This window comes from Ensifer sp. ENS11, assembly GCF_014851895.1.
GTDB classification, from domain to species: Bacteria; Pseudomonadota; Alphaproteobacteria; order Rhizobiales; family Rhizobiaceae; genus Ensifer; species Ensifer canadensis.
Map to the genome: position 1 here is coordinate 1 of NZ_JACVAN010000018.1, position 114,546 is coordinate 114,546.

Below are 114,546 nucleotides of genomic sequence, written 5' to 3' on the forward strand. Positions count from 1 at the left end.
TCAGCCGCAGCGCCTCTTCCACCGAGATCTCGTCGAACGGGTTCATCGACATCTTCACGTTGGCAAGCTCGACACCCGAGCCGTCAGCCTTCACCCGGATCTTGACGTTGTAGTCAACCACCCGCTTAACCGTCACAAGTATTTTCATGGCCAACCCTTTCCGGCAATTTTCGTTGTCTGCTGACGGTGGTTACATCCGCCCGCGCTTAGCTTCGGGATCATAGGGCGATTCCGCGATGACGCGGGCCTTGCGCCGCTCGCCGAGGATCGGGACTTCGAGCTCCGTCCCCGGAACGCCAAGCTCGACCGGCAGTAATGCGAAGGCGACGTCGTGGCCGAGCGTGTAGGCATAACCGCCCGAGGTGATGCGCCCGACCAGCTTGCCCTGGTGGTAGACGCCCTCATAAATCAGCGAGCTTGCGCCATCGGTGTCGATCGCGATGGTGAAGGAACGACGGGCAATGCCCTCTTCCTTTGCCTTTGCCAGAGCGTCGCGGCCGATGAACTCGCCCTTGTCGAGGCGCACGAAGCGATCGAGGCTGCTTTCCCAGGCGCTGAGTTCCGGGTTCATGTCGCGATACATCGCCCGGTAGGACTTTTCGAGACGCAGCGATTCCAGCGCCTGCAGTCCGATCAGCCTCAGGCCATGGGCCTTACCGGCGGCTAGCAGCGCATCGAGCAGGTGTCGCTGGTAGCAGAGCGGATGATAGAGTTCCCAGCCGAGTTCGCCCTCGTAGTTGACGCGCAGCAGGCGGACGTCGCTGGCGAGCCCCACCGTGCCCGATTGCACCCCGAACCATGGGAACGCCTCGTTGGAGAGATCGATCTCGGTCAGCGATTGCAGCACGTCGCGCGCCTTCGGGCCAACGATGGTGAAGCAGCCGCGATCGTTGGTGACATTGCGAAGCTGGACGCTGCCATCCCTAGGCAGAAGCTTCGACAGATCGTCGAAATTCCAGCGCTCGGCTCGCGGCGTCGAAATCAGGTAGAACGAGCCGTCTTTCAGCCGGGCGACGACATATTCCGCCTGGACACCACCCTTCGGGGTCAGATGATGGCTGAGGTTGACGCGGCCGGTCTTCGGCAAACGGTTGGCAAGGATGCCGTCAAGCCAGGCTTCGGCGCCGGGGCCACTCACTTCGAACTTCGTCATCGGCGTCATTTCGACGAGGCCGACGGCATTTCTGACGGCGTGAACCTCCTCGCCGACATATTTGCCCTTCTCGGTCCAGCGCCAGCTGTACTGATCCTTAGCTTCTACGCCCTCAGGCGCGAACCAGTTCGGCATTTCCCAGCCGTTGAGTACACTCCAGACGGCGCCCTTCTCGGTCAACCGATCATAGGACGGTGCAGTCTTCTGCGGCCGGGCGGCCGGCATGTCCTGACCGGGATAGTGCTGTTCGGCATGGGTGCCCCAGGCTTCGCGCACCTTTTCGCGCGTCCAATTCTTGTTGGCGTAGTCGCCGAAGCGGCGCGGGTCGAGCTCGGAGGTATCGAGGCTGTTGCCGCCTTCGACGATACGCTCGGAGAGATAGTAACCGATCGCGCCACCCCAGAGGATGCCGCCGGGCACGCCTTCGGCGATCCAGACATTGTCGAGCCCCCAGGCCGGCCCCACCAGCGGCAGTTCGTCGGCAGTCATTTGGAAGGGACCGCGGACATTGGCCTTGATGCCGACGCGACCGAGCGCCGGCACGAGGTCCATTGCCCGCTCCCAGTTCCAGGCGACCGAATCGAAATCCTCTTCCAGCAGGTCGGCGCCGAACCATTCCGGCACGCCGTTTTCGGCAAACAGCTTCAGATGCTCTGTCTTCTCGTAGGGACCGAACATCAGGCCGTCGCCCTCCTCGCGCAGGTAGCCCTCGAACCCCTCGTCGCGCAGGATCGGCATCTCCGGCAGGCCCTGGCGCTTGCGCTCGATCACTTCAGGGACGGCATCGGTGATCCAGTATTGGTGGACGATCGGGATCGCTGGGATTTCGAGTCCGAGCATCGCGCCGGTCTGGCGCGCATAGTTGCCCGTCGCCGAAATGATATGTTCGCAGATGATCTCGCCCTGGTTGGTCTTGATCTTCCATTCGCCGCTCGGCATGCGCTCGAAGCCGCGCACCTCCGTGTTGAGATAGATCTTGGCGCCGCGATCGCGCGCGCCCTTGGCCATCGCCTGGGTGACGTCGGCCGGCGCGATGTGACCGTCATCAGGATGATAGAGCGCGCCGAGCATCTCCTTGTTGTTCTCAAGCAGCGGCCAGAGTTCGCGGGCTTCCGCCGGTGAGACGAGTTCGGCGCGAATGCCCTGAACCTCGGCAACGCTCATGTAGCTCTTGTACTCGTCGAAACGGTCGCGGGTATTGGCGATGCGCAACTGGCCGCATTTGTGCCAACCGACATGCTGGCCGGTTTCGGCTTCGAGGCCCTCGTAGATCTCGATGGTCTTGGCGATCATGCGGCCGATATTGATGCTGCGGGCATAGGACGGAATGAGGCCGGCGGCGTGCCAGGTCGAGCCGGCTGTCAGCTGCGTGCGTTCGAGCAGCGCGACATCGGTCCAGCCGCGCTTCGTCAGACCGTAGAGAATGGCTGCGCCGACGCAACCGCCACCGATGACCACAGCCCGTGCATGAGTTTGCATAAAGAGGTTCCCTTATGTGGAATTTTCAGCAACTTACAAACGGCTGGCACGCTTGTAATCTTGCTAAAAATTGTCCGGGGGCATAACCTCAGTTTATGCATAGACTCCGCTCGCTCGTCCCCTCCGCCAACTATCTCTTCGTCTTTGAGGCCGCCGCCCGGCGGCAGAGCTTTACCGGTGCTGCGGAAGAGCTGAATGTCAGCCAGCCGGCCGTCAGCAAGACGATCCGACTCCTGGAAGAGGCGACCGGCCTGAAACTCTTCCGCCGCGAACACGCCCGGCTGGAACTGACGGCCGAGGGCAAACGGCTCTACAAGGAAACCCAGGAAGCGTTCGACCATCTGCACATGGTGATCTCGTCGCTGAGGCAAAAGCACTCGCGTGATATCGTGCGCGTCTCGTTCTCCGCATCCTTCGTGCAATTGTGGCTTCTTCCCAGGCTGAAGGCCTTCAAGGCGCAGCATCCTGATATCGCCTTGCGCATTGCCGAAAGCAGCCGCGACGACCAGGACCTCTTGGAGGAGGATATCGATCTTTCTGCCCGGCTCGGGACCGGCAAATGGCCGGGTATTCACGCCTGGCATTTCGTCACCGAGGAAGTCTGGCCGGTGTGCAGCCCCGCCTATCTGAGAGAGCATGGGCCGATCGAAACCCCAGCCGACCTGCTCAACCACACGCTGCTGCATTTCGAGGAGCGACATCGCTCACGCGTCGGTTGGCGGGAATATCTCGAGCGCAATGAAGTCTCGGCCGCCAAGCTGACGCAGGATTTCGTCTTCACCGATGCACTCAATTCGATCGAGGCAGCCGTGCACGGGCAAGGCGTCGCGCTCGGCTGGAAGCATCTGGTGCACGACCACCTGAAGGCGGGCAAGCTCGTCTGCCCGATCCGGGCGAGCTATCACTCTGGCCAGAGCATCCATATCGTCATGCCTTCCCAGCGCCCGCCGAAGCGGGGCACCGAGATCTTTCGCGACTGGCTGATGGAGCAGAATGCCGACGCCGACATTTTCGCCGACGAGGTTGGTTAGAACCGCTCGCCGACGAAGTGGGCGACCTGGGCTCCTGCCTCGTAATAGACTTCCTTCAGACGCCGCATCGGCGGATCGCTCGGGTCGCTGAGCGGCAGCGGCAGCTCCGCCTCGGTGATCTCGCCCAGGATGTGACGCGCCAGCACCCGGCCGAACACCGTTCCCGGCGCGATGCCACGACCGTTATAGCCGGAAAAGCCGACGACATTCGGCGCGAAGCGGTGGAACCGTGGCAATGCATTGGTGGTCATGCCGATCTGGCCGTACCATTCGCACTCGAAATCGACCTTGCCCAATTGCGGGAAAAGCCGGGCAAGCGAGCGGCGGGCCCAGGCCTTGTGGACGGCCGCACCGCCGTTGCGCAAGGCACCGACGCTGCCGAACACCAGCCTGCCCGCCTTGTCCATGCGGAAGGACGAAAGGATTTCCTTGGTGTCCCAAACGCCTTCGCGGTTGGGCAGAATACTCGAGAGCAAGTCGGGTGCGAGCGGCCGCGTCGCAAGATTGAAATAGGGCAGATACACCTGCTCGGTCCGCACCCGTTCCCATGGGCCGGTGCTATAGGCATCAGTCGCGACGATGATCCAGTCCGCCGTCACGGACGCCCTGTCGGTCACCACCTTCCAGCCACTGCCGATCCGCTCCGTCGAGACGACCCGGCTCGAAGTGTGCAGGACAACGCCGGCGCGCTGGGCCGCATGCGCCAGGCCGCGCACATAGGCGAGCGGCTGCAAGGTGCCCGCCCGTCTGTCGAGCAGGGCGCCGGCATAGGCGGCCGTGCCGATCCTTGCGGCGGTCTCGGCCGCATCGAGAAGTTCGACCGGCGCGCCGCGCTTTTGCCATTGCGACGCACGGTCCTTGATCTCCCTCAGGCCGGCATCGCCGACGGCACAGTGCAGCGTGCCGTTGCGTTCGAGTTCGCAGGCGATCGCGTGCTTGTCGATCAGGTCGATCACGACGCGCGGCCCGTTGCCGAGCAGATCCAGCAGCCGCTCTCCATGCACATCGCCGAGCTCGCCTGGTAGATCGTCAGGCATCACCCACATGCCGGCATTGATCAGACCGACATTTCGGCCCGCACCGCCAAAGCCGATCTCCGCCCCCTCGAGCAGGATGACGCTGCGGCCGGCTTCCGCCAGATGCAGGGCAGCCGAAATGCCGGTGAAGCCGCCGCCGACGACGACCACATCGGCGAATGCGTCAGCGGCAAGCGGGCCGGTGACCGGCGGCGGCGGGGCGGTCTTTTCCCAAAGCCCATGGGAGCGGGGATCATTCAGCATCGTTCAGGTCCTTCGTGCGGGGGTGTCGCTCGTCTTTTCCCGCAACTTCCATCAATCATGACAATGATAACGCCGCCATCACTGTGTAAAGACCACCGTCCTGTGGCCGTTGAGCATGACGCGGTTTTCCAGGTGCATCTTCACCGCCCGGGCGAGAACCCGGCTTTCGATATCGCGGCCGGTGGCGACAAAATCCTCGGCACTCATCGAATGGCTGACCCGCTCCGTCTCCTGCTCGATGATCGGGCCCTCGTCGAGGTCGGGCGTGACATAATGCGCGGTCGCCCCGATCAGCTTGACGCCGCGCGCATGGGCCTGGTGATAGGGCTTGGCGCCCTTGAAGGACGGCAGGAACGAATGGTGGATATTGATGATCCTGCCGTAGAGCCGGTTCGACAGGTTGTCCGTAAGGACCTGCATGTAGCGGGCGAGGATAACGAGGTCGGCCTCCGTCTCACGCGCCAGATCGATCAGCCGCTGCTCCTGTTCGGCCTTGTTGTCCTTCGTCACTTTCCAGTGGTGATAGGGGATACCTCCGAGCTCGGAGGTCCTTGCGCTGTCGTCATGATTGGAGACGATGGCGACCACCTCGGCATTCAGCCAGCCGACGCGGATCTGGTAGAGCAGATGCAGCATCGCATGATCGAACCTCGAGACCATCACGATGATCTTCGGCCGCCGTGTCGCGTCGGCAACCGTGGCCCTCATGCCGAAGCGATCGATCGCCGGTTTCAGCGCCCGCTCGACACCGTCTCGCGACATGCCCAACGGACCGGTAAAGGCAATGCGCATGAAGAAGCAGTTGGTCTCGACGTCGCGGAACTGATTGCTTTCGACGATGTTGCCGCCGATCGCCGCAAGCTCGGTCGTCACCGCGGCAACGATGCCGGGCTGGTCGTCGCAGGCGAGCGTCAGGACGAATGAGGCAGCGGTGCCTGTTGATGTCAGGTTTGCGGGCATCACGGTCATGCCTCTTTCCTTTCGTGATAACGGTGGCCGGAATGGCGCGCCGTTGCGGCTCAGCTCTTGGATTTCGACTGGCCAAAGACGTAGTCGGTGACCCTGGGCAGAAAGGTCTCGCTGTAATACCCGCGCGGCTTGTCGCCGACCGCGACGCCGGCATTGAGAATGCCGGCCTGGTAATCGTCGGCAAACAGCGAATAAGGGTAGACGGGTTCAACCGCACTTGCCGCCTGCAACTGCCGGCGCAACTCGACGGGAATCGAAAAATCCAGTGCAGCCAGATTGTCGTCGAGCTGCTCGATCCGGCTTGCGCCGATGATGGCAGCACCGACGCCGGGCTGCGTCACCACCCAGTTCAGGGCGATTTGCGCCATGCTGCGGCCGACCTCGCCGGCAACCGCTTCGAGCGCAGCGACAATGCGCCTATTGCGTTCGGTAAAGAGCCCGAGCCCGCTGCCGGAGGCGTCGAGCGAAAGCCGCCCTGCGGCCTGCTGGCCGGCCCGGTATTTGCCGGAGAGCAAGCCCATGGCGAGTGGACTCCAGGCGGTGATGCCGAGGCCAAGCGTCTGGGCGAGCGGCACGAATTCGTTCTCGATGCTGCGTTCGGCCAGCGAATACGGTAGCTGCAGGCAGATCGGCGGCGTCAGCGCATGCGCCTCCGCCCAGGTCTGGGCGCGTGCCGCATACCAGCCCGGCACGTCGGAAAGCCCGGCGTAGCGGATCTTGCCCGCGCGCACGAGATCGTCGAATGTCCGCATGACCTCTTCGGCCGGTGTGATCCGATCCCAGGTGTGCAGCAGATAGAGGTCGATGTAGTCCGTTTTCAGCCGCCGCAATGAGGCGTCGACGGCGCGCATCAGGTTCTTGCGGCCGTTGCCGCCGGCATTCGGATTGCCGGGCTCGACGTTGTTGGAAAACTTGGTGGAAATCACCACCCGGTCGCGTATGCCCGCCTCGGCGACGAACTTGCCGATCAGTTCCTCGCTGACGCCAGCCGCGTAAGAATCGGCCGTGTCGATGAAGTTACCGCCGATCTCGAGGTAACGGTTGAAGATCGCGCGCGCGGCATCCTCGTCCGATCCCCACGAACCGCCGATACCCCGAATGCCGCCATTGCCGAAGGTCATCGTTCCGAGCGCGACCCGGCTGACCCGCAAGCCCGAGCGCCCGAGAAGGTAATAGTGGTCCATGGACATCAGTGGTTCCTGGTTTATCGCACGTGTTTGCCGCTGGCGCCGATCACATGTGGCCGTGGTGGCTCCGGCGGGCGACGCTTTGCTGGACGTGGTTGATCATGGTTATGAAGTCGAAGACCGGTCGACCGGTCGCCGTCTGCACCGCATGAGCATAGGGCGGCAGATCGCTGCATTCGAGCAGAATGGAGCGAACATCCGGGTTATCCTCGACGAGTTTGCGGGCAACCTCGGTCACTTCCCGCTCGATCTGAGCGCTGTCGAGCGTGCCTTTCTCCTCAAGAATGGCTTCGCGGAATTCCGTCTGCCCTTCCATGCCGGCAATCGCAAGAGGGATATGCCCTGGCACGTTGCTCGCCTCGAAGTGGCGCGGCGTCAGTCGGCTAGCATTGGCCGTGATGATGCCGACGCTGCCGCCGGCGGCCGCATGCATGAACGGGATCTGCATCAGGCTCGACAGAAACACCGGAATATCGACCGCGGCTGCAACCTCTTCCTGGAAATAGGCCATGAAACCACAGGCGCCGGTGATCGCCTTGACGCCGCGGTTCTGCAATTCGACGGCCGCTTCGATGAAGACGTCGCGAAGTGCGGGATCGCGCTGGTTGAGCAGCCGGTCGATCGAGGCGCCGCGCACCTCCTGGAAGCGGACCGGAAAGTCATAGGTGGTGGCGTTGCCGACATTGCCGGGCACGCAGGGGTACGCAGCATCGAGGATGAGGATGCCGATCTGCTCCCCGTACCACGACTGCGTCTTCCGCGTGACTGTGTAGACAGTCATCGTCTTGTCTCCGATATCAAATTGTTCGCTAACCGGCATACCTGCCGGGAGGGGGGACGGGAGCCTAGCGGCTCCCGCAACCTGTTGCGGCTGGCAACTATATTACTGGACCAGGCGCGGCGCGCCGGTCTCGGCCGCCGTACCGTCAAGGCCGTAGGATTTCAGGATGCCGACGATGGTGCCATCCGCATGCATCGCCTCGATCCCGGCATCCAGCGCGACACCCAGTTCCTTGGCGTTGAAGGAATAAGGGAACGCGGCCTGTGCGGCTTCCTTGGTCGCCCTCACCCGGTCGTCGGAGGCAGCGACCTTGACCTTGACGTCCTTGAGCGCACCGTTCTTTTCAGCGACGACGCCGGTCGAATAGCCGTCCACCGCCACGTCGATGCGGCCGGAGAACAGGTCCTGCTGCATGTTGACCGAATTCGGATAGAGCCTCAGCTTGGAACCGAGCATGGTCTTCAGGTCGGTGACCCAGAGATAGCCCTGCACTGTGCCGACCTGTTTGTCTTCAAGGTCGCCGACATCCGCGAAGCCGTTCTTGGAATAGATTGCCATCTGATCGGTGTAGAGCGGCGCCGAGAGGTTCATGACCTTGGCGCGCTCGGCCGTGCGGTACCAGTCGCCGGTGGCGATATCGGCCTGACCCGAAAGCACGTACTGGATGGCGGCGGCCGGATCGACGGCGACCGCCTTCACCTTCAGGCATTCGCGCTTGGCAAATTCCGCAGCGATATCGCCGTCGATGCCCTTCATGTTGCCGCTGTCGTCCAGGTAGGAATGCGGCACATAGGTTGTGACGGCAACCGTGAGCGTACCCTCTTCGATGGTGGCGAAGGTGTGTTTCGGTGTGCAATCCTGCGCAAGCGCCACCTGGCTCGATACGAGGAGGCCGGCGATGCCGGTCAGCAGAAGGCGGGTTTTGGTCGCAAATGTGGTCATGCCTGAATGCCCTTTCGTGGTGTTGGTTCAGCGTTGCGCGTAGGAGCCGGCGCGCTTTTCGACATGACTGACGAGGAGAGCGGCGGGGATGGAGATCGAGGCGTAGAGAACGCCGGCGGCTAGCAGCGCCGGGAAATAACGGAAGGTGTTCGAGCCGATTTCATAGGCGCGGCTGACGAGTTCCGGCAGCGCGATGGTGAAGCACAGCGACGTGCCCTGGAAGATCAGGATCGAGAAGGCGAGCAGCGCCGGAAGCGCGACGCGCAAGCCCTGCGGCAGCAGGACGTAGCGCAAGGCATCCAGTCGATTGAGACCAATTGCGACGGCCGCCTCGCGCTGGCCATGCGGGATCGACTGCAGGCTGGCGCGAATGATCTCGCTGGTATAGGCGCCGGTGTTCCAGGCAAGCGCGATGACGGCCGCGGTGAAGGACCCGAGCGTCAGGCCCGATGTCGGCAGGCCGAAATAGATGAACTGCAGCAGCACCAGCGCCGGCGCGCCGCGGCCGACCTCGACCAGGAACAGAGCCAGTATCTTTGTCAACCGGCTCTTGGCGAGCACGCCAAGTGCAAGCAGCAGCCCGAACGGAATGCCGATCAAGAGGCTGAGCACCGTGACCTGCAGGCTGATCGACAGACCCGACAGGAGATCGGGGAGCCAGGCGGAGAGTTCTTCGTAGCTCGGCAACATCAGCGGGCCACCTTTGCTTGCAGATAGCTGTCGGCGACGCGCGACAGCCAGGCGACCGGCAGGCTCAAAAGGATGTAGAACATGCCGACCAGAGCGAAGACTTCGAGACCGCGGAATGTCAGTTGCGACAGCTGGTTGCCCTGGAAGGCAAGTTCGCTGACGCCAATGGTCGAAGCCACGGCCGTCTCTTTCATCAGGCCGATCAGGTAGCTCGCCGCCGAAGGCAGAGCGACGCGGAAGGCCTGCGGGGCGACGACGTCGGTCAGCGTGGACCAGCGGCCAAGGTTCAGCGCCGACGACGCCTCCCATTGGCCGAAGTGTATCGAGGCCAGCGCGCCGCGGTAGATTTCCGCCATGTTGGCAGCCGCGATCAAGCCGAGCCCGGCCAGCGCCGCGTTGAACGGGCTGATCGGGAAGACGCTCATTCCCAGGCCGAAGAAGATGATGAACAGCCAGAGGATCGGCGGAATGCCGCGCACGATCTGGATGAGCACCATCGCCACGATCCGCAGCGGCAGGATGCGGCTCTGCCTGGCCGCCACCAGCGGCATCCCAAGCACGGCGCCGGCCAAGAACGCGCCGAGCGTCAGGGCGACCGTCCAGGGGAGCCCGCGCAATATGGCGAAGACGTCGGCCGTGCTCATCGGTCGTGCACCGCCCGAAGGAAGCGCTTGGTGCGCTCCTGCTGCGGATTGCGCATGACGTCTGCCGACGGCCCCTTCTCGATGATCTTGCCATCGGCCATGATCATCACCGTGTCGGAAACATTCTCGGCAAAGCTCATTTCGTGAGTGACAACGATCATCGTCATGCCGGTTTCTGCCAGTTCCCGCATGACAGCGAGGACTTCGAGGCCGAGTTCGGGATCGAGCGCAGAGGTCGGCTCGTCGAACAGCATCACTTCAGGGTCGAGTGCGAGCGCTCTCGCAATGGCGATGCGCTGCTGCTGGCCGCCGGAACAGCGGCCGGGATACTGTTGCGCCTTGTCGGCCAGGCCGACACGCTTCAGCAATTGCATCGACCGGTCGTCGGCGTTTCTGCGGCTGCGTCCGAGCACGCGCTCCTGCGCCAGGCTGACATTTCGCAACACCGTCATATGCGGAAAGAGGTTGAAGGACTGGAAGACCATGCCGACGCTGCGGCGCAGGGTCGAAAGTTCCAATCGCCCGGCGGGTGCGGCCGCGTTGAGCGAGATGTCGCCGATAGTGACATGGCCGCCATCCGGCGGCTCGAGATAGTTGATGCAGCGCAGCAGCGTGCTCTTGCCGGAGCCGCTCGGGCCGATGATCGCCAGCACCTCTCCGGGCATCACCTCAAGGTCAATGCCGTCGAGCACCGTGTGATTGCCGTAGTGTTTGCTCAACTTGTCGAGCTTGATAAGCGGCTTTCGCGCCCGGCCTTTTGCGGAAGGCATCCTTTTGGCGGCCAGAGCATCGTCTTCAGTCATTGTCGGTTTGCCACTCCCCAAGTGCAAGACAGCGCCATCCATGACGATTTCGCTCCACTGCAGGCACGGATCGACCCTGCGCCGGGCAGGCCGCGTCCTGTTCGCTGAATGTATTTTGATGTTTGTCGTGCGCCGCGGGGCGAACGACAGTCGTTCCCGTTCTTTTCTTGTGGATCACCATAACGATTCGACGTCTGGTCGGCAGACGACAAAAATTGCAGAGCCGCATAACCTGAGGTTATGCCATTGGTGGGAGCGTTACACTGTATTGCTTGGAAACCGATCGAACGCGTGAACTGCCAGGCGTTTGCGTGATGCGCAAAGCCATGCGAACGTCCTGCCGGTCAAACCAAAAATGGTTAATGCTGACGATCCGCGCTGTTGGCAAGATAACACTATTTTAACCACGACCGATGAGCAAAGCCTTCAGATCGCTAGATATCGCTATGCTTATTGAGTCGAACGAAAATTGCCTGCGTCGTCCGCAAGTGATAGAAAGAGCTACAGAATTGCAACCGAACAGAGAAGATTCTTGTGCTTGTACACCCGGTTCGACGCTCGGAGCTTCGGTGTCCAGCCGCACCATAGGCGAGCAGCATTGACCGCGACACTTTTCGCGATAGCTATGCATAAGGGTCGACTGAAATAGTACGACCATGTATTTCGAGCACGGCGTCTCGATCATATCAATGGTCACAGGCGGTCCAGTCAAAACCGCGACGGAAAGGGAAAGGCTAGAATGTCAGGTACTGACTCGACGTTGTCTGCTGCGTCTTCCGTGGACGATACCGTCCTTGGCAATACCGATGAGGTCATCTCGCTTTATGACGAGGCTCTTCATCTCGTCGGGGCCTCGGTCGCGCTTCAGCGAAGCTACGAGGTGGCTGAACTGGTCGATGCAACGCTCTGGCACGTCTACCCCGAATTGTTGGAGCCGGCCTCGAAGGCAATGGCAGAATCCGTTCTTGCCAATGGCGTTCCACGCAGCATCGAAATCATCGATGCGCCCAAACGATCACGGCGGACACTGCTCGTCTTTCGCGCCGGACATGGCATCGGCGTCATCGAGACGGACGGGGCATCGGTCCGGCGGGAAGCCGCGAGCCAGGGCGAAAACGAGCGTGCGCTGCTGCTTCACCAGGCGACGCACGATGCCCTGACTGGTTTGCCCAACCGGCGTCAGTTCAGCGATGATCTGCGAAGCGTATTGCCGGCGGTTCATGAAAAGAAGCCGGCGCTGATGCAGATCGACCTCGACGACTTCAAACCGATCAACGATACGCTCGGACACGGTGCCGGCGATGCGGTACTGAGGATGGCAGCCGAACGCATCCGCAGCGTTCTGCGCGACGGGGAGGTCGCCTACCGGCTTGCCGGAGACGAATTCGCGATCATTCAGCGCGACGCCGATCAGCCTATGGAAGCCGAGCGGCTGGCCAATGCTGTGGTCAACGCCTTCAAGGAGCCTTTCACGGTCGACGGCATTTCGGCGTTCGTGGGTGCGAGCATTGGCATCGCCGTTGCCCCGCCCGATGGCAACGAGGGCGAACAGTTGATGAAGGCCGCCGACATCGCCCTTTATGCGGCCAAGAAGGAGGGCCGCGGCCGCGCCAAAACCTTCAGCCGTTCGATGCTGATCGTGCTGGAACAACGGGAAATGCTGCGCCGAAGCCTGCGCACCGCGCTTCAGGAAAACCAGTTCTCCCTCGAGTATCAGCCTCTGGTGAAGCCGCCTTTCACCATTGTCGGTTTCGAGGCGTTGGTGCGGTGGCGTCATCCTTTGGTGGGCATCATTCCGCCCAATGTCTTCGTGCCGATGGCCGAAGCCGATGGGCTGATGAGCGATATCGGCCAGTGGGTGCTTGAGCAGGCCTGCCGCGAAGCAACCAAATGGCCCTCGCATTTTACCGTAGCCGTCAACCTGTCTCCGGCGCAGTTCCTGCACGACGGCTTCACTGATCGCGTGTCGCAGACGCTGGATATGGTCGGATTGCGGGCGGACCGGCTCGAACTCGAAGTGACCGAATCGGTTCTGCTTGAGAAGACGACCAACAATCTCGACACGCTCAATACGCTGAACGTCCTCGGCATTCAGATCTCGCTCGACGATTTCGGTACCTACTATTCATCGCTGAGTTATCTCAAGAACTTCCCGTTCGACACGATCAAGATCGACCGCTATTTCATCAAGGATCTGGAGAACGACGAGAAGAGCCAGGTGATCGTGCGTTCGATAATCGCGCTCGCGCACGGGCTGGGAATGTCAGTGACCGCGGAAGGCGTCGAAACGCGGGCGCAGGCCCTATGGCTGGACCACGAAGGCTGCGATCGATTGCAGGGGTATTTCCTTGGTGTTCCGATGCCGCCCAATACAATCGACAGTTACTTGCGCCAATCGTCGACGATGGAAATATCATAACACGGCGAGGGGCTATGCTGTCGGGTCGGCCACCGGCGCAAGGGCCGCCTGGCCGCTCACCGGTTTGCGTGCCTGATAAATCAGCCTAGAAGTGCCTGCGGGCCGTGGCAAAGTTCCGCAGATGGAGGACAAAGCAAGCATGGACGTCGGTAACAGTGTTCCAGCTGAAGCGATTTTTGAGCCCCTGCTCCAGTTCGAAATGGAGATGGGAACATTTCTCTCGGAGTGGCAGCATTGCGACCATCTCTCCAGCTATCTGGCCCGGATGATCAGCCACAACAGGACCGATCCGGTAAGGCATTCGAACTTCTTCTCGTCGGCGCTCAACGAACTGCTTGAAGTTTCGTTCCGCAGCGGCGCCGCCAGCGGTCACATCGGTCTGGCGATCTACCGACATGGCCCGATCGAGCGGGTTCAAATCACGTTCCCATGCCCAGCCGAACAGGTCCCGTTCTACCGCGAGGCGGTGTCGAAGGTTGATCGCAGCGATGCACATGCCCGCTATCTCGATTCCATATCGACCGACATGGCGCCCAGTCGCGAGTCCATCCTACTTGATCTCGCCATCAATTTCGACGCGAGCATCCGCATTGAGGAAAGCACATTGCACGCTGTCACGCTGATCGTCGACCTGCCGCTGGAAGGGCTGGTGAGTTGAGCGTCGCGGGCCTTTCTCCCAGTTTCAAGGCGGCGTTCGACGCCAACAGCCAGGTGTTTTCGCTCGCCGGCGTCATCCGGCCGCGGTCGGTCGACGAGATCGCCGATAGCATCGCAATGCTCAAGCAGGCGATCGACGGCGTGCGCGGCGTACTCTACGTCGACGTGAAACGCCTGATCCAGATGAATAACACCGCATTCCATGCCTTCGTGCGGGTTGCCCTCGACGCCTGCCGTGCCCGCGCCGACTTGCGCGTGGTGATCGTAACGTCGAGCGTCGTCGGCTGGGCCACCAGAATGTTCGGCCATCTCAACGAGATCGAGCCGCAGATTACAGTCGAGGTGTACGATTCGACGTTCTATCCCGGACAGAGCTTCGTCGAAGACACCAGCTTCATCCCGATCCTGAGAACCCAGACGAAGATGACCTGGCGGCACGAGCGTTCGATCCTGCCTCGGCACGGGCTGCGGCCCGGCATTGCCATGGCCGACGTCTGCTGCGGCATCGGCGACTTTGCTGTTCTCGTCCAGAAGGAATTCCAGCCGGCAAGGATCGTCGCCCTCGACCACTCCAAGGCCAGTCTTGCCTATGCACGCGAAGTGGCGACCAACTTCGGCATCACCGATATCGAGTACACCTACGGCGATGCATCAGAAATGCTGCTCGAGGACAACCAGTTCGACTTCGTGAGTTGCCGGCATTCGCTGCAGATTTTCAACGAACGGGAGCTGCTCCTGAAGGAGCTCTACCGGATCTGCAAACCCGGCGGACGTGTCTACATCACCAATGAAAAAAACTCCCATTGCCTCGGCGAGCCCCGCGCTCAAAGCATCCAGTGGACCTACAACGAAGTTGCCAAACTGTTCAGTCATTTTGAAATGGACGTCGAACTCGGACCGAAAAGCCGCCGTTACCTTGCCGATGCAGGTTTCGACGACATCCTGGTCGAATCGTTCATGGTGACGAATCACGACGGCGATCCGCAGGACTTCGCCGACGTGATCGCCGCCTGGGAACACGTCTATGCCGGCGAAATGGCTGTCCGGCGCGGTGATCCGCCGGAGTTCATCCAACGCTTCCGGCAGGGGTTCAGGGATCACATCTTTGCCGCGCTGCACCCCAAGGGCTATGCCGGCTGGCCGATCTGGGTCGCATCGGGACGCAAGCCGACATGAAGGAGCCCAGTACCCCAAGCTCCCGCCTCGGCTTGAGATCCTTCCGCGCCAAGTTCGTGCTCGTTGTCGGCGGCGCCGTGCTGTTCGACCTGATGGTGACCGGCGGCCTTGCCCTTTGGAACGTGCAGAGGCTGTCGCGGGATGCCGCGACGGAAGTCGGTCAGGGCCTGCAAAAGGCCAACCAAGACTATATGCGCTCCTACGCGGAATCGACCGCCGCCCGCGTCAACCTGCTTCTTGGCCAGGTTCATACCGATGTCGGAACGCTCGCAGGCGTTCTGCAGTCGCAGATCGATCGGCCGGTGCGCAAATCGCAAATCGGCGAGGCCCTTGCCCGCGGCGCACCCGGCGCCGTCACCGTCGTCTACGACGAGAAGGGCGGATGGGCTCAGAACCTGCCCGGCCCGCTCTCTGTGATCAGCGTCTGGGGATATCTTCTGGGGCCGGACCACCATCCGCTTCCTGACGTCCAGGCGGATATTGAGAACAGCGCGGTACTCGACCTCGTTGCGCCGAGCCTGCTGGAAAGCGGGCGCTCCAAACTGCAGATGTACTACATCGGCCCCAAGGAGCGGCCGATTTTCCGGACCGCGCCCTATACGGATCAGGCGCAAACCTTCGATCGGCTTTATCCCGGTCACAATCAGGCTGAATTCTGGACGTTCTTCTTCCCCGGCATCTATGAATCCTGGGAGCAATGGGCGAAGGATCCGAGCCTCAGGCCGGTGGCGAGCGATATTACCCAGACGGCGCCCTATACCGACGCGATCACCGGCAAGCTCATCGTCAGCTTCTTCCAGCCGCTGTGGTCCCGCGATCGAAAGACGGTGGCAGGCGCCGCCGGCGCCGACATCACGCTCGACCAGCTGGCCGAGGTCGTGCAGAACGTCAAGGTCGCCGAAAGCGGTTTTGGCTTCCTGGCAATGTCCGACGGCAATGTGCTCGCCATCAACCCTGCCGGCGAAAAGACGATCGGGCTGCAGACCTCAAGCGATACCGGCACACAAGGTGTGACCGGTGCCGACCGCTCGCTGCGCAAGAGTGCTCAGCAGGCCATTGCGCAATTACCGCTCGGGCAGGACGGCGTGATCCAGCGCGTCATGCTCGACGAGGCCGGCGAGAAAGTGCCTTATCTCGTTCTCCTGAAGCAGCTGCTGCCGGAGAATTTCTGGATGTCCGGCCCGGTTCGCAAGGAGACGATGTCGCTCGGCATCGTGGTTCCCGAGCGGGAAATCTATGCGTCGCTGTTTGCCGCCCAGACAGGTATCTCGCAGGCGACCAACCGCATTCTCGCCTATCAGATCCTGGCGCTGCTTGCGTCCTTGCTCTTCGTGACGGCGGCGGTGTTCGGCATCTCCAAGCGCGTGACCGCCGGCATCAGTGCGCTTGCCGGCGCCGCCAAGCGCATCCAGGCGAAGGACTACTCGGTCCGGGTGCCTATCTCGACGCGCGACGAAGTGGGCGAAGCCGGCACGGCCTTCAACCGGATGGCCGAAGAGATCAGCTTCCACACCGAGAACCTCGAGCATCTCGTCGAAGAGCGCACCAAGCAGATCGAGGAGGCCAATCAGCAGATCTCCGCCCTGAATAAGCAGTTGCGCAGTGAGAACCTGCGCCTGGGCGCCGAGTTGGCGGTCGCCCGGCAAATCCAGATGATGGTGCTGCCGAAAGCCGGCGAGCTCGACGAGATCGCAGAACTCGAAATTGCCGCCTATATGCGTCCCGCCGACGAAGTGGGTGGCGACTATTACGATGTTCTGCGCGATGGCGCACGGTTGAAGATCGGCATCGGCGACGTGACCGGCCACGGCCTTGAAAGCGGCGTATTGATGCTGATGGTCCAATCTGTCGCTCGTGCCTTGCAGGAAGCCGGCGACATGGATCCCAATCAATTCCTGAACCGCCTGAACCGGGCGATCTACAAGAACATCGTGCGCACCAACACCGACAAGCACCTTTCCCTCGCATTCCTCGATTATGATGGTGGCCGCCTGACGCTTTCCGGGCAGCACGAGGAACTGATCGTCGTTCGCAACAGCAAAGAGGTGGAGCGCATCGATACGCTGGATCTGGGCCTGCCGATCGGTCTGGAGTCGGATATCTCGCGTTTCGTCGCCACGCGCGAGGTCGCATTTGCCCGCGGCGACATGATCATCCTGCACACAGATGGTGTGACCGAGGCAGAGAACGCGGCGGGCGAATTGTTCGGCATCGAGCGGCTTTGCGACAGTGCGCGGCAGTTCTACGGACGCAGCGCCGAAGATGCGAAATCAGGTATCATCGAAGACTTGATGGCGCATATCGGCAAGCAGAAAATACACGACGACATTACCCTCGTGGTCATGAGACACAGGTGAGCAGATGACGACTTTGTACGGACCGGCGGACCTGACCAGGGGTGCCAACGAAAGCGTGACGCGGCTGCGCCTCTATGACGGCCAGCTCAATCTGAGCTGGAAACATTGCGCCATCGCCTCGGATTTCGTCGCCGAGCTGATCGCCATGCGCTACCGCGCCTCGCGCAATGCCTACAAGGAAGTTCGCCACAATATCGGCTACCTGACAAACGAGCTGGTCGAAAACGCGGTCAAGTTCCGTGCCACCGGCGGCATCATGGTCGAGGCCTCGATCGACGACAGCAACTTCCGTGCCAAGGTGTCGAATTTCGTCGATGGTGAGACTGCAGCCCGCTTCCAGGATCTGCTTTCCGAGATCACGACAGGTGATCCGGGCGACCTTCTGATCGAACGCATCGAAGCCAACGCAATCGGCACAGGCAAGAGTGGATCTGGTCTTGGTCTATTAACACTGATGAGCGATTATGGCGTCCGTTTCGCTTGGGTTTTCGGACCCAACGGCGACGGAGGCGGCATCGCGCTCGAGACTTATGCCTCGATCCCCGTCCCCGATATCTCGAACTGACAAGCAGGTGAACATGGAAATCAAGGACGAGGACTACCGCATTTGGTCCGAGGGCAATGACATACACTTCGAGGGAACCATGCGGCTTCCCGGTACGGAAGCCTATGCCCCTATCTTCTCCCTTGCCATGGGCGTGCTTGAGGCCGAGCCCGATCGCATGACGATCGACCTGACGGAGTTGCAGTTCCTGAACTCGTCGGGGATCAACCTGCTCGCAAAACTGACGATCGAGGCGCGCAACCGTCCGAACGTGCAATTGACCGTGCGCGGAACCTCCGAGATCCCGTGGCAGTCGAAGTCCCTACCCAATCTCAAGAAGCTCCATCCCGGCATCGACCTCAGGCTGAACTGAGCCGCGATTTGCCAGCCTGTCTCTTGCACAGGCTGCCTGCGGTCATCCGGGCAAATGCCCGGCTTGACCTACTGCGGTTTCCTTAAATCCTATTCGATTTAAGGAAACATGCAGCAATTCAAAGTGCTACAGCGACCTTTACGCGTCTAGTAGGACGCGCGGCGCTGTAGGCGCCAACGCCTTTCTGCGCCGAAACCGGCCTTTCCCTTCACACATTTTCTTCGGCGTCGGCAACCGGAGCCGACGGAAAAGGTGGACTGACAACAATGTCCCCTTTTGGCCGGGACGTCGAATGGACATCGCGACGACGCTTGTCGGCGGACGGTTCACAAGATTTCGATTTTACTCCGATCCAGGCTGCCCCTAGGCTTCATCCGGTTCAAACAGCACCGGGAGGAAACGCCATGAAACGCAGGCTCGTACTTGTCGCGGCCGCTCTGGCCTGCTCTATCGTCGGGGCCCACGCCCAAGACACGACGATGAGTTTCTTCGTCACCAGTGCAAATCCGGGCAAGGGCGGCAATCTTGGCGGTCTTGCCGGTGCCGATGCCTATTGCAACACGCTGGCCACGACGAGCGGCTCGACCGGCAAGACCTGGAAGGCCTATCTTTCCACCGACGCGGAAAATGCCAAGGACCGTATCGGCGCAGGCCCCTGGTACAATGCCAAGGGCGAAAAGATCGCCGACGATGTCGCCTCTCTGCATAGCGACAAGAACAACCTTACGAAGCAAACCGCACTCAACGAGAAGGGCGAGGTCATCAACGGCCGCGGCGACACGCCGAACCGGCACGACATTCTGACCGGCTCCAAGGCGGACGGCACTGCCGCGCCGGAGACCTGCGGCAACTGGACCCTGGGCGGGACCGACGGCGCGGCCATTGTCGGCCACAGCGACCGAACCGGCCTCAACGATAGCGCCGAAGCCAAGTCCTGGAACGCCTCGCATGCGACCCGCGGTGGCTGCACCCAGGAGGCCTTCAAGGGAACGGGCGGCGACGGCCTCTTTTACTGCTTCGCTGCGAACTGACCACGGCAGCCCACAAAATGTGCCCGCTCTACAGTACCGCATGGAGCAACGCCGCATCTCAGCAGGTCGCTGCGTGTCTCCTCAGGCTTCGGCGGGTTGCCGCCGACTTTCACGTGACATGAGCGGACGTCTCGTGGCGGCCAACTTGCAAAACAGTTTCGAATCCGACCGGGTCTCGATTTCATGCTCGACACGCTATGAGAATGATTACGGCCGGTGCAAGACCAGCATACGCCTTCCCGCCGGGTGTTCAGCTTGTGCGTCGCTATGGGCGCGCAGAAGTTCATGTCCGAGGTAAAGTGTTTCAAAGACTGCATCGATTGCGACAAATGCATCGACATCCACACGTCGGACGAGGCATATAGGGCGTTGGCGCCAACCGGTAGAGTGGCCCGCCCTTCTATCACCGCGATCCGCATTTAAAGCCGTGGATCGGCGAAACCGTGATCAGCTCTGAACCGCCCCTATGATGTCGTATTCCACTACAATCGAGCGCTCCCCTTCCTTCCCGTCGGTTATCCGTATCCTTGTTCGCAACACAGGCCGGTGCTGATCAGATGACGACGATCCCCTCCGGCACGGACGCTTCCGACGCATCCGCCAGCTTCAATTCCCGCATCGTCGCACTCGTCGTCGCCATCGCCTTCTTCATGCAGATGCTCGACGGGACGATCGTCATTACCTCGTTGCCGCAGATGGCGGCTTCCTTCGGCGTCCAGCCCGTCGCCATGAGCATCGGCATCACCGTCTATATGCTGACGATGGCGGCCTTCATTCCGCTCTCCGGCTGGCTCGGCGATCGCTTCGGGGCGCGCAACGTCTTCCTCGTCGCGATCGCCATTTTTACCCTCGCGTCGCTCTTTTGTGGATTGTCGGGAAGCCTCGGCCAGTTCATCGCTGCACGCGCGGTGCAGGGCATCGGCGGCGCGTTGATGACGCCGGTCGGCCGGATCATCGTGTTGAAGAACGCCCGCAAGTCGGAGCTTGTCGGCGCGATCGCGCTCATCACCTGGCCGGCACTGATTGCCCCGGTCGTAGGCCCGCTTCTCGGCAGCGTCATCACTACTTACTTCAGCTGGCACTGGAATTTTCTGATCAACATCCCGATCGGACTGATCGGCCTGGCGCTGGTGCTGCGTTTCGTTCCGGATCAGCGCGAGGAAGCGACGCGCCGCCTCGACGCCAAGGGCTTCGGGTTGTCGTCGACCAGCCTCACACTGGTTCTGGCCGGGCTCGAAGCCTTCGTCCACGGCACAGCCAATGCATTGGCGATCGTCCTGCTGCTGGCAACAGGTGCTGCCATCGGGGTCTTGGCGACACGGCACTTCAAGTCAATCACCAATCCGCTGCTTAATCTCTCCGCCTTGAAGGTTCAGACCTTTGCTATGTCGACACTGTCGGCCGGCACCGCCTGCCGGGTCGCGATCAATGCGACGCCATTTCTGATTCCGCTGCTCTTCCAGGTCGGCTTCGGCCTCGCTCCGATCCAGACCGGCATCTATGTGCTCGCCTACTTCGCCGGAAATCTCGCGATGAAAACGGCGACCACGCCGTTGCTGCGCCGTTTCGGCTTCCGCAGCATACTCGTCGGCAATGGCCTGCTCGCCTCACTGGCGATCGGCGCCTGCGCGATGCTTTCAACGGATACGCCACAACTGCTGACGCTTCTGCTGCTATTTGCTGCCGGGCTCTTCCGCTCGATGCAGTTTACCGCACTCAATACCCTTGGCTTTGCCGATATCAACGCGAGCCAGCGCAGCTCGGCGTCAACCCTGTCGAGCATGCTCCAGCAGGTGGCCATGCTTCTGGGCGTTGCGGTTGCCGCCGCCGTTCTCAATCTGTCGCAAGCCCTTCGCGGCGGCGAAACGGCAGCCCTTGCGGACTTCCGCTGGGCGTTTCTGGTGGTTGCGTCGATCGGCATCGTCTCGAGCTTGCGTTTTCTTGGCCTGCCTCGGGAGGCGGGCGCCGAGGTTTCCGGGCATACAACCCGACCTCGCACAACGTAGGCATTCGAACGGGCTAGCTCGCATGCCCGGGCAGCAGCGCTCTCATCTCAATCGCCGCCCGTCGGCTTCGCATTCAGTCGTCCAATCGCAGCCGGAAGCGGGCGGAAAAATCGCCCTCCCACCACATCGGGAAGTTCGTTCCCCACTTGTTGTTGTGGATGTTGAAACGAACGCCTTCGCTGAAGTCCGGCAATGTCTTGCAGAACGTCATAAAGTCCCAAGCCTCGGGCGCGACCAGGGGCGTGTCGAGCGGCTCGATCGACAACGAACCACCCGAAGCAAGATCGCCGCGAACGCCGGTGACCGCCTGAAGTTGCGCGCCGCCACCGGCAGCGGCGTTGCCGGATTTGTGCCAGAGCCCCATTTTTCGCAGGCTCCACGCGACATCGCCTGCTGGCATAAAGGAGAGAAAGCTCGCCTCCGGCATGCGGTTGGCGCTTTTTTCGTGCAAGGTCAGGTGAAGTTCGAGCGTGTCGTCTTCGCCTGAGAAGGCGAGAGCGACATGGCGCGGCGCGCCGTAACCGGCAACCGCCTGCTCAGGCATGGACAGGAGCAGGCCGGATGCGTCCGCTGCCTGAAAGGTCGGCGTAAAGACACGGGACAGAGCCGCGCCGGACCGGGCAAGACCCGGCTTGTCGTGATCGAGGATCGCCCATTCCTGGCGATGAGTCAGATAGGTGTCCATGTGCCTGTTGACGTCGGTAGCGTCATAGCTCTCGTAGCGATAGGCGATCAGCGGACCTGACCGGCCAGCCATGTACTTCCCGGACGGGGCAGTCAGCGAAAGAATGTCTCCGGTCGAAGGTTCGAGCTCGATCGACCAGCTGCCACAGGCGAGACTGGTCCGCCTGTCTCCTCTGGCTATCAGGGCCGGTACGGTCAATTCGGCCAAGGCGGCATCGGCTGCCGCTGCGTCCGGGCCGTCGAGCACTGAGCGAGCGTCATCAAGATAGGCGCGCTGTTCGCGCCAGGAGGCTTCCGTATAGGCAAAGCGGTGGTCGGTCTTGCGGGCGGCCTCAAAGTCGGGCCGAGACCAGGCCGTGTCGTCGCGCAGATAGGATTTGATATCGACGCCGCAGGTATGTTCGGCCGCCATCGTCAGCTTCTGCCCGAAAGCCAGGCGGCTGGCGGTCAGGCCTTCGGCTGCGAACCGGTCGTAAAGCCGTTGAAGCGCTAGGAAACGGGCGGTCTTTACCGGATCGGAGGCGCTGCCGTGGATCCAGCTGTCGCCAAGCTCGTGCTCGACGACGGGAAAAGCTTCCCGCGCATCCCAGATCAACGCGCCATAATCTTCGAGCGTTGCCGCGCGGACGGTCGCATCCGGCTGTTCGCGGCGCATGTCGCGATAGACCTCGGCGGTCTGCGGCACGCTTTGCGGACCGATATTGTCGCTTGTGTGGGCAAAGCTCAGGCCGTCGGCAAAACCTTCGGGGAAATAAGTCTCCCCATAGGATCGCTGATACATGACGACGATTTCTGCGCCGCCGGGCGCACGCCAGCGAAAGATGTCAGGTGTTTCAGGCGGCGGCGACGCGGTGTTGACGCCGAGATGCAGGAAGCGAATGCCGGCCTCGGCCAGCAGCGGCACCATGCCGAGCGTATGCCCCGGCACGTCCGTCATCTTGCCCGCAATCGTCTTCTTGCCGAACCTCCGATCGAGTTCCTGTGAATAGGAAAGGCCGGCGCGAAAGAGCTCCGGCGACATCAACTCCGTATGTGTGGTGAACGGCAGGCCATGCCAGCGGATCAGTCCGAGATCGATTGCCCGCTCGAGCTTCTTCACCTCCGCGGCCGAACGCGACGTCAGGTGATCCCAGATCAGCCAGGCACCGGTCGTCCAGACGAACTTCGGATCTCGCGGATCCTCGGCATAAAAATGCTCGGCCGTCTCGATCGCCTGCGGAATGAACCGGTCGTGGTACTGGCGACGCACCTTTTCCGCGTGATCGGTGAAGCCAATGTCGAGATGGGTCTTGAAGACCAGATGCACGCGTTTTTCTGTCATGTTCTTCCATTCAGCCGACGGTGCCGCGAACGACGAGGCGGGTGGTCAGGGTTTCGACCAGGGAGTCGGCATCCGGCGTCTTGAGACGTCGAAGGATCAACCGGACAAGGGCGCGAACGCGATCGTCGAGATCGATGCGGACGGTGGTCAAATTGTAACTTTTCCAATGTGCCTGCGGGATGTCGTCGAAGCCGACGACCTTGACATCGCCAGGCACTGAAAGGCCGAGTTCGTGCCTGAGGGCATCGATCGCGCCGAACGCCCCGACGTCGTTGGCCGCAAAGATCGCATCGGCGCCGGATCCGACCCGGAAGAGATCAAGCGTCGAGCGATAGGCGGTGTCGTAGGTGTAGTCACCGGGGACGATAACCGGCGGCGCCATGCCGCGCTCGGCCAGCACCTGCGCGATCATCCGCTCGCGTTCGGTATTGGCAAGGGATTGCTTCTTGCCGCCGAGATAGGCGATGCGACGGGCACCATAGCCTTGCAGCAAGGCGACCGCCTGTTCGATGCCGTCCTTCTGCCGCACGAGAAGACGGTCATAGAGTGTTTCGGACGCCCTGCCGGCAAACGCATCCGCGTCGTCATAGATCACGTAGATCGGAACGGCACGATCGAGAAAGCCGCTCAGAACATCAGGCTCGATATTCTCGGTAAAGGCGATGACCGAGTCGGGATTGAAGCCGCGCATATAGGTCAGCAGCATCGGGTCCATGCTGAAATCGGCTTTCGCCTTGAACAGAAGTGTCGCGAAGCCCTCTGCCTGCAGCGCGGTCGTCAAGGCGTCGATCTCCTGGCTTTCCCAGGGGCTGCAGACATCGGGAACGATCATGCCGACGAGATGCGAGCGCCTGGTTACCAGCGAACGCGCGGCCATGTCAGGCGTATAGTTCAACTCACGTGCCACCTTCAGGATGCGATCTCGCTTCTCCGGCTTCAGGGACGCATTCGGATTGAAGGCGCGCGAGACAGCGACGCGCGAGACATTGGCCTCTCGTGCCACCAGATCGGCCGTGGCGCGTCCTGCTTTCCTGTCGGTTTTCTCGCTCATGGGGTAGTGCTCTGCGCAAAAATGAAAACGTGTTCAATTCAACCTGCACCAATGATCGCGCTTCCGTCAAGATGTCAGTAGAAATCACCTCATAGACGGCAAAACCCGGAGAGCATGAACTCGTATAAGCCTCATCACCAGAATCCACTTCATGGCGTGTTGACAAAAATGAAAGCGTGTTCATTCTTAAGTTCAGACGGGATGGGATTGACCGGAGGAGGCCGATTCCAGCCCGGATGCACCGCAGCCGAAACGGTCCGGAGAACCGGACCACCGTGGGAGGAGTTTCAATGCGCAGAAGGATTCAGTCATATTTGCTGAGCGCGGCGGCCATCATGGCCCTGTCCGGGCCGGCGATGGCAACCGAGCTCAACATCACCTGCCGATGCGTTGTCGGAGGGGTCAACAGCGGCATGGCCGAGTGGATCGAAAACAAGGTCATTCCGGCCTTTACCGCCAAGATGAAGGCCGAAGGCAAGGACGTCACCGTCAAGCTCAATCAGTTCGGCGGCGAGGACGAGCAGCTGACACAGCAGCTGGCGCTTGACTTCTCCACCGGTGCTGGCCCGGATGTCTCCGGCTTCGATGGCTTCCTGATCCCGAGCTTCGTCCAGGGCGGGCTGTTGAAATCGCTTGAAGAAGTGGCCGGCGCCGACGTCAATGCCTGGGAAGGCTGGAGCCACATTTCCGACGGCACCAAGGCGTTGATGAGCTATCAGGGCAAGCCTTACGGCATCGCGCTCGGCACCGACGCGCGCATGATCTTCGTGCGCAAGGACCTGTTCCAGAAGGCGGGCCTCGACGCGGCGACGTGGCAGCCGAAATCCTGGGACGAACTGCTCGACGCCGCGCGCAAGATCAAGGCGGCGGCGCCGGATTCCTTCCCGCTGCAGCTGAATGCCGGCGTCTCCATGGGCGAGGCCACCACCATGCAGGGCTACTGGATGGCGCTGCTCGGCACCGGCGAGCAGGTCACAGACGATGCCGGCAAATACATCGTCTCCAGCCAGGGCATCCTCGATACACTGAAGCTCTACAAGACCATCTATGTCGACGACAAGCTCGGCGACCAGCGCGCCCAGCTCTTGGCCGACGGGCGCAATCGAACCTTCGCCAACTTCCGCGACGGCAAGACCGCGATGCTGGTGGAGGGCGACTGGTTCTATCGTTCCGTCACCGCACCGGACGCCGAGTTCGCGGTCGCCGACCGTGACAATGTCATGACCTGGAAGAAGATGCCGGCGGCGCAACCAGGCAAGGGCCTGCGCGGCCAGGACTTCGTCACCATGTCCGGCGGCACCGGCTTCGTCATCAACCCGCATACCGACGCCCCGAAGGAATCCTGGGAGCTCTTGTCTTTCATGAACAGCCAGGAGCAGCTCACCGCCTTCCAGGAGATCCAGCCGGCGATCCGCATTCGAAACGACGTCACCATCCCCAACTCGCCGTTCCTGACCGAGACCGCCGAGGTCCTGCTGCCCATCACCACGGCACGTCCCAATGACGCCAACTACAACAAAGTCTCGACCGAAATCCAGCGCATGACCGAAAGCGTCGTCTCGGGCGAACTGTCGCCGGAAGACGCGATGGCCCAGTACAAGGCCGCCGTGATCGCCATCGTCGGTGAAGAGAACACGGTCAGCCGTCTCTGATCGGGCCTAATATCACCGGTCGGCCGATCGGCCGGCCGGTGATCTTGCCGAACCGCTTCGCCCTGCAATGGGAAACTCAACGCATGAAGAAATTCTCGCTACTGTCCACGCGGGCGGGCGCCCTTTTTCTGGCTCCCGCAACGGCATTGGTCGGTGTTTTCGTCATCATCCCCTTCTTCTGGGTGATCTTCGTTTCCTTCACCAACAGGACATTGCTTGGACGGACCGCGCTCGACCCGGATTTCGTGGGTCTCCAGAACTATTTCGCCCTCTTCAATCCTGCCACCTTTTTCACCCGCGGCCAGTTCGGCTTTTCGCTGATCCTGACGATCCAGTTCGTGCTGCTCTCCGCGCTCATCGGCCAGGCGCTGCTCGGGCTGATCCTCGCCTGGCTCAGCCAGTCCGTGTCGCCCGGTATGAAGTCCTTTCTGCAGACGACCGTCATTGCCGCCTGGATCCTGCCGGAAGTGGTCATCGGCTTCGCCTGGTTCGCATTCCTCGACTATGACAGCGGAACGCTGAACATGATCATGCGCGGTCTCGGCCTGCCGCCGGGAGACTGGCTGCTGCAGCAGCCCTTCTGGGTCATCGTGTTCTTCAACACCTGGCGGGGGGCTGCCTTCTCGATGATGCTGTTCAACTCGGCATTCCAGTCGATCCCGCCGAGCTATTTCCAGGCGGCGGATGTCGCCGGCGCAACCTCCTGGCAGAAGCTGCGCGATATCGCCCTGCCGCTGATCCGCGGCCATGTGGTCACCGATCTGATCCTCATCACCATGTGGACCTTCAATGTCTTCACGCCGTTCCTCTTGACCAATGGCGGGCCGTCCTATCGGACCGAACTGTTGTCGATCTACACCTACCGCATCGCCTTCAAGGATTTCGAGTTCGGCAAGGGCGCGGCCGTCGGCGTGGTCATCATGCTCATCAATCTGGCTTTCGCACTCGTCTATCTGAGGCTTGCCCACAAGAAGCCGGCGGAGGCCGAATGATGCCGTTCTCTTCCCGTATCTACTTCCGCCGCATGGGCTTTTCGGTGGTCGCCGCCCTGCTCGGCACCATCTTCGCGCTACCGCTCGTCTGGTTCCTCTTCGCGCCGTTCAACGCCCGCGCCGAACTCGGCCTTGCCATCCCGGAACCCTTCACGTTCGCCAATTTTGCTACGGTGTTTCAGAACACCTTCGCCATGCAGGCGCTGTTCAACAGCCTGGTGCAGGCCTTCGGCGGCGTCGTCCTCGTCGGCGCGGCAGCAACGCTTGCGGCTTATGCGCTTTCCCGCTCGCCAATCCCCGGAAAAGGCGCAGTCACCTATGTGCTCTTGCTGTTCTCGTCAGTGGTCTCCGGCTCGGCCGCGATGGTGCCGATCTTCCTGATCGTTTCTGCGGCCGGACTGATCGACACGCATCTCGCCGTCATTCTCGTCTTTGCCGGTGGGCTACTGCCGACAGCCATGTTCATCCTGCGCGACTTCATCGACGCCATCCCGCGCTCCTATGAAGAAAGCGCGATGGTTGCAGGCGCCTCTCCACTGCAGGCGTTCTTCGACGTCGCCCTGCCGGTGATCCGGCCGGGTATCGTCGTGGTCGTCGTCTGGGCCTTCGTCAACATCTGGGGAAGCTTCCTGATCCCCTTCATCCTCTTGCGCAGCGACAGCCTGATGCCCGCCTCCGTCGCCATCTATTCCTTCTATTCCGAGGCCGGCACGCCGATCGTCACACTGCTTGCCGCCTACTCACTCATCTATTCGCTCCCCGTCATCGCGCTCTACCTCTTCGTGAACTGGAAATTCGGTTTCCGGTTCTTCGGTGGCATCAAGTCGTAATCGGAAAACCAGTCTCATGGCCTCTGTCGAATTCCAGAACGTTTCCAAGAGCTTCGGCGCATTCAACGCCCTGCCCGATATCAGCTTCTCGATTGCTGACGGCGAGTTCGTCTGCCTGCTCGGACCATCCGGCTGCGGCAAGACGACGAGCCTGCGCATGATCGCCGGGCTCGAAACGCCGTCCTCCGGCAAGGTGCTGATCGGCGGCAAGGACGTGACCTACCTGCACCCGAAGGATCGGCAGATCTCCATGGTCTTTCAGGACTATGCACTCTATCCGCACATGAATCTTGCCGACAACATCGCCTATCCGCTGAAGGTGCGCGGCGAGGCGGAGGACAAGCGTCATGCCCGCGCCAGGGAGGTCGCCGACGTCTTGAAGATCGGCGATCTGATGAAGCGCCTGCCGAGCCAGATCTCCGGCGGCCAGCAGCAGCGCACGTCGCTGGCGCGCGCGCTCGTCTATCCGAGCCAGGTCTATCTCTTCGACGAGCCGCTCTCCAACCTCGACGCCAAGCTGCGCCTGGAAGCACGCGGGTTTCTCAACCACCTGCAGCGCGACATGGGCATGACCGCCGTCTACGTCACCCACGACCAGGCGGAAGCGATGGCGCTCGCCACCCGCATCGCGGTCATGGACAAGGGCCGGATCGTCCAGTTCGCGCCGCCGATCGAGATCTATCGGCGCCCGGCCACCACCTTCGTTGCCAATTTCGTCGGCAACCCGCCGATGAACCTCGTGCCGGCGCAGGCTGCAATCATCGACGGAAAGCTGCAGCTTCGCGCCGAGGGGCTGTCGGTCGCGGCACTGCCGGTTTCCGACGCCATCGCAAAGGCGGTCGGCGCCAAAACGATAACGCTCGGCGTTCGCCCGGAGCATCTGCGCATTGCCCGTCCCGACGACGGCAACATCATCACCGGCGAGCTTTTCGCCAACGAGAACATGGGGCCGGAAAGCCTGGTGACGATCGAGCGGAAAGATGCCGGCCGCGTCACGGCCCGCATTTTTACCGACGACGAGATCAGGGTAGACAAGACGGTGCGACTTTCCTTCGACGCCGAACACGTCACGCTGTTCGACAGCACCGGCGCCCGCATTCCCGTCCTTGGCGAATAGTCCGGACTGCTGCAAATGATGACGACCACCGTTCACGTGACACGCGCCGACCAGGCCGCCAACCCGTACTTTTACGTGCCCTTCGACGTGCCCGAGGGCACGACGCGCATCGATGTCACCATGGCCCATGCAAAAGCGGAAGATTGCATCATCGATCTCGGCATGCTTGATCCGCGCGCGACCGATTATCCGACCCGCGCCGGCTTTCGCGGCTGGAGCGGCGGCGCCCGCGACCGCTTTTTCGTCGCAACGGACGACGCCACGCCCGGCTACATCCACGGGGAGATGCCTGCCGGTCGCTGGCAGGTCATGCTCGGCCTTTACAAGCTTCCGCCAGAAGGTGCCGATGTCACGCTGACGTTCAGCCATGACAATGCGCCTCTCGCGCTCGAACCGCAGCCCGCGCGCACCTTCCCCGTCAGGAAGGCGGCCGGCTGGTATCGCGGCGATCTGCACTGTCACACCTTCCACTCCGATGCGGCAGGCTCGCCCGAATTGCTGCACGCAGCCGCCAAGCAGGCCGGGCTCGACTTTCTCGCCGTCGCCGACCACAACACCATCAGCCAGCGCCGCTATTTCCATCCCAACTCGTCCGCCGACCTCGTCTTTGTGCGTGCGATGGAGGTGACGACCGCAGTCGGCCATGCCAACGTCTTTGGCGTCGACGACTGGATCGATTTCCGCATGACCCGGCCCGAACATGGGCACACGCTTGCCGACATGGTGCATGAGCGCGGCGGCATGCTGTCGATCAACCACGACAAGCCGACGATCCCCTGGGATTACGACGTGCCGGAGATCGACTGCATGGAAGTCTGGCAATCGCACTGGATGGCCCGGAACTGGGTATCGCTCGGCCGATATCAGCAGCGGCTGGCTTCGGGCAAGAAAATCTCGGCAATCGGCGGCAGCGACTTCCACCAGCCGGCCCGGCTGATGCCCGAAGGGCCGCTCGTGCTTGCGCGACCGACGACGGTGCTGTGGCTCGACGAACTTTCTGAAAACGCGATCCTCGCCGCGATGAAGACCGGGCTTGGCTATATCACCGAGAGCCCTGATGGACCGCATTTGGCACTTTCGGTCGATGGCCAGCCGATGGGCTCGACGATCCGAGGGCCCGTCGACGCGAAGGCCGACGTTCACGGAGCAAAAGGCGATCGGCTGCTCTGGTTCGACGCGACAGGGCAGATTGCCGATCATCTCATCGAAGACGACCGCTGGGTCGGACAATTCTCCGGGCGGCCGAGCCTGTTCCTGCGCGCCGAAATCGCAGCAGAGAAGAGCCGGCCGCAGATAATCGGCGATTTCACCGCGGCCCTTGGCGGCGGGTTGCCCTGGCAATTAACCGAAGTGGAACTGCAACTACAGACCGTGCGCCGCGCCATCAGCAATCCGATCTATGTGGCGTGATCGGAGAGCATTTCCAGGAAAAGTGCGAAGCGGTTTTCCGTTAGGAAATGCTTGGAAACAAAAAGGTAGAGCGTTTCCGTGACTCCGTTTAAATCGGAAACGCTCTAGGGCTAGAAAAAGGGTCGCAGGGCCAGCTCCGCGCCAAGAAGCAGCAGACCGACCAGGAACCACCGGCGGAACGTGGTCGGGCTGACCAGACGGCGGATCGCCTGCCCGGCCCACATGCCGGCCAGCGCCGGCACGATGGCAACCACCGACAGGAGCAGGTTGTCGGCCTCCAACGCCCCACGCCACAGCAGACCTGCCGCAAGCGTCATCGTCGACACGGTAAAGGAGAGGCCGAGCGCCTGGATCAGGTCGTCCTTCTCCAGACCAAGGGCCTGCAGATACGGCACCGCCGGCATGACGAAGACGCCGGTGCAGCCGGTGACCACGCCCGTAATCATGCCGATAGGCGGAGACAACCACACCTCGGCCCTTGCCGGCACTGAGAACGGGCGCGCCATGAGCGTATATCCGGCATAGACCACAAGCGCCGTCCCGAGCATGGCTGTCGACAGGGCCGTATCGCCGCCCGCGAGAAGAGCCGTGCCGAGGATGGTACCGATGCCGATCGCCAGCATCATCGGCCAGAGCCGCAGCATGAGCGGGCCGAGGGCCGGACCCGCCAGCAGTTGCCAGACATTTGTCACGAGGGACGGCAGGATCAGCAGATTGGCGGCCGTAATCGGCGACAACAGCGCACCGAGCGCGCCCATGGCGACGGTGGGGAGCCCCATACCCGTCACGCCCTTGACCACGCCGGCGAGGAAAAAGGCGGCAGCAATTGCGCCGGTGAGCCATGTGGAGAGTTCGATCATGGCTCTAAAGTCATGAAGCATTGCGACAGCGCAATGCGGATGATCCGCAGGTTGGCTTCGGCTATGCCGAAGGCACATTTGCCGCTATCGTGCCGGCATGCGCTTCGATCTGATCGACCTTCGCCTGTTTCTTGCCGTCGTCGAGGCAGGCAGCATCACCCACGGCGCCGGGGTCGCGAACCTCTCCCTGGCCGCCGCCAGCGAGCGGCTGCGCGGCATGGAGGAGAACGGCGGCGTAAAACTTCTGGCGCGCGGCCGCAGGGGCGTATCCACGACCGCCGCCGGCGATGCGCTCGCCCATCATGCCCGGCTCGTACTGCGCCAGATGGAGCATATGCATGGGGAGCTCGGCGAATACGCCAGGGGATTGCGGGCGAGCATTCGCCTTCTCGCCAACACCGCCGCGATCACCGAGTTCCTGCCCGGCCGTCTTGGGCCTTGGCTTCGCGCCCACTCGCAAACCGATATCGACCTGAAGGAGCGCCAGAGCGCGGACATCGTCAAGGCCGTCTCAGGTGGCCGGGCTGAGATCGGCATCATCTCGGATGCCGTCGACGCGACCGGCCTGCGCCTCATCCCCTTCGCGATCGACCGGCTGGTTGCCGTGGTCGCCAAGAACCATGTTCTTGCAGAAACAAGACAGATCAGCTTCACGGATCTGCTCGACCACGCCTTCGTCGGCCTTGGGGAAGGCAGTGCCCTGCAGGCCCATATCGAGGGCCAGGCGACCCGCATCGGCCGCCGGATGAGCTACCGCCTGCGCGTGCGCAGCTTCGAGGATGTCTGCGGTCTGGCCGCACAGGATGTCGGTGTCGGCATCGTCCCGCAGACAGCTGCGCGCCGATGCCGTCGCACGGCGATTTCCGCCCTCCGCCTGACCGACAAGTGGGCGACGCGTCGCCTGTCGATCTGCCTGCGGCCGGATGAAGACCTCTCGCCGCTCGCCCGCAACCTGGTCGAGCATCTCGGCAATTTCAAGCCGGACTGACCGTCGAGGCGACCCGTGGCGGTCGATCAGTAGCCTCTGGCAGCACCCGCGCCGATGCGACTGTCGACCGCACCGTTGTAGCGGGCGCCACCGCCGTCCTTGATTTCGGCCAGGCTTTCGCCGCCAACAAGGATGCCGGTCGCCTGCCCCCAGATGCTCCAGCTCTTGTCGATCTGCACATCATGGCCCATCTCCGAGAGAAGCTTGCGCGTATCGGGCGAAAGGGCGTAGGGCTCCATGAACACTTTGTCCGGTAGCCACTGATGATGGATGCGCGGCGCGTCGACGGCCTCCTGAATATTCATGCCGTGATCGACCACGTTGAGGATCGCCTCGAGCGTGATCGTAATGATGCGCGCTCCGCCGGGGCTGCCGATCACCATGAACGGCTTGCCGTCCTTGGAGACGATGGTCGGGCTCATCGATGAAAGCGGTGTCTTGCCCGGTGCGATCGCGTTCGCCTCGCCCTGAACGAGCCCGTAAAGATTGGGAGCACCCGGCTTCGCTGTGAAATCGTCCATCTCGTTGTTGAGCAGAATTCCGGTTCCTGGAGCGACCACGCCGGCGCCAAAAGAACCGTTCAGCGTATAGGTAACGGCGACCGCGTTGCCCTCGTCGTCGATGATCGAATAGTGGGTGGTCTCCTTGCTTTCTGCGAACCCCTCCGGCATCAGCGCCTGCGAGACGCCAGCCTTGAACGGGTCGATCTTGCCGCGGATCTCGGCCGCGTAAGCCTTGTCGAGCAGTTTGGCGACCGGGTTCTCGACGAAATCGGGGTCTCCAAGCGTCGTGTTGCGATCGACATAGGCATGGCGCATGGCCTCGATCATCGCATGCACGGTTTCGGCCGAGCCGTAACCGAGATAGGAGAGCGGATAGCCTTCGAGAATGTTGAGGATCTCGCAGATGATGACGCCACCCGAGGACGGCGGCGGCGAAGAGACGATGTCATAACCACGATAGTTGCATTTGACCGGCTCAAGCTCGCGCACGGCGTATTGCTCGAAATCCTTCTTGGCGAGGATGCCGCCCTTGTCGGCACTTGCTTTGACGATGGCGTCGGCGATCGCCCCCTTGTAGAAGGCGTCGGTTCCCTTTTCGGAGATGCTTGTAAGCGAGGCGGCGAGATCCGCCTGGACCAGTGTCTCGCCGACGGCAAAGGGTTTGCCGTCGGGCTTCAGAAAGATTGCGGCCGCTGCCGGGTCCTTGGCCAGCCTCTCGGTTTTGCCGTCAAAGGAGTCGGCATCGCCCTGCTCCAGCCGAAAGCCATCCTTGGCAAGGGCGATGGCAGGCGCGATCAGCTCTTTCAGTGGACGCGTGCCGTAGCGGCTACGCGCCACTTCGAACCCCAGGACAGGACCTGGAACGCCAACGGCCAGATACCCGTTGGTGCTCAAGCCAGTGACCAACTGCCCCTTGTCATCGAGATACATGGTCTTGGTCGCAGCATCGGGCGCCCGCTCGCGAAAATCGAGGAAGGTGGTTTTTCCGTCCTTGAAGCGGATCGTCATGAAACCGCCGCCGCCGATATTGCCGGCGGTCGGATAGACGACCGCAAGCGCGTAGCCGACGGCTACGGCCGCATCGACGGCGTTGCCGCCCTTTTTCAGGACCTCGACGCCGATGTCCGACGCCAGATGCTGGGCGGTGACGACCATGCCGTGCTCGGCTTTGACCGGCTCCGGCGAAGCGGCCCTGACGGCCGATGGCGAAACCGAGCCGAGTGCGGCGATAAGGGTGAAGGACAGAACATTCAGGCAGGAACTGCGCATGCTTTTCTCCCGCGACAACAGGTTTTGCTGGCAATTGACGCCCTCGATTAAGGGCGGCGGCATCGAAGTTCGCAAAGGCACCACGCATCAGGCGGCGGACAACAGTCCGGCCATCGGGCGGGCTGAGGCTTGTTCAGAAATTGAAGCCTTGGCCGGAGTATAGACATGTGCGGACGGCACGGGCAATCGCCGCCTGACGATCATGATCGGCGAACAATTCGAATGCGAAGACGATCGGCTTACCATTGCTCTGTCATTGCCGCGACGCTACCCCAGTGAGTACCGGGTCGCGACAAGCCGGAGTGCAGCCGATGACCGCATCCTAGCGACCACCAAATTTTTGCCATTGCCATGAACAACCGTGGCTGTGACAGTTCGCTCCAGGGATCTGGTATCATCCGCATCCGGATTTCTGCACGAGGACACTAAACGGGAAGAAGGTCGCATGATCGAAGGCCATTGCCATTGCAAGTCGGTTCGCCTTTCCGTCCGTGTCCGCCCTGACACACTTGGCAGCTGCAACTGTTCGCTGTGTTCAAGACTAGGCACGCTTTGGGGCTATTACAACGCAGAAGAGGTTTCGATCAGCGACCCGCAGGGCAAGCTCGTCGGCTACGTCCAAGGCGATGCCACGTTGACGATGCACCATTGCGGCACCTGCGGTTGCACCACCCATTGGTCGCCGATCGGCACTGACGCGACGCGCATGGGTGTCAACATGCGCCTGTTCGATCGATCCGTCTGGGAAGACATACCCCACCGGCTCATCGACGGCGCCAGATGGTAGGTGCCACTCTCTTCCTACGCATGTTTCCTTACATCCTATTCGATTTGAGGATAAAAACATGCAGCAATCCAAAGCGCTACAGCGACATTTGCGCGTCTAATAAGACGCGCGGCGCTGTAGGGCGCCTTGCCTGCACGACAGTCCTGCAGAAACGGTGCTAGGCCGCCGAGGCTGCGCCGCCACGCTCGCTGGCCGCCTTGGCATATTGGGCGTCACGGCTCTCCTTTGTGGCGTATCGCGCCCGCTTCTGCTCGTACATGCTGAGGTCCGCTCGCTTGACCAGCGCCTCCATCGATTCGCCGGTATCGCTGGTCGAAACGCCGAGCGATATGCTGAGGGGAGCGTTGGAATAGAACTGGTTGTTGATCTTCAACAGTTCGTTGATCGTCTCGACCATGGTGGCCGCTGCCAGCCGGTCGGCACCCGGCATCAGGATGGCGAACTCGTCGCCGCCGATGCGGGCGGCATGGTTGGGCTGCGACACCGCACCGTTCAACACTTCGCCGAGCCGGCGCAGGAGGGCATCACCGGCGTCGTGGCCAAGCTGGTCGTTGGCCGCTTTCAGGCCATCAAGATCGATGACGATGGCCGAGACCGGGCGAAGCGACTTGCGCTCCAGCCTGTTCAGCTCGTCCATGTAGAAGGCGCGGTTGTGCAGCTTGGTCAGCACGTCATGCTTGCCGAGATATTCGAGATAGGCCTCGGCCTTCTTGCGTGCGGTGATATCGGTCAACGCCACCTGGACCAGCGACCAGTCGCCTTCATGGCCCGGAAGCACGGAGAATTGCAGCAGGACGTGGCGCTCGGAACCGTCGAGCGCATAATTGACCACCTCGCGGTGGTGCAGAAGATTGCCGTTCCACAGCTCGATCAACTGCTCCTTGAAGTGCTTCTCCATCTCGTTGCGGAAAATGTCGCCGAGACGCTGCAGCAACGTGTTCCGATCCGGCGCGCAGAACAGGTCGAGCGTCGCCTGGTTGATGTCGATGACCCTGATCTCGCTCATGCACTGGCGCACGAACTCCGGATGGACGTCCGTGAACACGCGAAAATCGACGATCCCTCGATGACGGACATCCTCGAGCAGCAACTTGATGCGACTGAAGTCCTCGACCCACAACGACACCGGCGAATGCTCGAAGATACCTTCGGCGTAACGGCGGTTGGCCAGTTCGCTGCGGCGCGCCTCCTCACGCGCCGTGACATCTTCCGTCGTCAGCAGCAACCGGCCGAGCGTGTTCTCGTATCCTGGTAGCACCGAGCCGCGCAGCTGAATGTCGAGCCTGCGGCCAGACAGCGTGTAGTTGACCGCGCTGCTGCTGAACTCGGTCTTGCCCTCCCACAATTCGGCAAGCTCATTGACATGGCTGTCGAGCATTTCATCGCGAAAGACCTTCGACAGGTTCGCGGAGAGGTGATCGAGATCCCTGGCTTCAAACAGGTCCAGTGTCCGGCGATTGACCTGCAGGACACGAATTTGGCTGGAGCAGGCGGCGACACGCGTCAAGTCTTCTCTGAGATAGGCGCGGATATCGACCACGCCCTCGGCCCGCCAACGATCGAACTGCGTTGTGACCCCGCTGAAATCCTCGATCCACATCGCGATCGGCGCCAGATCAAAAATATTGGTGTCGGAAGAACCTGTCATTACTGTTCCATCTCGGTTCGCGGGGAGAGGGTTCCGTGCAAGGCGCATCGCCTTTGAGTGCATTCTAACGGTCTTTAAGTAAAGATGCCTAAATCCTCAACCGCAGATCGCCGTCGATGCGAACCATCCGCTCAACACACGGCTGTCCGATCGATACGGCGTTTGCTTCGGTTACCGGCCGTCACACCGCATAGTAGAAATATTTGCAACCTGAGGTCACCACCTCCTTGAAAGCACCAAATCGGTGCTTTACATCAGATGCATGATGCAAATGACCCACACGGCGATCCTTCGCTACCGTCTCGCGCCCGACGACCAGGCCCGGCGCGCGTTGGTGGAAACGTTCGCCGCCTATGCGGCGATGCTGGCCCTGCTCGAGGAGCTGACGGCGGAAAAAGGCGGGGCAAATCTCGTGACCCTGCACGAGCTCGCCTATGAAACCGTCAGGGAGCACACGGGCCTTCCGGCGCGCTTCGTCACGCTGGGTCTGCGCGATTTCGCCTCAAACCGCGGACGTCCGAGCGATCCGCTGCGGCTGCCGCTCGACGAAAAGCTGTTTGCGATCAAGGGGCCGGCGGACCTGACGGTCGCAACCGTGCGTGGCCGTGTCGCCATCCCCTTCGACGTGGCGGGCTATTCGCGCGGCACGCTCAACATTTTTTCGGCCCAGCTCGTCGCCGATCTCGGCGGTTATGAAATTCACATCGGCGTCACGCCACACACGGATCGAACGGAGGAAGACATGATGATGAATGAAGGCATTCTTTCGCGCATGGGCCGGCTGATCGCCGGCATCGCCAACGCCGCCGTCGACAAAGCGGAAGGCACCAACAAGGTCGCCGTCGTCGAACAAGCCTTGCGGGAAATCGATGCCGCCGCCGAAGAGGCAAAGGCAGACATCGGCAAGGCGCGGGCTGAGGAATATCGCATTCAAAGTCGCCGTGAAGAAATCGTCGCCGATCTGAACATGTTGGAAGAAAAGATCCACATGGCGGTCTCGTCCGGCCGCGACGATCTCGCCAAGGCCGGTGTTGCCCGCCAGATCGACCTGGAATCCCAGACCGCAGCGCTCGACAAGGCGCTGGCCGATGCCCGGATCCATCTCGATGAGGGACAGAAGGCGCTGCAGGCCGTGTTTGCCACCCGCCGCGAAGCCGAAGCCAGACTTGCCGATCTGAAACGCAGCCTGACGCAGTATCCGGACGAACCGGCGGCAGCAAGGGCACGCAACAACCCCGCCGATGGTGCCGCGCGAGCCGCTGCCGCCGTCTCCCGCGTCACCGGCGTTCCCGCCGGCAGCAACGCGACCAGTGCCGAGCTCGACGAGCTCGACCGGCTTCACCGCGAGCAAGCGATCGAAGCGCGGCTGGCAAAGTTCAAAGCCGGAAAGGCCTGACCCCGATGGAGCTCTTTTTCGCTCCTGAATGTTTGCCCTTTGCGATTGCCGCCATCATGCTGGCGGCGTTGACCGCAATCGAGATGCTGTGCCTGCTGCTCGGATTTTCCCTTGGCGAGGTGATCGACAAGGCCGGGCTCGATGAGCACAACGGCATGGCCGGGCTCCTTTCCTGGCTGAATGTCGGCGGCGTCCCGATCCTCATCCTGGTGATGCTGTTGCTGGCCCTGTTCTCGATGACCGGGTTCGTCATCCAGAGCATCGCCCACAGTGTCTGGCTGCCGCTGCCGGCCATGATTGCCTCCATCCCGGCGCTTCTCTTGAGCCTTCCCGCAGTCAGGACATCGAGCCGGGCCGTGGCGCGGATCGTGCCGCGCGACGAAACCTATGTCGTCGACCTCTCCGAGTTCGTCGGCCAGACCGCCGAAGTGGCCGTGGGCCCGCTCGATCAGGGCCTGCCGGGGCGCGTGCGCCTCAAAGACAAACACGGAAACTGGCACAATCTGCGTGCCAAAGCCGCCAAGGGCGAAGCTGCCATCGCCATCGGTACACAGATCCTCATCGTCGACCGCGCCAAGGATGTCTTCATCGCCATTCCCGCGCCGGAAGACCTTCTCACTTCGCCAAACACCACCTCCATGGAGCAACAATGATCTTTGATCTTCTCCTGCCCGCCGGCATCGGCGTCGTCCTGATCCTCGGCATCGGCTTCGTGCTTGCATCGCTCTATACGCGATCGAGCCGGGACGAAGCCTATGTCCGCACCGGCCTCGGCGGCCAAAAAGTCGTCCTGGACGGCGGCTCTATCGTCCTGCCGATTTTCCATTCGATCGCCCGGGTCAATCTGAAGACCCTTCGTCTTGAAGTTCGCCGCGGCGAAGGCGACGCGCTGATCACCAAGGACCGCATGCGCGTCGATATCGGCGCCGAATTCTACGTCCGCGTGAAGCCCGACGCGTCGTCGATCGCGCTTGCGGCCCAGACGCTTGGCGACCGCACCAACGATGCGGAACAGCTGCGCGTGCTGATCGAGGCGAAGTTCGTCGACGGCCTGCGCTCGGTCGCCGCCACCATGAGCCTCGACGCTCTGCAGGAGCAGCGCATGGATTTCGTCAAGGCGGTTCAGGAAGCGGTTGGTGCCGACCTGCAATCGAACGGCCTTGAACTGGAGTCCGTGTCGCTGACACGGCTCGACCAGACCGATATCAAGCACTTCAATGCCAACAACTTCTTCGACGCCCACGGCCTCGCCGCGCTGACGCGCATCACCGAAGGCCGCAAGAAGGAGCGCAACGAGATCGTGCGCGACACCGAAGTCGCCATCGCGCAGAAGGATCTTGAGGCTCGCCAGCAGTCGCTGGCGATCGAACGAACCAAGCGGGAAGCGGAACTGAACCAGGAACGCGACATCGCCAACAAGTCTGCAGCGACCCGCGCCGAGACCGCCCAACAGGAGCAGGCCGCCAAGCGCGCCGAAGAAGAGGCCCGCATCGCCACCGAGCAGGCCATTGCCGAGCGCGAGGCGGCCGCCAAGCAGGTGCGCGAAAGCGCCAATATCGAGGCGACCCGCACGGTCCAGCAGCGCGATACGGAAGCCAAGCGCGACCTGCAAATCGTCGCCCAGGAAAGTGCTATCGCCGTCGCCAACAAGAGCCGCGAGGAGTCCGAGGCGAAAGCTCAGGCTGAAACCGCACGCGCTCTGGCAATCGCCGCGGAAGAAAAGGTCGGCACCGCCAAGGCCGTCGAAATTGCCGAGCGCGAACGCCAGATCGCCGTCATCGACGCCCGCAAGACTGCTGAAACCGAAGCAACGGCCGTCACCGTCGGCGCCGAAGCTGAAAAGCAGGCGGCCACTGACCAGGCCGATGCCATCAGAACCCTTGCAACCGCCGAGGCTGAGGCCGCAGTGATCAAGGCCAAGGGCATTCTGGAGACCGGCAAGGCGGAAGCCCAGAGCGAGGCGCTGCTCAACGAGGCGCGCAACAAGCTCAGCCCCGCCATCATCGAGTTCGAGATCCTGCGCGAACGCATCCGCATCATCCCGCAGGCGCTGGCCGAGGCGGTGAAGCCGATCGAGAAGATTTCCGATATCCGCATCTTCGACACCGGCGGCATGCTGGGTCGTGGCGGTGCCGGTGCGGGCGGCGCAAGTGGTATCGGCATGGGCGAAGGCCTTGCCGGACAGTTGCTCGCCTACCAGGCCAACAAGCCGATCCTCGATCGCCTGCTGAAAGAAGCCGGCTTCGAGGGCGACAACGCGGTCTCTTCGCTGCTTGCCAATCTGCAGGGCGACGAGCCCAAGGAACTGGAAGTGCTCGAAAAAGACTGAGTTTTTCCAATCGCGCCGGCCGCCTCCACATGGCCGGCGCAGATTGAACCTAGGCGAAGACAACAGCCTACCGAACATTGGAACAAGCACCCGCTACCCTTGCGGCAATCGTCACGGTCTCTATCTGACGGCGTTCCTGCAGCGCTGAATGGGATGTATGCAATGACCTTTCGCGACCTTGATCTGACTTATGTTGAAAGCCACGGCATCCCACCGCTTCCGGAGCCGGACGAACAGGGCTTCGTCGAAAACGAAGGCGCACGCATCTGGTATGCGAGCCATGGTTCCGGCCCCGCAGTCATCCTGCTGCATGGTGGCATGGGAAACAGCGGAAACTGGGGCTATCAGGTCCCGGCAATCGTCGAAGCCGGCTATCGCGCTGTCGTCATCGACAGCCGCGGCCACGGCCGCAGCACACGCGACGCACGTGAATACAGCTACCAGCTGATGGCCGCCGATACCCGCGCCGTCATGGATCGGCTAGGGATCGAGAAGGCCGCGATCGTCGGCTGGAGCGATGGCGCCGATACTGCCCTGATCCTCGCCCAAGAAACGCCCGAGCGCGTTGCCGGCATTTTCTTCTTCGCCTGCAACGTCGACGATACAGGCACCAAACCGTTCGTGTTCACCCCTGTTATCGGCCGCATTTGGCAGCAACATCAGAAGGACTACGCCGCATTCTCGGCGACGCCAGGTGATTTCGACGCGCTCTCGGCAGCCGTCGAAACGATGCAGCGGACACAGCCCAACCTGTCGGCGGCAGCACTTGCCGGTATCTCCGTGCCCGTGGCCGCGGTCCTTGGCGAATTTGACGAATTCATCGAGCAGGAGCACATGACCTATCTCGCCAAAACGCTACCTGACGCGACGCTTCACGACCTTCCCGGTCTCAGCCATTTTGCCCCATTGCAGGCACCGGATGTTTTCAATGGCGCCGTGATGACGTTCTTGACGAGCATCTTGCGCTAGCGCCCTACGCGATCCCGAGAGCCGTCCTTTCGAAGGGACGTCTTCAAACCGACGATAATGGTGGCTCGTGTCGATTGCGCGCGATACAACCGGGGAGCGATCAGGAGGAAAGAATGCGGAAGTCAGATTATCCCAAGGGCACGGTGTCCCGTCTCAGCGTCGACAGCGACGTGCTTAAAAGCAACAGGCTCGGGGATCCGAGCCGCCGCGACGTCGATGTCTATATCCCGGCAAACCATGATGGCGCCGGCCTGCCGTTGCTCGTCGATCTCGTCGGCTTTACGGCCGGCGGCCCTCTGCACACCGCCTGGAAAGCCTTCTTCGAGAACGTCCCGGAGCGCCTGGACCGGCTGATTGCGACCGGGCAGATGCCGCCGTTGGTCGTCGCCTTTCCCGATTGCTTCACTTCTCTTGGCGGCAACCAATATGTCAACAGCGAGGTCGTCGGCCGTTGGGAGGATTTCCTCATCGACGAGATGCTTCCGGCAGTCGAAACCCGCTTCGGCTGCGGCGGCACCGGACGGCGCGGCGTTTTTGGAAAAAGCTCGGGTGGCTACGGCGCGTTCTCCCACGCCTTCCGGCGGCCGGATGTCTGGGCTGCGGCAGCGAGCCATTCCGGAGACGCCGGCTTCGACCTGATGGCGGCTGACTTTCCCATGGTGCTGCGCGCGCTTGCGCGGCATGATCTCTCGATTGAAAGCTGGTTTCGAGCCTATGAGGCCCGGGAGAAACATGCCGATGAGGACATCCCCGTCCTCCTCGTTTTGGCCCAGGCGGCAAGCTACGACCCCGATCCCAACCTCGAGGCCTTCAAAGGCCTGCGGCTCCCGGTCGATCTGGAGACCTGCGAGCTGATCGACGACCGCTGGCAGAATTGGATGGCGTGCGATCCCGTTGAGCTCGCCAAGACCCATGGGCACAACATCGGCAAGCTCAAGGCCTTCTACATGGATTGCGGCACTGTGGATCAGTACAATCTGCTCTACGGCAATCGCCGCATCCATCGGACGCTGAAGCAACTCGGCATCGAACACACCTATGAGGAGTTCGAGGACAACCACAATTCGGTCGATTACCGCATGGATGTCAGCCTGCCCTTCCTTGCCAAGGCGCTGCAGTAACGAGCGTCAATGGCCCGACCGGAAGCAAACGCCGGCCGGCCATGGTGTCTCGAGATGCGGCGATACCTGATGGCGGTCGCCCTCGTTTCTGTCGAGTTTAAGCGGCACGCCGATCGTGGCGACCCTCTTCGATCTCCTCGACGATCTTGGCAACAAAGGCGTCGAGATCGTCTGGCGAGCGGGAGGTGACGATACCGTGGTCGCTGACGACCTTCAGATCGACCCATTGCGCGCCGGCATTCTCGACATCCTTGCGGATGGAGGCATAGGACGTTGCCTTGCGCCCCTTCAAGGCGTCGGCTTCGACAAGCAGCCACGGCGCATGACAGATGGCTGCCACCACCTTGCCCGACTGCACGAAATCGGTGACGACGCGCATCGCGTCGGGGTTCTTCCTTAGCAGGTCCGGGTTGATCTGCCCGCCTGGCAGCACAAGCGCATCAAAATCTCGCACGAACACGTCCTTTGCCGTCAGGTCGACGTCAACGGTGTCGCCCCAGTCGCCCTTGTCCCAACTCTTGATGGCCCGTTTTTCCAGCGATGCGATGGTCACTTTGGCGCCGCGCTTTGACAGTTCGTCGCGCGGGACGTGCAGTTCCGAGCGCTCGTAGCCGTCGGTAGCGAGGATCAGAATTTTGGCTGTGTCGATCGATGGCATGGCGAAGTCCTTCCCGGTTTGTGAACCCAGGGGTAGAACCGGCTGCGAATGAAATGGTTCCGACCTTCTGCAAGCCCTTCAGGGCGCAAGCAACCAGAACACCAGCCCGGAAAGAAGGATGAAAAGGGCGATCAGCCTGGCGAAGCGCTGCATGCCGTGGGATGTGTCGTCGCCCAAAAGCGCGTTCCACAAGGCTCCGCCGGAAGCATCGACGTCGGTGGTTGCCGCAGACGCCGGCGCTTGTTGCGCTGACACTGCCGAACTGTAATCGTGAGGACGCGGCTGCCGGTTCACCGTTGTGGATTCGTCAAAATAAACCCCGGCGCTGACAATCCCGCCGTCGCCGGCATCTGCCACCTGGCTCTCACGCAACACGCGATCCTCCGGCTCCGGTCGTCCCAACAGCGCGTGAAGCCAGGCACGGCGCGCCTGAGCCGTCGCCGCGTGACGTGGCCATTGCGCTGACGGCAGCAGCATTGCGGACGTGCGTCTGCCTTTCGGGTGACGGACTGACATCTTGGGGCCTCCCGTAACAACAATACACCGGAAACGCGTTTGTTCCATCACAACACGGTTCACCGCCCGGAAAACGCGAAGGGCGGCAGACGTCTCGTGACCACAGCACCTGCAAGCTGACGAACGGCAGGCCCGCCGCCGCCCGATGCGGGAGAGCCCCGAAATAGAAAAGGCGCTCGACCCTTGACGGGGAGCGCCTTTTCTTGACCCGGACAACGTCAAACGCGCGGGCTTAGCCGCTGCAGGACGCCATCGATACGGGTAGTGATGCCCTAGATAGTCAGTGGCTCAGGGTTTTCAAGGCCCAATCATGATTATCCCGGAAATTGTTTGATCGGCACGGCAAAGACACTTTGTCGGGCCGGATCCGATCGGGATTTCTTCCACTCGGCGGTCCGTAATGAAGCATGGATGAACGCATTGTCGGGACAGATAGGCAAAGTCGTAATCAGGATGGCACCATCGCGTCCGCCAGCTTGAGCCGTCGCCAGTCGCTTGGCGCCATGCCGGTACGCAAGCGGAAGAAACGGGAGAAGTAGGCGGCATCCTTCAGTCCGATCTCGTAGGCTATATCTTCCAGTGATCGAACGGTGAAAAGCAACAGACGTTTGGCTTCCAGCAGCCGGCGCTCATTGATCAGTTCCTTCACCTGCATCCCGAACGCGGCATTGCTGGCCTTGGCAAGCAGGTGCGGGGTGGTCGCAAGAGCACTCGTATAGCGCCCAACCGTCCAGTTCTCGCGAAAATGCGCATCGATCATGCGCCGCAACTGTGTTGCGAGCATCATATCGGGGGACTGCGACGGCGATGGCGCGGCGGTGGCAAGGCGCGCGATCTGCGTCAGGATCGCCGATACCAGCGATGCCATCATCGACTGGGTACCGAAAGCTCCCGTGCCGTACTCCTCTGCGATCATGTCCATCAATGACGATAGGCGCTGCCACTGCCGGTCGTCCCGGGCGCCGGCAACCATGATCGGCGCATCGAGCGCCAGGACTGTTCTCTCCCGGGCGGACAGCATCAAGCCGTCGGCGATCGATATTACGAAAGCATCGCTTTCCAGCGGTTCGACGGAGAAACCGTGCACGATACCGCTTGGCACGAAGCTGACGGCTGGCGCGGAAAAGTCCAAAACCTTGTCTTCGATGAAATACGACCCACGTCCGCGAAACCAGTAGGTCACCTGGGCAAGTTGATCATGCTTATGGGCCCTGACCTGTCCTTGATGCAGTCCACGCCGAGCCATCACCGTTTCGACGTGGAAGAACCCCGGTTCGAGCTGTTGTTCCGGTTCGCCGTAGACAAAGAAGCTTGGAATGATGTCGGCCATCAACCACCCGAAAAAGTGCAAGTCATTTTGGCATTCTGTCCATGGCTGCCTCGACAATCAATGCCTAGTCTTGACGAAACTCAAGGAGGAGAACCATGAGAGCTGAGGATTTTCGCGCCGACAAGGCGCGCCCGTTTACCGGGGCCGAATATCTCGAAAGCCTGCGTGATGGCCGCGAGGTCTATATCAACGGCGAGCGCATCGCGGATGTGACCACCCACCCCGCCATGCGCAATTCGGCCCGCTCGCTGGCAAGGCTCTACGATGCGCTGCACGACCCGGCGAGGAAAAAGACCCTGACCGCCCCCACTGACACCGGCTCCGGCGGCTACACTCACAAATATTTCCGCGTCGCCCGATCGTCTGCCGACCTCGTTGCCCAGCAGGGCGCCATCGCCGAATGGGCGCGCATGTCCTACGGCTGGATGGGACGCACGGCCGACTACAAGGCGGCGTTGATGAACACGCTTGGCGCCAACGCCTCCTGGTACGGCCCGTTCAAGGACAATGCGCTCGCCTGGCACAAGCGCGCCCAGGAGGCGGCGCTGTTCATGAACCACGCGATCGTCAACCCGCCGATCGACCGGCATAAACCTGCCGATGCGGTGAAAGACGTGTTCGTTCATATCACCAAGGAAACCGATGCCGGCATCTATGTCTCCGGCGCCAAGGTGGTGGCGACGTCGTCGGCGCTGACGCACTATAATTTCCTTGCCCAGAGCTCGGCAACAGTGACCGAGGATCCGTCGCTCTCGGTGATGTTCATCGTCCCGATGAATGCGCCTGGAATCAAGATGTTCTGCCGCGTCTCCTACGAGCAGACGGCCAACACTGTCGGCCATCCCTTCGACTATCCGCTGTCGTCGCGCTTCGACGAGAACGATGCCATCCTGGTGCTCGACAATGTGTTCGTGCCCTGGGAGGACGTGCTCGTGCTGCGCGATGCCGCCAAGATCCTTTCGTTTCATCCGGCATCGGGCTTCATGCACGGCTACTGCTTCCAGGGTTGCACCCGCTTTGCCGTCAAGCTCGACTTCCTCGCCGGCCTGCTGGCCAAAGCGCTGCGGGCAACCGGCGGCGACGCGTTTCGCGGCAACCAGGCAGCCCTTGGCGAGGTCATCGCGCTTCGGCACATGTTCTGGAGCTTTTCCAATGCCATGGCCTACAACCCCATCCCGTGGGCGGATGGCGCCGTTCTGCCCAATCTCGAAGCCGCACTCTCTTACCGAACGTTCATGTCGGAAGCCTATCCGCGAGTGGTCGACACCATTCGCCGGGTTATCGCGTCCGGCCTCATCTACCTGCCGTCCTCGGTCAGGGATTTCGGCAATGGCGAGATCGATCGCTACCTCGCGCAATATGTCCGCGGCTCCAACGACATGGGGCATATCGAGCGCATCAAGATCATGAAGCTGCTGTGGGACGCGACCGGCACCGAGTTCGGCGGGCGCCATGCGCTCTATGAACTCAACTATGCCGGCGCGCCTGAAGAAGTCCGCCTGCAGGTGCTGAAGGGCGCCGAGCGCGGCGGGCGTCTGAAAGAGATGGAAGCCCTCGTCGACACCTGTATGAGCGACTACGACCAGCATGGCTGGACCGGCGACACCTGGCTGCCGCCAATTGGCGCCGAGGCGCCGATCCGCAATGCGGCCGAGTGAGGCGATTGCCATGGAAACGGCTATCTCCAAGACCGAATTCCGCAACGCGATGGCGCGGGTCTGTGCGCCCGTCAATGTCGTCACCACCAATGGACCCGCCGGGCGCGGCGGGTTCACTGCAACGGCGATGTGCTCGGTGACCGACGACCCGCCGAGCCTGCTCGTCTGCATGAACCGGAACTCGACGCAATGCGGCCTGTTCATCGACAACCGGCGCTTCTGCGTTAACGTGCTCAGCCACGACCACACCGAGCTCGCCGGCCATTTCGCCGGCGCCACCAAGGACATGGCAACCCGCTATGCCGCCGCCGACTGGGTCGAGATGCAGTCGGGAAGTCTCGCTGTGAAGGATGCGATCGTCTCGCTCGATTGCGAACTGGCGGAAGCAAGATTGCTCGGCACCCACCACATCCTGATCGGCCGCGTCGTCGGCATAAGATCGCGTAGCGACGGCAACGCGCTCCTCTACTTCGATCGCAACTACGTGCACGTGCCAACACAGCTCGGCAGTTTCGGCGGGTAGAATACCGAAATACAAAAACGAAACGGGCCGGTGTTCAACTCCGGCCCGTTTCGTTTGGTGGCGATTATTCGCTGCCCTCAGAGCTGGATCCAGGCGGTCTTGAGGTCGGTGTATTTGTCGAGCGCGTGCAGTGACTTGTCGTGGCCATTGCCCGACTGCTTCACTCCGCCAAGCGGCACCGTATTGTCGGCGCCGCCATAGGTGTTGACGTGCACGACGCCGGCCCGAATAGAGCGCACAATGCGATGCGCCCGCGACAGGTTCGCGGTCCAGACGGCCGCCGCAAGCCCGTATTCGGTGCCATTGGCGATGCGGAGCGCGTCGGCTTCATCGTCGAAGGGGATGATCGAGAGGATCGGCCCAAAGACTTCTTCTCTGGCGAGCGTCATGCCCGGATCGACGTCAAAAATCGTCGGCCGCATGTAGAAGCCGCCCGTTTCCTCGAGGATACGCTTGCCGCCGGCCCTCAGCCGCGCGCCCTCGGCTATCGCTTGCTCGGCGAAACCGAGATTCTTCTTAAGCTGGATTTCGCTGGAGATCGCACCGGCCTCGGTTGTCAGCAGTAGCGGATCGCCGACCTTCATGTTTGCTGCGATCGCCGCAACCTTCTCGGTAAAGGCCTCGTGGATCGATCGCTCCACCAGCAGGCGCGAGCCGGCAACGCAGACCTGGCCGGAGTTGCGGAAGATACCATAGGCTGAGATTTTCGCCGCCTGATCGAGATCCGGGGCATCGGCAAAGACGATGTTGGGCGACTTGCCGCCTAGCTCCAAATAGACGCGCTTGAGGTTGGAGCGCGCCGAATATTCAAGCAGTCGCCGGCCGACGCCGCCCGAGCCGGTAAAGGCGAGCACGTCGATATCCGCATGGAGACCGATCGCCTCGCCGGTGACCGCCCCCCTGCCCGTCACGACATTCAACACGCCCTCAGGCAGGCCGGCTTCGGCGCAAAGTTCGGCGAGCCGCAGCAAGGTCAGTGACGCGCCCTCTGCAGGCTTCAGAATGACCGAATTGCCGGCCGCGAGCGCCGGCGCGATCTTCCAGGCGCCGATCATCAGCGGAAAGTTCCAGGGAACGATAGCGGCGACAACACCGACGGGTTCGCGAAGAACGAGCCCGAGCACGTTGTCAGCGGTCGGCGCGATCTCGCCGTAGACCTTGTCGATCGCCTCGCCGTAGTAGCGAAAGGTACCGGCGGCGCTGCCTGGCTCAGCCTTCAGCGCCATCGAAATTTCGGTGCCATTGTCACGTACGCCGAGAACGGCAAGTTCGAGAGCATTTTTCTCGATGAGTTCGGCTATGCGCAGAAGCACCTTCTTGCGCTCCGCCGGTGCAGCCCTCGACCATGTGCCCTTCTCAAAGGCCGCCCGGGCGGCACGCGCAGCGGCATCGACGTCGTCGACATCAGCATCGGCGATGGTCGTGAGGCGCGTGCCATCGATCGGGGAAATGACATCCAGCATCCTGCCGGACTGGGCGCCGCGCCAGTTGCCGCCGATGAAGAGCTTTTGCGGCGGCACCACATTGCGGCGCAACTGGTCGATTTTTTCCTGCATGTTTTCCGTTCCATGTGTCAGGCAGAAGAGCGGCCGATTGCTCGGCCGCCCCTATCGGATCAGATCTCCTGGCCGGCGCCAAGCCGGGCAAATTCGAGCGGACGGCCCGATTTGAGCATCGCCGCCAAGCCAAGCCCGATGACGCCAGCGATAACGACAAGTCCGGGCAGGAAGACCGCAAGCAGACCGGTGGCGCCGGCGAGGTCGCCGAAGTTGATCGCAATGGCGATGATCACTGCAATCAGGATGATGCCTGTGATGACCGGGATGATCTTGGTCACCAGCGCATTCGATTCCAATCCCGGATTGCGATTGAAGAAAGCGACGATGGCAAAGGCGGTAAACGCCATCAGCACCATCACGGCCAGCGTGCCGACATTGGTCAGCCAGGAAAACAGCGCCAGCACCGGATCCTGTCCGGTTGCCGCAAACAGCGCAACGACAAGCACAGCTGTAATCGTCTGGATGACCGAGCCGGCGTGCGGGCTATGGTAGACCGGATGGGTGACGCCGATCGAAGCCGGCAACAGGCGCTCGCGGCCAGCGACGTAGAGATAGCGGGCGACACCATTGTGAAACGCCAACACGCCGGCAAACAGGCTGGTGACGAAGAGTACATTCATGATCGGCGGCAGCCAGCCTCCGGCATAGCGCTCGGCGAGACCGAAGAGGAAGGTGGTCGGATCGGCAAGGCCCTGCAGTTCCGGCACCAGCTTGTCTGCACCGGCCGCATTCACCATCAGCCAGGATGTCAGCATGTAGAAAACGCCGATAATCAGCACGGAAATATAGGTCGCGCGCGGCACGGTCCTGTGCGGATCGCGGGCTTCCTCGCTGTAGATCGTCGTCGCCTCGAAGCCGATGAAGGCTGCAAAGCAGAACAGGATGCCGATCGACGGCGAGCCGGACATCAGGGCCGAAGGCGCGAAGGACGTCATCGTCAGGCCGCTGTCGCCGCCCTTGGCGATGATCGCAACGTCGATGACCAGCACGACGAGATATTCGAGAATGACGAGCACCGTCAGCACTTTCGCTGACAGGTCGACGCGGCGGTAGCCGAGAACGCCGACAATCGCGATGCCGATGAAGGTCCAGACCCACCAGGGCAGGTCGAGGCCGAGCCCGGCAAAGAGGCCGGCGGTCGCCGCGCCGAACAGGCCGAAGACGCCGATCTGCATCGCGTTATAGGCAAGGATCGCGATCATCGCGGCGGCACCGCCCATCAACCCGCCGAGCCCCTGCGCGGTATAGGCGTAGAAGGCGCCGGCGTTGCGGATATGCCGCGCCATGGCGACGTAGCCGATCGAAAACATCAGAAGGATCAGCGTGACCAGCAGAAACGTGCCGGGAATGCCGGCGCCGTTGCCGAGCAGCATTGCCAGCGGCACACCGCCGGCGACCGCCGTCAACGGCGCGGCGGCCGATACCACGAGAAATGTGACGGCACCGACTCCGAGCGCATTCCTGCGCAGCTGGTTGGCGCCGGTTGCGGGCGACGATTGATTGTCCATAGCTTCTTAGCTCCCCTTTTCTTGGCACTATTTGCCTTCGCCTCAGGTCCATCTCTCCAAAGGCATCCTCCGCGAAGCTGCTGCTGACCATGTTGCTTTTTGTTCTTGGCCGCGCGCAATAATCGGTTCAATATTCAAACCGTTGCTTCAAATATAGACTTGCAAATGCCACGGCGACCTGTCAAGTTATTTCGCATGTTAAGTATCTCGGCCGGATAAAAACGCGATACGGGCGACCAAACCGCCTGGGAATCAAGGGAACAGGCATCGGGATCACTGACGGCGGCGCTCAACGACGGAGGACTGGATGAGCACCATCGGTAAGGCACTGACCCTGTTGGACGCGATCTCGCGACTGGACAGGGAAGTGGGCTTGAGCGACATCGCCAGGCATTGCGTGCTCGACAAGGCGACGGCGCGACGCTTTCTCGTCGAGCTTGAAAAACACGGTTTCGTCGAACAGGATCCGGATACCAAGCGCTACCGCATCGGCGGCGCGCCGGTCCGGCTTGCCCGCATCCGGGAAGCACGGTTCCCCTTTCTCACGCTCGCCATTCCATTCGTAAAAGAGCTTGCCAGCACATCAGGCGAGACCGTGCATCTCTCGGAATTCGTCGCCGACCGGCTTTCGACCGTTCACGTGGAAGATTCGCCGCGCGCCCATCGGGTCATCGTCGACATCGGCAGCGCGTTGCCCTTCCATGCGACCGCATCCGGCCACGCCTTCCTCGCCTTCTGCCCGGCAAGGCAGATCGAAGATGCACTGTCCATGCCCCTTGAAGCCTTCACCGAGTACACGATCACGTCGAAAACAGAACTTCGCCGCCTGCTCGTAGAGACCGCCCACCGCGGCTATTCGATCAGCCAGCAGGGGCTCGAAAGCGGCGTCATCAGTGTCGCCGCCCCGATCCGTGCGCCGGACAGCGTGCCGATCGGCGCGATCGCCGTTGCAGCCCCGCAGGTGCGCGCCAATGCCGACACGATCGAGCAACTCGGACCGGCAACGGCGGCGATCGCGAAACGCATTTCGGAGAAATTCTTTGGGTTGGAGCAGGTGCCTGCCAATCCGCTGGCAAGGAGGGCCGGCTGATGAATGCGATGAACCGTCTACCCAACATCCTTGTCGTTGGGACGGGAGACACCAAATGCGAAGAGCTTCAATTCATGGCATCCGTCATTCGCGAGGCCGGTGGCCTGCCTGTGATGATCGACGTCAGCGTTCTCGGTGATCCGCCCTATGCGCCGGAATATTCCCGTCACGATATCGCCAAGGCGGCAGGCACGTCGATCGTAGCGATTGCCGCAAGCGGCGACGAAAACAGTGCGATGGAGTTGATGGCCAAGGGTGCGGCGGCCCTCACCCGCAGCCTCTACGATGCGGGCCAGGCCGATGGCGTCATCATTCTCGGCGGTTCGATGGGCACGGACCTGGCACTCGACGTCGCTGCAGCCCTGCCGCTCGGCGTGCCGAAGTTCGTCGTCTCGACGATCGCCTATTCGCACCTGCTGCCGCCGGAACGCATCGCGCCCGATCTGATGATGATCCTGTGGGCGGGCGGACTTTACGGCCTCAACGGCATTTGCCGATCGGTGCTTTCGCAAGCCTGTGGCGCCGTCGTCGGGGCGGCGCGCTTCGGCACCAAACCGGACAAGGAGCGGCCGCTCATCGGCATGACCTCGCTCGGATCGAGCTGCCTCAAATACATGAAATACCTGAAGCCCGAACTTGAGCGCCGCGGCTATGACGTCGCAGTGTTTCATGCGACCGGCATGGGCGGCCGCGCCTTCGAGGCGATTGCCGCACAGAACGGCTTTACCGCCGTCTTCGACTTCTGCATCCAGGAAGTCAGCAACCATCATCACGGCACCGTCGTCACGTCAGGGCCAGATCGGCTGGAAAATGCCGGACGCGCCGGAATTCCGCAGCTTGTAGCACCGGGAGCAGTCGATATGGTCGACCTGCCCGCCTGGCAGGCATTGCCCGCAGCCTTAGCTGGCCGGCCCTATCATGCCCACAACCGGCTGCTGGGCTCGGTGACGACATCGCCAGAAGGCCGGCGCGAGATCGCCCGCATCATCGGCGGCAAGCTCGCCGTGACCAGCGCCGAAGTCGCCTTCATCCTGCCGCTCAAGGGCATCCAGGAATGGGACAAGCCGGAGGAACCGCTGCACGAACCTGAAGCGCTCGACGCCTTCATCGACGAGATGCGCCGCGCCGTCCCCTCCTCCGTCAGCCTTCATGAAATCGACAGCCACATCAACGCACCGGAGTTTTCGGCAAAGGCGCTCGCCATCTTCGACGACTGGATCGCCCGCGGCGTGATCCCGGGAGGCCGCCCGTGACGGATCGCGCTCTCATCCTCGACTTCGGCGGCGTCGTTACACGCACGCTGTTTGAAACCCACGATGTCACCGAGCGCGCGCTCGGCCTTGCCCCCGGCAGCCTGACCTGGCGGGGGCCGTTCGACACCGCCACCGATCCACTCTGGGTGTCGATGCAGAGGCGCGAGATCACCGAGCGCGACTATTGGACGGAGCGCACCCGCGAAGTCGGGCACCTCGTCGGTGAAGACTGGACGGATATGAAGACCTTCGTCCAGCGCGCGCGCGGCGCCGAGCCGGAACTGGTGCTGCGCCCGGAAGCGCGCGATGCGATCCTACAGGCCAAGGACGCCGGTATCAGGCTCGCCATTCTTTCCAACGAGCTCGATCTTTTCTACGGGGTCGAGTTTCGCAAGCGCTTCCCGCTGATCCAGCTTTTCGACGTCATCGTCGATGCCACCTACACCGGCATCCTGAAACCGGACCCGCGGGCCTACGAACTCGCACTTTCCGAGCTCGGCCTGCCGCGAGAGGCCTGCGTCTTCGTCGACGACCAGAAAAAGAACATTGAGGGCGCCGAGGCAGTGTCCCTGCCCAACGTGCACTTCGATGTCACCAGACCCGCCGAAAGCTACGCCAGAGCCCTCCGGATGCTCGGCATTTGAACTGACCAGGAGCAAGACATGCGCGAAACCAATTTCCTCATCGAGAACAACGCCCGCCACCTGTGGCATCCGATGGCACACCCCGCCGAAATGCACGCGACGCCGCCGCGCATCATCAATGCCGGCGAGGGCGTGGAGATCGTCGACATCCACGGCAAGAAGGTACTCGATGCGGTCGGCGGCTTGTGGAACGTCAATCTCGGTTATTCCTGCGAGCCGGTGAAGAAGGCGATCCGCGATCAGCTCGACGACCTGCCCTATTATTCGACCTTCCGCGGCACCACCAACTCGCCGCTGATCGAGCTTTCCTATGAACTTGCCGAATGGTTCAAGGAGGATGGCCTCAGCCGCTCGTTCTTCACCTCGGGCGGCTCGGACTCGGTCGAGACCTGCCTTCGCCTCGCCCGCCAGTACCACAAGCTCAACGGCCAGCCGGAGCGCACCAAATTCGTCGCGCTGAAGAAGGGCTACCACGGCACGCATTTCGGCGGCGCGTCGGTCAATGGCAACTCTAATTTCCGCCGCAACTACGAGCCGCTGCTGCCGGGCGTCTTCCACCTTCCCGCCCCCTATACCTACCGCAATCCGTTCGCGACGACGGACGGCGCCGAGATCGCCAGGGGCATTGCCCGCCTCTTCGAAGACGAGATCGCCTTCCAGGGGGCCGACACCATCGCCGCGCTGATCATGGAGCCGGTGCTCGGTGCCGGCGGCGTGATCGTGCCGCACGAAACCTTCATGCCGCTAATGCGCGAGATCTGCGATCGCCACGGCATCCTGCTGATTGCTGACGAGGTGATCACCGCCTTCGGCCGCACCGGCGCCTGGACCGGTTCGCGTCTTTGGGGTGTCAAGCCGGACCTGATGTCGACGGCCAAGGCCATCACCAACGGTTATTATCCCTTCGGCGCGGTGATGATCTCGGACAAGGTTGCCGAGGCTTTCGAGACCAACAGGACGGCTGCCGGTTCGATCGGCCATGGCTACACCTATTCCGGTCACCCGGTCGGTGCGGCTGCCGCCCTTGCAACCCTCAAGGAAACAAAACGCCTTGATGTGGCGGCCAATGCGGGCGCGCGCGGCGAGGAGTTGATGGCCGGCCTGCAAGCTCTGAAGGCCAACCACGACCTCATCGGCGATGTGCGCGGCAAGGGCCTGATGTGCGCGCTCGAACTGGTGTCGGACCAGGCAAAGAAATCGCCGGCTGCCAAGGACGTGGTGCAGAAGGTCCAGGACGCAGCCTATGAGGCTGGTGTCATGGTCCGCACCTCCGGCCCGAACGTGATCCTGTCGCCGCCACTCGTGATCACTGCCGAGGATGTCACGCGCATTCTTTCGGCGCTCGACGCCGGCCTGAGTGCTGCCGGGGGCAAATGACATGAGCGACACGGCAGCGCTGCTGGCACGCCGCGAACGGCTGCTCGGCAAGAACATGTCGCTGTTTTACAGCGACCCGGTCCATATCATCAGGGGAGAAGGCGTCTGGCTCTTTGACGCCGACGGCAGACGCTATCTCGACTGCTACAACAATGTGCCGCATGTCGGCCATTGCCATCCCCGCGTGGTCGAAGCGATCACCCGGCAGGCATCGACGCTGAACACCCACACGCGCTACCTGCACGAGGGTATCCTCGACTATGTCGAACGACTGACCGCGACGTTCGATCCTAGTCTAGACACAGCGATCCTGACCTGCACCGGCAGCGAGGCCAACGACATTGCCCTGCGCATGGCTCAGGCGGTGACCGGAAAAACCGGGGTCATCGCCACCGATCACACCTATCACGGCAACACTGCCTCCGTTTCGCAGCTTTCCACCCGGATGCCGCCGGTCGGCGGCTCCGGCGGCCATGTGCGCCACGTGCCGGCACCGGATAGCTACCGGCCACTCGGCGGCGTTTCCGGCGAAGCCTTTTCGATCGCGTTTGCGGCCGAAGTGGAAAAGGCGATCGCCGAGCTGCAGAAAAGCCCGTTTGGTTTTTCCGCGCTGATCATCGACCCGTTCTTCGCCAATGAGGGCTTCCCCGATCTACCTGAGGGCTTCCTCGACAGGACCGTTGCGGCCGTGCGGAAAGCCGGCGGCGTGGTGATTGCCGACGAGGTCCAGCCCGGTTTCGGCCGCACGGGCGGGCACATGTGGGGCCACCAGAAGGCCGGCATCACCCCCGACATCGTCACGCTAGGCAAGCCGATGGGCAACGGCCATCCGATCGGCGGCGTCGTTGCCGGCAGCGATGCGCTGAACGCGTTCCGCAAGGCGTTCCGCTACTTCAACACCTTCGGCGGCAATCCGGTGTCCTGCGCCGCGGCAATGGCCGTGCTCGACGTCATCGAGGATGAAAAGCTTGTAGATAATGCCCGCGAGGTCGGCGCCTATTCCAAGGCCGGCATCGACCGGCTCAGGCACAAGCACGCCATCATCGGCGACGTGCGCGGCAGCGGCTTGTTCTTCGGAGCGGAACTCGTGCTCGACCGGGGTAACAAGACGCCGGCCGCCGAACTCGCCACCAAGGTCATCAACGACATGCGCGAGCGTGGCGTGCTGATGGGCAAGCTCGGCATCCATCAATGCGCGACAAAGATCCGCCCGCCGATGCCGTTCTCCAAGGAGAACGCCGACCTGATGTTGTCGACCCTCGACGACGTGCTTTCAGGCTTGTGAACGCGCCATGGCCGAGCATCTGCCACAACATCTGCTGCTAGCACTCGAGGCCCGCGCACTGGAGGCCATAACCCACTGGGGACTTGCCGACGTGCGGCCCGAGCTGCTGAAATATCGGGAGAACGCCGTCTTCCGGGTCACCCTCGCCGACGGCGAGCCGGCTGCGCTCAGACTGCACCGACCGGGTTATCACGACGAGGCCGCGCTGCGCTCCGAACTGCAGTGGATGACAGCCTTGGGCGACGGCGGCCTTGCGGTGCCGAGCGCGATTGCGACACCGGACGGCCGTCTTCTCGTGCATCTCGACCCGACCGATGATTTTGGCGCACAGCATGCCGATATCGTCAGCTGGCTGGACGGCTCGCCGTTCGGTGAAAGCGGCGTTCCGCTCGCGCATAGCGGTGAGAGGCAGATCGTCCTGTTTCATGCGCTTGGGGCCATGATGGCCGACATGCACAACCTTGCCGATCGCTGGTCGGCGCCATCAGGCTTCAAACGTCCTGCCTGGGACATCGCGGGCCTGCTTGGCGAAAGGCCGGTCTGGGGCCGCTTCTGGGATTGCGAGGGCCTGTCGGTCGAGCAGAGGTGTGGGCTCGGCATTCTGCGCGATCGGCTTCGGAGCATTCTGGAAAACGTGCCTGCGGGCGAGTTCGACTACGGCCTCGTCCATGCCGACCTCGTGCGCGAGAACGTGCTGGTTTGTGACGACGGCGTGGCGTTCATCGATTTCGACGACGCGGGCTTCGGCTTTCGCCTGTTCGATATCGCGACGGCGCTCCTGAAGAACCGCAATGAACCGGCCTACGAGGCGATCGAAAGGGCGTTGATCGAAGGATACAGAAGCAAGCGCCCATTGACGGATCCGGCACTTTCGGCGCTGCCGATCTTCATGGCGCTTCGTAGCCTCACCTATATCGGCTGGTTTGCCGCGCGCCCGGAACTTCCGGACGCGGAGGCGCGTGTGCGTCGTTACGCGGATGAGGCGTTGCTCTTGGCGCAAGCGCTACCGGTCCTCGCATGAGGAATGCAGATGCCTTATCAATCGCCGAGCGTTGCGAGCTCGTCCAGCATGTCGAGCAACACCTCAACACGTTCGCGGCCGTAACGCGCTTCGAGCTGGTCGTAGATCGCCCGGCTTTCCGGGCTGACATCGGCAATGACGCGCATGCCCGCGGGCGCGATCTCGAGCAGCACGCGACGACCGTCGTCGGCGTCCTTGTGCTTGGTGATCAGTCCGCGCTCCTCGAGCGAGCGGATGATACGCGTGAGGCTCGGCGCCAAAATGAAGGCCTTGTCGGCCATCTCGGACGCGTCGACCTTGCCGGATTCTGCGAGGATCCGGATGACGCGCCATTGCTGCTCGGTGATTTCGTGACGCGCCAGCATCGGTCGGAAATGCCCCATCACCGCTTCGCGCGCGCGCAGAAGCGCGATCGGCAGCGACCGACGCGTATTGTGGGGAAGAAGGGCGTCGGGCCCAAGCTCGATCGGGGTTTTCGCACGGCTCATGCGCGATCTATGGGCGATTTTTCACCTTTCTGCAATTGCCGGCGAGCTTCGGGCGACAGCGAAAGTCGCTTGACACGGAACGGCATATTGTTAACGTGTTAATTAATAAACAGAGAGACACGGAGGACAGGAAATGCCGCACTTCACGATCGAACATTCCGCCAATCTCGACGCGCGCGTCGACTTCGACCGCCTGTGCCGCACGATCCACAAGACCATCCTCGGCACCGGTCTCTTTGAAACCGGCGCCGTTCGCGTGCGCGCAATCCGCAGCGCCGACTACGCGATTGCCGATCTCTTGCCTGAGAACAGTTTCATCGACATGTCCTTCCGAATCGGCTGGGGCCGCTCGGACGCCGAAAAGCAGGCGACCGGGACGGCCATCTTCGATGCCGCCACACAAGAGCTCGCAAGCCTTTTCGACACACCTCATTTCGCCCTCAGCCTGGAGATCCGCGAAATCGACCCGGATCTCAGCTGGAAGAAGAACGCGATCCACCCGCGCCTTCGAAAGCAGGGCAACTGACCCCGGCAGAAGTCGGCAAGAGTTTCTGCGCCCGCACAACGGCAGCGCACCACGATTGGAGAATGACATGTCCAAACTCGACGAGAACTTCAAGAAGGCGGACGCCTATCTCGCCCGCTTCGGCACGCACGGCGTCTTGAACCACATCAATGGCGAAGCCGTGCCGGCGCTGGATGGCGACAGCTTCGAGACGATCTCGCCAGTCGATCTCAAGCCGCTTGCAACCGTCTCACGCGGCAAAGCAGCCGATATCGACCGCGCTGCCCGTGCCGCGAAGGAGGCCTTCCCAGCCTGGGCCGCCATGCCGGGCGAAACGCGCAAAAAACTTCTGCACAAGATCGCCGATGCCATCGTCGCGCGCGCCGAGGAGATTGCCTTCGTCGAATGCATGGACACGGGGCAGTCGCTCAAGTTCATGGCCAAGGCCGCTCTGCGTGGTGCGGAGAACTTTCGCTTCTTTGCCGATCGCGCACCGGAGGCCCGCGACGGCAAGGTGCTACGCGGTGACAACCAGATCAACATGACCACGCGCGTACCGATCGGCCCGGTCGGCATCATCACGCCCTGGAACACGCCGTTCATGCTGTCGACTTGGAAGATAGCGCCCGCGCTCGCGGCCGGCTGCACCATCGTCCACAAGCCGGCGGAGTTCTCGCCGCTGACGGCCCGCCTGCTCGTCGAGATCGCCGAGGAAGCCGGTCTACCCAAGGGTGTCTGGAACCTGGTCAACGGCTTTGGCGAGGACGCCGGCAAGGCGCTGACCGAGCACCCTGCCATCAAGGCCATCGGCTTCGTCGGCGAAAGCCGGACGGGATCGCTGATCATGAAACAGGGCGCCGACACGCTGAAGCGGGTGCATTTCGAGCTCGGCGGCAAGAACCCGGTCGTCGTCTTTGCCGACGCCGATCTGGAGCGCGCCGCTGACGCCGCGGTGTTCATGATCTATTCGCTGAACGGTGAACGCTGCACCTCCTCTTCTCGGCTGCTGGTGGAAGACAGCATCTACAACAGCTTTACCGCGCTGGTTGCCGAGAAGGCCAAGCGCATCAGGATCGGTCATCCGCTCGATCCGGAAACCGTAGTCGGGCCGCTGATCCACCCGGAGCATGAAAAGAAGGTGCTCGAATACATCGGCATCGGCCAGGAAGAAGGTGCGACGGTTGCTGCCGGCGGTGCAAAGTTCGACGGCCCCGGTGGCGGCTGCTACGTCCAGCCGACGCTCTTTACCGGCGCCAACAATTCCATGCGGATCGCGCAGGAGGAGATCTTCGGGCCGGTCCTGACCGCCATTGCCTTCAAGGACGAGGCGGAGGCGCTGGAGCTTGCCAACGACGTTCAATACGGCCTTACCGGCTACCTCTGGACCTCCGACATCACGCGCGCCTTCCGCTTCACCGATCATCTCGAGGCGGGGATGATTTGGGTCAATTCCGAAAATGTCCGTCATCTGCCGACGCCCTTTGGCGGCGTCAAAAGCTCCGGCATCGGCCGCGACGGCGGCGACTGGTCGTTCGACTTTTACATGGAAACCAAGAACATCGCGTTTGCCAGCTCGGCGCATGCGATCGCCAAGCTCGGCGGCTGAGCGCGAGACACGAACCGCGCCGCCCAAAACTGGAGGAGACAAGAATGCCCTTACCGAAGCCGAACCTTCACCCGCCTTTCAACATCGTGCGGCTGAGCCATGTCGAACTCGCCGTCACCGATCTCGCCAAATCGCGCGCCTTCTATGTCTATGTGCTGGGCCTGCAGGTGACCGACGAGACGGCCGACACGATCTATCTGCGCGCCATGGAAGAACGCGGCCATCACTGCATCGTGCTGAAGAAGGCAGCGACTGCCGAAGCCCGCGATCTCGGTTTCAAGGTCTTTGGTGACGAGGACCTCGACAAGGCGGCGCATTTCTTCAAGCAGAAGGGGTTGCCGGTCGAATGGATCGAGCGGCCCTATCAGTCGCGCACCTTCCGCACCCGCGATCCGCAGGGCATTCCCTTGGAATTCTATTCGAAGATGGACCGCCTGCCGCCGATCCATCAGAAATATGCGCTTTATCGCGGCGTAAAGCCGCTGCGCATCGACCATTTCAACTGCTTCTCGCCCAATGTCGACGACGCCGTCGCCTTCTATAACGAGATCGGTTTCCGCGTGACCGAGTATACGGCCGACGAGGAGACCGGCCGGCTCTGGGCGGCCTGGACCCACCGCAAGGGCGGCGTACACGACATCGCCTTTACCAATGGTCGCGGCCCGCGCCTGCATCATACCGCCTTCTGGGTGCCGACGCCGCTCAACATCATCGACCTGCTCGACCTGATGTCGACCTCCGGCTGGCTCGCCAATATCGAGCGCGGCCCCGGACGTCATGGCATTTCCAATGCCTTCTTCCTCTATGTCCGCGATCCCGACAACCACCGCATCGAGATCTATTGCTCGGACTACCAGACCGTTGATCCCGATCTCGAACCGATCAAATGGGATCTCAAGGACCCGCAGCGCCAAACGCTCTGGGGCGCGCCTGCGCCACGCTCCTGGTTCGAAGAGGGCAGCCAATTTGCAGACGCCGAGACGGTGGAACCGGCGTTGAAGGCGCAACCTATCATCGCCCCGTAAATCGAGGCATGAAAGGTGGATGCCGGCACAACAGGGCCGGCACCAATGGCGCAAGGGGAGGAACGTTATGGACGAGAAGACTTTCGGTGAGTGGTCGCAGAAAGCGGCGGAATGGGGATCGGCCTATCGGGCGTCGCTACGCGACAGGCCTGTTCGCGCCCAGACGGCACCGGGCGCGATCGCAGCCCAGATCCCGAGCAAGCCGCCCCAGACCGGCGAGGACATGGCGGCGATCTTCGAGGATTTCGAAAACATCATCCTGCCGGGCATGACCCATTGGCAGCACCCGCGCTTCTTCGCCTATTTCCCTGCCAACGCCGCCCCGGTTTCCGTCATCGCCGAATATCTGGTGACGGCGATGGCCGCCCAATGCATGCTGTGGCAGACCTCCCCCGCTGCCACGGAGCTCGAAACCAGGGTGATCGACTGGCTGCGCCAGGCGATCGGCCTGCCCGACGGCTTTTCCGGCGTGATCCAGGACTCGGCGTCCTCCGCCACGCTCTCCGCCGTACTCGTCATGCGCGAGCGCGCCTTGAACTGGAAAGGCAACAAGCAAGGACTGAGCGCACACGCGCCCTTGCGCATCTACTCCTCGGACCAAGTCCACACCTCGATCGACCGGGCCATCTGGGTGTCGGGCATCGGCGAGGAAAACCTCGTGCGCATACCGGCGGCCGGGCCGCTCCACGCAATGGACTGCCAAGCGCTCGAAGCGGCCATTATCAGGGATAAAGACGCAGGTTTCCTGCCGGCCGGCGTCATTGCCTGTACCGGCGGCACCAGCACCGGCGCCTGCGACGATATCGCCGAAGTCGTTCGCGTCGCCCACAAGCACGGCCTTTATGTCCATGTCGATGCGGCATGGGCCGGGTCGGCAATGATCTGCGAGGAATTCCGCTCGCTCTGGGCCGGTGTCGAAGAGGCGGATTCTGTCGTCTTCAACCCGCACAAATGGCTCGGCGCCCAGTTCGACTGCTCTGCCCATTTCATCCGCAATCCCGATGATCTCGTCCGCACGCTGGCGATCCAACCGGAATATCTGAAGACCCATGGCCGCGACGGCATCATCAACTATTCTGAATGGACGATCCCGCTCGGAAGGCGCTTCCGCGCCCTGAAGCTGTGGTTCCTGCTGCGCTTCCACGGGCTGGATGGTCTGAAGACGATGATCCGCAACCACGTCGCCTGGGCAAATCGCCTGGCCGCGCGCCTCGGCGCGAACGAAAACTTCGAAATCGTCACCGCGCCGCGCTTCTCGCTGTTCTCGTTCCGCCATCGCGGTGGCGCCGACAGCGACGCCCACAACATCGCGCTGGTCAATGCCATCAACGACGATGGCCGCATTTACCTGACCCAGACGCGGGTCGACGGCCGCGTCGCCATCCGCTTCCAGGCAGGCCAGTTCGACATGACCGAGGCGGACGCCGATGTCGCCTTCGATGTCATCACCGAGGTCGCTGCGGGCATGGCTAACCGGTGATCTGCGGGATCAAACATGTCTGCCCGTCGGCATCGCCCGACCAGGCCGGAGGATTGAAATGACGCTTGTGAAATTCGCCAGTTTTTACACGAGCGACGGTCAGGGATACGGCCTTGTCAGCGACCACGGCATCATCGATCTGTCCCGGCGTTATTGCTCGAAATGGCCGACGCTGCGCGAGGTCATTGCCGACGGCGCCCTGACAAGGCTTGCGGACGAAGCCGCCACCCTCGCCCCGGATTTTTCGCTGGATGAAATCCGCTTCGAAATCCCGATCCCCGCGCCGGAAAAGATCATCTGCGTCGGAGTCAATTTCCCCGATCGCAACGAAGAGTACCGCGATGGGCAGGCAGCACCGTCCAATCCGTCGCTGTTCATCCGCTTCCCGCGTTCCTTCACCGGGCACGGACAGCCGCTGATCCGCCCGCCTGAAAGCCCGCAGCTCGACTACGAGGGCGAGATCGTCATCGTCATCGGCAAGGGCGGCCGGCGCATCCCCGAAGGCTCGGCGCTCGACCATATAGCTGCGTTGTCGCTCTGCAACGAAGGCACGATCCGCGACTGGGTGCGCCACGCCAAGTTCAACGTCACGCAAGGCAAGAACTTCGACCGCACGGGTTCGATCGGGCCATGGCTGGTTCCCTTCACCGACGAGGCGCAGATCGCAGACATCAAGCTCGAAACCCGCGTCAATGGTTGGGTCCGCCAGCAGGACCGAACCAGCCGGATGATCTTCTCCTTCCGCAAGATCATTAACTACGTCTCGACCTTCACCACGCTGGTGCCCGGCGACGTGATCGTCACGGGAACGCCGACCGGTGCCGGCGCCCGCTTCGACCCGCCGATCTGGCTGAAACCCGGCGATGTCGTCGAGGTCGAGGCCGATGGCATCGGCCTGCTTCGCAACCCCATCGCCGACGAGGTGTGAGCCGTGTTGAACGCCAGCGAAATCGCCGATGCCGCAAGGACGCTCGATGCGGCGGAGGCGAGCCGTATCCAGACCGGCCTTCTCTCCCTGAAGCATCCCGACATGACCATGGACGACGCCTACGCCGTGCAATCGGCCTGGGTGAAGCAGAAGATCGCCCGCGGACGCAGGGTCATCGGCTGGAAGATCGGGCTGACGTCGAAGGCGATGCAATATGCGCTGAACATCGATATTCCCGATTCCGGCGTGTTGTTCGACGACATGATGTTCGAGGACGGCGCCACGATCCCCAGGGATCGTTTCATCCAGCCGCGCATCGAGGCCGAGATCGCTTTCGTCATGAAGGCGCCGCTCGCCGGCCCCAATGTCAGCGTCTTCGACGTCCTCAATGCTACCGACTACGTCACTCCAGCGCTCGAGATTCTCGACACACGCATCCTGCGTGTCGATCCGGAAACGAAGAAGGCCCGAACCATCGTCGACACCATTTCCGACAATGCCGCCAATGCCGGCATCGTCATCGGCGGCCGCGCCATGCGCCCGCAGGATGTCGACATGCGCTGGATGGGCGCCATCGTCTCGCGCAATGCCGCGGTTGAAGAAACCGGGCTTGGTGCAGGCGTCCTCAACCATCCGGCCCGCGGCATCGCTTGGCTTGCCAACCGGCTTGCCAGCTATGGCGACCGCATCGACGCCGGCCAGATTGTGCTTGCCGGCTCGTTCATCCGCCCCGTCGAGGCCCGGCACGGCGACACCATCGTCGCCGATTTCGGGCCGCAGGGAACCGTCAGCTGCTTCTTCGAATAGGGTGCGCCCATGCCTGCTCCACGCAATATGTTCAAGCTTGCCCTTTCCGAGGGCCGGCCGCAGATCGGCCTTTGGCTGGCCCTCGCCAATCCCTACGCCGCCGAGATCTGCGGCGGTGCCGGTTTCGACTGGCTGCTGATCGACGGCGAACATGCCCCGAACGACGTGCCGCTGATGATGGCGCAGCTCCAGGCGCTCTCCAGTTCGACGAGCCATCCGATCATCCGCCCGCCGATCGGCGAGGCGTGGCTGATCAAGCAGCTTCTCGATCTCGGCGCGCAGACGCTGCTGGTGCCTATGGTCGAGACCGGCGAACAGGCCCGCGCGCTGGTCCGTGCCGTGCGGTATCCGCCCCACGGCATGCGCGGCGTCGGCGCAGCGCTTGCCCGCGCGTCGGCCTTCAACCGCATTGATGATTATCTCCCGACCGCCAATGCCGAGATCTGCCTGCTGTTGCAGGTGGAAAGCCGTGCGGGACTGGCGGCACTGGACGATATTGCGTCGACCGAAGGGGTCGATGGCGTCTTCATCGGTCCGGCGGATCTGGCGGCCGACATGGGCTTCCTTGGCCGGCCCGGGGCACCCGAGGTGCAGGAGGCGGTCGAGGCTGCACTCGCGCGCATACAGTCGCACGGCAAGGCTGCCGGCATCCTGACCTCGGACACCGCACTCGCCAAGCGCTACCTCGAACTGGGCGCGCTCTTCGTCGCTGTTGGGAACGATGTTAGCCTGCTCGTGGGAGCGACCAGCCGCCTGCGTGCGAACTTTGCCGAACAGCCGGTTGCGCCGCCCGCATCCGGCTATTGAGAGGCAACGCCACCGAGTGCATAGGGTCGCTTCGATTGCATTTGGTCGAGCGCCCGCGCCACGCCGGCCTGAAGATCGATGCGCGGCGCAAGGCCATAGGACGCCTGCAGCGCCGTATCGCCACAACGGAAGAACACGCCCTCGGGCTTGTCTGACCGGCCGCTTACTCTCGGCTCCCAGCCGATGCACCGGCTGACCAGTTGGGCGAGTTCAATGAAGGAGGTGGCGATGCCGGTGGAGATGTTGAGAGATGCGCCGTTCTGCAACCGGGTAAAGGTTCGCCAGACGAAATCGACGCAATCCGAGATATGGATGAAGTCGCGACATTGCCGGCCCGAGCCCCAGACGAAAACCTCTTCCGTGCCGCGCTCATCGAGGAGCCGTCTGCAGATCGCCGGGAATGGATAGCTCAGGTCCTGATCCTCGCCGTAGCCGCTGAACGGCCGGTAGGCGACCGCCCGCCCGCCATAATTCTCGACATAAAGCTTCATGAGGTATTCGCCGCTGAGCTTCGCCCAGCCATAACTCAGATCCGGGACGCCGATCGTGTGCTCGAAGTCGATCATGTCTTCGCTCAGCTTGCGGTACCCTTCCGGGCGCTGGAGGCTCACGGGATAAGCGGCACTCGAGCTGAAATAGATGACGGATCCCGGACGCGTGCGCGCGGCCCAGCGCCACATATCGGTGTCCACCGCGAGATCCTCAGCAACCAGAAGCGTCTGGGTCTCCAGCATGACACGACCGCCGACCATCGCGGCGAGATGAAACACCATGTCGAAACGGTCGTCGGAGCGATCGAAGTAGCGGCGGCAATCCTCCTCGATGAGGGAGAAGCCGCCCCTCGGCGGGTTCGGCCAATCCTCAGGACGCATTGCCCCGGTTCCGCGCGCGAGCTTATCGACGCAAACGACCTCGACACCTTCCGACATCAGCTTGCCGCAGAGATGGCGTCCCACAAATCCGGCTCCGCCGGTCACCAATGCACGCGCCATCCTCTCTCCCTTTCAGATCCGGCTGGCCATCCCAAACTCTGGATGTCCAGGTCGCCCCACCGCCCCTGTCATCACATCACGGATCGAAAATTTGATCCGTCCGGCATAGATATCGACCATCCGCTGGTGCCATTCATCGCGCGAAGGCGCGATCCTCTTGCCATAGGCGAATGCACCCTCGCTCAAACGCCGAACGAGATCGTCGTTTTCCATCAGCACCATCTTCTCGGCGAGGGATCGGGCATTGCCGCTCTGAAAAACCAGCCCCGCCTGGTTCTCTTCGATTTCTCTGGCAATGAGCGCATTGCTGCTGGCGATCACCGGTATGCCCGACATCAGCGCCTCGGCGGCGACGAGACCGTAGGGTTCGGGCATCCGCGACGGCATGAAAAAATAGCGTGCCTTGGCCGCGACGGCGGTAACCTCGCCGTCATCAAGCCATCCCGGAACATGACAGTGAGGAAGTGTGTGTTGTATTTCCTGGAGCAACGGCCCTTGTCCAATCAAGGTCGCCGCCTTGCCCGTCACGTTGAGCGCCTCGGCCAGCGTACGGACGCCCTTTTCTACCGTCATGCGGCCAAGAAACATGGCGCGTTCGTTCTTCCAGGCTTCAACGGGAAACCGCGTGAGCGGCGTCGACGGCGTGCGCAACGTCAGGAAGTTTCGAAGCGAGCCCGTGCTCAGGTAAGGTTCCATGGCTTCATGCGCGAGAATGACACCGACGCGGCCCCAGAAGACCTCACCCGCGGCGCTCTGGGTCATCGAACGGCCGAAACGCCACAGCTTGTGAAGGTAGTTGCGCTTGTCGCAGGCGCTGGCCAAGCAACCGGCAGTCAGCGGTTTCTCCTCGCAGATATCGCCCTTCCCGAAATGAGCATACGCGCCGTTCGGACAGCTCAGAAAGAAATCATGCGCGGTAACGATGACCTTGGCGTCACTGCGCTCCAGCGCGTGAAAAATCGAAGGGGACAGGATCTGTGACCAACCGTGAACATGAACGACCGTGTCACTTCCGGACTTGAGCAATCGGCGCAAGGCACGGTAGGCGCGGCCGTTGAAATTCCTGTCGAACAGGTTTGCGAAGCGGACGCCGTCGCGCAAGGGGCGCTCGCCCAGCGCCTCCACCTGTACGCCCGGGAATCGCAAGCGAATGCCCGCACCGTCATCCCCGACCAGAACGGAACAGTCGAGCCCCGCCGCAACGCCTGCCTCAATGCATTGGAGCGCGACCTTGGTCGCACCGCCCAGGGCCTCCGACACGTCGTTGACAACGATAAGCCGCATGAACACTTGCCTCTCGGAGACTTTACTGGGCGACCTGGATCTCCCCCATTTGGCTGCCGCTTGCCGACGGTTTGCAAGATATCAATTTGCGGTAGACGCTGCGCGCGGATGGACGGAATAACGCCTTGCCAAATACCTCAAGGCGCGCACTGTCGGGCCGAAATGGCCGTTAAGCCTTTGCCTCCACCGACGGCAGGCAGGCTTTCGGCACAGCTTCGCTGTTGTTATTTTGCGAGAACGTAGACGCCGTAAAGCAGGATCAGCACGGCCGCAGCGACGGCTGCAATCAACCCCAGGCGCTTCTCGATGAAATGCCGGACGGCTTCGCCGTGCCGGCGAAGAACCGCCGCCAAAATGAAGAAGCGCGCGCCGCGCGTGATCACCGCCGACGCGATGAACATGCCAAGGCTGACATTGGCGGCACCAGAGAGGATGGTGACGACCTTCATCGGCGGCACGTGCGCAAGCCCCGATGTCACCAGCAGAAGCACGATTGCCTCCATGTCGACCGAAGCGCGCATCGATTCGAACGCATCGATCTTGCCGTAGAACTGCAGGATTGGACGGGCGATCGCGTCGAAGGCGTAGTGTCCGAGGAACCAGCCCGCGATGCCGCCGAGCACCGAGAACAGTGTGGCAATGAAGGCATAACGATAGGCCCTATGCGGTTTTGCCAGCACCATCGGCAGGAACAGGACGTCTGCCGGAACGACGAAGACGGAGCTTTCGACAAAGGCTACCAGCGCCAGCCACCATGCGGCGGACTTCCGGCCAGCGAGGTCCATCGTCCAATTGTACAAACTGCGAAGCATGGGAAATCCGGTCGTTCATCGGGGGCGTCCCGTGCGGGACCTTGGCGGGAAGCGTTCCGATCCCCGATGCCGGGGACAGAGGCTGGACACGCAACGATAATATCCAGTCGACTACCAAACAGGCGGATTTTTGTCTGCCTTGAAATCGCGCCAGAGCAACTTGAGCGACGGTCCTATTGGTCCGCCCCGCCAGCAAAGCTATCCGTAGCCTCGCGTCTTTCGGCCGGAGCCGATCCTGAGGCGCCAGCCATCGCCGCCAGGCTCAGTCATGGAACTTTTGTTGTTTCGTGATATTGAAAGCCAACTTCACGTAACTTATAAAGATACGATCTTGAGACGAAGAGGCCCGATATGACCCATGACGTAATCATCCTTGGCGGCAGCTACGCCGGCCTTTCCGCCGGCCTTCAACTCGCCCGCGCCCGCAGGAGCGTGCTGGTTATCGACACCGGAATGCGGCGGAACCGTTTCGCCGCGACATCGCACGGTTTCCTGACCCAGGATGGCAGCGCGCCGGCTGAAATCGCCGCCGAAGCCCGCTCGCAATTGATGGAATACCGGTCGGTCGAATGGCTGCAGACTGCCGCCATAAGTGCCGAACGTGTGCAGGATGGCTTCAAGGTCGCCCTGCAGCAGGGCCCCGATGTCACTGGCAAACGGCTTGTCCTCGCCACCGGCGTCACCGACGTCCTGCCGGATCTTGACGGGCTTGCCGAACGCTGGGGCAGGAGCGTCTTCCATTGCCCCTATTGCCATGGCTACGAACTCGACCAGGGTAGGATCGGCGTGCTCGCGACGTCGCCCCTTTCGATGCATCAGGCGCTGATGCTGCCGGACTGGGGTCCGACCACCTTCTTTCTCAACGGTGCATTCGAGCCCGACGCGGACCAGCTACAGCAGCTTGCATGGCGCAATGTCACGCTGGAGCACGGGCTTATCGACAGGATCGAGGGTGAACGGGTCGATGTCGTCATGAAGGACGGGCGGGTGTTGCCGATGGACGGCATATTCACCACCACCAGGACGGTGGTCTCGGCGCCATTTTCCGAACAGCTCGGCTGCACCTTGGACGACGGCCCGCTCGGACGCTACATCCGAACCGATGCGATGAAGGCAACGACGGTTCCGGGCGTCTTTGCCTGCGGAGATGCGGCAAGGCCGACGGGGTCGGTCGCGCTCGCCGTTGGAGACGGTGCCATGGCCGGAGCTGCAACCCACCGCTCGCTGATGTTCGACTGACAGCGACTGCAGCGGGTCCGGGCGTCACGCCGCTGGACAATGAAACGGCGGCCTCCCCTAGGCGGCACTATCCATGCTATCAGATGCGAAACAGGGAAGATTGCCAATGCGCCAGGACGGACGGCTTTCACGGCTGCTGCATGTGTTGCTGCACATGGAAAAGCACGCAGCGCCGATGACATCCGAAACCATTGCCCGGATGCTCGGCACGAACTCCGTCGTCGTGCGCCGGACGATGGCCGGCCTTCGCGATGCCGGTTACGTGTCGTCCGAGAAGGGCCATGGCGGCGGTTGGACGTTGTCGCGGCCGCTTTCCGAGATCACCCTCCTCGACGTCTATCGAACCATCGGCAGTCCCGGCTTCTTCGCCATGGGTGTCGCAACCGACGAACCGCAATGCCTGGTCGAACAGGCTGTCAATTCGGCGCTGGAGCGAACACTCGATGAGGCAGAGACCCTGCTGCTCGCGCGATTGGGCGAGATCGCCATCTCCGATATCGCCGCCGATTTCGAGCGGCGCTATGGCGCTGTCACGGGCAACCGATTGTCCTCGTGCAAAGGTCATCCGACAGAGCCGAGTTGAAGACCTCGTCACTGATTGAACCGGACATCGTTTGTTTTTCCGGCTGATGACAGGTTCCCTCAATGAACGTGCGCTTGGATCGCCGCGCGTCGGAGCGTCGTGCGGAGTGAAGCGGTTTCATGCGGGTGCTATTGGTCGAGGACGAGGCAGAACTTGCGGGGGCGCTGAAGACAGCGCTTAGCCAACACCGCATGGTCGTCGATCATGCGCGTGACCTGGCGGAGGCGACCCTCGTTCTCAGCGATGCGGTCTATGACGTCGTCGTGCTCGATCGGCGGCTGCCGGATGGAGACGGGCTTTCGCTCATCCCGGCGATCAGATTGCGGGGCAACAGCGTGCCGGTGCTTGTGCTGACGGCGCTGGGCGAACTTGCGGATCGTGTCGCCGGACTTGATGGCGGCGCCGACGATTATATCGGCAAGCCCTTCGCATTCGAGGAGCTTCTGGCGCGCCTGCGGGCGCTGGCGCGGCGCCCTGTCGCCGTACAATCCGACGTCGTGGCGGTCGGCCGCCTGTCGTTCGACCTCGCCCATCTTGAAGCCAAAGTCGATGGCGTGCCCCTGAAAATGCCACGCCGTGAACTGCTGGTTCTCGAAACCCTGACGCGGCGCATGGGGCGGATGGTGCTGCGTGCGGCCCTCATGGAAGCCGTGTTCGGCCTTGACGACGAAATCCAGTCGAACGCCCTCGATACCCACATATCGCGTGTGCGGAGAAAGCTTCTCGACGCCAATGCAGGCGTCACGATCAATGGCATTCGCGGCGTCGGCTACCTCCTGCGGGAAGCGCAATGATCACCGGCACGCCGCACTCCTTCAAATGGCGGCTCGTCCGCTGGCTGGTGCTCTTCGAAACAGCCGCCATCAGCCTTGTAATCGCCATCGCGGTCGGTCTGCTCTGGGCGACTGGCTATCTTATCGACGGCTACGAGAACGGCAATATCGATGTGCTCACGGACGCGATCGTGCGCGATGGGCAGAACAACCTCGTGGTCCAGGAAACCCCAGAGCTGGCGCGGCTGCGGCGCGAAGTAGGCGAGATCTGGTTCATCGCTCGCGACCGCGCCGGACACAGGCTTTCCGAAGGCGCGGTGCCTCTGGCATTCGCCTTTGCCACGGCCGGTCTCGACCGGATGAACGACGGACGCTTCAGGCTCTCGCCCGACAAGGATTCGCGGCCGGAAGCCGTCGTCAAATGGGTCGATTCGCCCGCGGGGAATATCCAGATCTTCACCGGCACGGAGGGGCAACTCACGCTTCGCCGGCTGCTGCTCGGCACCTCTGGCGCGTTCCTGACCATTTTCGTGCCTATGCTGCTGTTGCTGGCACTCGCCACCATCATCGTCACGCCGATCGTCGTTCGCCGGATGCTGGCCGGTCTCTCGCATGCAGCAGCCCATGCAGCCCATATCGAGTTTGACCAGCAGGGCGTGCAGATGCCGATCAAGGGCGTTCCGGCCGAATTCCTGCCGCTGGTCGAAGCTTTCAACAATGCCCTTAAACGCCTCGACGAGGGATATGCCCGCCACAAGCGCTTTCTCGCCCAGGCGGCTCACGAGTTGCGCACCCCCATTGCAATCCTCAACACGCGGGTAGCAACGTTGCCGCCGAGCGACGGCAAGGCGCGGCTGATCGAGGACACCAATCGCCTGGCGACACTCGCCGGCCAGCTGCTCGACCTGCAGCGCCTCGGCAAACGAACGACCCCGTTTTGCCCGCTCGACCTCAGGGCACTCGCCGAACGCGTCATTGTCGATCTGGCGCCACTTGCCTTTGCCGCCGGATACGAAATGTCCTTCGATCCGGCAGACGAGCCGATGATCGTCCTTGGCGATCATTCGTCGCTCGAACGGGCTTTGACCAATCTCGTGCAGAATGCCATCGAGCATGGCGGTCGTCGCGGCAAGATCACTTTTCGCGTCATGGCGCCGGCGCGCGTCGAAATCTGCGACGAAGGTGACGGCGTCCCACTTGCAGAGCGCGAACGAATTTTCGAGCCGTTCAGCCGGCTTCATCCCGGCGGCAAGGGCGCCGGGCTGGGCTTGAGCTTGGTCAGGGAGATCGTGCACCTCCACGGTGGCCATGTCGCGATCGTCGACGCGACATCGGGCGGCGCATGTTTCAGGATCGACCTGCCGCCGGCATGACGCGCTACTGCATGTTTCCTTAAATCGTATCCGATTCAAGGATAAAAACATGCAGCAATTTAAAGTGCTACAGCGACCTTTGCGCGTCTGATAAGACGCGCGGCGCTGTAAAGAAGCGTGTTCTCTCTGCGCCATGCTCGCCGCTTCGACTTTTCGGAAAGGGGGTCGATCGTAAAGATTGTATTTAATCTTTTCCGGTAAGTTTCCGTTAGCAATTTCACATCAATGGGGTCCCGGCGGTACTGTTGTTCGCCGTCGACAATGTTTTGCGTACGGGTGCTCATGCGTTTTTCAGCTGTGCCAGCAATGTTCCTTGCCTGTCTGGTTTTGGCGGGCTGCACGTCCAGTTCGACGCTGGACACGATCGTGCCGCAGCAGCCCTCGCGCGAAACGACGAGTTCGGTCGTGCCGACGTCTCCCGTGCCTTCGGCCAATGTCGGCGTCGCAGCGGCTCAAGCCGCCCCGCCGCAGGAGGTGCTGGCCTGGGCCGGAGCAGTTCCGGAACCGGAAGCCTTCCGACCGCAGGCTAAGACGGCGGCAACGCCCATGCCGCTGGAGCGGCCCGTTGCCGTGATCGCCCCGGCAACACCCGCGGTCCTGACGACACCGGGGACACGCACGCAGATCTACAGCCATCGCTTCCGCGATGCCAAGCCGATTAATTTCGGCCGCGCATCCCCGCGCAAGATGGCCGTTCATGGTGTCGACGTGTCGCGCTGGCAGGGCGAGATCGACTGGCCCAAGCTGCGCGCGCAGGGTGCCAACTTCGCCTATATCAAGGCGACCGATGGCGGCGACCACCTCGATCCGATGTTCAAGAAGAACTGGCGCAAGGCAAAAGAAGCCGGGCTGAAGCGCGGCGCCTACCACTTCTTCTATTGGTGCCGCACGGCCGGCGAGCAGGCCGACTGGTTCATCCGCAATGTTCCAAGAGAAGCCGGCGCTCTGCCGCCTGTCATCGACGTCGAATACAACGGTGAGTCCAGCTGCAAGCGACGCCTGTCGCGCGCCCGTGTGCTTGAAAAGATGCAAGTCTTCATGGACAAGCTCGAGGCGCATTACGGCCAGCGACCGATCATCTACACCGCCCCGGATTTCTATCAGGACAACCTGACCGGCGAACTGCTCGACTACCCGTTCTGGCTGCGCTCGGTGGCAGCTCATCCCTCCAAGAGATATCCAGGCCGCAAGTGGATCTTCTGGCAGTATTCGGGCTCGGGCCTGTCGCACGGCGTCGAAGGCAAGATCGACCTTAATGTGTTCCACGGCAACGAGAACGAATGGCAGAACTGGCTCGCCAGGCGGGCAAGCTAGGTTTTGCGACAGACCAGGCGCCTGACGTGTGCCTGGCTGGCCTGATCTCTATTTCACAGCTGCGTTGCCCCTGAGCCGAAGCCTGCTGTGGTGCCGTCCCTATGCACTTGGGCCGCCGCATTGCGCGCGGGAGCAGCCGCGCGCTCCGGGCCCAGTTTCAAATCCTGAGTGATTACAACCTGCCTTGCATAAAGGCAGCTCCCCAAAAGAAAAAGCCTGCCGCGGGAGGAGGTGCGGCAGGCTTTCAAAGGGATTGAATGGCAACCGGGAGGAGGAGTGTCGCCATTCCGGCAAGCGCTCGTTGGGAGGAGGAGAAAGCGCTTGCACACTCGAAGTCCTGCGGGAGGAGATGCATCGCTTCGATGAGTTGATTATACAAGAATGCACGCGATTTCGTAGATCTGACTTCGCAGACCAGCCATGCGCGGAGCGCCGGTCAGGCACTCCGAGGGCACCATGCAGGTTCTACAGCGCCGCGCGTCTTATGAGACGTGCAAAGGTCACTGTAGCACTTTGAATTGCTGCATGTTTCTAAATAGGATTTAGGGAAACATGCAGTGGTCTTGACTGAAGAGACCATAGAAATGCCGGCGCACGGTTACCCCTTCGCGTGGGCGCGCCCACCAAGTCGGCAAAAAACGATAATATTCCAAATGGTTAGTTGAATATTAGCGACAGCGCCTGCAAGCGTCACGCCCATGTCACGGGAACGGTCCCACAAACCGTGTTATAAAATCCCGTCATCGCGTGTCTCGGACATCCCTCCGCCATCGGTTGTGGATGCGAGAAGCATTGAAAGCCCATGCAAATCGGAAAGGATCGGCGGACTATGCCCCGCTACATGTACCATATCCATGCGGCCGGCGTGACGAGCCGCGATCAGGCCGGCAAACAGCACCCCAATGACGGCCGTGCGGTCGCTTACGGACAACTCATCGTCGACGAACTCGCCGAGGAATACGAATATCGGGGCGCGATCGTCGACGTCCTATCCCCGAGCGGGCGCCTGATCGCGCGTCTGGTTTCGAGCCGGGCGTTCCCGCCGTGGCTGCAATCCACACCACCCGAGCAGCGCGCGCTTCACTGATCCGCGTTCGGAAGTCTGTGCGGAGGCCGTCGCAATGGCCTCCGCTTGGACAATGCCAGTGAACGGGTTGGTTGAGGAAACATGCTTGGTATCGGCCATCGTCCGCTGGAACCGCTCCATAGGGTAGAAGCCGCGCGCTACGGCTCTCGCTGCGCGAATGAGCTAGCGCCGTCTCGCGCGTGACACAAGCACGTTGCGGATCGAAAAGCTGGAATGAATGCGCAACACGCCCGGGAGCTTCGCAAGGATTTCCTTGTGGATGCGCTCGAAGTCGCCGGCATTTTCGACCTCCACCCGCAACAGATAATCGGACCCGCCGGTCATGAGGTAACATTCCTGGATTTCCGGGTGTTTCCGCACCGCCGCCTCGAAGCGATTGAGGTGCTCCTCCGTCTGGCGTTCGAGCGTGATGTTGATGATCACCGCAATGGCGTTGTCGCCATCGGCGTTTCCGACCAGCGCCGTATAACCGCGGATCACGCCGCCCTGCTCCAGCAGATTGATGCGCCTCAAGCAGGCCGAAGGTGACAGCCCCACCTCGGCGGCGAGCTTTGTGTTGCTCATGCGCGCATTGAGACGCAGCAGACGAATGATGTTGCGATCGATCGCATCCAAACCGGACATGCAGATTCTTTCATTTTCCCGCCGATAATTCTTAAGATCAGCGAATACTCGAATATTCAAGCGCTACTTCGCATGATCGTGCTCGATTATTTCACTATGTTCGAGCGCAACTTCTGCCGGGTTTGGGGGCTGGTAACAGCGAGCATTTTGCGCGTACCTCAGCCCGTTTGACGATCGATCTGTGATCCTGAGGATGCGATGAAGATTACCATATTGGGCGCCGGTGTGATCGGCGTCACCTCCGCATATTATCTTGCCAAGGCGGGTCACGAGGTGACCGTCCTCGATCGGCAGTCCGGCCCTGCTCTGGAAACGAGCTTTGCCAATGCCGGCGAAATTTCTCCCGGCTATGCCTCGCCGTGGGCGGCACCCGGCATCCCGCAGAAGGCACTCAAGTGGCTGTTCATGAAGCACGCGCCCTTGATCATCCGCCCGATGGTGGACGCTGCCACCTGGCGCTGGATGACGGCAATGCTGCGCAACTGCACCTCGGCGCGTTACGCCGTCAACAAGGGGCGGATGGTCCGCCTTGCCGAATACAGCCGTGATTGCCTGATTGCGCTACGCGGGGAAACGGGCATTGCCTACGATCACCGCACGCAGGGCACCCTGCAGCTCTTCCGGACCGCCAAGCAACTCGACGGCATCGGCAAGGATATCGAAGTGCTGAAGGCCGATGGCGTGCCCTTCGAAGTGCTCGACCCGGCCGGCTGCGTGGCCGCTGAACCAGGCCTGCAACCGGTCCGCGACAAGATCGTCGGCGGCCTTCGGCTGCCGAATGACGAAACCGGCGACTGCTTCAAGTTCACCAACGAACTGCAGAGACGCGCCGAGGCTCTCGGCGTGCAGTTCCGCTTCGGCGTCGATATCCGCCGGCTTCGACAGGAGGGCAACCGCATCGTCGCCGTCGAGACGGCAGAGGGCGAGATCCGTTCCGACATCTTCGTCGCCGCCCTCGGCAGCTATACGCCGGCGCTCCTAAAGCCGCTCGGCCTTCGCCTGCCCGTCTATCCCGTGAAGGGCTACTCCATCACCGTTCCGATCGTCGACGAGACGCGGGCGCCGGTATCGACGATCATGGATGAGACCTACAAGATCGCCATCACCCGGCTTGGCGATCGAATTCGCGTCGGCGGCATGGCGGAGATCGCCGGCTTCAGCAGTGCCCTTCCCCAGACACGTCGCGCGACGCTCGAACATTCGGTCGAAGACCTGTTCGGCGGCGCTGGCAACCAGAGGCAAGCAACCTTCTGGTCCGGCTTGCGGCCGATGACGCCGGATGGAACACCGGTGGTCGGTGCAACGCGCTTCGCCAACCTGTTCCTCAACTCCGGGCACGGCACGCTCGGCTGGACCATGGCCTGCGGCTCGGGCCGCGTGCTGAGCGATCTGATCAGCGGCACCAAGCCCGAGATCGAAACGGCGGACCTGGCGATCAGCCGATACCACTGATGGGCATTCGTATCGCTTCGATGCCGAGCGTAAACGTCAGAACATACTGGTGATCCGCCGGGCCGTCACGAGTCCGCCTCGCCGGAGATCTGGCGTTGAACGCGCAAGCGGCATCCCCTTGCCCGTGCGTTGCAGGAACTGTCGATAAGCCGGATGCTCGATGAGAAGCCGTCGGCCAAGGCCTGACAAAAAGTCGACATCGTCGGGCTTCAACGTCAGGCGGTTGTGCAGCCGCATGATGCGTTTTGCCGTTGGCGGATCGGCGGTATCGGCGAGCGCCAGGCGAACGATGCCGACATCGAGATCGCGACAGCCTTTGCCGGAACGCTGAGTGGCGCAGCGCCATCTGATGACCTGATCACGCCAGACGGGCAATCGATTTTGCAGGGCATCGAAGCTCTGGAAGTTCGGAATGTTGATCATCGCATCGATCGCGGCCACGATCGCATCGGGGGCTTTCGGGCTCTTTGCATTGATGGAAAGATCACCTCCAACCCGCGTCGAGGCATCGACGACGATGACCAGCAGGTGCCGGAGCCGTCGCGCGCGGGCGGCAGGAAGCGGTTCCGGCGCTGGCCGGCCCATCAGATGCAGCAGGCTCTGTGTTCCGATGCCATCGACCAGGCCGCCGTCGTATAATTTGAGATAGTTCAGATCCGGCGCCGTCTCGTAGCGGCCGAGCGCATTCCAATATTCGCGCTCGACAAGCGACGTCGCGCCACGAGCAGACGACTGTGCTCGCGGGCTTCCGCCATCGCCTGGCAAACAGCTTTTGCTGAAGTTCTGCAGGGTGACCGGCGCAAACACCACCGGGACAGCGGCGGACGCCGCCACGGCATAGGCCAGCGGATAGTCATTGTAGTTGCTGCAGATTGCGGCAAAGGATGGACGATCGAAAATGAACGGGTTGCGATTGTAGAGGTCGGTGGCGTGGATCACCAGCCGAGGACGGTCAGGACGGCTCATGTCGCCAAGTGTCGCGCCCCGGAAGAGCTTGCGATCGAGCCAGGACGGGAACCCCGAGAGGTCGTTCATGCCACCCTGATAACCGCGCAGCAGATTTTGCGGCGTGAAGGCCGTGTGCAGCGAGGCTTCCACATCCTGACCGAGAAAATTCCGGCGAAAATCGTCAAGACCGGTCCGCCCGCGAAGCGCGAAATGGGAGGCAAGGACCGCACCGCCCGAAACCCCAGCAACGACTGCGACGTCATCGGCGAGCATTCGGTTCTTACCACCGGGCGAAGGCTGATCAGCCAGGGCGGACAGTACGCCATAGCCGAAGGCGGCAGATCTGGCACCACCGCCAGAAAAGGCAATGATGATGCCGACGTCGCCAAAGTTTTGCGCGTCCCGGAACTGGATGCTCCCGGTGGTGAAGACAAGTGGCTTGTTGGTCGGGCGCGTATCAGGCGCCATGCAGCCGGACAAGATCATGGCGCCGACAAGGACGCCTCTCCTCAGGACGCGGCCGGCGGTGATCCATAACCGCCGCAAATCGCGAACATCTGACCGCACGAGATGCCACCTGTCCCATCGTTCTCCGCAGTTCATCGCCATCTCGCTCCGTCCGCGGGCTGATCCAGCCGGGCCGACATTGATGTCGGCGCCGACCGTTCGAACACCTTACGGATCTAGATTGAGACAGCATGGCATGCCGCGGCGGGCGAAGCGAAAGCGGCGGCTCCGGCTCCCTCCGACAACGGTTTCTGGAAGATGGGATGCCTCCTCCGGCACCGTGGCCAAGCGGTTCTATCACTGAGGTCAACATGACTCTGGCCGCGACAGATGCCTTTATACCCGCCCGTCGTACCGATTATCCTCGGCGCCGCCGCGTTCGTGGCAATAACCGCAGGCAGTCCCGCACCAAGGCGTACAGTGCTCTTTCATTGGAAAGCAACCGCTCGGCATCGACTTTGCGCGCCACCAATCGCGGTGGCCTTCGGGGTCAATGGGACTTCGCCCTCGTCGGCTCGGATCGTTTCCGCCCGCCATCGAGATTCAAGCTGAGCTGCACGCCGCGGCTCAGCTTCGGCAAAGGTGCCGTGAGGTCGATACGGCCAAAAATCTGCTTGCGGCGCTCACTGTCGCGCTCCCGCTTCAGGCGAGAATCGGCGACGGCGGCCAGTGCGCGATTGATGATGTCAGTGCGGGTCATCGTTCATCTCCACATCTGTTCTCTTTTTGTTCTATTTTTAGCAGAATGTCAAGTGACCAGATCCCAGGTTGAGAACAGCGGCAACGCGGGCCGGTCGGCGCGACAGCAGCACGTGAGCGGCGGGTCACCCCGGCAGCCGCTAAAGCGCGTCGCGATCTCCAGGATTCTCTTGTTGCGCTTTAAGCTCTGGTTCTGCGCATGCCGTTATCGCAAAACCGCTGCGCACTGCGCGACATGCTTTAGAACGTGATCTTCACCGAACTGGCGCTGCGGTTGGCCGGCCCGTGAAACACCGCCTCAATGTTGTTGCCATCGGGATCGAGCAGGAAGGCGGCGTAGTAACCTGGGTGATAGGGGCGTTCGCCGGGTGGCCCATTGTCCTTACCGCCGTTTTCAACGCCGGCCTTGTGAAAGGCGTCGACCATGGTGCGGTCCCGGGCCTGGAACGCGAGATGATGGCGCCCGGTCAGCTTTCCCTGGGCCGCTTCGCTATCGGCGGTCGACACGAAAAGCTCGTCGGCCCAGAAGTAGTCTTTGCCCTCGCCTCCCATCGGCACATCGAGAGCTTGAAACACGGCTTCGTAAAACCTCCGGCTGGCGCCGAGATCCTTGATCACGAGTTGAATATGGTCGATCAGCCGACCGCGGTGCAATTCCATCCGGAAATCCTCCGTTCGCAATCGGCAGAAATTTAGGTCCGACCTGAGGTCCGTCAATGGTGGCGGAGCATCGGCACCTTGGCCGCCTCAGGTCTCCGGGGCCGAAGACAGGATTTGGACGATGTGATTATAAGGGCTTGAAATAGCCGCAATCGCTCGCCATATGGGGCATAACGAATTGATCGTTGAGCATAGACAGTCTCGGTGAGACGGATGTGTTCCGGTCAGAGTTTGCGCTAAACCGCTGACCACGGATGTACTGGCAGGGTAAAGCAGCGAACGGGAAAAGGTCGGCATTGCCGGCCTTTTTTGTTTTGGGATCCCTCGGTCTCATCAAAATCCGAACAGATCGGTTGCGCTCGACTGCCTTTGTCTGGCAGAAGACCCGGGAACGCGATCGCCATCAGTTTTAGGGTGGGGTCGGGCGGGCGATTGACGTCTACCTCGCTGCCACGAGACCACGTGGCCGTTCACGAATTTTCCGCGGCATGAGCCGTCGGAATGGCGGCGCCGCTGACATGCGAAAGAGCCATGATCTCATTCAGACCTATGCTTGAGAGCGAGTATGCTGGATATCTCGCCTATTTCATCCCCGACTATGCCACGGAGATCGCCGCCAACTACGGGCTCCCCGACGCAGACGCCCTCGCCCAGGCAAACGGTGAAATCGCCGAGGACCTGCCGCAAGGCGTCGGCACGCCAGGCAACGTCCTGCTGTGCCTGATCGACAGCGAAAGCGCCGAGCATGTCGGCTATCTCTGGTATCGACCGGACGCGAAGGGCCGCTCAGCCTTCATCAGCGATTTCCATATTCTGCCCACCCACCAGGGAAAAGGCCTTGGAAAGCTCGCGATCGAAGCACTTGAGGCCGAGCTCTTGGCAAACGGGTTCGACCAGATCAAATTGCGCGTCGCCGAAGACAACAGCCGCGCCCGGCATGTCTATGAGGCAACAGGGTTTCGGGTCACCGGCACCAATATGAGCAAGACGCTCAAGCCGCGCTAGAACTCAACGCATACTCAGATATGGCATCGGCGGTTGCCCCCGGTTACGATCCCATGCGGAACTTAAGCCGGCCGTCGTCGTTGGTACCTTGCTGCTGCATGTTTCCTTAAATCCTATTCGATTTAAGGATAAAAACAGGCAGCCATTCAAAGTGCTACAGCGACCTTTGCGCGTCTAATAAGACGCGCAAAGGTCGCTGTAGAACAAACGAGGTGCAAAAAATGGCAAATGACATTCAGCGATCCGTCGAAGACCAGATTTCCGAGCTGCGGGCACAGGTTGCCGATCTGACACGATCGATCTCCGCACGCGCTGGCGAGGCTGCAGGCAGTGCCGCCGATCTGGCGGAGGACGCAAGAGGACGGGTGAGCTCGGCCGCACGTGTTGTGCGTGCACAGGGACAAAGCGTTGTCGAAGCGGCAAAGGACAACCCGGGCACCGCGACGACGGTCGTCAGTACGGCGGGACTGATCGGCTTTGCCATCGGAGTCCTTGTCGGCGTGTCCTTCCAAAGCAACGCGCGGTGGCGATAGCAGGCAGAGCCTGAGGTTGACCCTTCCGTCAACCGCAGGGTCAGGCGCTACTCTATTGCATCGGCATGTTCACCAACAGGGTGCCGGCCACCCCGAGCCCAATCAGGATGAAATGGGTGATCTGCATGGTCTCCTGACGGACATAGTAGGCAAACCAGGCACCGCCGAGCAGCATGATCAGGCTGAGAGCGATGAAGGCTGCGAGAGCGAGGTTCGCCCATATCATCGCGGCGGCACCGTCCGATAGTCCGAAGAATGTGCCGATAAGCATGATGGCGGCCGCCGCCAAAAGCATCATGGTTGCCACCTCCATCACCAGAACGAAGCTGAAGACCATACGATGCCACACAGCGTTCGTTACACGGCGCGACAACAGCGGTGTACGGATGGGCGGTTCCTGATCGAAGAGCTGCATGCCCATCAGCATACCAACCGCAAAGACGCCATTGCGAAATGCGACGACGTTGTTGAGGACGATAACGGCAAGCCAGAGCGCGAGCCCGGAGAGCAGTACGGCTTTGATCAGAAGAAGCGAGGTTGGTTGAGTCATTTCGATATCACCATGGGTTGGGCCTGCACGCTCAAGCGCGATACCTTGATGACGATCGGCAGTGGCCGCCCGTGACACCCGAATGACGCTTTTTTCGCTCAGCGTCGCTTTTTCCATGCGGACGGAGGCTGTCCACAGCTTGAGCAATAAGTTGGGGATCAACCGGCAGCCCGCGATGTGCCCGCTCCCGACGCGTCTGGACGCCTTATTGAGGCCACGAAAGCAGTGGCACCATTCCTGTCGGCGGGCCTAAGACCCATTGCCTTGCGCGGGATCGAACGAGGGCCTGCGCAAGGCATGATCGGCAAGGCGCCTGTCGCCAGTATCTATCAGAGCGAGTGATGTCAGAGGCCGCCTATTACGGCTATGGCGCTTGCCTGCGCAATTCGGCGATTAGCGGCGTCGTTGAGTCAGCGCCATGCCTGCCAGGATCAGAACCACGCCAAGGGCGCTTGCAAGGAAGGTTGCGGATGTTCCCCGCAACAGATCGAGCGCCACGCCCGAGACCATCTGCCCGCCGATCACCAGCAGGGCGGTATTGACGGCACCGATGCGCGCGATGAGCCAGCTGCCGGCGGCAACGAAGACCACACCGATCGAACCACCGAGATAGGCGTGCCAAGGCGCGTCCGCAGCGCCCGCCGGGATCAGCCCGCCGACCGACAGCCCAAGAATGCTCAACGCGACGAAGCCGACGACATGGTTCCAGAACGATGCGATCAGCGGTGACGTCGAGAGACTGAGCCGGCCATTGACCTGCCGGCTGACACCAACAAGCACACCGGCGAGACAGGCGAGAAGGATCGGCAAGGTCATGCGCTGCCTCTGCCGAACAGGATGATAAGGGCGCTGCCGGCAACGATCAGTGCCATGGCTGCCAGATCGCGGCGATCCGGGCGGCGCATCGGCAGGCCGAACAGCCCCCAGCGATCCGCAGCGATGCTGAATACCACCTGGCCCGCCAGCCCCAAGGCAAGAGTCCCGGATAGTGCAAGCGGTGAGTTCACGGCAAAAGAGGTCAACATGACGGTCACGCCGCCGGAAATCCCGCCAAGATAGGCCCAGAGCGGCGCATGCGGTTTCGTCCCGGCATTCCGGTTGCGCCAGGGATAAAGCATGGCGAGCATCACAAGCGCCGCCACAGTCCCCGTGCCATGCGCCGCCCAGGACGAGAACAACGCGTTGCCGTAGCGTCCCAGTTCGCCGTTGAAGTGGACCATGAGGGTCAAGAGCCCGCCGGTACCAAAGGCGGCCAGGAGATGCAGCGGATTGAGTGGGTGCCCGGAGGGACTGGTCATGAAGGGGTGCTCGCAACAGAATCGGTCATGCGACAATCATCACCTGCCGATTGCCTTTCCTCCAGAGACTTCGATGACAGACTGACAGCTTTCACTCGGTTTCGCCCAACAACCCGACTGGCTGCAGTTTCGCCTTGCGATGTTCTGCGCGGGGCCGCCCGGCGGCGTCTACGGCGTGGGCGCCACAGGCGGCATCACCTATATGAGGACGATACACCACCGGCTGCAATACGAACTGCACGATCACGCCCGCTTTCCAGGCGTGATCCCGGGCAGCCGAAACATTCAGCGCCCGGGGATCCAGGTGATGAAACGGACGAGTTTGTCCGTCAGCCCCTTGTACGGCGGCGAGATCAAATCGCTCGGCGCCGGATCGTATTTTCTGAGCACCGACATCGACTTGGAAAAGGTCAGGAAGCCTTCCCTGCCGTGGTAGTGGCCCATGCCGCTCGCCCCGACACCGCCGAAAGGCATGTCGTTGCAGGCAAACTGGTAGAGCGTATCGTTGACGCAAACGCCACCGGCAACGATGCGGGCGAGGATCGCTTCGATCTCGGCCGCATCTGCGCTGAAGCAATAAAGCGCCAGCGGCCGATCGCGACCGAGCACATAGCCGATCGCCTCGGCCGGGGTGCGATAGCCGATGACCGGCAGGATCGGCCCGAAGATCTCCTCGCGCATAACCGCGCTGTCTTGGTCCGGATCGAGCACTACGGTGGGCTCGAGCATTCGCACCCGCGACGGTGGCATCTGTTTCATGTCCAGCAGCGAAACCAGTTCGTATCCGCGCGCGCGCGCATCGTTTACCAGAGTGGCGAGGCGGTCATGCTGGGCTTCGTTGATGATCGACGTGTAGTCCTCATAACCGTTGCCGGCACCGTAGCGCTCGCCCATCTGCTGCTTCAGCAGGGTGACGAAAGCATCGCGTTTGCTCTCATGAACAAGGACATAGTCCGGCGCGATGCAGGTTTGGCCGGCATTGAAGAACTTGCCGGTGGCGATGCGGTTCGCAGCACGCGGCAAATCCGCCGTCTCCCCGACGATGGCGGGTGATTTGCCGCCGAGCTCCAGCGTGACCGGGGTCAAATTTTGAGCGGCAGCCGCCATCACCTTACGGCCAACGGCGGTGGAGCCGGTGAAGAACAGATGGTCGAACGGCAGGGCGGAAAAGGCCGCCGAGAGATCAGCACCGCCGAGCACCACCGTCGCGCGCGTGTCTGGGAAAACATCGGCGATGAGCGTGCGCAAAAACTCCGACGTGCGCGGCGTATGTTCGGACGGCTTGAGAAGCACATGATTGCCGGCACCGATCGCCGCGACCAGAGGCGCGAGCGCCAGATTGACCGGGTAGTTCCACGGCGAAATGATCCCGACGACACCAAGCGGAACGAACCGAATTTCTGCCTTTGCCGGCCAGAGCTTCCATCCGGCCGCCCGGCGTTCGGGCTTCATCCAGGCCTTGAGCCTGGCCAGCGTGTGATCGATCTCCGAAAGAACCACGCTGCCTTCGCCGAGCAGCGTCTCGTGAACTGAGCGATGGCCGAAATCGGCGCTGACCGCCTTCGACATCTCATCCAGGCGCTCGCGGAAAAGACGGCGCAGACGCTTCAGATCGTCCCGGCGCTGCTCGTAGGACGGACGCTGTTCGAGCCAGGCGGCACGCAGCCGCTCGAAGCTGGGCTGCAGCTGAAACGGATGGTTATCTTGCATGCGCATTGCCTTTAGTCGAGCGCGCGAACAGCCATTGCGCCGTGTAGTAGGTACCCAGCACCCAGACGGCATTATAGGGAATGTTCCAGCGGAACCGCCCATAGGCAAGCAGCGTGTCGCTGACCATGAAGAACAGGCCGCCGAGGGCTGCCGACCGCGCGGCGGATTTCTGCGGCGCTCCAACCGCCAGCTGTCGATCACGGGAAATTGCCTGTGCGGCCATTGCTGCCAGCGCCAGCGCATAGATGACAACGGGAAGGCGCATACCGGGCGGCAAGGACGACCACAATCCGGTAATGACGATCAAACCGATCCCTGCGAAGATCGCGAATATCCCCTTGTCGGCGGCAAAGCGGCTATCGCGGGTCAGCGCCCAGATATAGGCGCAGTGGGTCAGGAGAAAGCAGACGAGGCCGGCGAGGAAATAGTCGCCCGGCAACATCAGAAAGAAGTCGCCTGCCGCCGCAAAGGCGAGCCCGGCGACAATCGCCAGCCCATAGGCCCGCGATGGCGGGCCGATGTTGCGTAGAACAGCAATGAGCAAAAGTATCGTTGCCGTCGGCTTGGTGACGTAATGCAACCACCGCCAGCCGGATTGATCGCCGCCGGCCAAGAGACTGCCGATGATGGCGAGAACCGCGCAAACGGCAAACAGCGCATAGATCGATGCGTTGTTTCGCGCGCTCAAAGTACTGCTCTGCCTCATGCCCGTCCCTCGTTATCAGCGAGACTGGCTCGCCCTTATTGCCCAACAACGACCGGCATCGCCGATCCGCAACCGTTTATTCGAGGGACTGTAATCAAGCCCCGGATATTGTCCATAGCTGAACAAATATGGAGGCGCTGTTCCTTGCGCGTAAGGCTGAGTGGAATCCATTTCTAGTGCCGCCCGGCATCCGTCTGCATCGGAGAAGCAATTGGTTGGCGATCAGCGGTGTTCGCTACCGGCGAATGCTTTCTATAATTATCACTACATATTTCTGCGGTCAGGGTTGCGGGAGATATTTTTGCTATTTATATAAACTTCACTACAGAAAGGAGTGCTCATGGCGACCAGGGGACGGCCACGTGGTTTCGACCGCGATCTTGCGCTTCAAAAAATCACGGAGGTGTTTTGGGCGAAGGGTTACGAGGCCGCCCAGCTCAACGACCTGACGGCGGCAATCGGCATCACGCCGCCGAGCTTCTACCCCGCGTTCGGGTCGAAGGAAGCCGCGTTTCGCGAGGCGGTCAGCCTCTATGCCGCGACAGCAGGATCGGGCCCGATGCGCGCACTCGATGAGGGTGAAACGGCGCGACAGGCGATACGCGCGATGCTTCTCGCCAGTATCGAGGTCGCGCTTAGGGCACCGCAATCGAACGGCTGCCTGTTGATTCTCGGCGTGATGAATTGCCAGCCAGAAACCGGGCCACTCTACGACCTGCTCAAAGGCATAAGGAAAGAAACGGTGGAGCGCGTACACGCAAGGCTGGAGCGCGGCGTGGCCGACGGCGACCTCCCGCAAACCACCGACATACCGACACTGGCGACCTATTACGGTGCCATGATGCAAGCCATTTCCATGCAGGCCCGCGATGGCGCGACCCGACAGGAGCTCGAAGCCCTCGTCGGTCCATCCCTCGCCGCACTGCAGGGAATACCGGCTGCCGATCAAGAAGTCTCAACACCTTGAGAAAGAATATGATGCAGCCCATCGGAACGACCGTCAACGCTGTGCCCACCCGGACCGGAAAGGTCGTGATACCGGCCGAACTCCAGTCGGATGTGGATCAGTTTCATTACGCGCCCGCGCGCCGTGCCGGTGATTTCGTCTACCTGTCCGGCATTGTTGCCGCAAACGGCACACCGAACCGATGGACGCCGAAGGATTTCGTCGCGAACTGCGCCGTGTCTTCACGTTGATCGAGCAATTGCTGGCTGCGTGCGAGGCGCACCTCGATGACGTCGTCGAACTCCAGATGTTTCATGTGTTCGGAAGTGACCGCCTGGCATTGGACACGGCGGGGCAACTGGCCGCGATCGCCGCGGTGCGGGACGAGTTCTTTGCTATCCCCTACCCCGCCGCGGTCGAGCTTGCCGTGGCCGACCTCAATCCGGACGGTGGGCTGGTCGAGATCAAGGCGACGGCATTCGCACCGCTTGGTTGACGTGTTTTCCGCCCGATCAATAATATCGGGGCCTGTCGAGCGCACCGACGCTTTCATTCGTTTGCCGGCCAGCGGCGCGCGCAGCCCAGGCGACCGTGTCGGCAATGCCGCCGAAGGGGTAGAGATGCAGCATGACCGTGCCGAGATCGCGGCCCGCCATGCCGCCTGCAAGCCGGCTCATGAAACGATCCGGCCCCACCTTGTTGACGAGGTTGGCCAGCGAGAACCCGTATTTCCCGACGATCGCCGCGGACGAAGCCACACCGAATTGCGCCGCAAACCGCAGCAATCGCTTCACATCCGCAGGTCCAGGCACGCCGATGCGGATCGGCGCATCGATGCCACGCGCCCTGACCTGCGCGATCCAGTCGACGACCGCATCCGCATCGAAGCCGAATTGGGTGGTGATCTCGACGCTGCAGCCGCGGGCCTTCAGAAGCTCGGTCTTCTGGCCAAGGGCCTCCCACAGGCGCGCCTGGTCAATCTTCGGATGGCCTTCCGGGTAGCCGGCGATCCCGACGTTGACGATGCCATGGTCCGCGACGATGCCGCCGGCAATTAGATCGAGCGAGTCCTTATAGGGACCGGTTGGCGACGACGGATCGCCACCCACGAACATGAACCGGGCAGGACGCGCTGCGCTGATCAGGCCCGTGAGCAATTCGTCCCGATCCTGCACCGATCTCAGCCGCCGGGACGAAATGATGGGGACAGGCTCGAAGCCCCATTGCCGGATACGCGCGGCCGCCTCGATGCGTTGCGCGTGGCTCTCGTTGCCGAGGTAGGCGATATTGATTGGCGTGCCGGCAGGAATCTCGGATTTCGCAGCTTCGATTTGCCAGATATCCTTGCCGGTAATCTCCAGTGAATAGTCACGAAACAGAGCAGAACCGTGTTGTATGAGCGCGGTCATGAAGATCCTTTGCCGGTGCGACGGGCTTGGGTCGCCTCGAGTCAACGGCGCGAGCTGTCGGGCTCGGGCATGCCTCAATCTAAGGCTTGGTCGAGTTGGAAGCGGGCACGGTTTTCTGCGGCGGCCGAGCCACCATGCCTCCGCGCATGCGGCATTGATCTAGCCGATCGAAATTGCCGCGTCGACGCGCCAAGCGTCGCAGGCCCTCAACGCATCCAGTCCGAGGAAAATATGGGACGCAAGCGCCGACCTGCCGAATGGCTCCGGGGCTCGAAGCGCGGCGCTCAGCGACAGTGTCCGGACCGAACGAGCAGCGTCAGAAATAGAAAGCGCCCGCTCGTTTCCGAGCGGGCGCTTCATGAAATCTTTGATGGTCTCAGGCGCGGTTAGCGGCCGAAGGCATTGCGGGCAATGCTCGGGATGTCGGCGCGGTCGATGCCGAGGTCGCGCAGTTCGCGCGTGGACATGCGGCCCAGTTCGGAGACCGTCTGCCGGTACTTGAGCCAGTTGTTGAAAGAGCGTGCTACGTTCATGATGATCCCCTTTCCGTGGGCTTTCGAAGCCTAGCTGCCAGTCCTTGGCGCTTCGTTCACTTCGATGAGGGATATATAGTCGATCACCCCCGCAGATAGCAGCGCTAAGACTTCACTCCACCCCTGCAAGCCGCGCATGGATCGTTGTGCCCCAGGGAACTGCGGCGGCCGGCAGATGGATCGGCGGGAACAGCCAATGGGAGCGACTGCCCTGAAGGACGGATATGCCCAACCCCGGTCAAGTTGGACTGACCGGGGCCGAGCTACTTCGGACTTGGCGGAATAACGGACGCTTTAAACTCAGCGCATCATCGCCCCGACATTGCCGCCGTCGACCGTGAGCACCGCGCCTGTGCTGGTGCGCGCCTTGGCGAGGTGGACGAAGGCGGCCGCGACGTCCCGTGCCGTTACCTCACGTCGAACCAGGTTGCCGCGCATGTAGCTTTCCGGCGAAATACTCCGCGCCTGGCTGCGCTCCTCGATCATTTGGTCGGTCATCAGGCCGGTGCGAATGCGGTCGGCGTTGACCGCGTTCGAGGTAATGCCGTCGGCGCCATGTTCGACGGCATATTGGCGCATCAATGCCATCAGCGCCGCCTTCGACGTTCCGTAAGGGCCGAAGTCGGGGCCGGGATTGACCGCCTGCTTCGAGACATTGAAGACCAGTGCACCGCCAGTTCTCTGGGCTTTCATGATCCGGACCGCGCTGCGGGCAATATAGTGGTGCCCCCAGAAGTTCAGCGCGAAAGCCTTCTGGAAGACCTCCTCCGAAACATCGAGCAGGGCGCCCTGGAAGGCCGCACCGGCGTTCGAGATGACGATATCGATGCCACCGAAATGCCGGGCCACATCGGCGAGCGCCGCGTCGACCGCCTCGGGCTTCGTCACATCGCAGACGAGGCCGACACCACCAAGCCTTGCCGCTTCCTTCTGCAAGGCATCCTCGGCAAGGTCCAAGAGCGCGATCTCGGCGCCTTCGGCGTGCAGAGCCTCGGCAATCGCCAGCCCGAGGCCACCCGCACCACCGGTGATCACCGCGACCTGCCGGCTCAGCGGCTTCTCCGCCTGCTTCGTCAGCTTAACCTGCTCGAGCGACCAGTACTCGATGTCGAATAGGTCCTCTTCCGACAATGCCTCGAAGCTCTCGATGCCTTCGGCATTGCGGATCACGGCAATCGTCGCCTCGGCAACGTCGGCGCCGACACGGGCGGCCTTCTTTGTCGGGCCGGCGGCAAACAGGCCGACACCGGCAACATAGAAGACACGCGGCATCGGATCGAGCATGCGCTTGATCCCACCGACGCGCGCATTGTTGCGCTCGAAATAGGCGCGATACTCGTCCTTGTAGGTGGCGACGGCTGCGCGCACCTTGTCGGCCCAGCCGGCCATGTCGCCGGCAACGGGGGCGGGCAGCGCCACGCCAAAGCGCTTGATGTGGATGACGTGCTCAGGGGTCGCATTGCCGCGGTGAACCAGATCGGCAACATTCTCGGCATTGCAGAAATCGAGGACATCAGGGCCGGAGCGATGTTCCAGCACGAAGCGGCGCGGGCAGCCCTCGATGCCGCTGTCTATCGCGATGGCGCCGCGCAGAACCGGGGCGATCTGAGCTGCCGTGGCAAGCGGGGCCGCCGGCTGGACGACCATGAACGGACGCGGGTTGCCGCGTGCGATGCGGCGCTCGGCCTTGTCGATGGTGGCGATCATCTTCTCATAGGATTCACGCGGATCTTCCGACCAGGTGAAAATGCCATGCTTCAGCAGGATCATGCCGTCGGCGCCCGGATTGGCGCGGAACGCCTCGTCGCAGGCCTTGGCGAGATCGAAGCCCGGCATCACGTAGGGAACGATGATGGAATCGGGGAACAGTTCGCGCACCAGATCCTCGCCATGCGGCTGATTGGTCAGCGACACGATCGCATTGGCATGGGTGTGGTCGATATGCCGAAACGGCAGGTTGGCGTGCAGGATCGCTTCCACCGAAGGGTTCGGCGCTGCAGGATCAAGCAGCAGCCGGCGCTGCAGCATCACCATGTCGTCGTCGCTGAGCGTCGGGAATTTGACCATGGCCTGAAGCGGCTCCAGCCTGACGGCAGGCAGGCCCGCCGGTTCGATCGTGCCCATGTCCCAGCCGCTGCCTTTCACGCACAGAACGGCAACCTCGGAACCGTCCATCTCGGTAAACGTGGTCTTGACGGAGGTGTTGCCGCCGCCATGCAGTACTAGTTCGGAATCCGAACCCAGAAGCCGTGTCGTGTAGGTGCGGATCGCTAGGTCCCGGTTGACGCCGGCGTTGACGTAGGTGTCGACGACACGGGCGAATTCGGTTTCTGACCATCTGGATTTCATAAAAGGCTCCTGTCTTCCCGCGCTTGGCAGCGTTTTCCATGGGGTTTGAAAATCAAGTCCTGTCGTCAGCAGCCCTTGCTCGGCCTGCGCGCCGAACGGACGACCGTTCCCCGCACGCCGTGAGGACAAAACGGCGACGCTATCCGTCGGTTGGCTGCAGGCGGCAACCTGCGTCTGCGCCATCACGCCAAGGCTGCATGGCCTCGGGATTGCGGTCGACGTCGAGAGCGAGCTGCAGCCGATTTGTGGGGGCGGGAAAGACACCAAGCCGCGCTTTGCCGATTGGTTCGTTTCCAACCCACTGGCACGCGCCTATAGTCGAGCATTCCATCTCGGCGTCTCCCAAAACCTTCGTCGAGACAATTGCCACCATGCTGTGTCATGTGTCAACACGCATGGCAAATTTGTTTGACGGCGGACACTTTTTCCGCTTCAGGAGAAGCCATGACAATCCAGGGGAGCAGACGATGATGGATACGGCGCGGGGAAACCGGGCAGTCGGCGAAGGCATAGTCTTGCCTGCGGAGTTCGACGACGGCGTCGTCTGGGCTGCCTGGCTCTATTATGTCGACCAGCTCACCCAGAGCGAAATCGCCAAGATGCTCGGTGTATCCAGGGCAACGATCGTCAACTACCTGCAGGAAGCGCGCGAGCGTGGCCTGGTCAACATTCGCCTGAACACGGAAGTCGGCTCCCGGACTGGTATCGCACGGCGTCTGAAGGACAAGTTCAGCCTGGAGGGTGCGCTGGTCATTCCCGCCCTCGACAACAGCGACCTGGTGCAACGGCTTGGCGAGGCCGGTGCTCGCCTGCTTGCCGATATGGTTCAGCCAGGCGACACGATCGGCGTCGCCTGGGGCCGGACGGTGCTGGCCGTGGCCGACAGCATCTCGCTTCCCGAGCCGGTAGAGGGATTGACGGTGGTGCAGGTCTCCGGAAGCTCGATCGCCAATCCGGATTTCGCGCCTGAATTCTGCACATCCTTGATGTCGCGCCGCATCCACGCCCGCTGCATCAACCTGCTTGCGCCGGCCCTGCTGTCGACACCCGCCTTGAAGCAGGCGCTTCTGGCCGAACAGGTGCTGGTCAAGCAGTTCGAGCTCATTCATTCCTCCAACATCATCCTCTTCGGTGTCGGCGACATCGGCCCCGAGACGCTGATCCGCTCGGCCAATATCACCGGGCAGGAAGACATCGACGCCTACCAGGCCGGAGGAGCGGTCGGGGTGCTGATCTGCCGCTTCATCGACGCGGAAGGCCGGCCGGTGCGCGGTGATCTCGACAACCGCATGGTCGGCATCGAACTCAACGAGTTAAGCCAGGTGCCGCGGCGCCTGTGCGTTGCCGGGGGCGCCAGCAAGCTGACGGCCATCAGGGCGACGTTGAAGGGCGGCTACGCAACCCATCTTGTCACTGACATCGCGACGGCAGAGATGCTGCTGCAATAGCCGTCCTGCTGCCCGATACAGGATCGGGCAGCAGCCACGACTGGCGTCAGTTGGCCTTCACGCGGGCATTGTTCATGAAGTCCCAGGTCGCCTCGAAAGAGGTGATCCCGGCGTCAGAGCCGAGACCCGTCGCCACGAGCGCGGCGGATGCCTGGGCGAACTTCAAGGCGGTTTCCGTCTCCATGCGATGATGAAGCCCGGCAATGAAGCCGGCATTGAAGGCGTCGCCGCAGCCGGTGGTGTCAACCACGTCGATCTCGAATGCCGGGAGGCGCAGGCTCTTACCGTCGGCATCGAGGAAGCAGACGCCGTCGCCGCCGAGCGTAAAGATGCAGTGCTTGACGCCGAGATCGGCAAAGAAACGGCCGGCATCCTCGGCGGTCTTCTGGCCGGAAATCAGCATCGCCTCCTCCACTGAAGGCATGAAATAGTCGATAAAGGGGAAAAGCGGCCGGATCAGCGACAGCGTGTTGTCGTTCGCGCCCAGGAGGTCGAAGGTCGTGGTCCTGCCGAAGCGCTTGGCTTCCTCGAGCAAAACGCGGCTGGGTTCGCCGTCGAGGCGATCGAGCAGCCCAGTGCCGCCGAGATGGACGATCGGCGGCGCCAGCACCCGCTCGCGCGCATCCGCGGGGATCTCGAAATGTCCGGAGGCGCCGCGTACGTGCAAAGCTGGCCGTTCGCCATTGCGGCGGATGTTGAGAATGCTCGCGGATGTCGGCACGCCGGCAATGCGCTGCATCTCCGACCGGTCGACACCGAAGCGGTCGAGCGTGGCGAGCACGAAGTCCGCCTTCTCATCGTCACCGACCGCACCGACCGCGAGGCAGTTCAGCCCGAGTTTGGCAAGGTCGACGACCGTACCGCCGGCAGTGCCCGCAACGGTCAAGCGGATCTCGTCGATGAATTCGACGTTGCCGCCGGACGGGATCCGGTCCACCGGTCGGCCGAGAATATCTAGAATGTAAAGTCCGATTACAGATACGTCGTGCGCCATGCACTCAACCTTCCCTACTGAATTGGTGACCGCGGATAGCAGTCCTTGACCCGCTGGACGACGGCCGAAGCCCGTTAGTCTTTTGCACGAAGCGAGAAGACGGTGCCGGCAAGAACGATGAAGACGCCGATAATGGCGAGCTGCCACGTGCTCGGAATGCCGACGAGAATGAGGACGTTGCTGACAAGCGTGATCAGCACCACGCCGAGCAACGTGCCGATCACGCTACCCGAACCGCCGGTGATGCGCGCACCGCCGAGAACGACCGCGGCGATGATCTCAAGCTCGGTTCCGGCAAGGTCGAACGGATTGGCAAGCCGGTTGCTCGCCACATGCATGATCCCGGCAATACCGGCCAGCAGGCCCGCATAGGCAAAGACGAAGATATGCACGGTGCGCAGATTGAAGCCGAGGCGTTCGGCGATGCCGGGATTGCCGCCGACCGCATAAACCGCCCGGCCCATCAAAGTACGCTCTAGGATCCACCAGGTCACCGCGGCCGCAACAGCGAGCACAAGCACGAAGGCCGGCAGCACCGAGATGGAGCCGTTGGCGCTTTGATGGGTGAAAAGCGCGAGTTTGCCGAACGCCTCCATCGAGCCCGGAATGTTCATGAACAGGGCAGTGCCGACAAAGGTCAGCAGGAAGCTGCGAATGACGTATTGCGTTCCGATCGTCACAATCAGCGACGGCGCGCGCAGCGCGTGGACGAGCACGCCGTTGAGCGCTCCGAAGCAGGCGCCGCCGGCGGCAGCGACCAGCAAAATCACCGGCATCGGCAACCCCGGCAGCAGGTTCGTGACCAGCATCGTCACCGTATACATGACGAAGGCGGCAATGGCGGTGAAGGAAACGTCGATGCCGCCGGACGCCAGCACCACCAGGACCCCGAGCGCGAACAGCCCGCGCACGACGGAAGCGCGCAGGATGTCGAACAGGTTCGACACCTGCCAGAAGTCCGTATTGATCGAGCCGACCACCAGGCAGACGAGCACGATCAGCGCAAAGGTCACGACCGGCGGATGACGCAGCAGCCAGCGCCAGGCGGAGCCAAGCGAAACCTTGTCGTTGCCAGCTGGGGTGGCCCCATTGAATGTCGTATCGGTCATTGCGGGGTCCTCACGGTCGTCTCTTCTACAAGGGCGCGGTAAAGCGCCTCTTCCTCCAGCGCCTCGGCCTGAAAGGTTTCCACCACTTCGCCTTTGCGCATCACCATGATCCGGTCGCAGTTCTGCAGAAGTTCGAGCAGGTCGTCGCTGATGATGATGACGCCCATGCCTTCGTCCGCGAGACGCTGGATGATCCGGTAGATCGTGTCCTTGGATCCGACATCGACGCCGACGGTCGGCCCGTGCAGGACCAGAAGCTTCGGATTGATGGTCAGCCAGCGGCCGATAAGCACGCGCTGCTGGTTGCCGCCCGACAGCGACTGCACCGGGTTGGCGACATCCGGCGTGACCACCTGCAGGTCTTCGACCGAGCGCTTCGCCAGCGCGCGGCTGCGGCGGCCGTCCAGGATGCCGAAGGCGCCGCGCAGGCGATCGAGCACCGGCACGACAATGTTCTCTTCGATCGGCTTCTCGAGAAAGAGACCTTCCGAAAGGCGATCCTCGGGGACGTAGCCGATGCCGGCATCAATGGCGTCGGCGGGCTTGCGGGGCGTCACATCCTTTCCATTGAGGCGGATGCGTCCGGTATCGGCTGGAGCGACGCCGGCAATCGCCCGGGCCAGCTCGTTGCGGCCGGAATCCAGAAGCCCGGTGATACCGACGATCTCGCCGCGGCGCATGGAGAAGGAAACATTGGCGAAGGTATCCTTCAGCGACAGCGCGTCGACGACAAGCAGATCCTCGCCGAACTTCGGCGCCGAACGATAGCGCGCCTCGTCCAGCACCTTGCCCGTCATCCAGAAGCCGAGTTCGGCCTTGGTGTGATCGGCGATGTCGCATTCGGCGACCTTCTGGCCGTCGCGCATGATGACGGCGCGCCCGCCGATCGACTTGCACTCGTCGAGCTTGTGGGTGACGAACAGCACTGCGACGCCCTTGGCGCGCAGTCGGTTGACTATGCAGATGAGATTATCGACTTCGTGCTTCGTCAGTGCCGTCGTCGGCTCGTCCATGATGACGAGGCGCGCATCGGAAGCAATGGCGCGCGCAATGGCAATGAGCTGACGCGTGGCCATCGGCAGCTCGTCCGTGCGGGTCGAAAGAAAGGCGCGGGTCGTCGGCAGGTTCACGGCCGCGAGCGCCCGTTCCGCCGTCTGGCGCATTCGTCCGAGATCAAGCCGCTGGGCAAGCTTGCCGGAGGCTGCGACCAGTTGCTGCGTCAGGCCGACATTTTCGGCGACGGACAGGTTGGGCAGCAGAGAAAAGTCCTGATAGACGGTCTCGATCCCGGCCGCGAGCGCGGCAACCGGTGTGAGATGGCCCACGGGCTTGCCATCGATCAGCAGTTCGCCGGCATCGGCCGGCTGCGCGCCGGAAATGATCTTGATGAGCGTACTCTTGCCGCAGCCATTCTCGCCCATGAGATGGTAGATCTGTCCGGGCTCGATCGAAAAGCTGACCCCCTTCAGCGCGCGAACGCCGCCGAAGCGTTTCTGGACATCGCGAATTTCCAGATAGGGAATTGCGGCTTTCGAGGTTTCGCCGCCGGGATGCGGCGCGCCGGCTTCGTGCTTGAGCTGCATGGCACTGTCCTGACCAAAAAGAACGGGCCTGCTGCACGTTTCCTTGGATCGCCATAGATCCAGGAGACGATTGCAGCAGGTCTAAAGCGTTACAGTGTCTCTGGCGCATCACATTCGACGCGCGACGCTGTAGCGGCACTCGACGCGCAACGCCGGGCCCATTGTCGGGCCCGGCATCGCCATCATCTCGACCCAATCAGAACGGGTACTTGGCGTAGTTTGACTTGTCGACGTCGACCCATGCCTGGCCGACCACGATCACGCCGTCGCCGGCACCCTTCTTGACGGTGACCTTTTCGTAGCCGGCAACGCCGAGGTCCATGCCGTCCTTCAGTTCCTCGTCCTTCAGCACCATGTCGGCGACCTTGTTCATGACGTAGCCGGCATCCTTCGGATCCCAGAAGCTGATGCCGTCGACAGCGCCCGATTCGAGGTAGGAGCCGGTGTCCTTGGGCAGGCCGATGCCGAATACGCAGGTCTTGTCCTGCAGGCCGGCTTCCTCGACGGCACGGCCGATGCCGATGACGTCGATGGCCGAACCGCCCTGGAAGCCCTTGATGTCGGGGTACTTGCGCAGGATTTCGCGCGCCTTTTCATAGGCGCGGTTGGCATCGTTGAAGGATTCGTTCTTCTCGGAGACCAGTTCCATCTCGGGGTATTTCTGGGCGTTTTCCGAACCGCCATCGGCCCACTGCACATGGGTCAGGCTGCCGAGCGAGCCGACGAAGGAGGTCCACTTGCCGGACTTGCCCATGCATTCGGCGATCTTCTCGTTGAAGCGCGCGCCAAAGACCTTGTTGTCGAAGGCTTCGATGTCGACGAGCGTGTTCTTCATATTATCGGCTTCATGGGTGATGACCTTGATGCCGCGCTGGGCGGCGCGCTTCAACACGCCTTCAAGGGCGGAAGCATCCATCGGCACGACGGCGATTGCGGCGACCTTCTTGGCAACCAGGTCTTCGATCAGCCGGCCCTGCTGGGCTGCGTCGGCCTTGCCCGGTCCGACCTGGCTGGTGGATACGCCGGGATTTTCCTTGCCATAGGCATCGACGCCTTCGTTCATGCGAGTAAACCAGTTTTCGCCCGTGACCTTCACCACCGTGACGATGCTGGGGTTTTCCTCGGCAATGGCGGCCGTGGTTGCAGTCATTGCTCCAAGCGCGACGGCGCAGGCAGCGAATTTACGAATGGCAAGCATGCATTCCTCACAAAGAACCTTCGAATTTTGACAGATCGACCGGCGTGCGAAGGCATCTCGCCGGCCCTGGAACTTGGATCAGCCGCGCAATGCCTTGAACCAGGCCTTGGCGTCGAAGCCGGATGTCGCGAGAAAGACGAGCAGAAGCACGCCCCAGGCGAGGTCGCGGAAGAAGTTGGAAATGTCAATGAAGTTGAACAGGCTCGACAGGATCTGCAGCGACGTCGCCGACAGGACGACACAGATCACCCGGCCATAGCCGCCCTCAGGGCGAACGCCCGCCATGACGGCGATGAGAATGGCGATCAGCACGTAGGAATTGCCGTAGTCCCACTTCACGCTCGATGTGCGCGCGGCGATCACGATGCCGGCGACCGACGCAAGCACGCCGCAGGCGGTATAGGTCAAAAACAGGATGCGCTTTTCCGCAATGCCGGCATAGCGCGCGGCCTTGGCATTGTTGCCGAGCAGCAGGAGCCTGAGGCCGAACGGGCTGTAGCGCAGCACGCCGCCGAGGATGAGAGCAATCAGTAAGAAGAGCGCAAAGCACAGCGGCACACCCAGAACCGGTGTGTTACCGAAGGCGTCGAGCGGCTCGATGAAGCCGAGGCCCAGCGCCGAACCGTTGGTGAAAGCGATCGCAAGGCCGGTAAAGAACAGCTGCGTGCCAAGCGTCGCGATGATCGGCGTCAAGCCGGCGCTCGAAATCAGAAACCCATTCAGCATTCCGCCAACTAGGCCGACGAGCAGTGCTATGCCGGCAAAGCTCCAGCTGAACAGCAGCGGCGCGTCATCGGGCGAAACCGTGTCGCGCAGCACGAGATAAGCGATGACACCCGAAAGGTTGGCAAGGGCGATGCCCGACAGATCGATGCCGCCATTGCCCGAGATCATCGCCAGCATCACGCCGAGCGCAAGAAGGCCGAGTTCGGGCACTTGGCCCGCCATGGATTGCAGGTTGTAGATGTCGAGGAAACTGGCACCGACCAACACGCCGCCCGCTACCAGCACAGCAACGTTGACGACGGCCAAAAATGCCAACTGGCGATCAACCCGAAATTCCAAAGCGCGCCCTCCGTCATTGTCGTTCGCAGGCAAGCGCAATCACGGCTCCCAGCGTGCTCCTAGGCACGCTCCGTGAGCGCGCACCCGGACCTCTTTCGAGTTCGGATGCCGCGACGGCCGACCTGATGAGGCCGGCGATGACATTTGCCAAAGACTGTTGTGTATTGTCAACACCAATCTATCGCGGCCGGCTTATTTATCTGAAAAGTTTGGCGTTTCCCCCAGCGGAGAACACTCCCCATGCCGCAATTTTCGGCGCGCATTCCGCGCATCAGGAGAAAATGAACGACGTCGAGAGCTAACGACGTCAAGGGCCTGTGACTTATGAAGCTGCCAGCGCCACGTGCGATCCACTCTGCAGCGGCCCTGCGTCGTCGCGGTGATAAGAAAAAACCCGAGTTCGAGGAGATGCACCCTTGTCGACGGCTCTGTCGTGATGGAGAAATCCTGTTTGCAGAGTGCAGGCTCTGGTCGTGCAGCACGATAATTATGTCGTAGACAGGCTCTAATCGCAGCGCCGCAAATCCTAAAATCCGGCTTCAGTTTCAATCAGGGTCGCAATCAATGGCAGAGTTTCCTCAAAAGGCGAAGGTCGTAATCATCGGGCTGGGTGGCATCGTTGGTGCCTCGATCGCGCATCACCTGATCGAGCGCGGTTGGGACGACATCGTTGGCATCGACAAGTCCGGCATCCCGACCGATATCGGCTCGACGGCGCACGCGTCCGACTTCTGCTACACGACCAGCCACGATTATCTTTCGGTTTGGACGACGCAGTATTCGATCGACTTCTTCGAGAAGATGGGTCACTACGCCCGCATTGGCGGCCTGGAAGTCGCGCGTACCGGCGACGATGTCTGGATGGAAGAGATCAAGCGCAAGCTTTCCTCCGCCAAGGCCTTCGGCACCCGCGCCCACTATGTCTCGCCCGCGGAAATCAAGAAGATGTTCCCGCTGATCGAGGAAGATCAGGTCATGGGCGGCATGTTCGACCCGGATGCCGGCCTCGTCATCCCGCGCTCGCAGACAGTTGCTGGCAAACTGGTCGATGCGGCCGAGAAATCCGGAAAGCTCCAGATCTTCGGCAACACGCCGGCAAGGTCGCTCATCGTCGAGAACGGCCGCATCAAGGGCGTCGTCACCCATCGCGGCACGATCATGGCCGACCATGTCGTCGTCTGCGCCGGCATCTGGGGCCGCCTGATCGCCGAAATGGTCGGCGAGGATCTGCCGGTGATGCCGGTCGACCATCCGCTCACCTTCTTCGGCCCGTATAACGAATTCGAAGGCACCGGCAAGGAAATCGGCTTCCCGCTCCTGCGCGACCAGGGCAACTCCGCCTATATGCGCGACACCGGCGATCCGAAGACCACCGAAGGTGGCCAGATCGAGTGGGGCTATTACGAGACCACCAACCCGCGCCTCTGCCATCCGCGCAACATTCTCGAAAAGCACGAGGCACGCCTGTCGCCCTCGCAGCGCGACCTCGATATGGAGCAGATCATCGAGCCGCTCGAGCGCGCCATGGAACTGACGCCGATCCTCGGCGAACTCGGCTACAATGAAGGCCATTCCTTCAACGGCCTGCTGCAGGTCTCGGCCGCCGGCGGCCCCTCCTGCGGCGAGAGCCAGAAGGTGCGCGGCCTCTGGTACTGCGTCGCCATCTGGGTGAAGGACGGTCCCGGCTACGGCAAGCTGATCGCCGACTGGATGACGGACGGGCGCACTGAGATCGACCACGCCTCGATCGACTATTCTCGCTTCTACCCGCACCAGCTGGAGGAGAAGTTCATCGAGGGCCGCTGCTTCGAGGCGGCGCAGAAGATCTACTATCCGGCCGTGCACACGCGCGAGCCCTATGCCAGCGGCCGCAACGTCAAGCGCTCGCCCTTCTACGAGCGCGAGAAAGAGCTCGGCGGCTACTTCATGGAACTCGGTGGCTGGGAGCGCGCCCATGGCTACGCCGCCAACGAGCACCTCCTAGAAAAATACGGCAACCGCGTTCCAGTGCGCCAGAACGAGTGGGACAGCCGCCATTTCTGGCGCGTGTCCAACGCCGAACATCTGGCGATGAGCGAGGATTGCGGTATCGTCAACCTCTCGCACTTTCATATGGTTGACATCGAAGGCCCTGACCACGTCGAGTTGCTGGAGTGGCTTTGCGCCGCCAAGATCGGCGGCGACGGCAATATCGGCAAGGGCATCTACACCCATTTCCTCGATGACGAAGGAATGGTACGGGCCGACTTCACCGTCTTCCGCATGGCCGATCGCTGCCGTCTCGTGAACGGCGCCGATGCCGGCCCGCGCGACTTCCAGTACATGCGCCGCGTCGCCGAAGATCGCGGCCTTGACGTCACCATCACCGACGTTTCGGAGAAGTTCATCACCATCGGCATTTGGGGCCCCAACGCCCGCGAAACGCTGAAGAAGGTGGTTGCCGATCCGGCCGGCCTCGATCTCGAGAACTTTGCTTTCGCTGCGATCAAACCGATCGAAATCGCCGGCAGGAAGGTCACCGCCTTCCGCATCTCCTATGTCGGCGAGCAGGGCTGGGAGTTGCACATGAAATATGAGGACGGCCTCGCCGTCTGGGACGCACTGCGCTCAACCGGCGTCATGGCCTTCGGCGTCGAAACCTATGCAAACTCGCGCCGTCTGGAAAAGAGCCTGCGCCTGCAGAATGCCGATCTTCTCACACAGTACAACCTCATCGAGGCCGATCTGGCTCGTCCGAAGGTGAAGGACGTGGACTTCCGCGGCAAGGCGAAACATCTTGAATACAAGGCACGTGAGCACCAGCCGGCCATGCTCTGCACGCTCATCCTCACGGAGAATACCGATAGAAACGGCGTGAAGCGCTACCCGGTCGGCAGCCTGCCGGTCATGGACCCGGAAACCGGCGCGGTGCTGGTCGACGAACTCGGCCGCCGCTCCTATACCACCTCCATCGCCTACGGCCCGACGATCGGCAAGAACATCGCGCTTGCCTATTTGCCTTGGTCCCACTGCCAGGTCGGCCGCAAGCTGAACGTCGAATACTTCGCCGAGACCTACCCCGTCGAAGTCGCCGGCGTCGGCTACAAGCCACTCTACGACCCGGAGAACCTGAAGCCGCGGAGCTGAGATTTTACAACCCCTCGGCCCACCCGCGGTGGACGTCCCGTCACGCGCCTGCTTGCTTCAAGCGGGCGCGTTCGTTTTTGGCGTTCGTTCATTATGCCTGCGCCCCTGGAATTTGTCTGTTGTTCGGATACCGGAGCCGCCAGTGTGCGAAGGACATGACGTTGGTGAACTTTGAGCCGGCGCGCTTTGCCATCAGCCTTTGTGCGGGCGGCGGCAACGTCATCGGCAGGCGAGATCGTCGGGTTCTGGACGATGCTGATGGTGCAGCCGTCCTGCTTCAAAATGTCGTAGACACTCCTCCAGCCGGCGCCATCGGCGGACCCACGCTACGAAATGCCAGCCGAGGAGCGATGGTACACCTCAATTCGGAGCGTCCATCCTGATCGGGTAGTCAATCGATAGACGATGGGTTGTGCAAAGTTTGAGTTGACCGTTTCCGATGGCGAGGCGACACTTGCAACCTGCAGCAAGACAGGAGGAAAATGATGGCCGAGCCAGATCCCTGGCGCCACATGGCAAGCGCGCCGAAAAACGGCAGTCGGATCCTCGTTACGATCCGCCCGTCCGAACAGGGGGCGGCAGAAGTTGACCTCGCGTATTGGTCGAATGGCGATCAGTTCGGTGCAGAAGGCTGGCGCGCCTCTGATTCCTCGCCCGGCCGCATCATCGAATACGCCGAGCCCGAATTGAAGTGCTGGATGCCGATGCCCTCGGCCAATCTCAATCGCACCTCAATGCCCTCACCCTGGGAAGGCGAAGACGAGCGAGAGCTCGACGGGTCGGGGATTTAAGAACTCGCGCCGCCATTTGCGCTTGCTCGCACACGACGGGATCAAAGAACATTTGAGACGTGCGCTTGCAGCCTGTGGAACGCCTAATCTCAATCCGACGTAAAGGTCGCCTTGATTGGAGAAACGCCGCACCGTTGCGCATAGGCCTCCATCTCGGGCTTCAGCCCGGCAAAAGCCGAGAGCACGTGCATCTTGAGTTGCAGCGCTGCCGGCCCAGGCGGCATCAGTTTTGATTGCACGAAGCCAAGCGCGCGCGGCACGCCGCTCGGCAGGATGGGTAACGCGGTGATGTTGTCGGTTTCCCGCCGAGCGAAGACCACGCCGAAGGGCAGCACGGCGAGGCTGTCAGAATGGGCGAGATGGGCGAGAATGCCGGCGAGCGAGGCGCCGGAGAAATTGATGCGCACATGCTCGGCGCCCAGATTGACTAGCGCAGTTCTGAGATCGGCGCTCAGCGGACTTCCGGCAGGTGGCTCGATCCAGGGATACCGCAGCAGGTCGGCAGGCAGGAGCCTGTCCGATGCAAGAAGCGGATGTCCCGAGCGACAGGCAACCACATTGCGCCCTGTCAGGATCGGGTCGAAGGTCAGATCGCTATCTGCATCGAAGACCTCGACCGGACAGATCGCGAGGTCCAGCTGCCCAGCTCTGATCTTTTCGGCAAGGCTCGTCGTGTAACCATAGACCTGCTCGATTCTAACGTTCGGCCTTGTCCGCTGGAATTGGCCGACCATCGCCGAGACCAGCGCGTCCATGAAAAACGGCGTGCCGCCGATCCTGATATCGCCGCGCTCGCCACGCCTGAATGACTGGGCCACGTCGCTCGCTCGCGCCGTTGCGCGCCGTACCGCTGCACCGAGATCGGCAAGATCCCGACACAAGGGAGTCGGCTCCATCGGGCGGCGGTTGCGCAGAAACAATGGCTCACCCAGCCGCTTTTCCAGAAAGGCGACTGTGCGTGACAAGCCGGGCTGCGTCATTCCCAGCATTTCCGCCGCCTCGGACATGCCGCCGGCATCGACGATCGCCCAGAGCTGTAGCAGATGGCGCGGATCAATCTGCAAGAAGAGATTCTCCCAAGTTCCGTGTTCCGCTCACAACATAACATAATGGTATGTTATCTGGAGATATCATTATTCGAATTCACCTTCGTCCGTCGCTACTGTTTTCCTCGAGATGGAGCCGCAAGCGATTTCGCGGCCCCGTTCAGGGAGGAACCGATGAGGGAATTCGACTATCAGGGGTCCCCGGCAAGAATTAGGTTCGGCGCCGGCGCCCGCGCGGGGGTGGCAGAAGCTGTTGAAGCCTTGGGCTGCAAGCGTGCCCTCGTGCTCTCCACACCACAGCAAGCCAACGATGCCGGTGCCATCGTCAACCTTTTGGCGGATCGCGCCGCCGGATTGTTCACGCAGGCGACCATGCACACGCCCGTCGAGATCACCGAACAGGCGCTCAAGGCCATGCGCGACAACGACGCGGACTGCACTGTCGCTTTCGGCGGCGGCTCGACTACCGGGCTCGGCAAAGCGATCGCCTATCGCCTCGATACGCCTCAGATCGTCATACCCACAACCTATGCCGGCTCGGAGGTCACACCCATCCTTGGGCAGACTCAGGCGGGGCGCAAGGAGACGGTACGTGCAGCGTCGATTCTGCCGGAACTGGTGATCTATGATCCGGAACTCACGCTCAGCCTGCCGGTCCCAATGACGATGACCAGCGGCCTAAACGCCATGGCCCACGCCGCCGAGGCACTCTACGCTCGCGATCGTAACCCGATTTCCTCGCTAATGGCGACGGAAGGCCTGAGAGCCCTCGCTGAGGCCCTACCGCGCATCGCTATGGCGCCGCGGGATCTGTCGGCCAGAAGCGATGCACTCTACGGCGCCTGGCTGTGCGGCACTGTGCTTGGCACAGTCGGCATGTCGTTGCATCACAAGCTCTGCCATGTGTTAGGGGGGGCCTTCGACCTGCCGCATGCGGAGACCCATGCGATCGTTCTGCCCCACGCAATCGCCTTCAACGCGGCCGCCGCTGCCGACGAACTTCGGCCGCTCAGTGCGATTTTCGGGGAAACCTCCCCCGGTGCGGCAATACACGGTTTTGCGGTCAAGATCGGCGCCCCGACAGCCCTCAGGGAGATCGGTTTTCGGGAGGAAGATATCGGCCGCGCCGCGGAGATCGCCACAGCGAACCCCTATTGGAACCCGCGGGAAGTGACACGGGCCGATATTCACGCGCTGCTCGCCGCGGCATGGCGAGGCGACGCGCCCTGAACGCGCGCGCCGAGACATATCTGCAAAACGGGAGGATAACATGAATCAATCCAAGGCAACGCCGCCTGTGGTGCACCGGCAAGTGGCCGTTATCGGTTGCGGGCCTGCGGGCCTGACTGCCGCCTCGCTCCTCGGACAAGCCGGCCATAATGTCATCGTTATCGAGCGCTGGCCCGAACCCTACGGCCTGCCCCGCCTCAGCCATATCGACGGCGAGACGGCACGCCTGGTCGCCTCGGCCGGGGATATCGGTCATGCCCTTCGCGACGCGCAGGCGATCGACACCTACCACTACCTCGACGATCAGGGAAACATTCTGATCGATCTGGACTGGAAGGGGCAGCAATGCGGTTTTCCCGCCCATATTTCGATCTTCCAGCCGGAAATCGAGGACGCGATCTATTCCCGCGCACAGCCTCTGCCGAACGTCGAGTTCCTACGCGGCTGGGAAGTCTCCAAGCTCGAGCAGAGTGCGGATAAGGTCGTTCTGGAAGCCCAACCCTGGGACGGTTCGTGGAAGGCGGTTTCTGACGGGGGCGATCCAGTCCGCAGGATCGAGGTGGACTATGTGATCGGCGCGGATGGCGCCAACAGTTTCACGCGCCGCGCACTCGGCATCGCGCGTCACCAGTACGGCCATCATGAACGTTGGCTCAATCTTGATTCCGAATACGTCAAGGATCTCGGCGACCGCTTTGCCATTACCTCGATCTATTGCGACCCGGCACGGGCGCACATGTACATGCCGATCGGCAAATCCCGCGTGCGTTTCGAGATGCGCGTGCTGCCGGGCGAGGAAACCAGCTACTGGGAAGACATCAAGAATGGCCTTGCCTGGCTCAGCGAGCAGCATGGCATCGGGCTCGACGAAATCCGGCCGATCCGCAACGTTGTCTATACATTTGACCCCGCGATCACAAAAAGCTGGAAGGAAGGCCGGGTCATGCTGGTGGGCGATGCCGCCCACACGATGATGCCCTATATGGGCCAGGGCGCCTGTTCGGCCATTCGCGACAGCGCCAATCTTGCATGGAAGCTGGACCTCGTGTTGCGGGGCAAGGCCGAGCCGGAGCTTCTCGATACCTATGAAGCGGAGCGGCGCCCGCATGTCACGCAGATCACCAAGACCTCGACCATGCTCGGCAAGGTCGCCAACGAGGACGACCCGGCGAAGGTGGCTGAACGCAATGCACTCTTCCTGTCCGGAAACATGCCGCCGCCCCCGCCCTTCCCCAAGATCGAGACCGGCGTGGTGCATGTGGAGCCCGATGGTAACCTCCTCACCCCCACCGGTGCACCAACGCCACAGGGCCTCGTGCGCGCCGGCGGCCGCGAAGGCTTGATGGACGACGTGGTGGGGCGCGGCTTCCTGATCGTCAGCCGGACCGACCCGAGCCTCCATCTGGATCCCGCGACCCACGCTTTCTTCGACGCCATCGGCGGTCGCTGGATCGTCGTCGGCGACACCGATGCTGCGCCCGATCAAGTCGCAGATCTTGACGGCGTGCAACTGGCGTTTCTGGAGAGAAATGGTTTCGCCGCCTATCTGCGCCGTCCCGATTTCCTGATGTATGGTGCAGTCCGGGATCTCTCCGATCTCCCCACCCTGCTGCGCGGCCTTCGCGACAGGCTGCACTGGCTGCATCAGCCTGTACCCACCTTTGAGACCACCATGGAGGCACGGGCATGACCGAGGACTCGGTCATCAAGGCGAACCTTGCCCATCAGCGGGCCATGCCACTGACGCGGCTTCTCGACTGCGGCATGGACCCGGGGGATGCGCGCCGGCTTCATGCCCGCATCTCGGAGGGCGAGCCCTGGGATGCGGTGGCAGAAACCATCGCCACCGAGCGCCTGCAACAGGCCGACCGGGCCGAGGCTGAAGGAAACATCGTCACCGCCGGCGAGGCACGGCAGCGCGGCATCGCCGCGCTGGTCTACGCCCAGATGGCCTTCAATTTCGACGAACCCCGCAAGGTCGCGCTGTATCGCAGGCTGGTCGCCGCCTGTCGGAAGCTCACCCCTGTCTTCGGCCTGCCCTTCGAGCGGGTCGAGACCGGATATTCGGGAAAAAGCCTGATCGGCTGGCTGGTGCGCCCCGCAAGCGGAAGTGCAAACGGCACCGTCATCCTGTTCGGCGGCCAGAGCGGCTGGGGCATCGCCTATCTGCCAATCGCCCGGGAGCTGGCGCGCCGCGGGCTTGCCACCCTTCTCGCCGAAGGCCCCGGCCAGGGCGAGACCCGCATCGAGCAAGGCCTTTATCTTCAGGCGGGGGTCGAGGCCGCCTATAGCCGCTGGGTCGATGTAATCCTGGACGATCCGAGCCTCGGCGCGCCGGGCGTCTGGGGCAACAGCTACGGCGGCCTGTGGGCGGCACGCACTGCGGGCAGCGACAGCCGCATCCGCGCCTGTTGCGTCAACGGCTCCTTCGCCCACCCCGCCATCCTGCCCTTCCGCACGGCCTTCGAGCAGAGCGCGGCAATGATCGGCACCGAGGATCGAGCGATGATTGAGGCTGTCATGGAAAAGCTGCGTTTCGATCCGGCGCGGGACAGAATCGCCTGCCCGCTTCTCGTCCTGCACGGAGGCGCCGATCCGCTGGTGGCACTGGAGGACCAGCAACCCTTCCTCGATGCCGCGACGGGCGAGGCCGCCCTCCGCGTCTGGCCGGACGGTGAGCACACGATATACAACCACAGCTTCGAGCGGACGGCACTCGTCGGCGACTGGTTCGCCGCACGGCTCGACCGATCCGCCTGACAGGGAGCGATTGATGCGCCGTTATTTCACTGAGGAACACTCCGCCGAGACTGTGAACGGCAGGATTGGCGTAGACGTGGCACCGCGCATGCGTCAGGTCATGGCGAGCCTCGTTCGACATCTGCATGATTTTATCAAGGACGTGGAGTTGACCCAGCGGGAATGGGAGTTGGCCGTTGATTTCCTCACCCGCGCCGGCCAGACCTGTACCGACACACGGCAGGAGTTTATCCTGCTCAGCGACGTCCTTGGGCTTTCCATGCTGGTCGACGCCATCGGCAACCGTCGTCCCGAAGGCGCGACGGAGAACACCGTCTTCGGCCCGTTCCACGTCGCCAACGCGCCGATCCGGGCGATGGGGGAAAGCATCAGTCTGGACGCTAAGGGCGAAAGCTGCCTGTTCCACGGCCGGGTGATTGATCTCGACGGCAACGCAATAGAAGGGGCGACGATCGACGTCTGGTCAGACAATGCCGATGGCTTCTACGACGTTCAGCAGCCGGACCTGCAGCCGAAATGGAACAACCGCGGACGCTTCGTCACGGGCGCCGACGGCGCCTACAGCTTCGTCGGTATCAAGCCTGTCAGTTATTCCATTCCCGACGACGGGCCTGCTGGGGACCTGTTGGAGGCGCTCCATCGCCACCCCTGTCGCCCGGCCCACATGCATTTCCTTGTAACTGCTCCGGGCCACCAGAAGATTGTCACCCACATCTTCACCGGCGGCGACCCCTTCCTCACTTCCGACGCCGTTTTCGGTGTCAAATCCTCCCTGATCGCTGATTTCGAGCGCATCGACGGCGCGACCTCGTGGCAGGCCGCATTCGATTTCGTCATGGTGCAGGAGGACAGATTCGAACATCGCAGCTGCAGTAACGTCAGATAGTCGTGAACTGTAGCTTTTGAGTGAGGTCGAACGCGGACCCCGCCGGCAGCTTGGGAGAATAATGAGCGTACCAGGCGACGGCAACAGCGCTGCCAGAGCCCGTTCGCGCGCGGCTTGACCGGTTAAAAGCCTCGTCTCGGAGGATCAGCATCGCGACGGCCAACGGCCGGGATCCGGGAGGCCTAGGCCCGGCAAGCCGCTCCGTTTGATTGAGGGATCGCAGACCACGAGGTTTTCGAGACCTCGCCCCTGACTTCCCCGCTCTGACCCGCGACCGAGCAATTTCGATGATGTCGTCCCGGGCCGCGGTTGGATCGTCCTTACTCCAGGCGACCCCAAGACCGATCCGGAAGTCGATACCCCTCACCTTCCTGAGCTCGAAATTGCGGTTGGGAAGATCCAGCGTCCATTCCGGCGCAAAGCCGATGCCAAGACCGGCCGAGACCAGTGACACCACCGAGAAGGTGTTGTCGCAGGTATAGGCGACGCTCTTTGCAAGATCGTGCGCCTCGAACTTTTCAGCAAAGCAGCGCTCGGTGAACGACAGGTTCTGACGCGAGAACGAGATGATCTTCTCGCCCTTCAGATCCTCGATGCAGATCTCGCTTCTGGCCAACGGCACGACATAGGGTCACGTACGGACCAGGCTTCTCGTCGGTGCACGCATCGGCGTTCGGTCCTCAACCATCGAATTGATCGAGAAGTCAGAAGCGGTAGGGGCGATCCAACTCAACACGCCGCGCCGCGCCGCCGAGGCCGCAGATTGCACCCTTGTCCACATCCTCTCTGGGGCTCTGGAGAAACATGACGGACCTCTTCTCGTCCTCGAGCATGTCACAGCACGTCCTGACCTATGGCTTCGTCTTTCCGCAGATCTTGGCTTTACTTCAAAGCAATTCTCCGCAGTTCCCTTTCGATATCTAATATAGATTTCAAATTAAATTGCCTCCATTTGGAAGATTAATTCGGAGTTGATTTACGCAATTAGTTAAATAGATTTGAATGCTTGGTGATCTTATTCGAGTGATCGCAAGTATTGGCATAAGTCTATCGAAAGGGATGGCGAGATGGCAAAGATCGTAGGCTCGTACTCAAACGATGCTTTGAAAGGCTCGGAGGAAACCGACTACATCTGGGGCCTGCCCGGCAGCGATACGATCGATGGGGGCGGCGGCGGCGATTTTGTCGATGGTGGGGCTGAAAGCGACACCCTGACAAGTTCGAACGGCTACGATCGCCTCGACGGCGGTGCCGGTGATGACCAGATCGTTCTCACCGGGACCGGCGGCGCAGTTACCGGAGGCAGCGGCTACGACGGCCTTGTCGTCGACTTCTCGCAAAGCGCAGACCGGATGGTCTTCAACGGTGCCAGCGGCCATGGCTATGTTGGCGACCCGAGCGCCACAAACCGGCACATCTTCTTCCACGATATCGAGTGGCTGCGCCTGCTCGCCGGCAGTGGTGACGACCGGATCACCGGAACTGCCGGGGGCGATCGGATTTCGACCGGTGCCGGCAACGACGTCGTCAATGCGGGCGCGGGACAGGACATCATCACCAATACGGGTGGTCACGACCGTCTCGACGGCGGTGATGGAAATGACCGCTTCGTGCTTGTCGGGACGGGCAGCGCCGTTTTCGGCGGTGCCGGAGACGATACGCTGGCCGTCGACCTCTCGGCATCGGCCGCTCCGGTCGTGTTCAACCTGGAGAATGGTCACGGCATCATCGGATACGGGACGCAGGAGGAGCGGCATCTCTTCATCCAGTACCAGGATGTCGAGCGGATTGTGCTGACGACGGGACGCGGAAGCGATCATATTACGGGTAGCGCACTTGGCGACGTTATCGAGACGGCAGGCGGCAACGATTTCGTCGACGCCGGCGCGGGCGATGACATGATCACCGACGGGCTCGGTGCCAACCGTCTTTTTGGCGGCGACGGCCGCGACCAGATCGTCTCGACACTCTACTCCGCCGAGATCGATGGCGGCGCCGGCCAGGACTGGCTCTATATCAAGGAGACGCAGAGCACGAGCGACCTCACTGTCGATTTCGCTGCCGGTGAGGCCTCGACCGGCACAGTGTTGCGCGGCATAGAGGAGGCAAGCCTCGCGCTTGGCAGCGGCAACGATCGGGTCATCGCGGGTGATCTTACCTATCTCGTGGTCGATGCCGGCGCGGGAAACGATCATCTCGAAGGCGGTGCCGGGCGTGACCGGTTCGATGGCGAGGAGGGCAACGACTACATCGATGCCGGCGCCGGAGACGACATGATAGAGACAGGCGCTGGCGATGACGTGGCTTTTGGCGGCGACGGCAGGGATACGCTTGCCAATGACGGCGGCAGCGACATGCTCGATGGCGGCGCCGGCGATGACTGGCTGCAGGACACCTTTCCCGGCAGCGGCACCCTTGGCGTCGCGTCGATCCTGCGCGGCGGCGCGGGCAACGACACGATCAATGCCCGTTACCTCGGAGAGGTCGATGGCGGCGAAGGCCGGGATCTATTGAACCTCAACTATGGCGGCTTGCCGCAGGTAACCGACTTCGACGCGACACGCGGCGCAACACACACCGGCTTGGCCTTCACCAATGTGGAGTACTTCAACGTCTCATCCGGGCGCTACGACGACGTGCTGCGCGGCGCCGACGACAATGACACCCTCTATTCGTCGAGCGGCAACGATATCCTCGATGGGCGTGGTGGGGACGACACGCTGAGGGGCGCCTCGGAAAACGACCAGATTTTCGGCGGCGAAGGTGCGGATTTTCTCGACGGCGGCTCGCAGGACGACCTGTTGAGTGGCGGCAATGGCGCCGACCTGTTGAAGGGCGACAGCGGCGCCGACACGTTTCTGTGGTCGTCGGAAACCTCCGGCCAGGCGGGCCTCGATCACATTCTCGATTTCGTTGGCAGGCAGGGCGATCGGATCGCCTTTTCCGAAGAGGCCCAGGACGCCACAGGCATTCACAGCTATGCCGATTTTCTTGCCGCCGCCAGCGATACGACCGACGGCTTGTTCATCGCCTTCAACGGCTCCGATGTCGAAGGCATTCTGATTGAGCATGTTTCGCTCTCGGCTCTCATGGAAAGCGATGTCGTCTTCGGTCTCGGCTGACGGCACGCTAGGCCTCAGCTTTCCGGAGGCCCGCATTCGCCTGCAGCCGCGGCTTCGTTGGCCACCGTGGTCAGGCGTCCATCGATGGGATGACGCCGCCGGTCCATACGCCGTGTCGAGGTCGTGGATGACCGCGAGGAGCCGGGATGCCATGGTTCGCCGATCACGACATTGTTGCCGCCCGCGGCCCTGCCTGCAAGCCACCATCGGAGCGCAAACATGGTTCTGCGATCCACAATCCCCGTGGCAGAAAGGAACCGTCGAAAACACCAACAGACGGGCCAGGAAATGGCTTTCGAGAGAGGTCGATCCCCTGTCGCTCAGCGACTGCGATCTAACCGAAATCTGCAATCATCTGAACGCAACACCGCGCAAATGCCTCGGCTACAAACCACCCGCCGAAGTCTTCCGCCAGAAACGCGCGCGCAGATCAGGCGCACCGGTCAGCCTCTCAAAGCCCGCAGGTCGCGGTTCAGCGTGAACGCAAAGCGCATTGAACTATTGCCCAATGCGACGCTCCTGCATTTCTTCGCCCACAAAGCAATTGTAGTCTGCTCGGTCGTCGACGCGTTGCAACAGTGGCTCGAACCGCTTCAGGTCGCTCACGTTCGGTCCAAGTATCTCGACAATGAGCTTGCTCAGAATAGCCTCCGCAAAATCGCCAGGATCTGAGACTTTCAACAGAAAGGCCCCATCTCCACCGATCACACAATTCTCATAATAAGCGTCGAGGTCCGGAATCGATGCGGAATCCTGACGCGTCAACATGATGGGCAGTCCATCGATCACGATGCCTTGGGCGACAGTCGAATTACGGGCAACGGGTACCGGCACACCGGAGTTGTTCGGCCCATCTCCCGATATGTCGACCACGCGTCGCATTCCCTGGAACGGGCTAGCTAAGAAGAGGTTTCGTGAAAACGCCAGCGTGTTGGAAATCGAGGTGAACGATATCCTCCTCATCGGTTGCTGGCGCAGAGCATCGGCGAATTGGCCCGCAGTGCTGGGGCCATCGATCAGCGTCCAAGGCATGATCTGGACAGCAGAGCCACCCCACTCAACGTATGTCACGGCGATTTTGCCGATAGGCCCGTCCTCTATTGCATTGACGAGTTCGGGCTGGAGAAATGCATTCACATAGCCTTGACGTTGCGCACGCTGTTCGTCGATCTCCATTGAGTAGGAGACATCGACGGCAAGAACCAACTCAAGATCAACGTCAAATTGAGAAAGCTGAGCGGGCGTGCTGCCCCCCAGAAGGCCAAAGCAGACAAGAAGCGCGCATTGCGGTTTCATCGCGATCGGAAGCCCAGTGCACGATCATACTACGCCCGTTCAGCGAGCTCGCAATACAGGGATGCTAGCTCAGATTCAGCACCTGTCCGCTCTTGGCGCACCCACCCATTCCAGACGAAAAGGGGCGGGCCGATGAACCGGCCGCCCTTCGGAAAGCCAGCTGTGAACCCTTGCCTTGAAGGGTTTCGAACCGCCGACCTCGCTATGCCTGCCAGCAGAGTCCATGAACCCCAAGATTAGGGAATCACACGACAACTCGATCACCATCTCCAGCAGTGCACAGTTCTTCTGTGCCGCGACACCCTCGTTCTCCCGATTCAGGGTGCCAGTTCACTGTCGCGGGCGTTGCGCCGGATAGTCTGGGGCGGCTGTCCGAGTGCCCGCAGAAAAGCCCGGCGCATGCGATCGCTATCGGCGAAGCCGGTTTCCTCCGCGATCACATCCATGGAGTGGCGGCCTTGTTCCATCAGCAGCCGCGCCGCCTCGACGCGCAGGTTCTCCACCGCCTTGGCCGGCGACTGCCCCGTCTCTGACCGGAAGGCGCGGCTGAACTGGCGCGCGCTCAAGCCCGCCGCATCCGCCAGTTCGTCCACCGACAGAACGCTGCGCAGATTGGCCTTGGCATAGTTGACCGATTTCTGGATCCGGTCCGACTTCGGGTCCAGTTCGAGCAACGCCGAGAACTGCGATTGGCCGCCGGCCCTGCGGTGGTAGACCACGAGCTTGCGTGCGACCGAGCGAGCAACGTCCTGACCATGGTCCTTCTCGACCATGGCGAGAGCCAGGTCGATGCTTGCCGTCATTCCCGCCGACGTCCATACGGAGCCATCGACGATGAAGATGCGATCCTCCTCGACCTTGACGGCCGGGAACCGCTCCCGGAGCTGGCGCGCAAAAAGCCAATGCGTCGTCGCACGGCGCCCATCCAGCAGCCCGGATTCTGCAAGAATGAAGGCGGCGGTACAGGGGCCAGCCAGCCGACGCGCAGTTTGCAGGGAATGGCGCGCGAACTCGATAAGGCCCGGTGTCATCGGCTCGATCGTCGTGCCGGCTCCAAACATCACGGTGTCGTAGGTCGTATCGTCGAAGGCTTTCGTGATGACACCAAACCCAGCCGACGACTTGATCTCTCCGCCGGCTTCGGAAAGCAACGTTATCTCGTAAGCCGGCTCTCCAAGCTGAATGTTGGCCATCTCGAAGGCAGTGACCGCTGCAAAACCGAGGAGCTGGAATCCTGGAAACACGACGTAACCGATCTTGTGCATGGCACACCACCTTTTGTCTGAAACCGCCGCTTATATCACATTTGCGCCATCGCAAGAAGCGCCCTCGTCCGCACGCGAAGTGGATGTTGCATACATTGACGGACGCCAGCAGCGGATCTTCGACGACGCTATCATCCGTGCCCCGCAAGAAGGCACGGCGCCTCGTCGGGAACCGGATGCCGTCCGCCTCATCGTAGTCGTAGACGCCCTGCGACAAGATGCAGACGGGTACGCAATCCGGTTTTCGGTGGATTGCGTACCCGAATACGGCCTCGCGGAGGGTTACAACGGTAGCGGCTTGCCGGCCTGCTCCTGTACGATGTAGTCGGCGTACCAGTCCGGCCAGTTCTCATCATGCTTGCCGCCGGTTCGCTTTTCGTGCTCGCCGTGGGCGGCTGCCGCGCGCCGTAGCGCGCCTGCGAGTTCGCTCGACGAGGTGAATGTCGTGATGTCCGTGTCGACGCGTCCAGGCAATCGTTCGGTGACCTCCTGGAGCAGCCAGCCGTTGCCGTCCGGATCGGCGAACGAGGCGGAGGAGCGGTAGCTGCGCCGTTCCGGATCCCTGCCGCTGATTGGCGGCTGCCCAGGACCGGCGCGGTGGATGATCTCGCTCACGTCGGCGCCGCGACCGATGAGTTCGGCGCGGGCAGCTTCGATATCCGAGACGACGAGATACAGCCCGCGTGCCGATCCGGGTGCCGCCGACGTCAGCCCTGTGCCGAAGTGGATCGAGCTCGGTGATCCCGGCGGTGTGAACTGTACGACCCGGAATGTGTCACCGACCGCGAAGTCGGCGTCGAGCCTCCAACCCAGGCCGTCATAAAAGCGTTTTGCGCGGTCAACGTCCGAAACAGGGATAACAACGACCTCAAGTTTCAGGTCGACCGTTTGCAGTTTGAGGGTTTTGGTTGCAATGGTCATGGCTTTTTCCTTGTGGCTGGGAAGGCGGCGCGCCAATGGCGCCCCTTCTTTCTCAAATCGACTAACGCAGCGACCTGAAGGAGACTCGCAACTCTTCAGTGAAGACTTCCGGCTGTTCCCAGGCCGCAAAGTGCCCGCCCTTAGGCAGACGATTGTAGTGGATCAGCTTCGGAAAGGCTTTCTCAGTCCAACTGCGGGGGGCGGTGTAGATTTCGTCAGGAAAAGCACTCACCGCGACCGGGATGGTCACGCCCTTGGGCGCGAAGAAAGCGAGCTTGCTTTCCCAGAAGAGACGGCCCGAAGACAGCCCCGTGTTCGTCAGCCAGTAGAGCGTGATGTTGTCGAGGATGTCATCGCGCGTCAGCCCTTCACTAGCCCCGTCAAAGACGCGGCCGATCAGCTTCTGGCTCTCCGGATCATGATCAATCATCCATGCGGTAAGGGCGATGGGTGAATCGTCCAGGCCGTAGAGTGTCTGTGGCCGGGCTCCCATTTCCAACGCGTAGCCGACACGATGCTTGTAGAAGAAATCGAGCTGCTTCCACGCGTACTCCTCGTCGGCCGTCAGGCCCGTCGGCTGCGGACCGCCGGCCAGCGCCGCGGAAATGTTATCGGGAAGCGTGCCGGGCATGTTGGTGTGGATGCCAAGCAGCCCTTCAGGCTTCTGTAGCGCCATCTGCTCGTTAACTGCGTCACCCCAGTCGCCGCCCTGCGCGACATATTTCTTGTAACCCAGGCGGTCCATCAGAACGGCCCAGGCCCGTGCGATACGCTGCGGATCCCAGCCGAGCTCGGTGGGCTTG

102 protein-coding genes and 2 pseudogenes (1 of these 104 only partly in view) are annotated in these 114,546 nt (G+C 62.0%); 58 read left to right on the forward strand and 46 right to left on the reverse strand.

All coding sequences use genetic code 11. The annotated features are described in order from the left end of the window. Positions 1 to 190: 190 nt before the first annotated feature. Entirely contained in the window at positions 191 to 2,632 is a 2,442-nt protein-coding gene (locus IB264_RS25900; RefSeq protein WP_025428318.1) for an FAD-dependent oxidoreductase, read from the reverse strand. A gap of 95 nt (positions 2,633 to 2,727) precedes the next feature. Here IB264_RS25900 and IB264_RS25905 point away from each other — a divergent pair, with 95 nt between their 5' ends. Then, a complete protein-coding gene (locus tag IB264_RS25905) occupies positions 2,728 to 3,663 on the forward strand; it encodes a LysR substrate-binding domain-containing protein (protein WP_057207341.1) in 936 nt (311 codons plus the stop codon). Here the strand turns inward: IB264_RS25905 and IB264_RS25910 are convergent. The 8 genes from IB264_RS25910 to IB264_RS25945 all read right to left on the reverse strand — a co-directional run bounded on the left by IB264_RS25910 (position 3,660) and on the right by IB264_RS25945 (position 10,926). After that, positions 3,660 to 4,943: an FAD-binding oxidoreductase gene (locus IB264_RS25910; RefSeq protein WP_057225005.1), complete on the reverse strand. Its 1,284-nt coding sequence runs from the start codon at positions 4,941 to 4,943 to the stop codon at positions 3,660 to 3,662. The genes IB264_RS25905 and IB264_RS25910 overlap by 4 nt on opposite strands. Positions 4,944 to 5,021: 78 nt before the next feature. Beyond that, the gene (gene purU, locus IB264_RS25915; protein ID WP_025428315.1) at positions 5,022 to 5,912 is read right to left on the reverse strand and encodes a formyltetrahydrofolate deformylase; all 891 of its coding nucleotides are present in this window, start codon (positions 5,910 to 5,912) and stop codon (positions 5,022 to 5,024) included. 50 nt (positions 5,913 to 5,962) lie between these two features. After that, complete coding sequence (locus tag IB264_RS25920; RefSeq protein WP_057225007.1) at positions 5,963 to 7,102, reverse strand: aldo/keto reductase; 1,140 nt, start codon at positions 7,100 to 7,102, stop codon at positions 5,963 to 5,965. 43 nt (positions 7,103 to 7,145) lie between these two features. After that, a complete protein-coding gene (locus IB264_RS25925; RefSeq protein ID WP_025428313.1) occupies positions 7,146 to 7,880 on the reverse strand; it encodes an aspartate/glutamate racemase family protein in 735 nt (244 codons plus the stop codon). 102 nt (positions 7,881 to 7,982) lie between these two features. Then, positions 7,983 to 8,822 (reverse strand): transporter substrate-binding domain-containing protein, encoded by an 840-nt coding sequence (locus IB264_RS25930; RefSeq protein ID WP_057207345.1) that lies wholly within the window; start codon positions 8,820 to 8,822, stop codon positions 7,983 to 7,985. 27 nt (positions 8,823 to 8,849) lie between these two features. Continuing rightward, on the reverse strand, positions 8,850 to 9,512 hold the full coding sequence (locus tag IB264_RS25935; protein WP_025428311.1) for an amino acid ABC transporter permease: 663 nt from the start codon (positions 9,510 to 9,512) through the stop codon (positions 8,850 to 8,852). Beyond that, positions 9,512 to 10,156 carry an amino acid ABC transporter permease gene (locus IB264_RS25940; protein ID WP_025428310.1) on the reverse strand — a complete coding sequence of 215 codons (645 nt, stop codon included), beginning with the start codon at positions 10,154 to 10,156 and terminating at the stop codon, positions 9,512 to 9,514. The genes IB264_RS25935 and IB264_RS25940 overlap by 1 nt, the downstream gene beginning before the upstream one ends. Next, the gene (locus IB264_RS25945; RefSeq protein ID WP_192434412.1) at positions 10,153 to 10,926 is read right to left on the reverse strand and encodes an amino acid ABC transporter ATP-binding protein; all 774 of its coding nucleotides are present in this window, start codon (positions 10,924 to 10,926) and stop codon (positions 10,153 to 10,155) included. Before IB264_RS25945 ends, IB264_RS25940 begins: the two co-directional genes overlap by 4 nt. A gap of 772 nt (positions 10,927 to 11,698) precedes the next feature. On the opposite strand from IB264_RS25945, the gene IB264_RS25950 reads away from it, so the two are divergent. From IB264_RS25950 to IB264_RS25985, 8 genes are all read left to right on the forward strand, one after another. Beyond that, positions 11,699 to 13,378, forward strand: a complete 1,680-nt coding sequence (locus tag IB264_RS25950; RefSeq protein ID WP_025428308.1) for a bifunctional diguanylate cyclase/phosphodiesterase — start codon at positions 11,699 to 11,701, stop codon at positions 13,376 to 13,378. A 139-nt stretch (positions 13,379 to 13,517) separates the two neighbouring features. Then, on the forward strand, positions 13,518 to 14,036 hold the full coding sequence (locus IB264_RS25955; RefSeq protein WP_025428307.1) for a hypothetical protein: 519 nt from the start codon (positions 13,518 to 13,520) through the stop codon (positions 14,034 to 14,036). Further along, a complete protein-coding gene (locus IB264_RS25960; protein ID WP_025428306.1) occupies positions 14,033 to 15,211 on the forward strand; it encodes a class I SAM-dependent methyltransferase in 1,179 nt (392 codons plus the stop codon). Before IB264_RS25955 ends, IB264_RS25960 begins: the two co-directional genes overlap by 4 nt. Next, positions 15,208 to 17,568, forward strand: a complete 2,361-nt coding sequence (locus tag IB264_RS25965; RefSeq protein WP_025428305.1) for a SpoIIE family protein phosphatase — start codon at positions 15,208 to 15,210, stop codon at positions 17,566 to 17,568. Before IB264_RS25960 ends, IB264_RS25965 begins: the two co-directional genes overlap by 4 nt. Before the next feature lie 4 nt (positions 17,569 to 17,572). Continuing rightward, positions 17,573 to 18,133: an ATP-binding protein gene (locus IB264_RS25970; protein WP_025428304.1), complete on the forward strand. Its 561-nt coding sequence runs from the start codon at positions 17,573 to 17,575 to the stop codon at positions 18,131 to 18,133. A gap of 13 nt (positions 18,134 to 18,146) precedes the next feature. After that, entirely contained in the window at positions 18,147 to 18,485 is a 339-nt protein-coding gene (locus tag IB264_RS25975; protein ID WP_025428303.1) for a hypothetical protein, read from the forward strand. A gap of 404 nt (positions 18,486 to 18,889) precedes the next feature. Next, positions 18,890 to 19,516, forward strand: coding sequence for a DUF1554 domain-containing protein (locus tag IB264_RS25980; RefSeq protein WP_025428302.1), 627 nt, complete (start codon positions 18,890 to 18,892; stop codon positions 19,514 to 19,516). Positions 19,517 to 20,073: 557 nt separating this feature from the next. Beyond that, entirely contained in the window at positions 20,074 to 21,522 is a 1,449-nt protein-coding gene (locus IB264_RS25985; RefSeq protein WP_057225009.1) for an MFS transporter, read from the forward strand. A 73-nt stretch (positions 21,523 to 21,595) separates the two neighbouring features. On the opposite strand, the gene IB264_RS25990 is transcribed toward IB264_RS25985, so the two are convergent. Both IB264_RS25990 and IB264_RS25995 read right to left on the reverse strand, forming a co-directional pair. Continuing rightward, a complete protein-coding gene (locus IB264_RS25990; RefSeq protein ID WP_057225011.1) occupies positions 21,596 to 23,527 on the reverse strand; it encodes a DUF5054 domain-containing protein in 1,932 nt (643 codons plus the stop codon). 10 nt (positions 23,528 to 23,537) lie between these two features. Further along, a complete protein-coding gene (locus IB264_RS25995) occupies positions 23,538 to 24,578 on the reverse strand; it encodes a LacI family DNA-binding transcriptional regulator (protein WP_025428298.1) in 1,041 nt (346 codons plus the stop codon). A gap of 290 nt (positions 24,579 to 24,868) precedes the next feature. On the opposite strand from IB264_RS25995, the gene IB264_RS26000 reads away from it, so the two are divergent. The 5 genes from IB264_RS26000 to IB264_RS26020 all read left to right on the forward strand — a co-directional run bounded on the left by IB264_RS26000 (position 24,869) and on the right by IB264_RS26020 (position 30,579). Continuing rightward, positions 24,869 to 26,230 (forward strand): extracellular solute-binding protein, encoded by a 1,362-nt coding sequence (locus tag IB264_RS26000; RefSeq protein ID WP_025428297.1) that lies wholly within the window; start codon positions 24,869 to 24,871, stop codon positions 26,228 to 26,230. 83 nt (positions 26,231 to 26,313) lie between these two features. Next, entirely contained in the window at positions 26,314 to 27,222 is a 909-nt protein-coding gene (locus tag IB264_RS26005; protein ID WP_025428296.1) for a carbohydrate ABC transporter permease, read from the forward strand. Beyond that, positions 27,222 to 28,052, forward strand: a complete 831-nt coding sequence (locus IB264_RS26010) for a carbohydrate ABC transporter permease (protein WP_025428295.1) — start codon at positions 27,222 to 27,224, stop codon at positions 28,050 to 28,052. Before IB264_RS26005 ends, IB264_RS26010 begins: the two co-directional genes overlap by 1 nt. Positions 28,053 to 28,068: 16 nt before the next feature. Then, on the forward strand, positions 28,069 to 29,169 hold the full coding sequence (locus tag IB264_RS26015; protein ID WP_057220694.1) for an ABC transporter ATP-binding protein: 1,101 nt from the start codon (positions 28,069 to 28,071) through the stop codon (positions 29,167 to 29,169). Positions 29,170 to 29,184: 15 nt separating this feature from the next. After that, positions 29,185 to 30,579 (forward strand): CehA/McbA family metallohydrolase, encoded by a 1,395-nt coding sequence (locus IB264_RS26020; protein WP_057225013.1) that lies wholly within the window; start codon positions 29,185 to 29,187, stop codon positions 30,577 to 30,579. Between the two features lie 110 nt (positions 30,580 to 30,689). Here the strand turns inward: IB264_RS26020 and IB264_RS26025 are convergent, their stop codons facing one another. Next, positions 30,690 to 31,439: a sulfite exporter TauE/SafE family protein gene (locus IB264_RS26025; protein ID WP_057207406.1), complete on the reverse strand. Its 750-nt coding sequence runs from the start codon at positions 31,437 to 31,439 to the stop codon at positions 30,690 to 30,692. A 97-nt stretch (positions 31,440 to 31,536) separates the two neighbouring features. On the opposite strand from IB264_RS26025, the gene IB264_RS26030 reads away from it, so the two are divergent. Further along, positions 31,537 to 32,427: a LysR family transcriptional regulator gene (locus IB264_RS26030; RefSeq protein WP_057225015.1), complete on the forward strand. Its 891-nt coding sequence runs from the start codon at positions 31,537 to 31,539 to the stop codon at positions 32,425 to 32,427. Between the two features lie 26 nt (positions 32,428 to 32,453). Here IB264_RS26030 and ggt read toward each other — a convergent pair whose 3' ends face one another. Next, positions 32,454 to 34,199, reverse strand: a complete 1,746-nt coding sequence (ggt, locus tag IB264_RS26035; RefSeq protein ID WP_057225017.1) for a gamma-glutamyltransferase — start codon at positions 34,197 to 34,199, stop codon at positions 32,454 to 32,456. Here ggt and IB264_RS26040 point away from each other — a divergent pair. Together IB264_RS26040 and IB264_RS26045 are read left to right on the forward strand one after the other, a co-directional pair. Beyond that, on the forward strand, positions 34,198 to 34,362 hold the full coding sequence (locus IB264_RS26040) for a hypothetical protein (RefSeq protein ID WP_156408417.1): 165 nt from the start codon (positions 34,198 to 34,200) through the stop codon (positions 34,360 to 34,362). The genes ggt and IB264_RS26040 overlap by 2 nt on opposite strands. Positions 34,363 to 34,644: 282 nt before the next feature. Then, positions 34,645 to 34,986, forward strand: a complete 342-nt coding sequence (locus IB264_RS26045) for a GFA family protein (protein WP_025428289.1) — start codon at positions 34,645 to 34,647, stop codon at positions 34,984 to 34,986. Between the two features lie 157 nt (positions 34,987 to 35,143). Here the strand turns inward: IB264_RS26045 and IB264_RS26050 are convergent, their stop codons facing one another. Further along, positions 35,144 to 36,634 (reverse strand): sensor domain-containing diguanylate cyclase, encoded by a 1,491-nt coding sequence (locus IB264_RS26050; protein ID WP_057225019.1) that lies wholly within the window; start codon positions 36,632 to 36,634, stop codon positions 35,144 to 35,146. Positions 36,635 to 36,899: 265 nt separating this feature from the next. Here IB264_RS26050 and IB264_RS26055 point away from each other — a divergent pair, with 265 nt between their 5' ends. The 5 genes from IB264_RS26055 (at position 36,900) to IB264_RS26075 (ending at position 42,449) form a co-directional block, all read left to right on the forward strand. Next, complete coding sequence (locus IB264_RS26055) at positions 36,900 to 38,030, forward strand: PspA/IM30 family protein (protein WP_057225116.1); 1,131 nt, start codon at positions 36,900 to 36,902, stop codon at positions 38,028 to 38,030. A gap of 5 nt (positions 38,031 to 38,035) precedes the next feature. Next, complete coding sequence (locus IB264_RS26060; protein ID WP_057207353.1) at positions 38,036 to 38,683, forward strand: OB-fold-containig protein; 648 nt, start codon at positions 38,036 to 38,038, stop codon at positions 38,681 to 38,683. After that, the gene (locus IB264_RS26065) at positions 38,680 to 40,359 is read left to right on the forward strand and encodes a flotillin family protein (protein ID WP_057207354.1); all 1,680 of its coding nucleotides are present in this window, start codon (positions 38,680 to 38,682) and stop codon (positions 40,357 to 40,359) included. Before IB264_RS26060 ends, IB264_RS26065 begins: the two co-directional genes overlap by 4 nt. A 162-nt stretch (positions 40,360 to 40,521) precedes the next feature. Continuing rightward, positions 40,522 to 41,328: an alpha/beta fold hydrolase gene (locus IB264_RS26070; RefSeq protein ID WP_057225118.1), complete on the forward strand. Its 807-nt coding sequence runs from the start codon at positions 40,522 to 40,524 to the stop codon at positions 41,326 to 41,328. A gap of 113 nt (positions 41,329 to 41,441) precedes the next feature. Continuing rightward, entirely contained in the window at positions 41,442 to 42,449 is a 1,008-nt protein-coding gene (locus tag IB264_RS26075; RefSeq protein ID WP_057225021.1) for an esterase family protein, read from the forward strand. Positions 42,450 to 42,546: 97 nt separating this feature from the next. On the opposite strand, the gene IB264_RS26080 is transcribed toward IB264_RS26075, so the two are convergent. From IB264_RS26080 to IB264_RS26090, 3 genes are all read right to left on the reverse strand, one after another. After that, complete coding sequence (locus IB264_RS26080) at positions 42,547 to 43,107, reverse strand: type 1 glutamine amidotransferase domain-containing protein (RefSeq protein ID WP_057207356.1); 561 nt, start codon at positions 43,105 to 43,107, stop codon at positions 42,547 to 42,549. Positions 43,108 to 43,185: 78 nt separating this feature from the next. After that, positions 43,186 to 43,479 (reverse strand): hypothetical protein, encoded by a 294-nt coding sequence (locus IB264_RS26085; protein WP_128090486.1) that lies wholly within the window; start codon positions 43,477 to 43,479, stop codon positions 43,186 to 43,188. Between the two features lie 592 nt (positions 43,480 to 44,071). Beyond that, entirely contained in the window at positions 44,072 to 44,953 is an 882-nt protein-coding gene (locus IB264_RS26090) for a helix-turn-helix domain-containing protein (protein WP_057225023.1), read from the reverse strand. 95 nt (positions 44,954 to 45,048) lie between these two features. Here IB264_RS26090 and IB264_RS26095 point away from each other — a divergent pair, with 95 nt between their 5' ends. Both IB264_RS26095 and IB264_RS26100 read left to right on the forward strand, forming a co-directional pair. Beyond that, positions 45,049 to 46,611, forward strand: coding sequence for a 4-hydroxyphenylacetate 3-hydroxylase N-terminal domain-containing protein (locus tag IB264_RS26095; RefSeq protein WP_057225025.1), 1,563 nt, complete (start codon positions 45,049 to 45,051; stop codon positions 46,609 to 46,611). 10 nt (positions 46,612 to 46,621) lie between these two features. Further along, positions 46,622 to 47,134 (forward strand): flavin reductase, encoded by a 513-nt coding sequence (locus tag IB264_RS26100; protein ID WP_057225027.1) that lies wholly within the window; start codon positions 46,622 to 46,624, stop codon positions 47,132 to 47,134. A gap of 77 nt (positions 47,135 to 47,211) precedes the next feature. Here the strand turns inward: IB264_RS26100 and IB264_RS26105 are convergent, their stop codons facing one another. Beyond that, the gene (locus IB264_RS26105) at positions 47,212 to 48,690 is read right to left on the reverse strand and encodes an aldehyde dehydrogenase (RefSeq protein WP_057225029.1); all 1,479 of its coding nucleotides are present in this window, start codon (positions 48,688 to 48,690) and stop codon (positions 47,212 to 47,214) included. A 59-nt stretch (positions 48,691 to 48,749) separates the two neighbouring features. After that, positions 48,750 to 50,201: an APC family permease gene (locus IB264_RS26110; protein WP_057225031.1), complete on the reverse strand. Its 1,452-nt coding sequence runs from the start codon at positions 50,199 to 50,201 to the stop codon at positions 48,750 to 48,752. A gap of 307 nt (positions 50,202 to 50,508) precedes the next feature. Here IB264_RS26110 and IB264_RS26115 point away from each other — a divergent pair, with 307 nt between their 5' ends. From IB264_RS26115 to IB264_RS26140, 6 genes are read left to right on the forward strand one after another with little or no spacing between them, the layout of a single operon-like run. Then, positions 50,509 to 51,291, forward strand: coding sequence for an IclR family transcriptional regulator (locus IB264_RS26115; RefSeq protein WP_057225033.1), 783 nt, complete (start codon positions 50,509 to 50,511; stop codon positions 51,289 to 51,291). Continuing rightward, complete coding sequence (locus tag IB264_RS26120; RefSeq protein WP_057225035.1) at positions 51,291 to 52,544, forward strand: Tm-1-like ATP-binding domain-containing protein; 1,254 nt, start codon at positions 51,291 to 51,293, stop codon at positions 52,542 to 52,544. Before IB264_RS26115 ends, IB264_RS26120 begins: the two co-directional genes overlap by 1 nt. Further along, complete coding sequence (locus IB264_RS26125) at positions 52,541 to 53,188, forward strand: HAD family hydrolase (RefSeq protein WP_057220701.1); 648 nt, start codon at positions 52,541 to 52,543, stop codon at positions 53,186 to 53,188. The genes IB264_RS26120 and IB264_RS26125 overlap by 4 nt, the downstream gene beginning before the upstream one ends. An 18-nt stretch (positions 53,189 to 53,206) precedes the next feature. Continuing rightward, positions 53,207 to 54,565, forward strand: a complete 1,359-nt coding sequence (locus tag IB264_RS26130) for an aspartate aminotransferase family protein (RefSeq protein ID WP_057225038.1) — start codon at positions 53,207 to 53,209, stop codon at positions 54,563 to 54,565. Between the two features lies 1 nt (position 54,566). Beyond that, positions 54,567 to 55,850, forward strand: coding sequence for an aspartate aminotransferase family protein (locus tag IB264_RS26135; RefSeq protein WP_057225040.1), 1,284 nt, complete (start codon positions 54,567 to 54,569; stop codon positions 55,848 to 55,850). A 7-nt stretch (positions 55,851 to 55,857) separates the two neighbouring features. After that, positions 55,858 to 56,871 carry a phosphotransferase enzyme family protein gene (locus IB264_RS26140; protein ID WP_057225042.1) on the forward strand — a complete coding sequence of 338 codons (1,014 nt, stop codon included), beginning with the start codon at positions 55,858 to 55,860 and terminating at the stop codon, positions 56,869 to 56,871. Positions 56,872 to 56,888: 17 nt separating this feature from the next. Here IB264_RS26140 and hpaR read toward each other — a convergent pair whose 3' ends face one another. After that, a complete protein-coding gene (hpaR, locus tag IB264_RS26145; RefSeq protein WP_057225044.1) occupies positions 56,889 to 57,359 on the reverse strand; it encodes a homoprotocatechuate degradation operon regulator HpaR in 471 nt (156 codons plus the stop codon). Between the two features lie 133 nt (positions 57,360 to 57,492). On the opposite strand from hpaR, the gene IB264_RS26150 reads away from it, so the two are divergent. From IB264_RS26150 to hpaI, 7 genes are all read left to right on the forward strand, one after another. Continuing rightward, positions 57,493 to 57,885, forward strand: a complete 393-nt coding sequence (locus tag IB264_RS26150; RefSeq protein WP_057225045.1) for a 5-carboxymethyl-2-hydroxymuconate Delta-isomerase — start codon at positions 57,493 to 57,495, stop codon at positions 57,883 to 57,885. Between the two features lie 67 nt (positions 57,886 to 57,952). Then, positions 57,953 to 59,470 (forward strand): 5-carboxymethyl-2-hydroxymuconate semialdehyde dehydrogenase, encoded by a 1,518-nt coding sequence (gene hpaE / locus IB264_RS26155; protein WP_057225047.1) that lies wholly within the window; start codon positions 57,953 to 57,955, stop codon positions 59,468 to 59,470. Positions 59,471 to 59,514: 44 nt separating this feature from the next. After that, on the forward strand, positions 59,515 to 60,495 hold the full coding sequence (hpaD, locus tag IB264_RS26160) for a 3,4-dihydroxyphenylacetate 2,3-dioxygenase (RefSeq protein WP_057225049.1): 981 nt from the start codon (positions 59,515 to 59,517) through the stop codon (positions 60,493 to 60,495). Positions 60,496 to 60,562: 67 nt separating this feature from the next. After that, positions 60,563 to 61,975, forward strand: a complete 1,413-nt coding sequence (locus IB264_RS26165) for a pyridoxal-dependent decarboxylase (protein ID WP_025428276.1) — start codon at positions 60,563 to 60,565, stop codon at positions 61,973 to 61,975. 58 nt (positions 61,976 to 62,033) lie between these two features. Continuing rightward, the gene (locus tag IB264_RS26170; RefSeq protein WP_057225051.1) at positions 62,034 to 62,903 is read left to right on the forward strand and encodes a fumarylacetoacetate hydrolase family protein; all 870 of its coding nucleotides are present in this window, start codon (positions 62,034 to 62,036) and stop codon (positions 62,901 to 62,903) included. A gap of 3 nt (positions 62,904 to 62,906) precedes the next feature. Continuing rightward, positions 62,907 to 63,710 (forward strand): 2-oxo-hept-4-ene-1,7-dioate hydratase, encoded by an 804-nt coding sequence (gene hpaH / locus IB264_RS26175; RefSeq protein WP_057214618.1) that lies wholly within the window; start codon positions 62,907 to 62,909, stop codon positions 63,708 to 63,710. A 9-nt stretch (positions 63,711 to 63,719) separates the two neighbouring features. Beyond that, on the forward strand, positions 63,720 to 64,517 hold the full coding sequence (gene hpaI, locus IB264_RS26180; RefSeq protein ID WP_057225053.1) for a 4-hydroxy-2-oxoheptanedioate aldolase: 798 nt from the start codon (positions 63,720 to 63,722) through the stop codon (positions 64,515 to 64,517). Here the strand turns inward: hpaI and IB264_RS26185 are convergent. The 3 genes from IB264_RS26185 to IB264_RS26195 all read right to left on the reverse strand — a co-directional run bounded on the left by IB264_RS26185 (position 64,511) and on the right by IB264_RS26195 (position 67,605). After that, complete coding sequence (locus IB264_RS26185) at positions 64,511 to 65,509, reverse strand: NAD(P)-dependent oxidoreductase (RefSeq protein WP_057207374.1); 999 nt, start codon at positions 65,507 to 65,509, stop codon at positions 64,511 to 64,513. The two genes, hpaI and IB264_RS26185, sit on opposite strands and share 7 nt — an antisense overlap. Positions 65,510 to 65,521: 12 nt before the next feature. Then, on the reverse strand, positions 65,522 to 66,793 hold the full coding sequence (locus IB264_RS26190) for a glycosyltransferase (protein WP_063991849.1): 1,272 nt from the start codon (positions 66,791 to 66,793) through the stop codon (positions 65,522 to 65,524). A 224-nt stretch (positions 66,794 to 67,017) separates the two neighbouring features. Next, complete coding sequence (locus tag IB264_RS26195) at positions 67,018 to 67,605, reverse strand: YqaA family protein (protein WP_057207375.1); 588 nt, start codon at positions 67,603 to 67,605, stop codon at positions 67,018 to 67,020. A gap of 351 nt (positions 67,606 to 67,956) precedes the next feature. On the opposite strand from IB264_RS26195, the gene IB264_RS26200 reads away from it, so the two are divergent. The 6 genes from IB264_RS26200 (at position 67,957) to IB264_RS26225 (ending at position 73,974) form a co-directional block, all read left to right on the forward strand. Then, complete coding sequence (locus IB264_RS26200) at positions 67,957 to 68,844, forward strand: NAD(P)/FAD-dependent oxidoreductase (protein WP_057225056.1); 888 nt, start codon at positions 67,957 to 67,959, stop codon at positions 68,842 to 68,844. A 106-nt stretch (positions 68,845 to 68,950) separates the two neighbouring features. Then, positions 68,951 to 69,427 (forward strand): Rrf2 family transcriptional regulator, encoded by a 477-nt coding sequence (locus IB264_RS26205; RefSeq protein ID WP_025428268.1) that lies wholly within the window; start codon positions 68,951 to 68,953, stop codon positions 69,425 to 69,427. Positions 69,428 to 69,546: 119 nt separating this feature from the next. Then, positions 69,547 to 70,221, forward strand: coding sequence for a response regulator transcription factor (locus IB264_RS26210; RefSeq protein ID WP_057225058.1), 675 nt, complete (start codon positions 69,547 to 69,549; stop codon positions 70,219 to 70,221). Continuing rightward, complete coding sequence (locus tag IB264_RS26215) at positions 70,218 to 71,573, forward strand: HAMP domain-containing sensor histidine kinase (protein WP_057225059.1); 1,356 nt, start codon at positions 70,218 to 70,220, stop codon at positions 71,571 to 71,573. The genes IB264_RS26210 and IB264_RS26215 overlap by 4 nt, the downstream gene beginning before the upstream one ends. Positions 71,574 to 71,855: 282 nt before the next feature. After that, positions 71,856 to 72,887 carry a GH25 family lysozyme gene (locus IB264_RS26220; protein ID WP_057214642.1) on the forward strand — a complete coding sequence of 344 codons (1,032 nt, stop codon included), beginning with the start codon at positions 71,856 to 71,858 and terminating at the stop codon, positions 72,885 to 72,887. Positions 72,888 to 73,716: 829 nt separating this feature from the next. After that, the gene (locus IB264_RS26225) at positions 73,717 to 73,974 is read left to right on the forward strand and encodes a hypothetical protein (RefSeq protein ID WP_128090487.1); all 258 of its coding nucleotides are present in this window, start codon (positions 73,717 to 73,719) and stop codon (positions 73,972 to 73,974) included. A 162-nt stretch (positions 73,975 to 74,136) separates the two neighbouring features. On the opposite strand, the gene IB264_RS26230 is transcribed toward IB264_RS26225, so the two are convergent. Next, complete coding sequence (locus tag IB264_RS26230; protein WP_025428262.1) at positions 74,137 to 74,598, reverse strand: Lrp/AsnC family transcriptional regulator; 462 nt, start codon at positions 74,596 to 74,598, stop codon at positions 74,137 to 74,139. A gap of 198 nt (positions 74,599 to 74,796) precedes the next feature. On the opposite strand from IB264_RS26230, the gene IB264_RS26235 reads away from it, so the two are divergent. Next, entirely contained in the window at positions 74,797 to 76,050 is a 1,254-nt protein-coding gene (locus IB264_RS26235) for a D-amino acid dehydrogenase (protein WP_057214645.1), read from the forward strand. A 36-nt stretch (positions 76,051 to 76,086) separates the two neighbouring features. Here IB264_RS26235 and IB264_RS26240 read toward each other — a convergent pair whose 3' ends face one another. The 3 genes from IB264_RS26240 to IB264_RS26250 all read right to left on the reverse strand — a co-directional run bounded on the left by IB264_RS26240 (position 76,087) and on the right by IB264_RS26250 (position 78,864). Further along, positions 76,087 to 77,565, reverse strand: a complete 1,479-nt coding sequence (locus IB264_RS26240; protein WP_158071722.1) for a patatin-like phospholipase family protein — start codon at positions 77,563 to 77,565, stop codon at positions 76,087 to 76,089. 430 nt (positions 77,566 to 77,995) lie between these two features. Continuing rightward, complete coding sequence (locus IB264_RS26245; RefSeq protein ID WP_025428259.1) at positions 77,996 to 78,205, reverse strand: hypothetical protein; 210 nt, start codon at positions 78,203 to 78,205, stop codon at positions 77,996 to 77,998. A 239-nt stretch (positions 78,206 to 78,444) separates the two neighbouring features. Further along, positions 78,445 to 78,864: a VOC family protein gene (locus tag IB264_RS26250; protein WP_025428258.1), complete on the reverse strand. Its 420-nt coding sequence runs from the start codon at positions 78,862 to 78,864 to the stop codon at positions 78,445 to 78,447. Between the two features lie 531 nt (positions 78,865 to 79,395). Here IB264_RS26250 and IB264_RS26255 point away from each other — a divergent pair. Beyond that, on the forward strand, positions 79,396 to 79,869 hold the full coding sequence (locus tag IB264_RS26255) for an N-acetyltransferase (protein ID WP_192434407.1): 474 nt from the start codon (positions 79,396 to 79,398) through the stop codon (positions 79,867 to 79,869). Between the two features lie 221 nt (positions 79,870 to 80,090). Next, positions 80,091 to 80,402, forward strand: coding sequence for a hypothetical protein (locus IB264_RS26260; protein ID WP_057207381.1), 312 nt, complete (start codon positions 80,091 to 80,093; stop codon positions 80,400 to 80,402). Between the two features lie 52 nt (positions 80,403 to 80,454). Here the strand turns inward: IB264_RS26260 and IB264_RS26265 are convergent, their stop codons facing one another. From IB264_RS26265 to IB264_RS26285, 5 genes are all read right to left on the reverse strand, one after another. Beyond that, complete coding sequence (locus IB264_RS26265; protein ID WP_107027650.1) at positions 80,455 to 81,069, reverse strand: DUF2165 family protein; 615 nt, start codon at positions 81,067 to 81,069, stop codon at positions 80,455 to 80,457. 276 nt (positions 81,070 to 81,345) lie between these two features. Continuing rightward, the gene (locus IB264_RS26270) at positions 81,346 to 81,768 is read right to left on the reverse strand and encodes a DMT family transporter (protein ID WP_038577720.1); all 423 of its coding nucleotides are present in this window, start codon (positions 81,766 to 81,768) and stop codon (positions 81,346 to 81,348) included. Then, positions 81,765 to 82,250 carry a DMT family transporter gene (locus IB264_RS26275; protein ID WP_057207383.1) on the reverse strand — a complete coding sequence of 162 codons (486 nt, stop codon included), beginning with the start codon at positions 82,248 to 82,250 and terminating at the stop codon, positions 81,765 to 81,767. Before IB264_RS26275 ends, IB264_RS26270 begins: the two co-directional genes overlap by 4 nt. Before the next feature lie 285 nt (positions 82,251 to 82,535). Continuing rightward, complete coding sequence (locus IB264_RS26280) at positions 82,536 to 83,966, reverse strand: coniferyl aldehyde dehydrogenase (protein WP_371412280.1); 1,431 nt, start codon at positions 83,964 to 83,966, stop codon at positions 82,536 to 82,538. Beyond that, the gene (locus IB264_RS26285) at positions 83,950 to 84,666 is read right to left on the reverse strand and encodes a lysoplasmalogenase (protein ID WP_057225067.1); all 717 of its coding nucleotides are present in this window, start codon (positions 84,664 to 84,666) and stop codon (positions 83,950 to 83,952) included. The genes IB264_RS26280 and IB264_RS26285 overlap by 17 nt, the downstream gene beginning before the upstream one ends. 340 nt (positions 84,667 to 85,006) lie before the next feature. On the opposite strand from IB264_RS26285, the gene IB264_RS26290 reads away from it, so the two are divergent. Genes IB264_RS26290 through IB264_RS34495 form a run of 3 tightly spaced genes read left to right on the forward strand, consistent with a single transcriptional unit; the run spans position 85,007 to position 86,108 of the window. Beyond that, positions 85,007 to 85,633, forward strand: a complete 627-nt coding sequence (locus IB264_RS26290; protein WP_057225068.1) for a TetR/AcrR family transcriptional regulator — start codon at positions 85,007 to 85,009, stop codon at positions 85,631 to 85,633. Positions 85,634 to 85,641: 8 nt separating this feature from the next. Then, positions 85,642 to 85,863 carry a hypothetical protein gene (locus IB264_RS34490; protein WP_057225070.1) on the forward strand — a complete coding sequence of 74 codons (222 nt, stop codon included), beginning with the start codon at positions 85,642 to 85,644 and terminating at the stop codon, positions 85,861 to 85,863. After that, positions 85,815 to 86,108, forward strand: coding sequence for a Rid family hydrolase (locus IB264_RS34495; protein WP_200954058.1), 294 nt, complete (start codon positions 85,815 to 85,817; stop codon positions 86,106 to 86,108). Before IB264_RS34490 ends, IB264_RS34495 begins: the two co-directional genes overlap by 49 nt. Positions 86,109 to 86,124: 16 nt before the next feature. Here the strand turns inward: IB264_RS34495 and IB264_RS26300 are convergent, their stop codons facing one another. The 3 genes from IB264_RS26300 to IB264_RS26310 form a co-directional block, all read right to left on the reverse strand. Then, on the reverse strand, positions 86,125 to 87,021 hold the full coding sequence (locus tag IB264_RS26300) for a methylenetetrahydrofolate reductase (RefSeq protein WP_063991850.1): 897 nt from the start codon (positions 87,019 to 87,021) through the stop codon (positions 86,125 to 86,127). 386 nt (positions 87,022 to 87,407) lie between these two features. After that, a complete protein-coding gene (locus IB264_RS26305; RefSeq protein ID WP_067698903.1) occupies positions 87,408 to 87,554 on the reverse strand; it encodes a DUF1127 domain-containing protein in 147 nt (48 codons plus the stop codon). A 300-nt stretch (positions 87,555 to 87,854) separates the two neighbouring features. Further along, positions 87,855 to 89,903, reverse strand: coding sequence for a bifunctional aldolase/short-chain dehydrogenase (locus tag IB264_RS26310; RefSeq protein WP_057225076.1), 2,049 nt, complete (start codon positions 89,901 to 89,903; stop codon positions 87,855 to 87,857). Positions 89,904 to 90,370: 467 nt separating this feature from the next. Here IB264_RS26310 and IB264_RS26315 point away from each other — a divergent pair, with 467 nt between their 5' ends. Further along, positions 90,371 to 91,351: a sugar-binding transcriptional regulator gene (locus tag IB264_RS26315; RefSeq protein WP_225906433.1), complete on the forward strand. Its 981-nt coding sequence runs from the start codon at positions 90,371 to 90,373 to the stop codon at positions 91,349 to 91,351. A gap of 46 nt (positions 91,352 to 91,397) precedes the next feature. On the opposite strand, the gene IB264_RS26320 is transcribed toward IB264_RS26315, so the two are convergent. From IB264_RS26320 to IB264_RS26340, 5 genes are all read right to left on the reverse strand, one after another. Further along, positions 91,398 to 92,345, reverse strand: a complete 948-nt coding sequence (locus IB264_RS26320) for a carbohydrate kinase family protein (RefSeq protein WP_025428246.1) — start codon at positions 92,343 to 92,345, stop codon at positions 91,398 to 91,400. Positions 92,346 to 92,419: 74 nt separating this feature from the next. Further along, positions 92,420 to 93,454 carry an ABC transporter permease gene (locus IB264_RS26325; protein WP_057225078.1) on the reverse strand — a complete coding sequence of 345 codons (1,035 nt, stop codon included), beginning with the start codon at positions 93,452 to 93,454 and terminating at the stop codon, positions 92,420 to 92,422. Next, positions 93,451 to 95,037, reverse strand: a complete 1,587-nt coding sequence (locus IB264_RS26330; protein ID WP_082571838.1) for a sugar ABC transporter ATP-binding protein — start codon at positions 95,035 to 95,037, stop codon at positions 93,451 to 93,453. The genes IB264_RS26325 and IB264_RS26330 overlap by 4 nt, the downstream gene beginning before the upstream one ends. A 196-nt stretch (positions 95,038 to 95,233) precedes the next feature. After that, positions 95,234 to 96,235 carry a substrate-binding domain-containing protein gene (locus tag IB264_RS26335; RefSeq protein WP_057225080.1) on the reverse strand — a complete coding sequence of 334 codons (1,002 nt, stop codon included), beginning with the start codon at positions 96,233 to 96,235 and terminating at the stop codon, positions 95,234 to 95,236. Between the two features lie 78 nt (positions 96,236 to 96,313). Next, positions 96,314 to 97,300, reverse strand: coding sequence for an ABC transporter permease (locus IB264_RS26340; RefSeq protein ID WP_057225082.1), 987 nt, complete (start codon positions 97,298 to 97,300; stop codon positions 96,314 to 96,316). A 564-nt stretch (positions 97,301 to 97,864) separates the two neighbouring features. On the opposite strand from IB264_RS26340, the gene IB264_RS26345 reads away from it, so the two are divergent. Together IB264_RS26345 and IB264_RS26350 are read left to right on the forward strand one after the other, a co-directional pair. Continuing rightward, positions 97,865 to 100,426, forward strand: a complete 2,562-nt coding sequence (locus IB264_RS26345; RefSeq protein ID WP_057225083.1) for an FAD-dependent oxidoreductase — start codon at positions 97,865 to 97,867, stop codon at positions 100,424 to 100,426. A 485-nt stretch (positions 100,427 to 100,911) separates the two neighbouring features. Then, complete coding sequence (locus IB264_RS26350) at positions 100,912 to 101,217, forward strand: hypothetical protein (protein ID WP_025428240.1); 306 nt, start codon at positions 100,912 to 100,914, stop codon at positions 101,215 to 101,217. An 89-nt stretch (positions 101,218 to 101,306) separates the two neighbouring features. On the opposite strand, the gene IB264_RS26355 is transcribed toward IB264_RS26350, so the two are convergent. After that, a complete protein-coding gene (locus tag IB264_RS26355) occupies positions 101,307 to 102,281 on the reverse strand; it encodes a LysR family transcriptional regulator (protein WP_057225086.1) in 975 nt (324 codons plus the stop codon). A gap of 156 nt (positions 102,282 to 102,437) precedes the next feature. Between IB264_RS26355 and IB264_RS26360 the strand changes: the two genes are divergently transcribed. The 4 genes from IB264_RS26360 to IB264_RS26375 are packed head-to-tail and all read left to right on the forward strand — an operon-like array spanning position 102,438 to position 107,139. Further along, on the forward strand, positions 102,438 to 103,493 hold the full coding sequence (locus tag IB264_RS26360; protein ID WP_025428238.1) for a maleylacetate reductase: 1,056 nt from the start codon (positions 102,438 to 102,440) through the stop codon (positions 103,491 to 103,493). Positions 103,494 to 103,533: 40 nt separating this feature from the next. Beyond that, the gene (locus tag IB264_RS26365) at positions 103,534 to 105,183 is read left to right on the forward strand and encodes a bifunctional 3-(3-hydroxy-phenyl)propionate/3-hydroxycinnamic acid hydroxylase (RefSeq protein ID WP_057225088.1); all 1,650 of its coding nucleotides are present in this window, start codon (positions 103,534 to 103,536) and stop codon (positions 105,181 to 105,183) included. Continuing rightward, positions 105,180 to 106,253 carry a S9 family peptidase gene (locus IB264_RS26370; RefSeq protein ID WP_057225090.1) on the forward strand — a complete coding sequence of 358 codons (1,074 nt, stop codon included), beginning with the start codon at positions 105,180 to 105,182 and terminating at the stop codon, positions 106,251 to 106,253. Before IB264_RS26365 ends, IB264_RS26370 begins: the two co-directional genes overlap by 4 nt. A gap of 13 nt (positions 106,254 to 106,266) precedes the next feature. Then, on the forward strand, positions 106,267 to 107,139 hold the full coding sequence (locus IB264_RS26375; RefSeq protein WP_057225091.1) for a dioxygenase: 873 nt from the start codon (positions 106,267 to 106,269) through the stop codon (positions 107,137 to 107,139). 253 nt (positions 107,140 to 107,392) lie between these two features. On the opposite strand, the pseudogene IB264_RS34795 reads toward IB264_RS26375, so the two are convergent. After that, positions 107,393 to 107,758: pseudogene (locus IB264_RS34795) on the reverse strand (LysR substrate-binding domain-containing protein); the annotation flags it as partial. Between the two features lie 34 nt (positions 107,759 to 107,792). Between IB264_RS34795 and IB264_RS34800 the strand changes: the two are divergent. Together IB264_RS34800 and IB264_RS26385 are read left to right on the forward strand one after the other, a co-directional pair. Continuing rightward, a pseudogene (locus tag IB264_RS34800) lies at positions 107,793 to 107,924 on the forward strand (transcriptional regulator); the annotation flags it as partial. Between the two features lie 282 nt (positions 107,925 to 108,206). Further along, complete coding sequence (locus IB264_RS26385) at positions 108,207 to 110,261, forward strand: calcium-binding protein (protein ID WP_057225093.1); 2,055 nt, start codon at positions 108,207 to 108,209, stop codon at positions 110,259 to 110,261. A gap of 498 nt (positions 110,262 to 110,759) precedes the next feature. On the opposite strand, the gene IB264_RS26390 is transcribed toward IB264_RS26385, so the two are convergent. From IB264_RS26390 to IB264_RS26405, 4 genes are all read right to left on the reverse strand, one after another. After that, entirely contained in the window at positions 110,760 to 111,557 is a 798-nt protein-coding gene (locus tag IB264_RS26390) for a DUF1194 domain-containing protein (protein WP_057225096.1), read from the reverse strand. A 317-nt stretch (positions 111,558 to 111,874) separates the two neighbouring features. After that, positions 111,875 to 112,822: a GlxA family transcriptional regulator gene (locus IB264_RS26395; protein WP_025428231.1), complete on the reverse strand. Its 948-nt coding sequence runs from the start codon at positions 112,820 to 112,822 to the stop codon at positions 111,875 to 111,877. A 282-nt stretch (positions 112,823 to 113,104) separates the two neighbouring features. Then, positions 113,105 to 113,743, reverse strand: coding sequence for a VOC family protein (locus IB264_RS26400; protein ID WP_025428230.1), 639 nt, complete (start codon positions 113,741 to 113,743; stop codon positions 113,105 to 113,107). Between the two features lie 61 nt (positions 113,744 to 113,804). After that, positions 113,805 to 114,546: the 3' portion of an epoxide hydrolase family protein gene (locus tag IB264_RS26405; RefSeq protein ID WP_025428229.1), read on the reverse strand. It continues 614 nt past the right edge of the window; the window shows 742 of its 1,356 coding nt (coding positions 615–1,356); its start codon lies off the right edge, out of view; it ends in the stop codon at positions 113,805 to 113,807.

Excerpts from the sequence above, each read along its gene's own strand:
- IB264_RS25900 (WP_025428318.1), bottom strand. The coding sequence starts at position 2,632 with ATGCAAACTCATGCACGGGCTGTGGTCATCGGTGGCGGTTGCGTCGGC.
- IB264_RS25905 (WP_057207341.1), top strand. The coding sequence starts at position 2,728 with ATGCATAGACTCCGCTCGCTCGTCCCCTCCGCCAACTATCTCTTCGTC.
- IB264_RS25910 (WP_057225005.1), bottom strand. The coding sequence starts at position 4,943 with ATGCTGAATGATCCCCGCTCCCATGGGCTTTGGGAAAAGACCGCCCCG.
- purU (WP_025428315.1), bottom strand. The coding sequence starts at position 5,912 with ATGACCGTGATGCCCGCAAACCTGACATCAACAGGCACCGCTGCCTCA.
- IB264_RS25920 (WP_057225007.1), bottom strand. The coding sequence starts at position 7,102 with ATGTCCATGGACCACTATTACCTTCTCGGGCGCTCGGGCTTGCGGGTC.
- IB264_RS25925 (WP_025428313.1), bottom strand. The coding sequence starts at position 7,880 with ATGACTGTCTACACAGTCACGCGGAAGACGCAGTCGTGGTACGGGGAG.
- IB264_RS25930 (WP_057207345.1), bottom strand. The coding sequence starts at position 8,822 with ATGACCACATTTGCGACCAAAACCCGCCTTCTGCTGACCGGCATCGCC.
- IB264_RS25935 (WP_025428311.1), bottom strand. The coding sequence starts at position 9,512 with ATGTTGCCGAGCTACGAAGAACTCTCCGCCTGGCTCCCCGATCTCCTG.
- IB264_RS25940 (WP_025428310.1), bottom strand. The coding sequence starts at position 10,156 with ATGAGCACGGCCGACGTCTTCGCCATATTGCGCGGGCTCCCCTGGACG.
- IB264_RS25945 (WP_192434412.1), bottom strand. The coding sequence starts at position 10,926 with ATGCCTTCCGCAAAAGGCCGGGCGCGAAAGCCGCTTATCAAGCTCGAC.
- IB264_RS25950 (WP_025428308.1), top strand. The coding sequence starts at position 11,699 with ATGTCAGGTACTGACTCGACGTTGTCTGCTGCGTCTTCCGTGGACGAT.
- IB264_RS25955 (WP_025428307.1), top strand. The coding sequence starts at position 13,518 with ATGGACGTCGGTAACAGTGTTCCAGCTGAAGCGATTTTTGAGCCCCTG.
- IB264_RS25965 (WP_025428305.1), top strand. The coding sequence starts at position 15,208 with ATGAAGGAGCCCAGTACCCCAAGCTCCCGCCTCGGCTTGAGATCCTTC.
- IB264_RS25970 (WP_025428304.1), top strand. The coding sequence starts at position 17,573 with ATGACGACTTTGTACGGACCGGCGGACCTGACCAGGGGTGCCAACGAA.
- IB264_RS25975 (WP_025428303.1), top strand. The coding sequence starts at position 18,147 with ATGGAAATCAAGGACGAGGACTACCGCATTTGGTCCGAGGGCAATGAC.
- IB264_RS25980 (WP_025428302.1), top strand. The coding sequence starts at position 18,890 with ATGAAACGCAGGCTCGTACTTGTCGCGGCCGCTCTGGCCTGCTCTATC.
- IB264_RS25985 (WP_057225009.1), top strand. The coding sequence starts at position 20,074 with ATGACGACGATCCCCTCCGGCACGGACGCTTCCGACGCATCCGCCAGC.
- IB264_RS25990 (WP_057225011.1), bottom strand. The coding sequence starts at position 23,527 with ATGACAGAAAAACGCGTGCATCTGGTCTTCAAGACCCATCTCGACATT.
- IB264_RS25995 (WP_025428298.1), bottom strand. The coding sequence starts at position 24,578 with ATGAGCGAGAAAACCGACAGGAAAGCAGGACGCGCCACGGCCGATCTG.
- IB264_RS26000 (WP_025428297.1), top strand. The coding sequence starts at position 24,869 with ATGCGCAGAAGGATTCAGTCATATTTGCTGAGCGCGGCGGCCATCATG.
- IB264_RS26005 (WP_025428296.1), top strand. The coding sequence starts at position 26,314 with ATGAAGAAATTCTCGCTACTGTCCACGCGGGCGGGCGCCCTTTTTCTG.
- IB264_RS26010 (WP_025428295.1), top strand. The coding sequence starts at position 27,222 with ATGCCGTTCTCTTCCCGTATCTACTTCCGCCGCATGGGCTTTTCGGTG.
- IB264_RS26015 (WP_057220694.1), top strand. The coding sequence starts at position 28,069 with ATGGCCTCTGTCGAATTCCAGAACGTTTCCAAGAGCTTCGGCGCATTC.
- IB264_RS26020 (WP_057225013.1), top strand. The coding sequence starts at position 29,185 with ATGATGACGACCACCGTTCACGTGACACGCGCCGACCAGGCCGCCAAC.
- IB264_RS26025 (WP_057207406.1), bottom strand. The coding sequence starts at position 31,439 with ATGATCGAACTCTCCACATGGCTCACCGGCGCAATTGCTGCCGCCTTT.
- IB264_RS26030 (WP_057225015.1), top strand. The coding sequence starts at position 31,537 with ATGCGCTTCGATCTGATCGACCTTCGCCTGTTTCTTGCCGTCGTCGAG.
- IB264_RS26040 (WP_156408417.1), top strand. The coding sequence starts at position 34,198 with ATGCTTTTCTCCCGCGACAACAGGTTTTGCTGGCAATTGACGCCCTCG.
- ggt (WP_057225017.1), bottom strand. The coding sequence starts at position 34,199 with ATGCGCAGTTCCTGCCTGAATGTTCTGTCCTTCACCCTTATCGCCGCA.
- IB264_RS26045 (WP_025428289.1), top strand. The coding sequence starts at position 34,645 with ATGATCGAAGGCCATTGCCATTGCAAGTCGGTTCGCCTTTCCGTCCGT.
- IB264_RS26050 (WP_057225019.1), bottom strand. The coding sequence starts at position 36,634 with ATGACAGGTTCTTCCGACACCAATATTTTTGATCTGGCGCCGATCGCG.
- IB264_RS26055 (WP_057225116.1), top strand. The coding sequence starts at position 36,900 with ATGCAAATGACCCACACGGCGATCCTTCGCTACCGTCTCGCGCCCGAC.
- IB264_RS26060 (WP_057207353.1), top strand. The coding sequence starts at position 38,036 with ATGGAGCTCTTTTTCGCTCCTGAATGTTTGCCCTTTGCGATTGCCGCC.
- IB264_RS26065 (WP_057207354.1), top strand. The coding sequence starts at position 38,680 with ATGATCTTTGATCTTCTCCTGCCCGCCGGCATCGGCGTCGTCCTGATC.
- IB264_RS26070 (WP_057225118.1), top strand. The coding sequence starts at position 40,522 with ATGACCTTTCGCGACCTTGATCTGACTTATGTTGAAAGCCACGGCATC.
- IB264_RS26075 (WP_057225021.1), top strand. The coding sequence starts at position 41,442 with ATGCGGAAGTCAGATTATCCCAAGGGCACGGTGTCCCGTCTCAGCGTC.
- IB264_RS26080 (WP_057207356.1), bottom strand. The coding sequence starts at position 43,107 with ATGCCATCGATCGACACAGCCAAAATTCTGATCCTCGCTACCGACGGC.
- IB264_RS26090 (WP_057225023.1), bottom strand. The coding sequence starts at position 44,953 with ATGGCCGACATCATTCCAAGCTTCTTTGTCTACGGCGAACCGGAACAA.
- IB264_RS26095 (WP_057225025.1), top strand. The coding sequence starts at position 45,049 with ATGAGAGCTGAGGATTTTCGCGCCGACAAGGCGCGCCCGTTTACCGGG.
- IB264_RS26100 (WP_057225027.1), top strand. The coding sequence starts at position 46,622 with ATGGAAACGGCTATCTCCAAGACCGAATTCCGCAACGCGATGGCGCGG.
- IB264_RS26105 (WP_057225029.1), bottom strand. The coding sequence starts at position 48,690 with ATGCAGGAAAAAATCGACCAGTTGCGCCGCAATGTGGTGCCGCCGCAA.
- IB264_RS26110 (WP_057225031.1), bottom strand. The coding sequence starts at position 50,201 with ATGGACAATCAATCGTCGCCCGCAACCGGCGCCAACCAGCTGCGCAGG.
- IB264_RS26115 (WP_057225033.1), top strand. The coding sequence starts at position 50,509 with ATGAGCACCATCGGTAAGGCACTGACCCTGTTGGACGCGATCTCGCGA.
- IB264_RS26120 (WP_057225035.1), top strand. The coding sequence starts at position 51,291 with ATGAATGCGATGAACCGTCTACCCAACATCCTTGTCGTTGGGACGGGA.
- IB264_RS26130 (WP_057225038.1), top strand. The coding sequence starts at position 53,207 with ATGCGCGAAACCAATTTCCTCATCGAGAACAACGCCCGCCACCTGTGG.
- IB264_RS26135 (WP_057225040.1), top strand. The coding sequence starts at position 54,567 with ATGAGCGACACGGCAGCGCTGCTGGCACGCCGCGAACGGCTGCTCGGC.
- IB264_RS26140 (WP_057225042.1), top strand. The coding sequence starts at position 55,858 with ATGGCCGAGCATCTGCCACAACATCTGCTGCTAGCACTCGAGGCCCGC.
- hpaR (WP_057225044.1), bottom strand. The coding sequence starts at position 57,359 with ATGAGCCGTGCGAAAACCCCGATCGAGCTTGGGCCCGACGCCCTTCTT.
- IB264_RS26150 (WP_057225045.1), top strand. The coding sequence starts at position 57,493 with ATGCCGCACTTCACGATCGAACATTCCGCCAATCTCGACGCGCGCGTC.
- hpaE (WP_057225047.1), top strand. The coding sequence starts at position 57,953 with ATGTCCAAACTCGACGAGAACTTCAAGAAGGCGGACGCCTATCTCGCC.
- hpaD (WP_057225049.1), top strand. The coding sequence starts at position 59,515 with ATGCCCTTACCGAAGCCGAACCTTCACCCGCCTTTCAACATCGTGCGG.
- IB264_RS26165 (WP_025428276.1), top strand. The coding sequence starts at position 60,563 with ATGGACGAGAAGACTTTCGGTGAGTGGTCGCAGAAAGCGGCGGAATGG.
- IB264_RS26170 (WP_057225051.1), top strand. The coding sequence starts at position 62,034 with ATGACGCTTGTGAAATTCGCCAGTTTTTACACGAGCGACGGTCAGGGA.
- hpaI (WP_057225053.1), top strand. The coding sequence starts at position 63,720 with ATGCCTGCTCCACGCAATATGTTCAAGCTTGCCCTTTCCGAGGGCCGG.
- IB264_RS26185 (WP_057207374.1), bottom strand. The coding sequence starts at position 65,509 with ATGGCGCGTGCATTGGTGACCGGCGGAGCCGGATTTGTGGGACGCCAT.
- IB264_RS26190 (WP_063991849.1), bottom strand. The coding sequence starts at position 66,793 with ATGCGGCTTATCGTTGTCAACGACGTGTCGGAGGCCCTGGGCGGTGCG.
- IB264_RS26195 (WP_057207375.1), bottom strand. The coding sequence starts at position 67,605 with ATGCTTCGCAGTTTGTACAATTGGACGATGGACCTCGCTGGCCGGAAG.
- IB264_RS26200 (WP_057225056.1), top strand. The coding sequence starts at position 67,957 with ATGACCCATGACGTAATCATCCTTGGCGGCAGCTACGCCGGCCTTTCC.
- IB264_RS26205 (WP_025428268.1), top strand. The coding sequence starts at position 68,951 with ATGCGCCAGGACGGACGGCTTTCACGGCTGCTGCATGTGTTGCTGCAC.
- IB264_RS26210 (WP_057225058.1), top strand. The coding sequence starts at position 69,547 with ATGCGGGTGCTATTGGTCGAGGACGAGGCAGAACTTGCGGGGGCGCTG.
- IB264_RS26215 (WP_057225059.1), top strand. The coding sequence starts at position 70,218 with ATGATCACCGGCACGCCGCACTCCTTCAAATGGCGGCTCGTCCGCTGG.
- IB264_RS26220 (WP_057214642.1), top strand. The coding sequence starts at position 71,856 with ATGCGTTTTTCAGCTGTGCCAGCAATGTTCCTTGCCTGTCTGGTTTTG.
- IB264_RS26225 (WP_128090487.1), top strand. The coding sequence starts at position 73,717 with ATGCCCCGCTACATGTACCATATCCATGCGGCCGGCGTGACGAGCCGC.
- IB264_RS26230 (WP_025428262.1), bottom strand. The coding sequence starts at position 74,598 with ATGTCCGGTTTGGATGCGATCGATCGCAACATCATTCGTCTGCTGCGT.
- IB264_RS26235 (WP_057214645.1), top strand. The coding sequence starts at position 74,797 with ATGAAGATTACCATATTGGGCGCCGGTGTGATCGGCGTCACCTCCGCA.
- IB264_RS26245 (WP_025428259.1), bottom strand. The coding sequence starts at position 78,205 with ATGACCCGCACTGACATCATCAATCGCGCACTGGCCGCCGTCGCCGAT.
- IB264_RS26250 (WP_025428258.1), bottom strand. The coding sequence starts at position 78,864 with ATGGAATTGCACCGCGGTCGGCTGATCGACCATATTCAACTCGTGATC.
- IB264_RS26255 (WP_192434407.1), top strand. The coding sequence starts at position 79,396 with ATGATCTCATTCAGACCTATGCTTGAGAGCGAGTATGCTGGATATCTC.
- IB264_RS26260 (WP_057207381.1), top strand. The coding sequence starts at position 80,091 with ATGGCAAATGACATTCAGCGATCCGTCGAAGACCAGATTTCCGAGCTG.
- IB264_RS26265 (WP_107027650.1), bottom strand. The coding sequence starts at position 81,069 with ATGGAAAAAGCGACGCTGAGCGAAAAAAGCGTCATTCGGGTGTCACGG.
- IB264_RS26270 (WP_038577720.1), bottom strand. The coding sequence starts at position 81,768 with ATGACCTTGCCGATCCTTCTCGCCTGTCTCGCCGGTGTGCTTGTTGGT.
- IB264_RS26275 (WP_057207383.1), bottom strand. The coding sequence starts at position 82,250 with ATGACCAGTCCCTCCGGGCACCCACTCAATCCGCTGCATCTCCTGGCC.
- IB264_RS26280 (WP_371412280.1), bottom strand. The coding sequence starts at position 83,966 with ATGCGCATGCAAGATAACCATCCGTTTCAGCTGCAGCCCAGCTTCGAG.
- IB264_RS26285 (WP_057225067.1), bottom strand. The coding sequence starts at position 84,666 with ATGAGGCAGAGCAGTACTTTGAGCGCGCGAAACAACGCATCGATCTAT.
- IB264_RS26290 (WP_057225068.1), top strand. The coding sequence starts at position 85,007 with ATGGCGACCAGGGGACGGCCACGTGGTTTCGACCGCGATCTTGCGCTT.
- IB264_RS34490 (WP_057225070.1), top strand. The coding sequence starts at position 85,642 with ATGATGCAGCCCATCGGAACGACCGTCAACGCTGTGCCCACCCGGACC.
- IB264_RS34495 (WP_200954058.1), top strand. The coding sequence starts at position 85,815 with ATGGACGCCGAAGGATTTCGTCGCGAACTGCGCCGTGTCTTCACGTTG.
- IB264_RS26300 (WP_063991850.1), bottom strand. The coding sequence starts at position 87,021 with ATGACCGCGCTCATACAACACGGTTCTGCTCTGTTTCGTGACTATTCA.
- IB264_RS26305 (WP_067698903.1), bottom strand. The coding sequence starts at position 87,554 with ATGAACGTAGCACGCTCTTTCAACAACTGGCTCAAGTACCGGCAGACG.
- IB264_RS26310 (WP_057225076.1), bottom strand. The coding sequence starts at position 89,903 with ATGAAATCCAGATGGTCAGAAACCGAATTCGCCCGTGTCGTCGACACC.
- IB264_RS26315 (WP_225906433.1), top strand. The coding sequence starts at position 90,371 with ATGATGGATACGGCGCGGGGAAACCGGGCAGTCGGCGAAGGCATAGTC.
- IB264_RS26320 (WP_025428246.1), bottom strand. The coding sequence starts at position 92,345 with ATGGCGCACGACGTATCTGTAATCGGACTTTACATTCTAGATATTCTC.
- IB264_RS26325 (WP_057225078.1), bottom strand. The coding sequence starts at position 93,454 with ATGACCGATACGACATTCAATGGGGCCACCCCAGCTGGCAACGACAAG.
- IB264_RS26330 (WP_082571838.1), bottom strand. The coding sequence starts at position 95,037 with ATGCAGCTCAAGCACGAAGCCGGCGCGCCGCATCCCGGCGGCGAAACC.
- IB264_RS26335 (WP_057225080.1), bottom strand. The coding sequence starts at position 96,235 with ATGCTTGCCATTCGTAAATTCGCTGCCTGCGCCGTCGCGCTTGGAGCA.
- IB264_RS26345 (WP_057225083.1), top strand. The coding sequence starts at position 97,865 with ATGGCAGAGTTTCCTCAAAAGGCGAAGGTCGTAATCATCGGGCTGGGT.
- IB264_RS26350 (WP_025428240.1), top strand. The coding sequence starts at position 100,912 with ATGGCCGAGCCAGATCCCTGGCGCCACATGGCAAGCGCGCCGAAAAAC.
- IB264_RS26360 (WP_025428238.1), top strand. The coding sequence starts at position 102,438 with ATGAGGGAATTCGACTATCAGGGGTCCCCGGCAAGAATTAGGTTCGGC.
- IB264_RS26365 (WP_057225088.1), top strand. The coding sequence starts at position 103,534 with ATGAATCAATCCAAGGCAACGCCGCCTGTGGTGCACCGGCAAGTGGCC.
- IB264_RS26370 (WP_057225090.1), top strand. The coding sequence starts at position 105,180 with ATGACCGAGGACTCGGTCATCAAGGCGAACCTTGCCCATCAGCGGGCC.
- IB264_RS26375 (WP_057225091.1), top strand. The coding sequence starts at position 106,267 with ATGCGCCGTTATTTCACTGAGGAACACTCCGCCGAGACTGTGAACGGC.
- IB264_RS26385 (WP_057225093.1), top strand. The coding sequence starts at position 108,207 with ATGGCAAAGATCGTAGGCTCGTACTCAAACGATGCTTTGAAAGGCTCG.
- IB264_RS26390 (WP_057225096.1), bottom strand. The coding sequence starts at position 111,557 with ATGAAACCGCAATGCGCGCTTCTTGTCTGCTTTGGCCTTCTGGGGGGC.
- IB264_RS26395 (WP_025428231.1), bottom strand. The coding sequence starts at position 112,822 with ATGCACAAGATCGGTTACGTCGTGTTTCCAGGATTCCAGCTCCTCGGT.
- IB264_RS26400 (WP_025428230.1), bottom strand. The coding sequence starts at position 113,743 with ATGACCATTGCAACCAAAACCCTCAAACTGCAAACGGTCGACCTGAAA.